Genomic DNA, 113,511 nt, shown 5'->3' on the forward strand with positions numbered 1-113,511 from the left:
CGGCACACCAGCCCGTAGAGCACCCCGCGGAAGGCGATCTCCTCCACCAGGACGGTGCCGACGGGGACGACCACGAGAACGCGCGCCGCCAGCTCACTCCCCGTCATCCCTTCGTACCGCCGGTCCTCGAACAGCGACCGCGTGTCCGGCAGCAGCGCTCCGACGGCGTAGACGAGTCCGACGAGTCCGACGAGGGCCAGCCCCCACTTCGCGCCGCGGGCCAGGGTCCCGGGCGCCAGCCCCGCGTCCGCCAGGGTGCCTCCCGCCCAGCGGAGCACCCCGAGCAGCGACGCGCTGACCGCGACGGCCGTCGCCAGGCGCAGCGGTCCGGTCAGGCCGTGCAGCAGGAGATTGGCGGCGACGAGAACGACGACCACGAGGCCGACGGCCGGCCAGGTGCCGAGCGACCCGGACCACCGGCTTCGTGCCCGGTCCTCCGCGGTGCGGTGCTCGGGGTCGTCCGGATCGCGGGAGGGCTCCGGAGTCATACCGTCCTCGGCTGTGGCCTTGGGGTCGTCTCGTCCCTCCATCGGGTCAGTGGTCTCGTTTGAGCGAGTCCCTGATGCCTTCGGCCCGGCGGCGAACGCTCGCCGCCTTCTCCCGGATCTTGACCTTCATCTGGTCCGTCCTGCCCTCGGCCTCGAGGCGCTCGTGGCCGGTGATCTTTCCGGCGATCTCCTTGAGCCTTCCCTTGGCCTTGTCCACGGTGTCGCCCATTCCCGGTGTCCCTCCGTCGCGTCGGTCACCACCCTCCACGTTAGGTTCGGGCGCCCCGCCGTGCTCGTCGAGGCGCCCGGCACGGGCTTCCCAGGGCGCCGGGTGGACGTCCGGGCGGCATGGCTCGCCGTGGTGCCGTTGCCCGGAGCCCCTTCGTCCGAAGGGTGAGACTGCCGGGCGGGCCCGCTCGTCCGTTCCTCCAAGCACCCTCGCATTCGCCATGGAGACTCCGACGACTTTGTTGCAGATGAGCAAGATCGGGCCCTACGGTGTCGCATATGCAGTCCTACACCATCGGGCAGGCCGCACGGCTTCTGGGCGTGAGCCCGGACACCGCGCGGCGCTGGGCGGACGCGGGCCGGGTGGCGACCCACCGCGACGAGAGCGGTCGTCGAGTGATCGACGGCAAGTCGCTGGCCGCGTTCTCCGCGGAGATCGCGCAGGGCGACGACGAGGACGCGTCGTACACGTCGGCGCGCAACGCGTTCCCGGGCATCGTCACGGCGATCAAGCTCGGTGACATCGCGGCCCAGGTCACCATCCAGGCCGGACCGCACCGCCTCGTCTCCCTCCTCACCCGTGAGGCCGTGGAGGAACTGGGACTGGAAGTCGGCATGCAGGCCACCGCCCGCGTGAAGTCGACCAGCGTGCACATCGACCGCACCTGACCCCTCACGCAGTACCAGGAGATCTCGACCGTCGGCGCGGTCGGCCTCGCTCCACGTCTTTCGTGCTTCCGCACCTTCCGTTCTTCCGTTCCCAAGGAGCTCCGAGCCTCATGACCTTCACCGTCACCAGACGCCGTGCCGCCGCTGCCGCGCTCACCGCCGCCCTGCTCGTCCCGCTCGCGGCCTGCTCGTCGAACGACGACACCGACAAGGGCACCAGTGGCTCCACCGCCTCCGGCTCGGCGAGCGCCGCGCCGGAGGCGGACCTCACCGTCCTCGCCGCCGCGTCCCTGACGGACGTCTTCAAGACGGCCGGCGCCGCGTACGAGAAGTCCCACCCCGGCACGAAGCTCACCTTCTCCTTCGCCGGCTCGCAGGAGCTCGTCGCCCAGGTCCAGCAGGGCTCCCCCGCCGACGTCCTGGTCACCGCCGACACCAAGAGCATGGACAAGGTGAAGGCCGAGACGAGCACCCCGGCGATCATCGCGAAGAACCGGCTCGTCATCGCCACCGGCAAGGGCAACCCCTTCAAGGTCGACGAGCTGAAGGACCTCGCGGACACCAAGCTCAAGGTCGTCCTCGCCGCCCCCGAGGTACCGGCCGGCAAGTACAGCAAGAAGATCCTCGACGCCCAGAAGATCACCGTGAAGCCGGTCTCCCAGGAGCCCAACGTCCGCGCGGTGCTCAGCAAGGTCGAGCTCGGCGAGGCCGACGCCGGACTCGTCTACAAGACCGACGCCGAGAGCGCCGAGGACGAGGTCGACGCCGTCGAGATCCCGGACGCGCAGAACGCCGTGGCCTCGTACCCGGCCGCCACGCTGAAGGACTCGAAGAACGCCGGGGCCGCCGCCGCGTTCGTCGCCTGGCTGTCCTCGCCCGAGGGCCAGAAGATCCTCCAGGACGCGGGCTTCCAGAAGCCGTAACCGACCGGGGTCGCCCAGACCGCGGAGGGCTGCCCGTCACGGGGGGACGGGCAGCCCTCCGCTTCTTCTCCTCATGTCTTCGGGATCATCGATGAAACGATCAGGCGCACCCACGTCCGGCACGCGTCCGCCCCTCACCCTGGTACTGCCCGCGCTGGCGGCCGTGGCCTTCCTGGCCCTGCCCCTGGTCGGCATCCTGGTACGGACCGAGTGGAGCGCACTCGCGGACCACCTGAGCTCGCCGGGCACCGTCCAGGCGCTGAAGCTCTCGCTCCTGGTCTCCTTCTGGGCGCTCGGGCTCTCGCTGCTGCTCGGCGTACCGCTGGCGTGGCTGCTGGCCCGGGTTCCGTTCCGCGGCAAGGCGTTCGTCCGCTCGCTCGTCCTGCTGCCCATGGTGCTGCCGCCCACCGTCGGCGGCGTCGCCCTGCTGCTGGCCTTCGGGCGGCGCGGGCTCCTCGGACCGTGGCTGGAGGGCACCTTCGGCATCACGCTGCCGTTCCACACCTCCGGCGCCGTGCTCGCCGCGACCTTCGTGGCCATGCCCTTCCTCGTCATCAGCCTGGAAGGAGCGCTCGGCGGACTGCGTCTCCGTTACGAGGAGACCGCGGCCTCCCTCGGCGCCTCACCGGTCCGGGTCTTCTTCACGGTCACCCTGCCCATGGTGGCGCCCGGAGTCGTCGCCGGCGCGGCCCTCACCTGGGCGCGCGCGCTCGGCGAGTTCGGTGCCACCATCACCTTCGCCGGCAACCTGCCCGGCACCACCCAGACCCTCCCGCTCCAGGTCTACCTGCTGCTCCAGGACGATCCCGAAGCCGCGACCTCCGTGTCCCTGCTGCTGCTCGCCATCGCCATGGCCGTGCTCATCGCCCTGCGGGGACGGTGGACGGGCACACCGGCCGACCGCGAGCGCCGCGCCGGACGCGAGACCGCTGCGGACCCGGTCTCCGCGGAGCCGACGGCCGACGTCACCCGGGCCCTTCCGCCCACGCCCTCCGGCGGACGCTGGGCGCTCCGGGCCGAGGTCACGGGCTTCACCCGGCTCACTCTCGACGCCGAGCCCGGCACCACCATCGCCGTCGTCGGCCCCAACGGCGCCGGCAAGACCACCCTGCTGCGGGCCCTCCTCGGCCTCACCCCCCGCGCCCACGCCGACCTCGCCCTCGGCGGCACCGACGTCACCACCCTGCCCCCGCACCGCCGGCGGGTCGCCTGGGTACCGCAGGACGGCGCCCTCTTCCCGCACCTGACGGCCCTCGCGAACACCGCGTACGGTCTGCGCGCCCAAGGCGTCGCCCGTACGGAGGCACGGCGGGAAGCCCAGGCCTGGCTCGACCGCCTCGGGGTCGGCCGCCTCGCCCACCGCCGCCCCGGCCAGCTCTCCGGCGGACAGGCCCAGCGGGTCGCCCTGGCCCGCGCGCTCGCCGCCCGCCCCCGGCTGCTCGTCCTCGACGAACCGCTCGCCGCGCTCGACCAGACCACCCGGGCCCACGTACGCCACACCCTGCGCACCCATCTCGCGAGCTTCGGCGGCGTCTGCCTCATCGTGACGCACGACCCCGTCGAGGCCGTCTCGCTCGCCGACCGCGTCCTCGTCCTCGACGAGGGCCGCGCGCTCCAGGACGACAGCCCCGCCGAGGTCACGCGTCATCCCCGCTCGCCGTGGGTGGCCCGGATGCTGGGCCGCAACGCCTGGCCGGGCACCGCCACCGCGGAGGGCCTCGCGCTCGACGCCGGCGGTGTCCTGGTCGCGACCGATCCGCCGGCGGTGGGCACCGCGGCGCTCGCGATCGTCGCGCCCGAGGCGGTGTCGATCCACCGCGAGAAGCCGGGCGGCAGCCCCCGTAACGTCTGGCCCGGCACCGTACGCGAGATCACCGCGAGCGGCAGCCGGCTGCGCGTCCTGATCACCTCCGAGAAGGCGCCCGACCTCGTCGCCGAGATCACCCCGCAGGCCGCCGCCGAACTCGGCCTCGCCGACGGGGTGTCCGTCTGGACCAGCGTCAAGGCGACCGAGGCCACGGTCGTGGCCGTCTGATCGGCCGGAGACGAAGTCGAGGGCCGTGCTCCGGACGGAGCACGGCCCTCGTGCATGACGGAGTTCCCGGTCAGGCGGCGGCTACGGAGATCTCGGTCGACTTGATCAGGGCGACGACGGCGGTGCCGGGGCTGAGGCCGAGGTCCTCGACGGCGTCCTTGGTGATGGCGGCGGTCAGTTCCCCGCCCTCGACGGAGACCTTCACGGACGCCATGGCACCGCCGGTCGAGACCTCGGTGACGGAGCCCGCGAGCTGGTTGCGGATCGAGATGCCCTCGACCGGGCCGGTCGCGAGGGCGACCTCGGTGGACTTCACGAGGGCCCTGACCGCGGAACCCTCGGCCAGCGCGAGGTCCTTGACGGCGTCGGCGGTGATCGCGGCGGTGACGTCCTGACCGCCTGCCAGGCGCACCTTCACGGACGCCATGGCCTCGCCCGTGGTGACGGCGGTGACGGTGCCGGGGAGCTGGTTACGGATGGACAGGGTCATGGAGAACGCCTCGCAAAGCCGGAAACGAGCGGTCGTCACTTCCATCCTCGCGCCTCGGGAAAGAGCCCGCCCGTCGCGGATCCGCACCGAGGCGCGAGAGACGCGTCGGTCGACGTGAACCGCACCAGCAAGAGACCAACGCCCACTCACCTTGCAGATGTGCGCCATTGATGCCCGATCACCTCTTGGGTGATCCACTGCACTCAGGGTGTCCTCGGCCGGATATTTCTGTGTCCGGATCCAATCGCCCCGGCGGTTCCTCCACTGCTTGACTGACTCCCACCGGCCCCGTCGCGGAGGAGTGGCTCTCGCCGCGACGGAACTGCCGGCCAGGAGGTCCCTGCGTGCCGTGCGCGGTGTTCGGCACGCAGGGGGTCCTTCTTCACGGGACTGCGCTCGAACCGCCCCTTCGAGCCCCGGTCACCGTCCGTGTCGACCATCAGAGAGATGGGATCCGATGACAGGAAACACGTCGCTGCGCCTTGCTCCGAGCAGGGTGCTGGTCCTCGGCGCGGTGCTGACCCTGGCCGTGCCGGGCACCGCCTACGCCAACACCGTGAGCGTGACGGTGAAGACCCCCGGGGCCACCGGCGGCCCCGCCTCCGCCGACTCCGAGATGTCGACCCACGCGGACTGCGCCGGCGGTCTCGTCTCCGGCGGTGGGATCAACCAGGCCGTCGGCACCGGCGCCGGCGCGAACGGCAACCACGTCAACGGCACTTCGCCCAGCTCCGACAGCACCACCGAGTACACCGGCTCCACCGGTGTCGTCGGCACCGACGTGACGCACTGGCTCGGCATCGGCGGGAGCGGGGGCCAGGTCAACGCCTCCTTCTCCACCACGCCTTACGCCGTGTGCTTCACCAGCAACCTGATCAACCACACCCAGGTCGTCATGAACAAGGCCAACACCCCCACCGCCGGGGCGACCGTGGGCCGCGTCACCGCGACCTGCCCGGCCAACACCCGCCTCCTCGGCGGCGGCGCCCGTACCACTCCGGGCAACACGGGCGGCTTCAAGACGATCGCGAGCTTCCCCACCTTCAACGACTCGGCGCACTCCTTCGGCGCGAAGGCCGCGGCGAACGGGAAGACCAACCCCGACTCCTGGTCGGCGGTCGGGTGGGACTCCGGCGCCAACGGTGCCGACTACACGTACGCGTACGCGATCTGCAGCGGTGGCGGCATCGACGTCGGCGGCACCACGGTGAAGGTCCGCTACGCCGAGGTCAGCGGCCCGACCACCGGGAGCACCGGCCAGACGGCGACCGTGGGCTGTGGGCAGGGCGACGGGAACCTGGTCAGCGGCGGTGCCGCGATCAGCGGGGGCAGCGTGACCACCACCGACTTCACCGGTCCGGGTTCGCACGGTGACCACCTCAACGGCAGCTTCCCCAGCGACGCCGCCGGCACCCCGGTCGGCGACGGGAGCGCCAATCCGTCGTACTGGACGGCGGCCACCCACAGCGGGGGTTCGCCCTCACAGGGCAGCTACTCGGACGTCTGGGCGCTCTGCCTGGACGTTCAGCACGGGCACAAGCGGTAGGAACGCCCCGGCCCTCGCATCGCCAATTGGCTTTTCAACAACTCCGTGGTGTAGAAAGCTCCGTCGATCAATCATGATCACGTCACTGAGCACTCTCATTCGGGGGAATGGAAGAATGACCTCAACTCGCCGTGTTCTCAGCGCGATTGCGCTCCTCGCCGCCCTGAGCGGCGTCGCCGCCTGCGGGCCGGAGGACCCCACCGCCGAGGGCGTGACCGGAGGTTCGGGCAGCAGCGCCTCGCCGTCGGCCTCGCCGTCCAAGACCTCGGACTCCGGCGAGGCCGGAGACAGCCCGGCAGATGACGTCGACGGCGACGGAAAGGGCGGCGACTGCGGCAAGCCGCCGACCCTGCCTGCGGGCATCCTGAAGGTGAAGGTCGAGCTGATGCGTGACGCCGGCGGCTTCGAGGCCGCGGAGGCCAAGCCGCACTGCACGCCGAACGACTGGATCTACGGCGCCGACAAGGGCGACCCGACCAAGCACTACGTCCTCCCCAAGGGTGTCAAGGCGTTCCTGGCCCTGGCCGCCGGCCCCGGTCAGTGGAAGCAGGTCGACCACGAGCAGCTGGCGCTGCACGTCGACCGCTGCCTCGCCGAGGAGATCGGGGCTCCCACCGACGACTACCCCAAGGTGGAGGCGCCCTACGGCTGCTTCGGCAACGTCTACGAGATCACGCTGAACGCCAAGGGCGAAGTGGACACGATGAAGGAGATCTGGAGCGTCTGACGACCTCCGTACACCCGGCCGGAGCCCAGGCTCCGGCCGGGTGTTCCGGCGTCCCCGGTGCCGGGTGGCACGGCCGGGCCGGAGCCTCAGCCGTCGGCCCGGATGTGCTCCAGGAGGGGAAGCAGGCGGTCCCAGTGACGCTTCAGCCCGGAGGCGCTGAAGGCGTCGGTGTCGGACATGGTGAAACCGTGGACGGTGCCGGGGTAGATCTCCGAGGTGTGGTCGACGCCTGCGGCGTCCAGGGCCCGGTTGAGCTCGCCGAGTGCCTCGGGTGTCAGGTCGCCCTCGGCATGTCCGAGATGGACCCGGGCCGTCACCTCGGAGAAGAGGTCGGGCCCGTCGGCGCCCACGGGGCCGTGGAACGCGGCGACGGCGGCCACCTGATCGGGGTGGGCCGCGGCGGTACGCATCGCCAGGAGGCCGCCGAAGCAGTAGCCGGTCACCGCGACCGGTCCGGCTCCGACCTCGGGCTGCGCGGTGAGGAACCGGAGGTAGGCATCGGCATCGCTCAGGGCGCGTGCGGCGGTGTGCGCCTCGATCAGGGGCATCAGCCGGGCGAAGACCGCGGGCCGCTCCTCCTCCCCGATGTGCTCGGGAAGCTCGACCACCGGTGCCGGGCCGTGCCGGTAGAAGAGGTTGGGGACGAGTACGTAGTACCCGTGGCTCGCCAACTCGTCGGCCATGTCCCGCAGTACGGGCCGGATGCCGAAGCCGTCCGCGTACATCAGCACCCCGGGGTGCCGTTCACCGTGGTCGGGAAAGGCGGCGAACGCGTCGGCCTTGCCGTCCGCGGTGGGAATCTGCAGCGTCTTGATGGGCATGAATCCTCCTGTCGTGGTCGATGCGTCGAATCTGCGATCAACACGACAGAGGCGGACCTCGCGCGGCAGCGCCGGGCCCCCGCTCGCACAGCGGGCCGGCTCCGGCCCGTACGGCGCTCAGAGCAGCGCCGGGTCGCCGATCCGTGTGTGGCGCGAGGCCGTCCCGGTCATCATGATCGAGCATCCTAGCCCGCCGACGCGTCGTACGCGGTGTGCTCCGGAACAGGGGCCGGCCCCGGGCGCGTTACGCCGGTCCGCTACAGGGCGGAGTCGTGGCCGAGGTCGCCGACCAGACGCCGCAGCAGGGCGAGGTCCACGTCCAGGAGGCTGCGCGCGACCGTCCGGCGCGGGGCGGGGGCGATGGGGGTGTGCGAAGGGATCGCCAGGACCGTGCAGCCGGCTGCCTCCGCCGACGCGATGCCGGTCGGGGTGTCCTCCACGGCGACGCAGGCCGCCGGGGAGACGCCGAGCGCGGTCAGGGCCGCCCGGTAGGGGTCGGGGAACGGCTTCGTGCGCGGGGTCTCGCCCTCGGCGACCGAGGTGGTGAACCACCGCCGTCCGAGGGCGTCGAGGACGGTGTCCACGACCGGTCGCGGCGAGGCGGAGACCAGGGCGGTCGGGACCCCCGCGGCGCCGAGGGCCGTCAGGAGCTCCACGGCCCCCGGCATGGGGACGACCTCCCGGCGTACGCGTTCCGTGAAGCGCCGTTCGAGGGACTCGCCGAGCCGGGCCTGATCGGCCCGCCCGGCGGACCGGGCGGCGAGGTGGGCGGCGCCGTCGTCGATCGCCCGACCGAGGACGAAGGCGAGGTCCTCGTCCGTGAGGGCGATTCCCAGCCCGAGGGCCTCCTCCTCGACCACCCGCAGCCAGAGCCGCTCGGTGTCGACGAGTGTGCCGTCCATGTCGAAGAGGACGGCTTGCAGTGCGGTGTCCAAGGAAGCTCCCGGTGGCTGGTGACGTCCTCAGCTGTCGGATCGGCGCGCGATCCGCAGCGTGCGGATCTCGAAGGGGCGGAGGGTGAGGTGCGGTCCCCTGTCCTTCGGGGTGTCCGGGCGGACGGGCACGGCGCCGTCCACGGGGCGTTCCAGGAGGTCCGTCTCGGTCACGGTCTCCCAGGGGAGGGCGAGGGACAGTGTGGTCCGGGCGCGTCCGCCGTGGGCTTCGTACAGGCGGACCACGACGTCGCCGGAACCGTCGTCGGCGAGCTTGACCGCCTCGACGACGACGGCGTCGTCGTCGGTGGCGACCAGCGGTGTCACCGCCGCCGCGCCGGGGACGGCCCGCTCGGGCAGGTTGACCTCGTAGCCCTCGCGCACGGCGGCCGCGACGTCGGCCCCGATCACGAAGCCGTACCGCAGCCGGTGCCGGCCCTGGTCGGCGTCCGGGTCGGGGAAACGGGGTGCGCGGAGCAGCGTGAGACGGACGGTGGTGGTGGTGCCGCCGTCGGGGCGGACGTCGCGGGTGACGTCATGGCCGTAGGTGGAGTCGTTGACGAGGGCGGCGCCCCAGTCGTTCTCGCCGACGTGCAGGAAGCGGTGGGCACAGATCTCGAACTTGGCGGCGTCCCAGCTGGTGTTGGTGTGGGTGGGGCGCTTCACATGACCGAAGGGGATCTCCGCCGTGGAGTGATCGGCGCGCACGTCCAGGGGGAAGGCGGCCTTGAGGAGCTTCTCCTTCTCGTGCCAGTCGATCTCGGTGTCGACGTCGAGCCGCCGGGAGCCCTCGCGCAGCGAGAGGAGCTGCTCGGTCCGGGAGTCGCCGAACGTCCGGACGACCCGGACACCGCCGGGCTCGGCGCACACCTCGTCGGCGCCGGTGAGGTCGCGGACGGTGTTGCGGTAGAACTCCTCGATGTCCCAGGCGTCGTACTGGTTGGGGAAGTCCTGGTGCAGCTGGAGCAGGTTGGCCGCCGCGCCGGGGGCGAGGGCCTCACGGCCGGTCTCCAGGTCGACCGCCGAGACGACCAGGCCGCGGGCGTCGATCCCGATCCGTACGAGCCCGTTGTCGAGGGTGAAGCCGTCGCCGGACGGCACCGGCACGACCGTCGGATCGGCGGATGCGGTACGGACGGCCGCGCCGAGCGCGGGAAGGCCGCCGCGGGCGTACGGGGAGGCGTTGAAGACGACGGTCCGGTCGCCCTCGCCGGCCAGCGCGCGCTGCGCCGAGGCGACGATCCCCTCCAGTTCGGCCAGGACCTCGGCGTACGTCCGCTCGGCCTCGCGGTGCACCCAGGCGATGGAGGAACCGGGCAGGATGTCGTGGAACTGGTGCAGGAGGACGGTCTTCCAGAGCCGGTCGAGCTCCTCGTACGGGTAGGGGAAGCCCGTGCGGACGGCCGCGGTGGCCGACCAGAGTTCGGCCTCGCGCAGCAGGTGCTCACTGCGCCGGTTGCCCTGCTTGGTGCGCAGCTGGCTGGTGAGCGTGCCGCGGTGGAACTCCAGGTAGAGCTCGCCGACCCACACGGGGGCGTCGGGGTACTCGGCCTCGGCGCGCGCGAAGAAGTCCGCGGGCCGCTCGACGACCACCCGGGGCGAGCCCTCCAGGTCGCCCAGGCGCGCCGCGCGTCCCAGCATCTCGCGGGTGGGGCCTCCTCCGCCGTCGCCGTAGCCGAAGGGCAGGAGTGAGCTGTTGGCCGCTCCCTTGTCCTGGAAGTTGCTCACGGCGTGGGCGAGTTCGGCGCCGGTGATCTCGGCGTTGTACGTGTCGACGGGCGGGAAGTGGCTGAAGATCCTGGTGCCGTCGAGCCCCTCCCAGCGGAAGGTGTGGTGGGGGAACTTGTTGGTGGTGTTCCAGGAGATCTTCTGGGTGAGGAACCAGCGCACGCCGGCCAGCTTCATCAGCTGCGGCATGGCCGCGTTGTAGCCGAAGGTGTCGGGCAGCCACATCTCCTTCGTCTCGACGCCGAACTCGTCGAGGTAGAAGCGCTTGCCGTGGATGAGCTGCCGGGCGAACGCCTCACCTCCGGTGATGTTGGTGTCGGGTTCCACCCAGAGGCTGCCGACCGGCAGGAACTGACCGGTCTTCGCCTTCTCCTGGACGCGGGCGTACACCTCGGGACGCCGCTCCTTGAGCCAGGCCAGTTGCTGGGCCTGGGACATGGCGAAACGGAAGTCCGGGTGCTCGTCCATGAGCTGGGTGACGTTGGAGAGCGTCCTGGCGACCTTGCGGACGGTCTCGCGCAGCGGCCACAGCCAGGCCGTGTCGATGTGGGCGTGGCCGACGGCGGAGACCCGGTGGGCGCTGGGTGCGGCCGGGGACTCCAGGGCGGGGCGCAGCACCTCGCGGGCGGCGGGCGCAGAGCCGGAGACGTCCTGGAGGTCGACGGCGTCCAGGGCCCGTTCGATCGTCTGGAGGAGTTGCCAGCGGCGGGGGTCGGCTTCGGGGAGGGCGTGCATCAGCCCGCCGAGGACGTCCAGGTCCTGGGCGAGTTCCCAGACCTGGGTGTCGAAGACGGCGAGGTCCGCGCGGAGCAGCCGGTACAGGGGGTCGCCGGCGTCGCCGCCTCCGGTGATCCAGGCGGGCACGCCGCCGAGGGGGGTCGGCTCGTGGCTGTCGCAGAGGGCCGGGTTGGCGGCGGCCTCGATGGTGTAGGTGACCTCCTCTCCCCCTCGGACCGGGTCGGCGACCGGGATCCAGCTGTTGCGGGGGTTGAGCGCCTTCAGGACGGTGCCGTCGGGCCGGTACACCAGGCCCTCGGTGGAGAAGCCGGCGCCGGTGACGTCGAAACCGAGGTCGAGGACGGCTTCGACGCGCTGTCCGGCCCACTCCTCGGGGATCCGGCCGGTGATCCTGAACCAGCTCGTCGACCAGGGCGGTCCCCAGCGGTGTCCGACCTGGACCGGGCGGTACGGCGCCGCCAGACCGGCGGCGACCGGCACCGGCTCGCCGGGGACGTCCCAGATCTCGACGTGGAGCGGGACGGTCCGGGCATGTACGGCGGGCCGGATCCGTTCCTTGAGCACCCGCTTCAGGCGCTGCTCGACGAGGCGTTGCTTGCTGTGCATGGGGCTCTCCGCGCGGGTGTCGATGACGGGCGGGTGTCGGTGACGGGCAGTGCCGGTGACGGTGACGGACGGCTTTCGGCGCCGGGCGGTGTTCGGCCGGACGGTACGGGACCGGTGTCAGTCCTCTGCGGGTCCCAGGTCGGGCCGGTCGCGCAGTTCGACCGTTCGGGTGGTGGTGGCATGGAGTTCGAGGACGGTGATGTCGTTGCGGCCGGGACGCAGGGCCGGCGCGGGGACGTACAGGGTGGTCTGGGGGCCCCGGGACCAGTACCGGCCGAGCGGGAACCCGTTGACCCAAGCATGTCCCTTGGTCCAGCCGTCCAGCGCGAGGTAGCCGTCGGCGGGCCGGGCGAGTTCGAAGGAGCCTCGGTGGAAGGCCGGTCCGACCAGAGGCCCGGCGGGGGCGACGGCGAGGTCGTCGATGCTGTCGAGCGGCAGCGGGCTGCTGCTCCAGTCGGCGAGGTCCTCGCCGTTGACGGTGACCCGGCCGAGCAGGCCCTTGCGGTCGTGGATGCCGGTCCCGTAGTTGACCCGGCCCTGGTTCTCCACCAACACCGTGAGGCGGGCGCCGCTCCTGGGCGTGCGGAAGGCGAGGGCGTGCTCGTGGTTCTCCCGTTCCAGTACGCCGACGGGCTGCCCGTCGACGAAGACCTGGGCCCGGTCGCGTACCTCCCCCACCCGCAGCTCGGTCGCCCCGGCGGTGGGCAGCTCCGTCTCGTACAGCACGAACCCGAACGACTGGCCGAGCTGTTCCATGGTCAGCGGCCGGCCGGCGCGGACGGGCCGCCCGAACAGGCTTGTCTGGTCGAACAGGGTGGCGGACGCGTCGAGCTCGACGACGGTCGGGGCGAGTTTCGGGCCGGGCGTCGGGACCGGCTCGTCCGGGACGGGGGAGTGCCGGGCGATGACACCGCGGAACGCCTCGTACTTGGGGGTCGGGTCTCCGGCCTCGTCGAGGAGGGCGTCGTAGTCGTAGGAGGTCACGGTGGGGCGGTAGGTGCCCTTGTCGTTGGCTCCACTGGTGAGGCCGAAGTTGGTGCCGCCGTGGAACATGTAGATGTTGACGGAGGCCCCGGCGGCGAGCAGCCGGTCCAGGTCGGCCGCCGCGTCGGCGGGGTCGCGGGTGGTGTGGGCGGCCCCCCAGCGGTCGAACCAGCCGATCCAGAACTCCGAGCACATCAGGGGTCCGGTCGGCTGGAGGCGGCGCAGTGCGTCGAGGCCGGCCTCGACGCGGCTGCCGAAGTTCACGGTGCGCAGGACCCCGTCCAGGCCGCCGCGGGTGAGGTCGGTGGGCTGGTCGCAGGTGAAGAGCGGTACGTCGACGCCGTGGCTGCGGAGCAGGCCGGCGAGGTCGGCGAGGTAGCCGGGGTCGTCTCCGTACGCGCCGTACTCGTTCTCCAGCTGCACGGCGATGACCGGCCCCCCGGCACTGGAGAGGTACGGCTTGAGCGGCGGGAGGAGGGCGGCGAGGTAGCCGTCGACGGCCGCCAGGAAGCGGGGGTCGCGGCTGCGCAGTGCGATGCCGTCCTCGGCGAGCAGCCAGGATGGCAGGCCGCCGCCCTCCCATTCGGCGCAGATGTACGGGCCGGGGCGGAGCAGCACGTGCAGGCCCTCCGCGGCCGCGAGATCGAGGAAGCGGGGCAGGTCGAGACCTCCGTCCAGCCGGAATGCACCGGGCTGGGGGGCGTGGAGGTTCCAGGGGACGTAGGTCTCGACCGTGTTCAGTCCCAGCAGGCGTGCCTTGTGGAGCCGGTCGGCCCACTGGTCCGGGTGGACGCGGAAATAGTGCAGTCCGCCCGAGATGATGCGGAACGGCCGGTCGTCGAGACGGAATCCGTCGTCGGCGATCTCCAGTCGGGGCATGCCGAGGTGCTCCTAGGTGTGGGTGCGGAAGCAGGTGATCAGGCGAGCGGGCGGCAGAGCAGCGCGTCGGGGACGCCGTAGTGGGACCACTTCCAGGTGTAGGCGACGCCGGCGAGGTATTCGCCGTCGGCGCACTGGCCCTTGTAGTAGCCGGGGGCCCAGTCGCTGGCGTTCGAGCCGCCGGTGGCGGGCCGGTTGTCGCCGTGGTCGAACCAGAGCACGCGGCCGTTGGTGGGCAGGGAGGCCGCCGCGGGGGCGCAGAGGAGGGCGGCCATGGAGTTGCCGTTCACGCTGTAGCCGACGGCGAAGGTGCGGTCGGGGCACTGGAGCTTGTTGTAGCCGCTCGCCCAGTCGCCGCCGGTGACGTACCGCTCGTCGGTGACTACGGTCCAGGCTCCGGTGCCCTTCGCCGGCTGGCCGGCGTCGGTGCACAGGCCGCGGCTGTCGCTGCGGCCGAGGCCGACGAGGCGCTGGGTGTCGGGGCAGTTGCCCTTGCGGTTGCCGGGTGACCAGTCCGGCTTGGCCAGCATGGTGGCGGAGACGTCGTAGTCGCCGTAGTCCAGGTTGAGCATGTTCCAGCGCGGGGTCGTGGCGATCTGCCCGGTCCTGGCGGGCGCGGCGACGAGCTTGTTCCAGTCCGTGGCGCGCCAGTCGCCTGCGTCCATGAGGCCGAGCCGGGTGCCGTCGGTGCTGTAGTTGACCATGGCCCAGTTGTCCTGCGGCTTGCCGGTCGCGTCGGTCCAGCCGACGAGCGGCCAGATGGCGAAGTCGGTGTCGTTGTTCACCAGGATGTCGGTGAAGCGGCGGAACCAGTCGCGTTCCTTGGCGTTCGGCTCGCCGCGGCCGGAGGCGCCGAACTCGCTGATCCACACGGGGGCGGTGAAGTGCTGTCCCGACCGGGTGACGAACAGGGCCTGGTCGTCGACGACCTTGACGAGTTCCTCGGGGGTGAGGTCCTGGTAGCGCGGGTCGTGGGTCTCGCCGGTGCCGGTGGCGCCGGTGTGGTTGGGGCCGGTGTACGCGTAGAAGTGCGCCGAGTAGACCAGCTTGTCGGAGCGGATCAGGGTGTTGGAGAGGGTGGCGACCGGGGTGAGCGTCGGGCGGCTGTGGGGGGTCAGGTCGGTGGGGATGCCCTGCCAGTTGATGCCCTCCATGATGATCAGGAGGTCGGGGGCGGCCTGGAGGATCTCGTTCCCGGCCTGTTCGAGCGCCTTGTTCAGGTCGTAGTCGTTGCCCCAGCCCCAGTTGGCGTCGTTCCAGGTGTCGCGGCGGACCTCGTTGCGCAGGTCGGCGCCCACGACGCGCTTGTTGTCACGGTAGCGCTTGGCGAGGAAGACCCAGTCGTCGATCCACTGCCGGGTGGACTGGCCGCTGTTCCAGCGCTCGTTGCCGTCGAGGCCGCAGCAGAAGCGGTAGCTGGTGGTGTGGTTGTTGAGGATGACCGCGAAGCCGTCGTCGGTGAGCGCCTGGATCACGGCGTCGAGGACCTGGAGCGGGGTCTTGCCCTTGAGCTGGGGGTTTGCGGCCACCGCCGCGTCGGGGACGGTGGCCGTGTCGTGCACGAGGGCGTTGGCGAACGGCAGCCGGATGCTGTTCAGGCCCAGGGCGTGGAAGTCGGCGAGGATCTGGTCGATCGGCTTGCGGTCCAGGCCGAGGGGGATGTTGTTCGACTTCTGGTCCGCCTGGTGGTTCGCGGGGTCGTTGACGTCGCCGCTGCCCTCCCAGGTGCCCTGGGCTCCGGCCCAGTTGCCGGACTTCAGCTTGAAGCGGTTGCCGCCGGCGTCGACGACGTAGCGGCCCCGGGTGGAGAGCGGTCCGGTCCACGAGGCGGCGAGCTGATCGGCGGTCGCCGCGACGGGGGCGGGGGCGGTGGCGGTCTCCGGGGCGGCCGCTGCGCCCGGCACGGCGGCGGCGAGGAGCGCCGCGGTGGCGAGCAGCGCGGGCAGGCCGCGTACGGCGGACCCGGCCGGTCGGGCGGTCGGGGCGGTTCTGGCGGTTCGCATGAGGTGTCCCTCCGTTGTAGTGGGGTGAGGGAGTGCGGGGTGGTGCGGCCCCGGACCGCGGTCCGGGGAGTCCGGTGGGCCGAACCGTGTCCGGTCAGCCCTTGAGGCCGCTGGTGGCGATGCCTTCGACGATGTAGCGCTGGGCGACGAGGAACATGACGACCAGGGGCGTGATGGTGACCACGGCGCCGGCGAACAGGCCGGGCAGGTTGATGGTCTGCGAGGTGAGGAAGGTGGACAGCGCGATCTGCGCGGTCCAGGCGGACGGGTCCTGGCCGATGACCAGCGGCCACAGGAAGGAGTTCCAGCTGTCGATGAAGGAGAGCGCGCCGAGCGAGGCCAGCATCGCTCCGGAGCTCGGCAGGGCGATCCGGCCGTACAGGCCCAGCCAGCCGAGGCCGTCGAGTCGTCCGGCGTCCTCGATCTCGCTCGGGAACTGCAGGTAGAAATTGCGGAACAGCAGCACCGCGAACGGATTGAAGAGGCCGGGCACGACGATGCCCCAGAGGGTGTTGACGCCGCCCATGGAGCCGACCACGACGAACGTCGGCACGAAGGTGACCGAGCCGGGGATCATCAGGGTGGCCACCACCAGGGCGAGCACCACCCCGCGTCCCGGGACCGGGATCCTGGCGAGGGCGTAGCCGGCGGCGGAGGCGAGGAGCGTGGACACGGGCGCGGTGACCGCGGCGATGAGCAGCGAGTTGCCGAGGGCGGGGCCCATGGAGACGGCGGGGTCGTCGAAGAGGGCGGTGAAGTTCTCGAAGTGCATCGTCGAGGGCCACCACGTCCACTCGGGCGACGTCAGGCTCCGGGAGTCCATGAGGGAGTTGCGGAGCATCAGGTAGAAGGGCGCGAGGAAGGCCGCGGTGAGCAGGCCGACGAGCAGGCCGCGGGCGCCGAGGCGCGCGGCGCGGGTCAGTCCGGGCAGGGTGGTCATGCGCTTCTCATTCTCCGCTCCTGCCGAAGCCGGTGAACCGGCCCTGGATCAGGGTCACTCCGACGATGAGGGCGGTGAGCACGAAGGCTCCGGCGGAGCCGAGGCCGTAGTTCTGGCTGCCCATGGCGGTGTTGTAGAGGTGGACCAGCGGGGTCTGGACGGGGGCGGTCCCCGTGCCGGAGAGGCCGCTGTTGAAGAGGTTGTAGAACTCGTCGAAGGCCTGGAAGGCGGCGATGAACAGCAGCATGAGGACGGCGACGGAGGTGTTGCGCAGCATGGGCAGGGTGACGCCGGTGAGGAGTCGCCGGCCCGCGGCGCCGTCGAGTGCGGCGGCCTCGTACAGCTCCTTGGGGATGGCCTGGAGCCCGGCGAGGAAGAGCACCATGTAGAAGCCGACCTGGAGCCACAGGCGCAACGTGACGAGGACGATCCAGTAGAGCGGTGGCGAGGTGGTCTGCAGCCAGGCCACCGGTTCCGCGCCGAACCATCCGCCGATCGTGTTGGCGATGCCTGCCGGGAGGCCGTTGAACAGGCTCATCTTCCACAGCAGTGAGGCGGCGACGTACGAGACGGCCGCCGGGATGAGGAAGGTGGTGCGGAACAGGGCCCGGCCGCGCCGGATCCGGTGCACCAGGAGCGCGAGCCCCAGGGAGACGGCGAAGGTGACCGGCACGATGAAGGCGGTGAAGAGCAGGATCTGGACGAGCGAGTCGCGGAAGGCCTGGTCGGTCAGGAGGGTCCGGTAGTTGTCGAGTCCGACCCAGTGGCCGAGGGCGATGGTGCCGCGCGCGTCGCTGAGGCTGAGCAGGAAACTCCAGCCGATCGCGACGTACTTGAAGACGACGAGTCCGATGAGCACGGGTGCGGTGAGGAGCACGAACGCGGTCCAGCCGGACCGGCCGGCGCGGGGCCGGCCGGTCCGGGCGGTCCGGGCGGCGCCGCGCGGGGTGACCGCGGGGCGCCCGGCGCTCTCGGGCTTCTTCGTGGTGGAGGTCGCCGAGGCGTTCATCGGTGTCACCGGCCGAGCTGCTTGTCGATCTCGCTCTGGGCCTTCTTCACCGCGTCGGCCAGGAGGGTGGCCGGGTCGCCGTCGCCGCCGGCGATCTTCGCCGCGGCCGCGTTGAAGGCGCTGCTCACCGCGGTGTCCCAGGTTCCCGGGTTGTGCTTCCCGTACTTCTCGGCCAGGCCCACGGTCTCCTTGGCGGTGCCGGTGGAGAGCTTCTCCGCGGACGCCGCGACGGACTTGCGCGGCGGGACGTGGAAGCCGTAGCTCTCGGCGAAGTCCTGCTGCAGGGACTTCTGCTCGACCCACAGCCACTGGGTGAACTTCTTCGCCGCCGCCAGGTTCTTGCCCTTGGCGTTCACGCAGTTGGTCCAGCCGCCGACCCGGACGACGGGATTGCCTCCGGCCTTGAAGGCGGGCCAGGGCACCACGCCGAAGTCGTCGCCGAGCGCGTCCTGGACGGCGGGCATCGCCCACAGGCCGCACCACTGCATCGGCACGACGCCCTGGGTGAAGGCGGCGGGGTCCCACCAGTCGGTGGTGAAGCCGAGGAGCAGCGACTTGTCGTCGTGGAGGCGCTTCAGGGCGGTGATCGCCTCAAGGGCCTGGGGCGATCCGAACGCCACCTTGCCCTCGGGGGTCACGAGGTCGCCGCCGTTGGACCAGACGGCGTTGCTGGGGCTGTCGCCGATGCCGTCGTTGCCGACGAAGAGGCCCTTGTTCTTGCTGGTGGTCAGGGCCTTCGCCGCCGCGGCGAGTCCGTCGAAGGTGGTGGGCGGGGTGATCCCGGCCTTCGCCAGGACGCTCTTGCGGTAGTAGAGCATGATGACGTCGTCGATCATCTTGACGCCGTAGAGCTTGCCGTCGACGGTGACGGAGCTGATGGCGTTGGTGTTGAAGTCGCTGCGGGCGCTGCCGTACACGTCGTCGAGCGGGGCGATCTGGCCCCGGCGGACCATGGCCTCGCTGAAGTCGCCGATCTCGAAGACGTCGGGGGCCGCGCCGGTCAGCAGGGTGGCGTTGAGCTTGCCCGAGTAGTCGCCGGGGACCCAGGTCACCTTGACGGCGATGTCGGGGTTGGCCTTGGTGAAGGCGGTGGCGTAGCGGAGCACGGCCTGCTGGGTGCCGGTCTCGCCGTAGGCGTGGTACCAGACGTTGAGGGTGGTCTTCGCCCCGGAGGACGAGCCGCCGGTGGGGTCGGTGCTGCAGGCGGTCGTCAGGACCGTTCCGGCGGCGACGAGCAGCGATCCCGTGAGGAATCCGCGTCGGCTAAGCTCGGCTCTGCGTGCGCTCATGTCGTATGTCCTTCTGTGAGGGCGTGCGGGGCGGATGTGCTCCCTGGTCGGCGCCTTCGTCAGTGCTTGCCGGCAGAGGAGGGCGGCGGCCAGGGAGTCGTACGCGACGGCTGGGGGCGGCGGTCTCGCCGCGCCGGTCAGCCGGCGCCGATCGTGGAGGTCGCCGCGGGCTGCGGGAAGAGGGCCTGTATGGCGACGGCCGCTCCGCCTCGGGCCCACTCCTCCCAGGGCAGCGGGCGCAGCGAGAGCGGACAGCGGGAAGCGGCGCCGAAGACGTGCGCGGCGTACGCGTCCTGGATGTGGCGGCCGAGGAGGTCGTAGGCGTCGACTCCCTCACCGCTGACGACGACCCGTTCCGGGCCGACGACGTTGACCAGGGTGGCGATGCCGACCCCGATGGCGCGTCCGGCGCGGGCGAAGGCCTCGCAGGCCTCGGGGCTGCCCTCGCGGGCCATCCCGACGACCTCGCCGAAGGTGAGGCGCGGGTTCGCGGTGGCCTCGCGGACCGCCGCGAGGATCACGTCGGTCGAGGCGAGGGCCTCGACGCAGCCGCGGGCGCCGCAGCGACAGCGCGGTCCTGCCGGGTCGACGCAGACGTGTCCGACCTCGCCCGCGACGCCGTAGGCGCCTCTGAGCAGGCGTCCGTTGACGACGAGGGCGGAGCCGATGCCCGAGCCGATGGTGACCAGCGCGAAGTACTCGGTGCCGATGCCTTCGCCGAACCAGTGCTCGGCGACGGTGAGGGCCCGGACGTCGTTCTCGACGGTGACCGTCAGGCCGGTGGTGGCGGCGAGCAGTTCCGCGACCGGGACGTCGCGCCAGCCGAGCAGGCCGGAGTGGCGGAGCCGTCCGCTGTCGCGGTCCACGTCTCCGTTCACGGCGACGCCGAGGTGACGCGTACGGTCCCTGAACGCCGGGTCGGTGTCGAGGAGTTCGTCGACCAGGCCGGCGACCTGGGCGGCGACGGCCCCGGGGGTGCACTCGCTCAGCGGCCGGCCGGCGGTGGCCCGGATGCCGGCCCTGAGGTCGCAGACGGCGCCGAAGAGCTCGTCGGCGCTGATCTTCAGTCCGATGAAGTACTCCCGGTCAGGAGCGACCGCGAGCGGGTTGACGGGCCGGCCGGCGCCGGGGGCGGTGCGCTCCGGTGGGAGTTCGTACAGGTAGCCGTCGTCGATGAGCGGCCTGGCCGCCTTGGTGACGGCCGTCGAGGAGAGTCCCGTTCGCCGGGCCAGTTCCACTCTGCTGAGCGGGCCCTCCGCGAGGAGCAGGGCGAGGACCGCGGTCTCGGCGGGTGCACTGACCAGAGGCTGGGAGTGATGTCGAAACACGGAGGCAACGTAGAGCAAATAAATAACTTCTTCCAGTATTGATTTGGGAGTTGGGGCTCCCCTACGCTCGGGCCCGCTTCTGTGCCCATCTCCGGCATCTGGAAAGCGACTTCGGCGACGCTCCACGCAAGTCGCCCTGGATACGGCCCTGTTCCCACCGCACCGTCAGGGGATCCATCCGTGCTTGCCGCACTCCCGCTCGTCACCTTCGACCCCGACCTCGGCCTCGCGGTCCTGCGGACGCCCCACAGCGTCTACGCGCTCCGCCTCGCCGCCGACGGCAGCCCCCGCAACGTCCACTGGGGCGGGCCGCTCGGCATCGACGCCCTGGCCGCGCTGCCCGACGCGGCCTCACCCGCCGCGAGCAGCTTCGAGGCGGACGCCGCGCCCGACGAACTCGCGCCTCAGACCGGGGCACGCTTCGGACCGGCCGGCCTTCAGGTCCGCTTCGCCGACGGCACCCGAGGCACCCAGTGGCGCTTCGCCGGCCACCACGTCGACGGCGGGGAGCTGCGGCTGCGCCTGGAGGACCGGCACCGCCCGCTGCGGGCCGAACTCTGCTATCGCGTACGGCCCGACACGGATGTCATCGAACGCTGGACGGAACTGACCCACACCGGGGAGGCGGACGGATCGTCCGATCCGATCTCCGTCGACCGGCTCGACTCGGCGTCCTGGACCGCTCCCCCGCTGGCCGACTACCGGCTCAGCCACCTGGCGGGCGGCTGGAACAGCGAGTTCCAGCTGCAGCGCGACCGGCTTCCGGTCGCCGAGACCGTGCTGACGAGCCGCCGGGGAATCACCGGCCACCATGCGAACCCCTGGCTGGCCGTCGACGACGGCACCGCGAGCGAGGTACGGGGCGAGGTGTGGAGCACCGCGCTCGCCTGGAGCGGAAGCTGGCGCGTCACGGTCCACCGCGATCCGGTCGGCCGCACCACCTGGACCGGCGGCTTCGGCCACGAGGGGGTCGGCTGGACCCTGCGGCCGGGCGAGAGCCTGCGCACCCCGGTGTTCGCGGGCCTCTACACGCCGGACGGTTTCGGCGGGGCCAGCCGTGCCTGGCACGCGTACGTGAGCGGGAACGTGCTGCCGGAGCCCGAGCGCGACCGGCCGGTCCTCTACAACTCGTGGGAGGCCACGGGGTTCGACGTCGACGAGGCCGGTCAGATCCACCTCGCGCGGCTGGCCGCCGGGCTCGGCGCGGAGCTCTTCGTCCTGGACGACGGCTGGTTCGGTACCCGCCGTGACGACCGGTCGGGCCTGGGCGACTGGACGCCTCGCCCCGAGGCCTTCCCCCGCGGGCTGCGTCCGCTCGCCGACGAGGTGCACCGCCTCGGCATGCGGTTCGGACTGTGGGTGGAACCGGAAATGGTCAACCGGGACAGCGAGTTGTACCGGGCGCATCCGGACTGGGTCGTCCACTCCGGCCGGCTCGACGCGACCGAGCTCCGCAACCAGCTGGTGCTGAACTTCGGCCGGCCCGAGGTGGAGGCCTGGGCCCGCCAGACCCTCGACCGCCTGGTCCGCGAGCACGACGTCGACTGGCTCAAGTGGGACGCCAACCGTCCGTTCACCGAGGCGGGTTGGGACGGCCATCCCGACCCCGACCGGCTCTGGATCGATCACACCCGGGCCGTCCACCGCATCATGGACCGGCTCCGTGCCGACCACCCCGGCCTGGGCATCGAGGCGTGCGCGGGCGGTGGCGGGCGCGTCGACCTCGGCATGCTCGCCCGCACCGACCAGGCCTGGACCTCGGACAACACCGATCCGGTCGACCGGATCGGGATCCAGCACGGCTTCTCCCAGCTGTTCCCCGCCCGGGCGATGGCCGCGTGGGTCACCGACAGCCCGAACCCCGCCACGGGCCGGCGCACTCCGCTGCGCTTCCGCTTCCATGTCGCCATGGCCGGGGCTCTGGGGCTCGGCGGGGACCTGACGTCCTGGTCTGAGGAGGAGCTGAAGGAGGCCGCCGAGCTCGTCGCCGCGTACAAGCGCATCCGCCCGCTCGTCCAGCGGGGACACCAGCACCGCGTCGCCTTCGAGGGTCCCGTGTCCGCCGTCCACTACGCGGCGCCGGACGACAGCGAGCACGCGATCCTCGTCTGGCGCCCCACCACCCGCTTCGGCCACGCGCCCGCCCCCGTGCGGCTGCCCGCACTCGACCCGGAGGCGCGCTACCTGGACCTGGACCTGGACCGGGTGCACAGCGGTGCCGTCCTGGTGAGCCGGGGCATCGACCCGCGGCTGCCCTCCGGCGACCACGCCAGCAGCCTGATCCGGCTCCGCCGCGTCGGCCCCTGATCCCCCTCCACCCACGACACCTCTGGACAGCCCCATGGACACCGCACCGGACACCGCCCGCGTCCTGGTGGTCGGCATCGACGGCGTACGCCTCGACCTGCTCCCCGAACTCGACACCCCCCACCTCGACGGGATAGCCCGCGAGGGCTTCCTCGCCCCGGTCGAGGTGGACGCCGCCACACCCACGATGTCCGGCCCGTGCTGGGCCACGATCGTCACCGGTGTCGGCGTCGCCAAGCACGGGGTGTGGGGCAACCGCCTGGACGGCAACCGTCTCGACGTCTTCCCCGACTTCACGACCCGGCTCGCCGCCGACTGCGGACGCCGCACGTTCGCCGTCGGAGGCTGGGCTCCGCTCTTCCTCGCCCAGCAGGGCGGCCCGCTCTTCGTCGCCCCCACCCGGCTCGGCTACGTCGCTCCCCGCGAGGACACGCCCGAGGCCTGGGAGGAGGTGGACACACGGGTGACCACCGACGCGGAGCACCTCCTCGGCCTGGACGAGGACCTCCACGCCGGCTTCGTCTACCTGGGCGCGGTCGACGAGACCGCCCACTTCCTGGGCTGCGGCGCGGAGTACCGCGAGTCGATCGAGGCCGCGGACCGCCGCCTCGGCCGCCTCCTCGCCGCCGTGCGCCGCCGCCCCTCGTACGAGCAGGAGCGGTGGACGGTCATCGTGGTCACGGACCACGGCCACCGCGACGAAGGCGGACACGGGGGCCGCAGCCCGCAGGAGCGCACCGCCTGGATCGCCGCGTGCGGCCCGGGCCTGCCCGCCGGTACGGCCCCGCAGATCCTCCACCACGCCGATGTGGCCGCCCAGGTGTACACCGCCCTCGGCATCACACCCGACCCCCACTGGACCCTGGACGGCGCGCCTTTCCGCGCATGACCCGTCAGTCCTCCCCCGGCGCCCGCATTCCCCGGGCACGCGCGGTCTTCGTCGCCGTCTCGGACCCGAGGAGGTCGAGGACCTCGCGGGCCCGGGCCGGCCGGGTGGAGGACGCGAGCACGCCCGCGCTGAAGAGCGAGCTGATCGCGGTGTCCCCCGGCAGCGGTCCGACGACGACCACGCCCGGCAGGTCCATCAGCTCGCTGTGCTGCTGGAAGGCCAGGTCGGCCTGCCCGGACGACAGCAGGCTGCCGGCGGGCACCCCCGGTGCCGCCTGGACCAGTCGGTCGGCGAGCGTCTCGGTGAGGCCGAGCCTGCCGATCAGGCCGACGAGTGCCGTCCCGCTCGGGCCCGTGGAGTAGGCGATCCTCCTCGCGGCCAGGAGGGCGGCTCGCAGCTCGGACTCCGAGCCGAGCGCCGGGACCGGCGTCCCGTCCGGCACGGCGGCGACGACCTGGGAGATCCACAGCGGCCGCACCGTCTCCGCCAGGAGGTGCCCTTCCGCCGCCAGCGCGGCCAGCGCTCCGTCGGCCAGCACGAGCAGGTCGGCCTGCGCGCCCTCGCGTACGCGCCGTGCGGTCTCGACCCCGCCGGCGGCCTCGAAGCGGACGGGGATCCCGTGGGCGAGCCGGATGTGCTCGGAGAGCTCGGCCAGGATCGGCCGGGTCGCCATCGAGGACAGTCCGGAGATCTCTCGGTTCAACTGGACTCCTTGGTGTGCGGCAGCTGGTGCGGCGGGCAGCCGGGCTGCTCGGCGCCGGTCTGCGAGACTGACCGCGTGAGCGCGACCCAGATCTCAGCAGCAGGAAAAGTCCTCAAGGTCCTCTCGGCCTTCGGCCGTGAGCACTCCTCACAGACCCTGTCGGAGATCGCACAGCGTACGGGTCTCGCTCTGAGCACCACGCACAGGGTGGTGACGGAGCTCGCCGGCTGGGGCGTCCTGGAGCGCGGTGAGGACGGGGCGTGGCATGTCGGGCTGAGGCTCTGGGAGATCGCCTCGGGATGCCCGCGCACCCAGATCCTGCGCGATGTGGCACTGCCTTTCATGCAGGACCTCTACGAGGTGACCCACGAGAACATCCAGCTCGCGGTGCGCGAGGGCACCGAGCTCGTGTTCGTCGAGCGGATCGCCGGGCACCGGTCGGTGGAGCTGCTGACCTCCGTCGGGACGCGTTTCCCGGTCGCCTCCACCGGAATGGGCCGGGTGCTCCTCGCGCACGCGCCGCGGGAGATCCAGGAGGAGGTCCTCGACTCGCCGCTGCGGTCCTGGACCCCGCACACCGTCGTCGACCCGAAGGCGCTGCGCACCCAGCTGGACCGGATCCGCCGCGAACAGGTCTTCGTCAGCGACCGGCAGCTCTCGGCGAGCACGATCGCCGTGGCCGCACCCGTGCGGATCGGGCGCAGGGGTCCGGTCAGCGCCGCGCTCGGAATCGTGTTCACGGCACAGGGCGCGAGCCGTGCGCGCACGTTGCGCGAGCCGCTCCTGAGGGCGGCGCACGGGATCTCCGACGAGCTCGCCCGGCGTACCCACACGACCGCCTGAGAAAAGAGCGGGCTTCCGCCTGACGGAAACGCCCGCGACCGGCCGCGGCACCGGCTGTCAACGTTCGACGTGTTCGGAACGTTCTCGGTTGCTCAGGAGATGCCATGGCTGATGCCGTCGTCGACACCGTTTCCTCGGTTCCAGTCGCTGTCGTCGGTGCCGGCCCAGCCGGCCTGATGCTGGCGCACCGGCTGGGGCGCGCGGGGATCGACGCGATCGTGGTCGACACCCGCACCCGCCACGAGATCGAGACGACGCAGCGGGCCGGCATCCTCGAGGCCGACGCGGCCCGCGACCTGGTCGAGACCGGCGTCTCCGACCGGATCCTGCGCGAGGGCCACGAGCACGAGGGCACGGTGCTCCGGTTCGGCGGCCGGCCGCACCGCATCCCCTTCAAGGAGCTGGTCGGCGAGTCGGTGTGGCTCTACCCGCAGACCGACGTGTTCATCGATCTGGCCGACGCACGGGAACGCGACGGCGGCACGGTCCACTTCGGTGTCAGGGACACCGAGGTCCTCGACATCACGACCGGTGCTCCCCGGGTCCGCTACACCGCTCCCGACGGATCGCGTCACGAGATCCGCGCGCGGTACGTGGTCGGTGCGGACGGGTCGCGCAGCATGTGCCGCAACCTGGTCCCGGAGGACCGGCGGGTGCGCTACGGCAAGGAGTACCCCTACGCGTGGTTCGGCATCCTCGCCGAGGCGCCGATCAGCGCGCCCGAGCTCGTGTACGCCCACTCCGAGCACGGCTTCGCGCTGATCAGCCAGCGCTCCGAGTCCGTGCAGCGCATGTACTTCCAGTGCTCCCCCGACGAGTCCGTCGACGCCTGGTCCGACGACCGCGTGTGGGAGACGCTTCAGGCGCGGGTGGCCGGTGAGGACGGCTTCCGGCTGAACGAGGGCCCGATCACCGACAAGACGGTGCTGCGGTTCCGCTCCTTCGTGCAGGAGCCGATGCGCTGGGGTTCGCTGATGCTCGCCGGGGACGCCGCGCACACGGTGCCCCCGACCGGCGCCCGCGGGCTCAACCTCGCCCTGCACGACGTGAAGGTCCTGGCCGAGCTCCTGGTGCGGGCACTCGGCGGCGCGGGCGACGCCGCCCTCGACGACTACCAGCCGCGCGCGCTGCAGCGGGTCTGGCGGGCGCAGAACTTCTCGCACTGGATGACCCAGCTGCTGCACACGGCGCCCGGCGGCTCGCCGTTCGACCTGCGCCGCCAGCTCGGCGAGCTCGACAACGCCGTGGGCACCCGATCCGGACGCACCTACCTCGCCGAGCAGTACACCGGCTGGCCCGCCGGCTCCCGCGGCTGACCCCGACGACCTCAGGAGACACCCCATGATCATCGACTGTCACGGCCACTTCACCACCGCGCCGCCACAGCTGACGCAGTGGCGGGACCGCCAGGTGGTGGCGGTCGGCAGCCCCGGGGACGCGCCCGACCCCGACTCCCTGGTCATCACCGACGACGAGCTCCGCCGGGCGATCGAGGGCAACCAGCTGCGACTCATGGACGAGCGCGGCAGCGACCTGACGATCTTCTCCCCGCGGGCCAGCTTCATGGCCCACCACATCGGCGACTTCCAGGTCTCCTCGACCTGGGCGCGGATCTGCAACGACCTGGTCCACCGGGTCGGCACGCTGTACCCCGAGCGCTTCGCGACGGGCGCGATGCTGCCGCAGTCCCCGGGGGTCGACCCCGCGACCTGCCTGCCCGAGCTGCGGCGCGCGGTCGAGGAACTGGGAGCGGTCACGGTCAACCTCAACCCCGATCCGTCCGGCGGGCGTTGGACCGCGCCGCCGCTGACGGACCGCAGCTGGTACCCGCTGTACGAGGCGATGGTCGAGTACGACATCCCCGCCATGATCCACGTCAGCACCTCGTGCAACCCCGCCTTCCACACGACCGGTGCCCACTACCTGAACGCCGACACCACGGCGTTCATGCAGCTGGTCCAGGGCGACCTGTTCGCCGACTTCCCGACGCTGCGGTTCGTGATCCCGCACGGCGGCGGGGCGGTGCCCTACCACTGGGGCCGTTTCCGCGGTCTGGCGATGGCCCTCGGGAAGCCGGACCCGGAGGCGCTGCTCGACAACGTCTTCTTCGACACCTGCGTCTACCACCAGCCCGGCATCGACCTGCTGACCCGGGTGATCCCCAGCCGGTCCGTCCTGTTCGCCAGCGAGATGATCGGCGCGGTCCGCGACATCGACCCGCGCACCGGCCACCACTTCGACGACACGAAGCGCTACGTCGACGCCACCGCGCACCTGTCGGACGAGGAGCGGGCCGCCGTCTACTCCGGCAACGCCCTGCGCGTCTACCCCCGACTCGCCGCCCGCCTCGCCGCGGCCGGCCGCTGACCCCAGGAGAAGTACGCATGGAACACACCGAGATCGGCGTCGTCCACACCAAGGTCGACCGCGCCGACCCCGCGGCCGTCGCGGAGCTGTCGAAGTTCGGCGTCGCGACGATCCACGAGGCCATGGGCAGGGTCGGCCTGATGCGCCCCTACCTGCGCCCGGTCTACCCGAAGGCCCGGATGTGCGGCACGGCCGTGACCGTGCTGCTCCAGCCCGGCGACAACTGGATGCTGCACGTCGCCGCCGAGCAGATCGAGGACGGGGACGTCGTCGTCGCGGCCTGCACGACCGAGAGCGAGGACGGATTCTTCGGCGAGCTGCTCGCCACCTCGTTCCGCGCCCGGGGCTGCCGGGGCCTGGTCATCGACGGCGGTGTCCGCGACGTCGCCGACCTGGAGGGGATGGACTTCCCCGTCTTCTCCCGCGCGGTCAACGCCAAGGGGACGGTCAAGGCCACCCTCGGCTCGGTCAACGTGCCCGTGGTCTGCGGCAACGCCCTCGTCCGGCCCGGTGACGTGATCGTCGCCGACGCCGACGGCGTCGTCGTGGTGCCGCGCGAGCGGGCCGCCGAGGTGGCCGCCGCGTCGGCCGCGCGCGAGGCCGACGAGGAGGGCAAGCGCGCGCGGTTCCGCGCGGGCACGTTGGGCCTGGACATGTACGGCATGCGCGGCCCGCTGGCCGAGCTCGGACTGCGGTACGAGGACTGAGGACAGCTCATGACCACGAGTTTCGAGAAGACCCCCGGCTGGCTGGACTGGTACGCCGGTCCGAGCCGCCCGGAGTTCCGGCTTCCCGACGGAGCCGTCGACGCGCACTGCCACGTCTTCGGCCCCGGCGCCGAGTTCCCGTACGCGCCCGAGCGCAAGTACACGCCGTGCGACGCCTCCAAGGACCAGCTCTTCGCACTCCGCGACCACCTCGGCTTCGCCCGTGCCGTCGTGGTGCAGGCGACCTGTCACGGCGCCGACAACACCGCCATGGTCGACGCCCTGCGGGCCTCCGGCGGCCTCGCCCGGGGCGTGGCGACGCTGCGGCCCGACGTCACCGACGCGCAGGTGCGGGAGCTGCACGAGGCGGGCGTCCGCGGGGTGCGGTTCAACTTCGTCAAGCGCTTGGTGGACGCGGCGCCGAAGCAGGACCTGCTGGACATCGTCGAGAAGATCGCGCCGTACGGCTGGCACGTCGTCGTCTACTTCGAGGCCGCCGACCTCGCCGACCTGCGGGACTTCTTCCTCTCGATACCGGTGCCGCTGGTCATCGACCACATGGGCCGGCCGGACACCGCGAAGGACCCTGACGGGCCCGACTTCGAGGCGTTCCTGAACTTCATGCGGGCCCGGCCCGACATCTGGTGCAAGGTGACGTGCCCGGAACGCCTCTCGGTGAGCGGCCCGCCGGCCGTCGACGGGGAGCGGCGGGCCTACCGCGACGTAGTCCCCTTCGCCCGGCGCGTCGTCGAGGAGTTCCCCGACCGGGTGCTGTGGGGCACCGACTGGCCGCACCCCAACCTCACCGACCACATGCCCGACGACGGGCTGCTCGTCGACTTCGTCCCGCACATCGCGCCGACGCCGGAGCTGCGGCAGAAGCTGCTCGTCGACAACCCGATGCGCCTGTACTGGCCCGACGCCGACTGACCCTCCCCCGATTGGAGCCCCAGCATGTCGCTGGACAAGACCTACAAGCTGGTACCGGGGACGACCGTCTTCGACTCCGAGCAGTCGGCCAAGGGCTACCACCTCAACCAGTTCTGCATGTCGCTGATGACGGCGGAGAACCGCGCGAGCTACCTCGCCGACGAGCGCGCCTACCTGGACGCCTGGCCGCTGCGGGAGGAGCAGAAGCAGGCGCTGCTCGACCGCGACCTCAACGCGGCGATGCGCGAGGGCGGGAACATCTACTTCCTCGCCAAGTGGGGTGCCACGCTGGGCTTCTCGTTCCAGCAGATGGCGGGCTCGATGACCGGCATGACCGAGCAGGAGTACCGCGACATGATGGTCGGCGGCGGACGCTCGGTCGAGGGGAACCGCATCGACCACGCCGTCCTCGAAGCGGCCCACGCCCCGGCGGTCCCCGCCGAGCGCGCCGCGATCACCGGTGCCGTCTTCACCTCGCACGTGCCGGCGATCGGCGCGGCGCTCGACCACGGCAAGACCGACGAGCCGTACTGGCAGCCGGTCTTCGCGGGGTACGAGTACTCCAAGGCGTGGGAGCGGGAGAACGTCCCCGACGTGGTCTTCCTGGTCTACAACGACCACGCCAGCGCCTTCGACCAGTCGATGATCCCGACCTTCGTGCTCGGCACCGGGGCCTCCTACCCCGTCGCCGACGAGGGGTACGGGCCCCGCCCCGTGCCCGGTATCGAGGGCGACCCCGACCTGGCCGCGCACATCGCGCACTCCCTGATCCGGGACGACTTCGACCTGACCCTCGTCAACGAGATGGCCGTCGACCACGGACTGACCGTCCCGCTGTCGCTGATGTTCGGCGACGTGGAGAAGTGGCCGTGCAAGGTCATCCCGTTCCACGTCAACGTGGTGCAGTACCCGGTGCCCTCCGGTGCCCGGTGCTTCAAGCTGGGCCAGGCCCTGCGCAAGGCGATCGAGTCGTACGACCGGCCGCTCGACGTGCAGGTGTGGGGCACCGGCGGCATGAGCCACCAGCTCCAGGGCCCGCGCGCCGGACTGATCAACCGGGAATGGGACGACGCCTTCCTGGACCGGCTGGTCGAGGACCCGGCCGGCCTGGCCGAGGTCCCCCACCTGGAGTACGTCGAGGAGGCCGGCTCCGAGGGCATCGAGCTGGTCATGTGGCTGATCGCCCGCGGCGCGATGAGCGATGTCGACGGCTCCGGCGAGGTCGAGGTCAAGCACCGCTTCTACCATGTGCCGGCGTCGAACACCGCCGTCGGCCACCTGATCCTGGAGAACCGCCCCCGGGCCGAAGAGCCCGCCGAGAAGGAGTGACATGACTGACGACCGGACCCTGCGGATCGCCCTGGCCGGGGGCGGCGCCTTCGGTGCCAAGCACGCGGCCGCGCTGAAGCGGATCGAGGGCGTCGAGGTGGCCGCCGTCGTGAGCAGCAGCCTCGAACGCGCCCAGAAGTTCGCCGCGGAGCAGGGCGTGGGCCGCGCCGTCGCCTCCCTGGACGAGGTCCTCGCGATGGACGACATCGACGCCGTCGTCCTCGCCACGCCCACCCAGCTGCACGCCTCGCAGACGCTGGCCTGCCTGGAGGCGGGCAAGCACGTGCAGGTGGAGATCCCGCTCGCCGACTCGCTGGGCGACGCCGAGGCGTGTCTGGCGGCGCAGGAGCGCACCGGGCTCGTCGCCATGGTGGGCCACACCCGGCGCTTCAACCCGAGCCACCAGTGGGTGCGGCGGCGGATCGAGGCCGGCGAGTTCGGCATCCAGCAGATGGACGTGCAGACGTACTTCTTCCGCCGGAAGAACCTCAACGCGCTCGGGCAGCCGCGCTCCTGGACCGACCACCTGCTGTGGCACCACGCCGCGCACACCGTCGACCTGTTCGCCTACCAGGCCGGTTCGCCGATCGTGCAGGCGAACGCGATCCAGGGGCCGATCCACCCCGAGCTCGGCATCGCGATGGACATGTCGATCCAGCTGCGCGCGGCGAACGGCGCCATCTGCACGCTGTCGCTGTCGTTCAACAACGACGGCCCGCTGGGCACCTTCTTCCGCTACATCGGCGACTCCGGCACGTACATCGCCCGGTACGACGACCTGTTCACCGGCAAGGAGGAGCCGATCGACGTGAGCGGCGTCGACGTGTCGATGGACGGCATCGAGCTCCAGGACCGCGAGTTCGTCGCCGCGATCCGCGAGGGCCGGGAGCCCAACTCCTCCATCGCCCAGGTGCTGTCCTGCTACCGGACGCTCGCGGCCCTGGAGGAGCAGCTGAACGCGGTCGCGGGCTCGTGAGCGTGCCGACGCCCCGCCGGATCGGGCCCTTCGAGGTCCCGGCCGTCGGCCTGGGCTGCATGAACCTGAGCCACGCGTACGGTGTGGCGCCGACGCCTCAGGAGGCCGAGCGGCTCCTGCTGACGGCCGTGGAGGAGGGCGTCACGCTCTTCGACACCGCCGCGCTGTACGGCTTCGGCGCCAACGAGGAGCTGGTCGGCCGGGTGCTGGCCGGCCACCGGGACCGGATCGTGCTGGCCAGCAAGTGCGGGATGACCGGCGTCGACGGCCGCCGGGTCATCGACGGACGACCGGAGACGATCCGGCGCACCGCCGACGAGGCGCTGGCCCGGCTCCGTACCGATGTCATCGACGTCTACTACCTCCACCGGCTCGACCGGAAGGTGCCGGTCGAGGAGAGCGTCGGGGCGATGGCCGAACTCGTCGCGGCCGGGAAGGTGCGCGCCCTGGGCCTGTCGGAGGTGTCGGCCGCGACCCTGCGCCGGGCGCACGCCGTGCACCCGATCGCCGCGCTGCAGAACGAGTACAGCCTCTGGTCGCGCAATCCCGAGGAGGGCACGCTGGCGGCGGCCCGCGAACTCGGGGTGGCGCTGGTGGCCTTCAGCCCGCTGGCCCGCGGCGTCCTCACCGACGCCCCGCCGGACCTGGACGCCCTCCCGGCCTCCGACATCCGGCGGGGCATGCCGCGCTTCGACGCCCGGCACTACCCGGCCAACCTGGCTCGGCGCTCCGAGCTGGCCCGGCTCGCCGAGCAGGCCGGCACCGGCCTTCCGCAGCTGGCCCTGGCCTGGGTCCTCTCCCGGGGCCCCCACGTCATCGCGATCCCGGGAACCCGGTCGGTGGCACACCTGCGGGAGAACCTCTCGACGCTCGGCGTCGAGGTCCCCGGCGAGGTGCTCGACGCGGCGGGACGCCTGCTGAACAGCGCGACCGTGCACGGCCCCCGCTACAACGAGGCCACCCTCGCCGAGATCGACACCGAGCGCTGCGGGCGCGCGGGCTGAGCGAGACCGGTCCAGGGGTGCCGGCGCCGACCAGCGGCCGGTACCGGCACCCCTGGCTCGCGGGCTGACGTCGGCCCGCCGGTCCGGGCTCAGCCGACGAGAAGGTCCTTCTTCAGCCGCTTCAGCTCGCGGTGGTCGATGCCCAGGGCGTCCTTGAGGTAGCGGTCGAAGGAGCCGTACGTCGCCTCGACCTCGTCGTAGCCGGAGTTGAGGTACTCGGCGCGGACGTCGAGGAGCGGCTTGTAGACGGCGGCCTGCTGCGGCGGCAGGTGGCCGAGGAGGGCGTCGTTGGCGGCCTTGCGGTACGTGTTGCTGGCGAGGTAGTCGGCCATGACGGTCTCCCTCGGCACGCCCAGGGCGGTCAGCAGGGCTGCGTTGGACCATCCGGTGCGGTCCTTGCCCGCCGTGCAGTGGAAGAGCACGGAACGCTCGTCGTCCTCGCCTATCGCGTCGAACACCTGGCTGTACGCCTTCTTGCCACCGTCGCCGCTGACCATCGCCTTCTCCGCGTCGATCATCATCCGCTCCGCCTCGGCGGGGGTCCTCGGCATGCTCTGGAAGGCACCCGAGCCGGCGAAGACGTCCGCGACGACGTAGTCGGCGCCGGCGGGGACCTTGTCGGGGTCCTTGGCGCGCTCGTCCTCCATGCGCAGGTCGAGGACGGTCTTGATGCGCAGGCGCTGGAGCTTGGCCTGGTCCTCGGCGGTCAGGTGGTTCAGGGCGTCCGAGCGGTAGACCTCGCCCATCCTGACCCACTGGCCGTTCTCGGTGCGGTAGCCGCCGGCGTCACGGAGGTTGACCGTGCCGGAGAGCTTGACGAGCCGGTCGGCGAGTCGCAGGCCCTGGCCGCGGTCGGCCTCGAACCAGAACCACTGGCGGTCGGCGGCGGGCAGGCCGGTGACCACCGCGCGGCCCGTGGCGGCGCCCCGTGCGACGACCCTGCCGTTCGCGCGGATCTCGACGCGCGTGACGCCCTCCGCCTTCCAGGCGAGGGTGAAGGAGCCGTCGGCCTCGGCCGTGACGGTGGCCTCGGTGAACGGAACGGCCCGGCCGGAGTGGTGCTGCTCGGGGTTCCGCGGCCGGTCCCACGCGGCGGCGGTGGCGGCCGGCGCGAGCGGCACGGAGAGGGCGAGAGCGGAGGCGACGACGGTCGCGGACAGGGTTGCCTTGTTCATGGCCGTGAGACTGGGCGGCCGGGGCGAACCTCGTATGAACGCGGAATGGCTGGATGGCACCCCACCGAAGACAAGCGGCACAACGTGCCATCCATGCAAGACGTGCAGGCGACAGACGGCGGGCTCGACTCTCTTGCTCCAACTGGTTTGTGATGCAAAGCTGACGTCATGACAGACGCATCGATGCCCTCACCCGGCACGCCCCGCGACGTCCTCGCCGGCCTCGGCGACCTGACCCGCCAGGTCCGTGCCGCGCAGCGCGGCACCTGGTTCCCTCTCCTGCTGATGGGGCTGCTCACCCTGGGCGGAATCCTCGTCGGCCGCTTCACCACCGAGGTGGAGACCGTCCCCTGCCCGACGGGGGGCAGCTGCACCCTGGTCACGCAGGGCTCGCCGGTCTACTGGCCCGTCGGACTCGCCCTGGCCTACGCCGCGACGGCGTTCTTCTACGTCCGCCGCTCCCGCTCCCGCGGTGTCGGCACGCCCGTCCGCCCGTACGTCCTCACCGGCATCGCCCTGGTCGCGATGTCGAGCGCCACCGCGTTCTGGAGCCTGCGCCACGGGATCCCGCAGCCCGGCGAGCAGGTCGACCTCTGGGGCCTGCACCTCGACCCCGGCTCCGGGGTGACGATGTTCCTCGAACGGCTCGCCGGGAACGCCATCGCCGTCGGGCTGCCCCTGCTGGTCCTGGCGTGGGTGGAGCGCAGCCGGGCCCTGCTGCTGCTCGCCGCCGGCTACCTGGCCGTCGAACTGGTGCCGCCGCCGACCGGTTGGGCGGGGATCTCCGCCACCTCGGTCTGGTCCTCCCTGCCCCACTTCGCCGTCCCCGGCGTGCTCCTCCTGCTCGGCGCCCTCGGCTTCGGACTGGCCGAGCTGCACGGCCGGCGCAGCGCGTCATGACCGACCAGCCCGAACCGCACCCCGTCACCGGCCTGGACGACGTCGTCCACCAGCGCGTCCGCCTCGGCATCCTCACGGTCGCCCACCAGGCGCGCCGCGTCGAGTTCGGCTTCCTGCGCACGGCGCTCGGCCTCACGGCCGGAAACCTCAGCCAGCACCTGTCCGTTCTGGAGAAGGCCGGACTGATCGACATCGAGAAGGGCTACGAGGGCAAGCGCGCCCGCACCTGGCTCTCCCTCACCCCCGCCGGCGATCGCGCCCTCAAGGACGAGGTCACCCAGCTCAAGCGGCTCATCCACCAGATCGAACAGGGCGGGTCCTAGGCCCCGCGAGCCCGGCCCGATCCGAAAGACAGGCCCTAGGCCATCCAGAAGAAGACGGCCGTCATCCGCTTGTCCTCCAGGGTGGTGCCCGTGTACGCGGTCGCGGTGTGGATGAGGTTGGCCGAGTACAGCAGCAGGCGGTTGTAGCGGGGCGGGACGCGCAGGTCCTCGGTGAAGGAGTCCGCCGGCACGAAACGGGTGCCGAGCGCGTCGACCAGGTTGTTGTGCGGGGCGAGCACCTGGTTGCCGCCGAGGACACCGCCCGGCAGGTTCTGGCGGTAGAAGCTGGTGCCGCAGTCCTTGGGCAGGTCCGGGCTCAGGTACAGCACCGCCGCGTACCGGCACAGGCTCCGGGAGTCGGTGTGCGGGCGCGGTTCGCACTCGCCCTCGCCGACGACCTGGACGCAGTTGTGGTTGAAGGTGCCGCCGCCGACGGGGTCCACGGTCCAGAGCTTCTGCACCCCGACGGTCTTCCGTACCAGCTTCTCCACATGGGCGAGTTCGGCCGGTTCGAGGCCGGGCATCGTGCGCAGGCCCGGCCACGGCTCGGGCTTGTGGGGGTAGCCCTCGACCCAGTCGTCCCGTTCGAGCATGCGGGCACGTACGGCGTCGGGGTCGGGCAGGACGTCGTCGAGGATCCAGTAGTCGCGACCGCGGGTGGGCTTGCGGTACGGAAGGACCTGGACCTGGCTGGTGCGTGGGGGGTGTGTCGCCATGCCGCGAACGCTAGTGCGGGGGCTGACGCCACCCGCCAAAGCGCCGCCAAGACTGCGGCAAGACATCGTCATGCAGGCAATCCGCAGGAAAAGTCGGCCGCGAGGGGGTCACTGAAAGCTGAGCCGGTGCGGGTGGTCCGGGTCGGCCGGGCAGGTGTGGACGCGCATGAGACCGCGGCCCAGGTAGACGCCGACCGGGTCGATGACCCGCGGGTCGTCCGTGGCGTCGCGGTCCTCGACCGGCAGCCAGCTCCGCGAGGCGCCGTCGCACTCCACGCCGGCGACGGTGAGCAGCGGCGGCATCGGTGTCCCGCAGGTGGCGCAGTCCACGGGCCTGGGGTCGGTCAGGTGCCAGGAGGCGAAGCCTCCGACCTTCCAGCCGGGGGCGATCGAGAGGTCGCTCATGTAGTCGATCTCCTCGGGCTCCTGCGCGCGGGCGGCGGCCATGGCCGCCTCGTACTCCTCGTACGTCGCGTAGCTCGCGGGCGAGGACGAGTCGTACGCGTCGTCGTCCTCGTCCTCGTCGAGAAGGCCCTCCTCCCACTCGGCGATCTCCTCCTGGAGCTCCTCCCCGAGCAGCCCGAGGTACTCGTGCTCGACGACCTGCTCCGGGTGGACGACGCAGGAGGTGGGGACGCACTCCTCGCGCCCCGCGACCGGCGGTTCGGGCTGCGGGGCGAGCACCGCGCCGACGTCGGCCGAGCGGCGCCAGCGCAGCCGGACGTCGATGGTCCGCTCGGGGCCGTGGACCTCGAAGGGGCACCAGAAGACCTGGAGCAGGTCGTGCCCCTCGGGCCCGACGAGGTCCGGGACGTCCCGGGTGTGGAGCTGGGTGACGGCGAGCATCGGCAGCGGGTCCTCGTCACGGAGCTCGGGGACGTGGGTCGCCCGCCTCATCCCGTCGAGGAGCCGCCGCTCCTCGACGGTGAACTCCCGCCCGCGGGCCTCGTCCAGGATGCGCCGGCTGAGCCGTACATCGGTCAGCAGGTGTCCCGTGCCCTTGGGGTGTACGGCGGTGCACACCGGCCACGGCTCGTCGGCGGGCCAGAGGAGCGGCCCCGCCACCGAGCTCTCCTCCGGCTTCGCCGTGCCCTGCCGGGGGTGCAGTCGCGTGGCGGTCCGCCGGTGCCGGGCGAGCGCGGGGAACACCGCTTCGACGTCGACGGGGCGCGGGGGCGTGGTGCGGGTCATGCGCGGATCCTCCAGGGGCGGTTCGGTTGCGATGCTATAGGCCCGGTACGGCGGTCCGGACGCCCGCGGCCGGGTTCTCCAGACTGTGGGTGAAGGAGAAGCCCTTGTTGCCGAAGGCCGTGAACTCCAGCCGGATCGGGATCGGGTTGGTGCCCTCGTAGATGGGCTTGATGTGGTACTGCACGACCTCCTTGTTCTTCGTGACCTGGTCGAAGATGACCTGCTCCACCTGGTCGCGCTGGTCGGGCGAGTTGGTCGGGGTCTGGGTCTGGGTGACGAGGTTGTGCCAGGCCAGGCGCCCCTTGCCCGCGCCGCCCAGCCGGTCGGCGAGGAGGTGGCCGCGGGCCTCGTTGAAGGCGGTGCCGTCGCCGCGCCAGCCCGGCGGCTTGAGCTTGCCGGCCTCCGTGCCCTTCTTCGCGTCGATGATCTCGGGCCGCAGGCAGGCGTAGACGCCGGTGGGCCTGCCGAGGTGGTCGAGCCGTCCGTACCGGATCGAGCCGTCCCAGTCGTAGGCGTCCATCTGGCACCGCTTGGGCGCCAGGCCGAGGGGGTCGGTCCACACCCACGGATTGACCACGTACGTCGAGGGGTTGGGCGCCGGGGCGAGGCCGAGCGGGTCCGGGCTCGTGAAGCGTGCGGTGTCGGGGTCGTAGTGCCGGAAGTAGCTGGAGTGGAGGCCGGTCTCGGGGTCGGCGTACTGCCCGGGGAAGCGCAGCGGGATGTAGGCGGTGGCGGCCGTGTTCCATCCCGTGGTGCCCCAGGTGGTGGACCGGCTGCGCCAGGCCGTGTCCCCTTCCGCGGAGACCAGTTCGGTGGGGGTGCCGACCAGGTCGGTGACGACGGCGAAGAAGCGCGCGTCGACCTCGTCGTCGTCCAGCGGCCTGCGTTCGTACTGGACGAGGGGCCGGTGGCCCTCGTACTCCCAGGTGAGGATGGTGCCGGCGGTCTCGTCGTACTGCTCCACGAGGAGGGGGCCGTCCCAGGTGAAGCGGATCGTCTCGACGACCGTGGTGCCGTCGGCCGCCATCCGGTGCTTGGCGCTGCGGCGGCCCAGCGGGTCGTAGGCGTAGGTCCACAGGGTGCCGTCGGGCGTGGTGCAGGAGACCAGGCGGTCCTCGGCGTCGTAGGCGTACCGCCATACGTCGGGCTTGCGGGAGAGACGGGTGCGGCGGCGCAGGACGACCCGGCCGGCGGCGTCGTGCTCGTAGTGGACGGCGCCCGCGGCCACGAGGTGGGCGCCTTCGTACCGGCGCGGGCCGCGGGCCTCGGTGTGGCCTGCGGCCTCGGGCCATTCGGCCGAGGTCTGGTTGCCGGCGGCGTCGTACGCGTACCGCTCGACCCAGTCGGGTGCCTCGACGGACAGCGGCCTGCCCACCGGGTCGAGGGTGATGCGCTTGTCCCGGCGCGTGCGGTTTCCCGTGGTCTCGCCCAGGGTGACGGGGTAGCCGTCGGCGCGATAGGTGTAGTCGCGGGCGCGCACCGGGTCCGGTGAACCGGGTGCTGTCAGCGTCTGGCCGACGGGACGGCCGATCCGGTCCCAGTCGGTGGTGAGCGTGGTGGCCGACCCGGGGGCGCCCCAGCTGCGGGTGAGTTCGCGGCCGAGGGGGTCGTGGGTGAAGGTGAGCGCGTGGCCGCCGGTGACGAGGGCGACCCGGTCCCCCGCCGCGTCGTACAGGAGCTGGCTGATCGCGCCGGTCGGCGTGATGCGCATGACGCGGCGTCCGGCCGTGTCGTAGGCGTGGCGGAGGGTGCGTCCGTCGACGGTCTCGGCGAGGGGCCGGCCGAGCGCGTCCCGTTCGACGGTGAGGGTGGAGGTGGCGGTGCGCGCCTCGACGAGGGCGCCGGAGCGGTCGTAGGCGTAGTGGGTCACGGCGCCGTCGGCGTTCCGCGCCACCAGGCGGTCCATGGCGTCCCAGGTGTAGGCGACGGTCCGGCCGAGGGCCGTGGTGCGGCTGGTCAGCCGGTTCGCGGCGTCGTAGCCGTACGAGAGGTCCCGGCCGTCGAAGTCGGTCTCCGCCTCCAGGCGTCCGGCCGCGTCGTAGCGGTAGTGCCAGTCCTGGCCGAGGGGGTTGGTCACCCGGAACAGCCGCAGTTCGGTGTCGTAGCGCAGTTCGTGGCGGGCGCCGTCGGGCGCGAGGCGGGCGACGGGCTTGTCGAAGGGGCCGTACTCGGTGGTCCAGACGCCGCCGGCGGCGTCGGTGTACGCCAGGCAGTTGCCCTCCGGGTCCCAGGTCCAGGACTCCCGCGTGCCGTCGGCGGCGGTGCGGTGCCGCAGCCGGTCGTCGTGGTCCCAGGAGAACTCCTCGCGTCCGCCGGCCGGGTCGGTGATCACGAGGGGCCGGCCGCGGTGGTCGCGCTCCACGGTGGCCACCCCGCCGTCGGTTCCGGTGATCTCCAGCGGGAGGCCGGCGCGGTCGGAGCGGATGCGGAGGGTGGCGCCGAGCGGGTCGCTGACGGAGGCGACGGCGCCCGTGGCGTCGTGGGTGAAGCGGGTGACCGCGCCGTCGGGGCCTTCGGTGGAGGTGCAGTTGCCGAGCTCGTCGAAGGTCTGCCGCCACGGTGTGCCGTCGGCCGCGACGACCTCCAGCGGCAGGTTCCGCTCGTCGTAGCGGGCGGTCGCGGTGCTCCCGTCGGGCAGCCGGACCTCGACGAGGTTGCCCGCCTCGTCCCAGGTGAGTTCGGTGGTGTTGCCGAGGGGGTCGGTGCGGGTGAGGGGGCGGTCGTACGGGTCCCAGGTGAGGTGGGTGGTGTGGCCGAGGGGGTCGGTCTCGGCGACGACCTGGAGCCGGTCGTCGAGGACGAGGGTGGTGGTGGCGCCCGTGGAGTCGGTGTACCGCGTGATGCGGTGGCCGGTGTCGGGGTGGACGTCGTAGGCGAACCGCGAGGAGAGGATGCCGTCGGGGCCGACGGTGCCGGAGACCCGGCCCTCGGCGTCGTAGACGTACCGGAACGTGGTGTCGTTGCGGTCGGTCCACGACGTGATCCTGCTGTCGCCGTCGTACGAGAAGGTCATGGCCGGCCCGACGGGGCCTTCGGGGCCGGTCAGTCGGGTGAGGTCGCCCGACGGGGAGTAGGCGTAGCCCACGACCGCGGCCGGCTCCCCGGGCCCGCGGACGGCGAGGCCGGTGACGCGCGAGGCGTCGGCGGTTATCTGGAGGACGTAGCCGCCCGAGTGGGAGACGGCGGTCGGCGCGCCGTCGGAGCGGCGCGAGAAGGCGATGCGGTTGCCGTTGCGGTCCTCGATCGCGGACAGCCAGTAGGCGGTGGAGCTGCGGTAGGGGCTGCCGGTGTAGACGCGGACCTGGCCGCTGTGCGGATCGTGGATCTCGTACGAGGTCTCGTCGCCGGACACGCCGCCGTGCGCGAGGGGCAGCCGGTCGCCCTCCAGGGGCATGACCCGGTCGTCGCCCGGGCGGGGCAGCCGGGGGTAGATCAGTACCGCTCCGTCCTCGCGGGCCCAGATCGCGCCGCCGCCCGAGGCGTCTACCTCGATCCGCTCGTCGAGGGTCGAGGCCCAACTGCGGCCGAACCACTGGCCGTAGCGGTAGGTGGAGACGTGGGTGCGGCGCAGGACGAGCGGCAGGACGCCGGGCAGGGTGAGGTCCGTCTGGGGCAGCAGCATCTTGCCGGTGGCGACGTCGACGGGATCGTTCTTGCAGACCGTCTTGTCGAGGGAGACGCCGTTGGCGCGCGGGTCGCCCTTGGCGCCGCTGACGGAGTCGGGCCTCGTCCGTACGTCGTCGTGGTCCTTGCGCGGCGATCCGTTGCCCTTGCCGCCGTCACCCTTGTTGTCGTGGTCGCCCTTGCGTTGGCGGGCGAAGCGGTCCCGGAGGTCGTCGTCGGTGTTCTTGTGGTCGACGGAGATCTGCTTGACGACCTTCGGAAGCGTCTGGCCGACGTGGTCGCCCATCGACTTCGCCGCCTTCGTCAACGCCTCCATCGCCTTGTCGGCGACCGGGTCGATCGCGTCGGCGATCGAGTCGCGCCCCCGGGTGCGGCCGTGCGCCGTCTTCGCCTTCGTGAGTTTGCCCGTCGTCTTCCCGTGGATCCTCACGCTCACGGTGTTGAGCTGGGTCGAGGCGTGCGTGTGCTCGGCGTGCTCGATGTGCAGGTTCTTCAGACCACTGCCCTTCGGCCCACCGCCGCCGCCTCCGGCCGAGGCCAGGTTCAGGCTCTCCTTGCCGGATTGCACCCCGTCCTTGAAGCCGTCCGTACCGGCCTTCTTCGTCTGGTCGAGGTCCACCCCGTCCTGCAGCCCGATCGCCATCGCGCCCAGCTGCACGACCAGGTCCGCCGCCATGCCCTCCAGCGCCGCCACCGCCGGCTCGGTCAGCGCCGACACGACGTACCCGACGGCCTCCTCCACACACTCCTTGATCAGCCGCCTGACCACCTCCTGCGTGGCCCGCATCGCCCCCGCGCCGATCAGCATCGACAGACCCCCGGTCACCGGGATCAGGGAGAGCGCGATGCCCGCCTCGGAGGCCAGATACCCCAGCTGCACCAGGGCCGCCAGCTTCATCCCCTCGACCGCACCGGCCGCCAGGTCCAGACCGCCCGCGATCGTCCGGGCAGCACCGGCGATGTCCTTGAAGTGCTTGCCCTTGACCTTCTGCCAGTGCTCGTCGAGGGCGTCGATCGCCTCGCCCTCGCCCGAGGACAGCAGCCGCTCGAAATGGTTGTTCGCGAGCTGACCGTCGTCCTCCAGGTCGTCCGCGAACTCCCGCAGCGCGTCCGCCATCTCGCGGTACGCGTCCTCGTCGACGTTCGGCCAGGCGACACCTATCAGATCGAGAAGGGTGTCCGCCCAGTCCGGAACCGTGACAGCCACGTTGCGTTCCCCCGTCCGTGGATTCCTCTCCCGCCGGTCGATTCGACCGACCTCAACAGTCGTACCACGAACTCCTGATGAGTGATCGTCACGGCGGGCGAACCTCCACGCACCCTCCCCGAACGCCCTGCCGGGGCCGGACGGTCAGCCTCCGGCCTCCGGTGTCCATCCGGTCGCGAGGAGGCGGGACGACTCGGCGCCGGTACGCCGCGTCAGAGGTACGGTGACGTCGAGGCCGAGCGTGCGGGCGAGGTCCGGCGCGTGCGGCCGGACGACGGCCCCCACGAGCGCGGCGCCATGCGGTGGTGCCGGTGGCGGCGGCCGGCAGCAGTCCCGGCCGCCACAGGACGCGCCGGGCAACAGGCGGCGGATCCGGGTTCTACGCGCGTCATGATCGGCGCCTTCATATCGGAAAACACCAAGGGGAATGCCTGGGATTGGAGCAATGGCATAACCGTCGAGTAGGGGGCGAAATATGGCCTCTGGCCAGGAGAGAATTCCGGACGCACTGTCCAAAAGAGCAAGAGGAATTACCCGTGCGACCGAGACTCTTCGGCATGACCGCCTCCGTGGCCGCTTTCGGCCTCCTGGGTTCCCTCGCCACCGCCTGCGGCTCGTCCGAGAGCGACGGGTCCACGCTGCGTCTGGTGGCCCCCGAGTACGGCGACAGCCCGGCGACCAGTTCCAAGGCGTACTGGGACAGGCTGACCGCCGCCTTCACGGCCGCCCACCCCGGCAAGAAGGTGGAGGTGACGCTGTACCCGTGGGCCGACGTCGACCGCGAGGTCACGCGCATGGTCCAGGAGAACAACGCCCCGGACGTCGCTCTGATGGGCGCGTACTCCGACTTCGCCGCGCAGGGCCGCCTCTACTCCGCCGACGAGCTGCTGTCGATCAGGGCGGAGGCGAATTTCCTGCGGCCGCTCGCGGCGGCGGGCTCGGTCGACAACACGCTCTTCGGCCTGCCCTTCGTGGCCAGCAGCCGGCTGCTGTTCTACAACGAGGAGCTGTTCGACAAGGCGGGAGCGAAGCCCCCGAAGACCTGGTCGGACCTGAAGGAGGCGGCGGAGGAGCTGAAGAAGGTGGGGGTGCGCTACCCGTACGCCCTGCCGCTCGGCCCCGAGGAGGCACACGCCGAGGCACTGATCTGGGAGCTGAGCAACGGCGGCGGGTACACCGACGTCAGCGGCGGCTACAGCATCGCCTCCGAGCAGAACACGCAGACCTTCCGCTGGATCAAGGAGAACCTGGTCGCGCCGGGCCTCACCGGCCCGGTTCCGCCGGCGCAGCTCAACCGGGAGGACGCCTTCGCCGCGTTCCTGCGCGGTGACGTCGGCATGGTCAACGGCTATCCGTCGCTTCTCCACGAGGCGAGGGCGCGGGGCATGAAGGTCGGCACGCTCAGCATGCCGGTGTCGGACACGCTGGGCGAGGGGAAGAAGCCGCCGGCGGCGGGCGTCGCCGACTGGATGATGGCCTTCCGGCACGACGGCAATCGTGAACTGGTCGGCTCGTTCCTGGATTTCGTCTATCAGGACAAGAACCTCAGCGAGTTCGCGGGGCGCTACCACCTGCTGCCGTCGACGGTGTCCGCCTCCGAGGCCTCCGAGGGCTCGGCCGCGGACGACCACAGCACCGAGCAGTTCTTCACCGCGCTGAACAGCGCCCAGCTCTACCCGGTCAACGAACCGTCCTGGCTGAAGGTCAGCAACACCATCAAGCGGAACATCGGCAAGGCCGTCGCACCGTCCGCCGACCCGAAGGCCGTCCTCGAGGACATCGCCGACCAGGCCCGGGAAGCGCAGCAGGAGCAGCAGTAGCGGTTCAGGTTCCCCCGTCCGAAGTCCCCCGCTCACAGCGGTACCGGGCGCCGATGGCATCGGCGCCCGGTACCGGACTCACTGATCAGCGCTCAGACGTGCCGTCCTAGCGCTTCCCCTCCCAGGGGTCGATGCCCTGCGACCAGAGGCGCCGCTGCTCGTCGTCGCCGAGGAAGAGCGCCGAGGGCCTGCCCCACAGGGCGAGGTCACCGAGCGGGCACTCGTCGAACTCCCCGCGCAGGACGCGTACGAGGAACTCGACCATGCCGCAGTCGTAGCGCCGCCACAGGTCGTCGTCCCGGTTGCGCACCAGGACCGGCCACGCGTCGGGGTCGTCGCCCGACGCGTCCCAGCACAGCAGGTCCGAGCTGCCGGTGACCCCCCAGGTGATCAGCACGGGGTCCGCGCCGTCGAGCTCGGGGGACTTCTTGTCCCGCGCCCAGGCGTCCTCCGCGTTGACCGTCTCCAGGAGCATGCCCCCGAACGGGGACGCCGGTTCGGCGCCCTTGTACTCGGGCTGCTGGATCACCAGGTAGGCCTGGATCGAGCCCGGGCCGTAGGCCTGGATGAACTGCCGGTAGTCCGCGGGGAACCCACGGCCCCACGACGTGCCCATCCGGTCCCAGTCGACCGGTGCGCCGCCTTCGTCCGGCGGCGGCACGAGGCGCCGGAGCGCCTCCCATTCGGCCACCTGACTCACTCGCTCTCCTCTCATTCCATCGATCCGGTCGGGACCTGCCGACCGGTGTTCGGATCGTTGAACATGCCGAGGTTCCGGCCTGCCAGGGTGTTCGACACGAAGGTGTCGATCCTGATGCCCGCGGACCCGTCCGGGTTCGTACCGTACGCGGTGATCTTGAACCCGAGCGGAACCGTCCTTCGGCCGCTGTAGGTCGGTGTCACCGAGTACAGGACGTCCTGTCCGGCCCCGACCGCCTCGGCGACCTGGTTCTCGTAGTTCTTCATGTTGTTGTCGCCCTGCTGGGAGCCGGTCTGCCAGTCGTTCGCGCCGCGCGCGCACGTCGCCAGGTTGTTCAGGTCGGTGCCCGAGCCGCTCAGCTGCTTGCCGAGGAGGTGGCAGGCGTTGATGTTCTGGTCCACCGGGTGTGCCCCGAGGAAGCCGGCCGTGCGCTGCGCCCACCGGTAGCCGGGAGGGGCGACCTTGGAGACGTCCGTCCTGGTGCCCTTGTGGGTGTCCAGGTAGGACTTGTTGAGGCAGGACGTGACGCCCGTGGCGCGGTTGCCGTTGGCCTTGTCGAGGTCCCCGTGCTTGACCCAGCCGCACTTGCCGTCGTCGTCATCGTCGTCGGTGCCGCGGGGCTTCGGCTTGGGCTCGGGGTCGGGCTTGGGCGAGGGCGCCGGCTCGTCGTCCTCCTCCGCCGCCTCGTCGATGGCCTCCTCGATGCGGTCGGCGGCCTCCTCCACCACGGCGACCACGGCCGCCACGATGACCACCGCGGCGACCACGGCCACGGCGACCGCGAGGATCGGGATGGCGGCGAGCGCGAAGGCGAAGTGGCCGTCGATCTCGACGTTGCTGATCGGGTTGCCGCCGGTGAACGCGTAGCGGTTGCCGGTGAAGGCGTCGGTGCCGAGGCCCATGTCGGCGAGGGCGCCGTTGTACATGTCCCGCGTGGTGAAGCGGTTCAGACCCGGCGCGTAGTCCCGGAAGCCCATGTCGTAGGTGCCGGACTGGGCGTCCCACCGCTTGGCGTTGAAGCGGTAGTGGTTGTACTCCTCCTTCGTCGGGTCCCCGGCGTCGGGCTTGTCGATGCCGGTGAACTCGCTCTTGTCCTCGCTGCCGTAGGCGGTGTAGCCGTAGGTGGCCTTGGTGTCGCCGTTCTTGTCGGTCAGCGTCTCGACGTCGGTGTGGCTGTTGTAGCCGTAGTACGCGTCCTCGGTGGTGCCGTCGCTGTTGTGCGTGACCTGGGAGAGCCGCTGGCCCCACGGGCTGTACTCGTAGGACTTGGTCAGCTTTCCGGCGACCTCCTCGTTCAGCACCTCGTTGGACAGACCGAGGTAGTTGAACGTGGTGGTCTTGCCCTCGGCCGTCTTGGAGACCGTGCGGTCCAGCGGGTCGAAGGTGTAGGTCGTCGACTTCATCGCGCCGGAGCCGTCGCGCTGCTGCGACTCGACCACGTGGTCGAAGCCGTCGTAGACGCTGCGGGACACGACCTGGCCGCCGCTGGTGACGGACTCCTGCCGGCCGAAGGGGTCGTAGGTGAAGGAGGACGTGACGCCGGAGGTCGAGGAGCTGAGCAGCCGGTTGCGGTCGTACGTGTACGTCGCGGAGGACGCCTTGTCCGACTGGCTGATGACGTTGGCGTTGTCGTCGTGGACGAACGTCTCGGTGTTCGCGCCGTTGCCGGTCTTGACCGACTTGGCGAGGCGCTCGACCGGGTCGTAGGTGAAGTCCGTGGTCGATTCGAGGTACGCCGCGTGGTTGTCGGCGTTCATCTTCTTCGCCACGTCCTGCGCCTTGTTGCCGTTGGCGTCGTAGGCGTAGGTGTGCGAGGAGACCAGGGTGCCGTTCGGCTTGTTCTCCGTCTGGGACTTGACCGCGCCGTCGAGGTAGTACGTGTTGTCGACGGTGTTGCCGTTGGGCTTGGTCTCCCGAAGGGCCAGGCCGCGGTCGGTGTACGTGAACGAGGTGACGTTCGGCGACGGGTCCGTGGCGGTGTCGCCCACGGAGATCGTCCTGACCTTCTCCCGGAGGTCGTAGGTGTACTTCGAGTACTGGTCGGGGTGGGTGGCCGTGTCCGGGCGCCCGTTGATGTCGTACGTGTAGGAGGTGGTCTTCTTCTCCTGGCCCGCCAGCGACTCGGTGACCTGCCGGACCTGGTTCAGATCCGTGTAGGCCATCTGATAGGCGTCGACCCGCGTGCCCGACGAGGTGTCGGCGATCGACTCCATGTTGCCGTTGACGTCGTACGCGTACGTGAAGGTGTGCTTCTCGGTGTCGGTGTCACCGGAGTTGTCGCGCACCAGCTTCACGCCGTCGGCCACGACCGCGCCGCCGCTGTTCTGGAACAGCTGGAGCTTGCTCGTGTTGCCCTGGGTGAAGGTGAACGACCCGAGGCTGATCCAGGCACCGGCGCCGGTGGCCTGACTGATCGTCCTGTCCGTGGTTCCGGCGGAGTGCGTGACCGTGTACTTGGCGGTCGTCGCCGCCCCGGAGACCTGCGGGAACCTGACGTACGCGGTGTACGTGCCGTTCTTGGGGATGTTCAGCGTCCAGGTGAACGCGTCGGTCCCTGCGCCGGCGGCGTGGACCTGGTGGTCGTAGCCCTGCTGCCCGGTCGCGCTCCCCTTGGCCCAGGTGCCCGTCGAGCTGGTGTTCTGGGTGTCGGAGTTGTCGACGAGCGGCACGGCGCTGCCGACCGGGACGCCGTCGTCGGTCTTGGTCCTGAGCGTGCCGTTCGGGTAGTAGGTCCAGCCCATCGTGCGGCTGGAGGAACCGCCCGCCGAGGTCAGCGTCCTCGACGTCTGCTGGCCGACGTCGTTGTAGCCGTAGGAGGTGGTGATGTCCCAGGCGTCGGTCGACGACTTCGCCCACCCGTTGTCGAAGTAGGCGTACGTGGTGTCGTTGCGGACCGTCTGGCCCTGCGACGGCGGCGCCGAGGTCCGGGAGACCCGGCCCACCTCGTCGTAGAACGTCTGGGTGTAGACGTCCGACTTGTTGTAGCGCGGGTCCGCCGGGTCGTACGGCTGGAACTGCTTGACCGGGCGGTTCAGCTTGTCGTACTCGGTGCGCGCGGCGAAGTCGTCGGGGTTCGCCGTGTCGTTGCCGCGCGGGGTGGTGACCTTGACGGCGTTGCCGACCTGGTCGTACTCGTACGTGGTCGTGCGGTACGTGATGTTCGGCGCGGTCCCCGTGTGCGGGACCTTGACCTGGACCTGCTTGCCCCGCTCGTCGTAGCCGACCAGGGTCTCGTTGCCCTCGGCGTCCTTCGACGCGACGACGAGCGAGTCCTTGTCGTAGGTGCGGGACGAGGTCTTGCCGAGCGCGTCGGTGGTGGAGACGGCCCGGTGGTCGAGGTCGTACGCCGTCTTGCTCGCGTAGTCGGTCGTGTCGGGGGTCGCGTTCCGCCGCGGGTCGACGACCGTGATCGGGTTGCCGACGTTGTCGTACTCGTAGGAGATCTTGTGGCCCGCGGCGTTGACCACGGAGCTCAGCTGGTAGATCTCGTCGTAGGTGTTGGTGGTGACGAAGTCGTTCGGGTCCGCGGTGGTCGCGGTGCCCTTCGGCTCGGTCGTGGTCCGCAGGTGGCCGGTCCTGTCGTAGGTGTAGGCCGTCCTGCGCTCGGGGGCCGTCGGCGAGTCCTTCGGGGCCGTCGCCGAGGTGATCTGGTCGTTCGCGTCGTACACCGCGGTGGATTCCGCGCCGTGCGGCGCCGTGACCAGGGTGACGTTGTCGTTGGCGTCGTAGACGGGAGCCGGCGTGGTGATCAGCTCGCCCGCCGCCTGGTTCTTCGGCACGGTGCTGACCAGCGGACGTCCGTACGTGTCGTACGTCTGCGTGGTCTTCTTGCCCAGCGCGTCCGTGATCTCGGTGACCAGACCGCGCACGTCGTAGACGACCGACGTGGTGTGCTGCAGCGCGTCGGTGGTCTTCGCCGGGTATCCGGTGGGACCGAACTCGGTGAAGGTGGTCGGGTTGCCGTTGGCGTCGACCGTCTTCGTCGGCTGACCGTAGCCGTCGTACTGGTGGACGGTGGTGTAGTCGTCCGCCGTGGCGGTCGCGACGCCCTTGGGGTCGGTGACCTTCGTCAGGTTGCCGAAGGAGTCGTAGCCGAACTCCCAGGTGCGGCCGCCCGGGGAGGTCTTGCGGAAGAGGTCGGTGGCGAAGCCGTCCAGACGCGTCTGGTACTGGAACTTCTGCGCGTCGGCCGGGAAGACACCGGGCGCGCAGTCGCTCTGCGCCGGGATGCCGTTCTTGTTGCTCTCGGCGTCCCGCTTCCACAGCGGGTAGCCGGTCCGCTGGTCGTAGCACGACACCGTCTTGGCGCCGTTGGCCTCTTCCAGGTAGACGACGTTGTTGTCGGCGTCCCAGGACAGCTTGCTGATCTGCGCCTTGGCGTTGGTGGTCTGCACCGGACGGCCGAAGTCGTCCGTCACGTAGTCCGTGGCCCGGTTCTCGGCGTCGGTGACCCTGGTGGCGGTGAACTTGGCGTTCACGGCGTCAGGGGCGTACGTGAAGGAGGTGGTCCCCTGCCGGCGGTCGGTGATCGCCTTGGTCCACCAGTGGTACTTCGGGTCGTCGCCGGTCTGCGGGAAGTTGTACGCGAGCTGGGTGGCGTTGCCGCGCGGGTCGGTGACCTTGACCAGCTTGACGTTCTTGTTGCCCTGGGTGGCGTCGTACTCGAAGGCGAAGACCTTGGGCTGGGACGAGCCCGTGCCGTCGGTCAGCTTGGTGAGCAGGCCCTTGTCCGAGTACTCGAACGTGAGCTTGCGACCCGAGATGTCGGTCATCGACTTGACGTGGTCGACGACCTTGGGGCCGGCGCTGTCGGCCTTGCCGTAGTAGGTGACGGTCAGCGTCTGCCGGCCGACCGGGTCGGTGATGTAGGCGAGGAACTTGGTGGGCTTGTTGTTGGACTTGCGTTCCTCGTACGTGTAGGTTTGCGTGTTGCCGTTCTTGTCGACGACCGACGTCATGTAGCCGTCGCAGCCGAACACGAACCGGGTGCCGTCCGGGCGCGTGAGCGTCCAGGCGTCCGTGATCGGGTCCTTCTCCGGGGTGCAGTCGAGACCCGGCTTCGGCGTGACCTTGAAGTGGACGCCGGCCGGGGCCTTCCACGAGCCGTCCGGCTGCTTCCGGAAGACGTGGGTCGTGCCGTCGCCGTCCGGGAGGCGGATCTCGGTCGGGTTCGGCTTGGGGTGGAACTCCAGCGGCGCGCCGAGGCGGATCGGTCCGGCGGCCTGGCCGGACCAGCCGGCACCGAGGACGGTGTCCGAGGTGTCCAGGGAGTTGTAGGAGAACCGGACGAAGGTGTTGAGACCGCGGCCCGGGTTGGAGAACGCGTTGTAGTTCCAGACGGTGTTGCCGGACGCCGCGTTGTTCATGACGGTCGAGCCGGCGCCGGTGTTCTTGCCGGCGAAGAAGTAGAACTTCTCCAGGCCGAGCGTGTTGGAGGTCGGGTCCTCGACGGCCACGTTCTGCTGGAGGCCGGGGATGCCCGCCGTGGCGGACGCCCAGGTCCCGGCCGTCTTGTTGTAGACGTCCCAGGTCAGCGCGTAGTCGGTGCGCTTGTTGCCCGAGTCCGAGTTGATCGGGGTGCTCACCTGCGCCTGGAGCGTCACCGAGTCGCCGGGCGCGACGTCCCGGGGCAGGGCGGTCCTGATCTGGTTGCCGCCGTTGGTGACGTCCGTGCCCTCGGGCAGCGTCCACCGGTAGGTGAGGACCTGGTCGGCGGCCGTCCAGGTGGCGGCGGTGGTGTTGGTGAGGGTGAAGTCCACCGTGTAGGTGGTGTTCGGGGTCATCCGTGCCGGGGTCTGCGGCGCGTAGTACGTCGACTCGGTGGTGGAGTCGATGTACGTGAGGACGATCCTCGGGCGGAGCCGCTGCTCGGCGCCCTCGGAGGAGAGGAACAGCGTCCGCTCCTGCGAGGCGGCCTCGTCGGCCGTCCTGACCATGACGCCCTGCTGGGAGGCGGGGGTGGTCACCCAGGACTGGGCGAGCGAGGTGACGTTCCACTCGTGGCGGGCCGGGTCGTTGCTGATGGACCCGTTGTCGGCCACCGAGGCGCCGGAGTCGCCGCCCTGGCTGGTCCAGTTCGTGGTGGCGTTCGCCTTGGTCCAGGTGGCGGTCTCGTCGAAGTCACGGGTGAGGGGCCGGAGTTCGTAGACCGCGCCCGCGGCGTCCGTGGTGGTCTGCGTGCTCCACAGGCGCACGTCCGCTTCGAGGACGCGTGCGGTCGTGGGGATGCCGAGCGCCGGGAACTTCAGCAGGGCACGGGTCTTGCCGTACGTCGCCGAGTTGTTGCCGACCGACAGCCAGGTCTGCGGACCGCCGTCGTCGAGGGTGTCGTGCGCGGCGGCGGGCTGCGTCGAGGACAGGGTGGTGTCCTGCGACGCCTCCAGGATCTTCGTCGTCCGGCCGGCCTTCGGCAGCCGTACGAGCTGCGTCGGGGCGGGGACGACCTGCCCGTCCTTCGTCTTCACCGCGACCATGTAGTAGTACGCGCGCCCGAACGGGTCCGCGTCGTCGGCCTTGGTGGGGACGGCCGTGGTGTCGGTGAACGCCGTCGTGCCCGCCGGGACCGGCGAGACGAGGGTCGAGGCGGAGGGCGTGAAGGTCTGGAAGACCGAGCGGTGGACCTGGTACTCGACGATGTCGTCGCCGGTGGCGACCGGGTCCTTGTCCTGGTACGCCGACCAGTTCAGCTCCGCGCCCGTGTCGTGGATGACGGACGGGGCGGCGAGGTCGACGCCCTGGCGGCCGAAGGTCACCACGAGACGGGGGTAGTTGGCGGTCTCGCCCGCGTAGGCGAACTCGCTGCCCTCGTAGCGCGGGCCGCCCTTGGGGCCGGTCGCGCTCTCGTCGCCGGCCTTGATGACGAAGCCGTTGTTGGCGTTCGTGCCGTCGATCCAGGACTGGACGGTCTTCGTCACCGGGAAGGAGTGCCAGGTGTTGAGCTCGCCGGCCTTCTTGGTGACCACACCGCCCTTGGTGAACCGGACGGCGTCCGCGATCACGGAGGTGGTCGCCGAGGCGGGCCCGTCACCGAGGACGATCTTGCCGAGGGTTCCCGCCTTGAACGGGTGGGAGCCGAGCGTCTTCCACACGCCGGCCGTGCCGGCCTGCTGGTTGACCGTGTACGTCTTGCTGCCACCGTCGTACGTGACGGTGTAGGGGGCGTTGGCGGCCCGGTCCGACGCGGGTATGTAGTGCGTCTCGACCTGGTAGGTGCCGTCCTCGGGGAGGCTGGGCTGCCAGGTGTACGTGTCGCCCGCGACCGAGTCCTTGTTGTACAGGTAGTCCTGGTTCACCGCGTACTGCGTGTACGCCGTGTTCCCGGAGGCGGGCCAGGCGCCGACGGCCGCGGTGCGGCCGGTGTCGCCGTCGTCGACGACGACGGCGGTGCCGGACAGCTCGCCGGTGATCGCGTTGGCGCTGTTCCAGGTCGCCGTGGACTCGGTCCAGGACTGGGTGGCGCGGTGGGCCTCCAGCTGCACCTCGGTGTCGCCCGTGGTGTGCGTCTGGTCGTAGTAGAGCCGCAGGTCGGCGGAGTCCACCGTGGTGCCCGCGGGGATGCCTCCCAGCGGGAACCTGACCAGGGCGCGCGAGGCTCCGGTGCTGGTGTTGCCGACGGACAGCCGCCAGTTGTCGTCGTAGTTCGTCGTCGGACCGTCCGACGAGATCATCACGTCCTGGGCGGTCGTCGGCGTCGGTGCGATCGAGATCGTCGGATCGACCGTGACCGGATACGTCCGCTCGGGGGCGGCCAGCCACTTCGCGTCCGGCGTGACCGTCAGCTTCCAGCCCTTGCCGGCCCGCGTGAGCTTCTGCTCGACGGCCGTGCTGTAGGCGGCGCCGTACGGCGAGGAGGCGTCCTTCTTCGCGTCCGTCATGAACGCGGCCGGGATCACCAGGACCGGCTGCGCGGCCTCGCCGTAGAAGGCGACCGAGCCGTCCTCGGCGGCCTTCGGCGTCAGGCCGCCGGCGTCGAGGGTGAAGGTGAACGAGACCGGCCCGGCGGGCCGTTCGTCCAGGACGATGTTCTCCTTGACCCGGCCGGGGCCGACCTCGTACGACAGGTCGGCGCCGGCCACCGCGTCCTTGTAGGTCACGGTGCTGCCCTGGGCCGTGGGCGCCAGCTTGCCCGCGCCCTCCAGGCCGAGCGTCACCGCGTGCCCGTTCCCGGCCTCGAACCTCAGCAGCCGGTGCGCGTCCGAACCGAACCAGCTGCGCGCCGCGTTCGTCGTGTTGCCGAAGGCGAAGCCGCCGTCGGCGGTCGCACGGACCGTCGGATCGATGTCCTGCCAGGACTTCCCGGCGCGGTACGCGGTCGGTACGGCCGACACCTCGGCCTGCACCCGGCCGTCGGACAGCTTCCAGTACCGCGCGTTCGCGGTACGGCGGTCCTTGAGCTCCGCGACGCGCTTCGCCTTCGGTGCCGCCTTGCCCTTCGGCAGCGTCTCCCTGGTCGGAAGCACGGGGGTACCGCCGGTCGAGACCTGCGGTGCCCGGGCGTCGCCCGCGTCGTCCTCGTCCGAGAACCAGCCCTTGAACGTGTCGAATACGCCCTCGTCACCGCCGTCCGACGCCGGCGCGGCAAATGCCACGCCCGGCATCATCGAGGCGGTGACCGCCGAAACCACGAGGCAGGCCAGAGCCCGCCCGAATCTCACTTTCACGCCATTCCTTTCGTTCGCGCCCACACGCGCACACGCGAAATGGGTGCACCGATACGCCGGCTCGGCTTGATCCGTCCGGTCGCACTGAGCTGTACCGGAGCGTTTTCGGGCACGCCGAATGAGACCTGCTCCGGTCCTGGCCGGAGGTTTTTAACCAAATACGGAGAGCAGTGTCAACCGACTTCAGAATTAGGACATTTGACGGCGTGAGACAGGCGAGTAGGGCACGTTCGCCCGAAATGGCCGCACCCTTGCATTCACCGGTCCGAACGGTGTAGATGCCTACCGAATTCTCGTCATCCGATTGCGGATTTGCGTATATCGCGGGTGTATCGAGAAGCGCATACGCCGCCGCGACGGCCTTCCGTCTTCCATGGCGGCATGAACCACGACACGCCCCTGTCCGCACCGCCCCGCCGGATCGCGCTCCTCCCTCTCGCGGTCCTCGGCCTGGGGAGCGCCCTGTTCGCCATGAGGCGGCCGCTCGTGATGTCCGCTCCGAGGTGCCTGGCCGGGCGGTGGCACGGCTGCCTCGACACGTTCAACGGCGTCGTGCTCCTCGCCCTGGCCGCGCTCCCGCTGTCCGCCCTGGCGGTGTGGGCCCTGGCCCGCCGGCGGCGGGCCGCCGGTGCCGGGGCGGCGTGGCGGAGGTCTCTGGCCGAGGTGGGCCTGGTGCACGGGACGGTGCCGTTCCTCTGGCTGACGCTGATGCCGGGCGCCGGGGCCGGTACCGTCCCCGGCCGGGTGAGTCTCGTACCGCTGCGGGACCTGGTCACGATGGGTCCGCTCGGGATCGCCGGGAACCTGCTGGTCTTCGCGGCGCTCGGGGCCTTCGCTCCGATGCGGTTCGCGGCCGTGGCGTCCGTACCGCGGATCCTGGCGCTCGGGGCGGGCTGCTCGGTCCTGGTCGAGACCGCGCAGTACGTCCTGCGGCTCGACCGGGTGTCGTCCGTGGACGACGTCCTGGTCAACGCCGCCGGCGCGCTGCTCGCCGCGCTGGCCACACGCCGCTGGTGGCGCACCGGGGCGGCGGAGGCGCCGTCGGACCGGACCCGCCCGGCGGAACCGGCACGGACGGCCTGAGCCGCGCGGCCGGCGCGCCCGCACCTCCTCATACGTCGGCGATACGTCGGGGTGCCTAGGCTTCGGCCATGCGCGTACTGATCGTGGAGGACGAGCCCTACCTGGCCGAAGCCGTACGGGACGGTCTCCGGCTCGAGGCGATCGCCGCCGACATCGCCGGCGACGGCGACTCCGCCCTGGAGCTGCTCGGCGTCCACTCCTACGACCTCGCGGTCCTCGACCGTGACATCCCCGGCCCCTCCGGCGACGAGGTCGCCCGGCGCATCGTCGCCTCCGGCAGCGGCATCCCGATCCTCATGCTCACCGCCGCCGACCGCATCGACGACAAGGCCTCCGGGTTCGCGCTCGGTGCCGACGACTACCTCACCAAGCCGTTCGAGCTGAGGGAGCTCGTGCTGCGGCTGCGGGCGCTCGACCGCCGGCGCGCGTACGCCCGGCCGCCGGTCCGCGAGATCGCGGGCCTGCGCCTCGACCCGTTCCGCCGGGAGGTCTTCCGCGACGGACGCTACGTCGCGCTCACCCGTAAGCAGTTCGCCGTGCTCGACGTCCTCGTCGCCGCCGAGGGCGGGGTCGTCAGCGCCGAGGAGCTGCTCGAACGGGCCTGGGACGAGAACGCCGACCCCTTCACCAACGCCGTCCGCATCACCGTCTCCGCCCTGCGCAAGCGGCTCGGCGAACCATGGGTCATCGCCACGGTGCCGGGCGTCGGCTACCGCATCGACGCCGGCGGGCACACGGATGTCTAGACGCCCGGGGCTCAGCGTCCGCCTGCGACTCACGCTCAGCTATGCCGGGTTCCTCGCCGTCGCGGGAGCGCTCCTGCTGGCCGTGGTGTGGGGCTTCCTGCTGCGCTACGTACCCGACAACACGCAGGGGCTGCTCGGGATCTCACCCAACCGCTACCTCCTGGTGCGCACCTTCGGCCCGGCCGCGGCCGTGGCGATGGCCTTCCTGCTCGTGTTCGGCCTGGTCGGGGGATGGTTCCTCGCGGGCCGGATGCTCGCGCCGCTCACCCGGATCACGGCCGCGGCGCGGACGGCCGGGAACGGATCGCTGTCCCACCGGATCCGCCTGGAGGGCCGCCAGGACGAGTTCCGCGAGCTCGCCGACGCGTTCGACTCCATGCTGGAACGGCTCGAGTCGCACGTCGCCGAGCAGCAGCGGTTCGCGGCGAACGCCTCCCATGAGCTGCGCACCCCCCTGGCCGTCTCGCGGACGCTGCTCGACGTCGCCCGCAGGGATCCGACGAGGGACCGGGAGGAACTCCTGGCGCGCCTCACGGCCGTCAACACGCGCGCGATCGACCTCACCGAGGCCCTTCTGCTGCTCAGCCGCAGCGACCGGGGCACCTTCCGCCGCGAGAGCGTGGACCTGTCCCTCGTCGCCGAGGAGGCCGCCGAGACCCTGCTGCCGCTCGCCGAGCAGCGCGGGATCACGCTCGACGTCACCGGGGAGGCGGCACGGACCAGCGGCTCCGCGGAGCTTCTGCTCCGGATGGTGACGAACCTCGTCCAGAACGCCGTCGTGCACAACCTCCCCGCCGGCGGCACGGTGACGGTCCACACCGGGACGCGGGGCGGCACGAGCCTCGTACGGGTCGAGAACACGGGCCGCCCGGTCCCGCCGGAGCTGGTGCCGACCCTCACCGAGCCCTTCCAGCGCGGTACGGAACGGGTGCGCACCGACGGGCACGCCGGCGTCGGCCTGGGCCTCGCCCTCGTGCACAGCATCGTCCGCGCCCACGGCGGAGCCCTCGACCTCGCCCCCCGCCCCGACGGCGGGCTCCGCGTCACGGTCCGACTCCCCGACGTGAACATGTGATGCAGGTCATATTCGACTCCTGTCAGGAATCGGGTCGCCGCCCCGGTCAATCCACCGAAGGCAAGCGAACCGACAGGAGCACACCATGAAGCACCGCATCGTCGTCCTCGGCGCCGGCTACGCCGGGAGCTACGTGGCAGGGAACCTCGCCCGACGGCTGTCCCCGGCGGACACCGAGATCACCGTGGTCAACGCCGTGCCGGAGTTCGTCGAGCGGCTGCGGCTGCACCAGGTCGCGGCCGGCCAGGAGATCGCGGCACCGCAGCTCACCGACGTCTTCGCGGGTACGACCGTGCGACTGCGCCTGGCCCGTGTCACCGCCGTCGACCCCGACCGCCGGGTCGTCACCGTGGCCGACGCCGACGGCGGCGGCGAGCTCCCGTACGACACCCTCTTCTACGCACTCGGCAGCCACGGCGACGACCAGCGCGTCCCCGGCGCCGCCGAGCACGCCTTCGACGTCAGCGGCCGGCCCGCGGCGCTGCGCCTGCGCGAGCGCCTGGACGGCCTGGGCGGGCGGAGCGGGGGCGGCAGCGTGCTGGTCGTCGGCGACGGGCTGACCGGCATCGAGACCGCCACCGAGATCGCCGAGTCCAGGCCCGGCCTCTCCGTGACGCTGGTCGCCCGCGGCGAGCTGGCCGCCCGGCTCTCCGCCGGGGCCCGCGACCACTTGCGCCGGGCCTGCGCCCGTCTGGGCATCACCGTCCTGGAACACACCACGATCGAGTCCGTCGAGGCGACGCGGGTGGTGTGCGCCGACGGCACCGCCCTGGCGTCCGACGCGACCGTGTGGACGGCCGGGTTCGCGGTCAGCCCCCTCGCGGCCGCGGGCGGGCTCGACGTCACCGAGGACGGTCGGGTCGTCGTCGACCGCACCATGCGGTCGGTCTCGCACCCGGACGTGTACGCCGTCGGCGACAGCGCGTACGCCCTCGGCGACAACGGCCTGCCCCTGCCGATGTCCTGCGCCTCGGCCGGCTACACCGGCATGCAGGCCACGAACGCGGCGGTGGGCCGCCTGACCGGCCGCACGTTCGGGAACACCAAGCTGGAGTACGTGGGCAACCACATCAGCCTCGGCCGGCGGGACGGGATCCTGCAGCTGGTCGACGGCGAGGGGCGAGCGAAGCCGAAGCACCTGGGCGGCAGGACGGCGGCCCGGGTCAAGGCGGGCATCCTCTGGATGTCGCTGTGGACCACCTCGCACCCGACCTTCGGCCTGCCCAAGCGCAGCCTCCGCGTCACCGCCGCGGCGGAGGGGTCCGCTCCGAAGACGGAGCCGTCCGCTCGGAAGGCCGTCGCGTAGCCCCCCGAGGACATCACCGTGGACAGCATCTCCATCGACGGCTTCGACACCGGCCGGTTCGAGGCCGGCCGGACCCGGCTGGCCTCCCTGGCGTACCGGATGCTCGGCTCCGCCGCCGACGCCGAGGACGCCGTGCAGGACGCGTTCCTGCACTGGCAGGCCGCCGACCGGCAGCGGATCCGGGTTCCGGAGGCCTGGCTCACGAAGGTCGTCACCCATCTGTGCATCGACCGGCTCCGCTCGGCGCAGGCCCGCCGCGAGCGCGCCGCCGGAGCCTGGCTGCCCGAACCGCTCCTGGACGGCGACCCGATGCTCGGCCCCGCCGACACCTTCGAACAGCGCGAATCGGTCTCCCTGGCCGTGCTGACGCTCATGGAGCGCCTGTCGCCCCTGGAGCGGGCGGTCTACCTGCTGCGCGAGGCGTTCTCGTACAGCCACGCCGAGATCGCCGAGATCCTCGACGTCTCCGAGTCCGCGAGCCAGCAGCACCTCCACCGGGCCCGGAGCCGCGTCACCGCCGCGCGACGGCGCGGCGGTGAGGTCGACCCGGCCTCCGCCCGCAGGCTCGTCGAGGAGTTCTTCGACGCCGCCTCGTCGGGCCGTACCGAACGGCTCGTGGCGCTGCTCACCGACGACGTGACCGCCGTCTCCGACGGCGCCGGGCTGAGCGAGAGGCTGCTGCGGTTCGACACCCCCCGGCGCGTCGCCGCCGTCGCCCGGGGCGGCTTCCGGCCCAGCCCCGCGAAACGGCGCCTCGCCGGTGGCACACCCGCAGTCCACACGGCACGCGTCAACGGCGCTCCGGCGATCCTGTTCACGCTCGGCGACCAGGTCATCGGCGCCGTGACGTTCGACATCGCCGGCGGCAGGATCGCCACCGTGCGCGGCATCGCGGCCCCGACCCGCCTCGTCCGCCTCAACGCGGCCTGGCGGCGCCAGGAGCCGGGCACACCGCTGGTCGCCCGATGGTGACTCGAACGCGATCTCGTCCCTCGGACAACAGAGCGATCGGTACCAGTCGTCCGAGGGAGCGCCCGGCGACGCGATCAAGCCGTTCCGGGAGCGCGGGGCATGGGCCGCCAACCCGTGGGGCACCGATCCCCGCGTGCCTCACACAGACGAGACAGAGCAGTTCACCGCCTTGTCGGCGCGGCTGACCGGCTTCGACGACGTGGACCTGATCGCCACCGGGCTCGTCGAGGTGTACCGCGCGGTGGCCGTGGAGCAGCTCGGCACGGAGCTGTACGGACGGCTGCTCGAACCGGCCGACGCGACGGACGACGCGTTGCGGGCGGCGGCCCGGGCGGTGACGTACCTCTGGTACACGGGCAGTTGGCCGGGCCCGCCGCCCGGGCTGGTGTCCTCGCGGGCGTACGCGGAGGCCCTGGTCTGGAAGGCGGCCGGCCTGACGGCTCCCGCCGCCGCCCCCGGAGGGTACGGGAGTTGGGCCGAGGTGAGCGACCGGTGACGCGGTACGACGTGATCGTCGTCGGCGCCGGTGTCGCGGGCTCGCTCGTCGCGCATCGGCTCGGGCGGGGCGGACGGCGACGGGTCCTCGTTCTCGAGGCGGGCGCCGGTGCCCCTGAAGCAGCCGCCACCGCCCCGCTCACCGAGTACCTCAGGGCGTCCGCCAGGCTGCCGGGCTCCCCCTATCTGCCCCATCCGGCGGCCCCCTGGCCGGAGATGACGGACCTCGCCGGTACCGACGACGGGACCCCCGGCTTCCGGGCGGCCGGGCATCTGCGGCAGGACGGCCCGCTCCCGTACGCCAGTGGATACGTCCGCGTCAACGGCGGCACCGGCAACGTCTGGACCGGTCTCGCACCCCGCATGCTGCCGGAGGACTTCGACACCGAGTCCTTCGGGTACGGCCGTCGGTGGCCCCTCGGCTACGACGACCTCGAACCCCACTACCGGGCGGCCGAGGAGCACCTGGGGGTGGCCGCCGACGCCGACGAGCAGCGCGCGCACCTCGGTCTGCGCTTCCCCGACGGCTACGTGTTCCCGATGCGGCCGCTACCCGCCGCCCGACTGGACCGCCTGCTCTCGGACCGTCTCGACGGGCGGCGCGTCGAGGACCCCGTCGCCCGGGGTGAGGTCGAGCTGAGGGTGGTCGGCACCCCGCACGCACGCAACGGCGTCCCGGACCCCCGGTACGACGGCGGCCGCGGCTTCGTCCCGCGCGGGCGGGACGGGCGGCCCGATCCGGACAGCCGGTGCGTGGGCAACGCGACCTGCATCCCGCACTGCCCCTCGTACGCGAAGTACACGCCGCTGAAGACGCAGGGGCGGTGGAGCCCGTCGGTCACGCTCCGGGACCGGTCGGTGGTGAGTCGCGTCCTCGTCGACGGGCGGGGGCGCGCCACGGGCGTGGAGTACCGCTCGTACGACGGCGAGGTGTCCGTCGCGCACGCCGACGTCGTCGTCCTCGCCGCGCACGCGGTGGAGAACGCCCGGCTGCTGCTCCTGTCGGGGCTCGCCGGCCGCAGCGGCCAGGTCGGCCGCAATCTGATGGACCATCCGGTGCTGCTGACCTGGGGCCTTCTGCCCGAGGGCGAGCGGGCCGGGTCGTATCGGGGACCCGGGTCCGTCTCCGGCTTCGAGGGCTTCCGGGCCGGTCCGGCGCGCCGGCTGCGGGCGCCGTTCCGGGTCGAGTTCGGGACCTGGGGCTGGATCTGGGCGAAGGGCCCCGTCGAGACGGACGTGGACCACTTCCTCCGCGAACGCGGCCTGCTCGGCAAGGAGTTGAGGGAGGCCGTCGCGGACCGGGTGCGCCGGCAGTTCACCCTGCAGTTCGAGATGGAGCAGGGCGCGGACCCCGCGAACCGGGTCACCCTCCATCCGTCCGAGCGTGACGCGCTCGGCCTGCCCCGGCCGCTGGTCACCTACGACCTCGACGAGCACGTCAAGGAGGGCATGGCCGCCGCCCGCGCCGTCTCGGACCAGGTCTTCGCGCTGCTCGGCGCCGAGGACCACACCGACTACGCGCCGTCGGCGGCCTGGCCGGGCCGGTTCGAGCACCGCGGCCGCACGTACGGCTATCGCGGGGCGGGGCATGCCGCCGGAACGCACATCATGGGCGACTCCCCGGACACGTCCGTGGTGGACGCCTGGCAGCACTGCTGGGACCACCCCGGTCTGTACGCGGTCGGCTGCGGCAGCATGCCCTCGGTGGCCACCTCCAACCCGACGCTGACGATGGCCGCGCTCGCGCTGCGCAGCGCGGAGCGCATCGAGGCCGATCTGACGGCCCGCGACCGCCCCCTCTCCCCCGTGGCCACCACGACGACCGCCCCGACCACCCCAGGAGCCCCCGCGTGACCTCGCTGCCCCTGCCGCCCGTGCCCGAGCCCTTCCGACTGCCGTTCCACTACGGGGCCCTGCACCAGATCGGCGTCGACTGGCTGGTGGACCCGCGTCCCGTCCGCCAGTTGCTCGCCAAGCACCACCCGGACCTGACGGCGGCCACGTTCGACGACGGGCGGGCGCTGGTCTCGCTCAACTACCAGCTGTACTTCGCGCAGTACGCGTTCGGCGGCGGCGTCACCCAGGAGATCGAGTTCAACGTCATCGCGTTCCCGACGGGCGAGGCGGACCGTCTGCCGCGGCTTTCCTACGCCCAGTACGCGCAGGGCTGGGACCAGACGAAGCTGCTCGGCATCGCCCGGCTCCACGTCGTGTGCGACAACCCGTTCGCGATCAGGGCGGGGCGCGAGCTCTACGCGGAGCCCAAGTACCCGGGCTGGTTCGAGGTCGGCCTGCCGTCGCTGAACGGACCCGAGGGCGCGACCTGGACCGTACGGTGCAAGGCGGCCGAGGTGGGGCCCGACGACGCCCTGGAGCGGGGGCAGGCCCCGCTGCTCGACCTCACGGCGAGGCTGGACGGCCTGACCTCCGTCGCCGCCAACTCCGCCCCGGTCACGGGTTACGGAACGGACCGCGAGGGCCGGCTGCTCGCCGGACCGATGAACGTCTACCAGCCGTACGGCTGGTACGACCTGGCCGCCCCCGAGCACTCCGGGCGCACCCGTCTCGCGGTCCACGCCCCGGACGGCGACCTGGGCCGCGACCTCCGGGCCCTCCTGCCCGACGGCACACCGGCCGCGGGCGCCTGGACCTTCCAGTCGCCGCCGGTCGCCGCCCACAACCGCCCGTACTACCTGCCGACGGGTCCGCGCGTCTGAGGGCGGCCGGGCGTCAGAGGGCGTCGGCGATGCCTCCGGCCAGGTACGGGATCCGGTGCGCGGGGACGCCCGCGATGTTGATGCGGCCCGCGGTCGTGCCGTAGATGCCGGACCGGTGGCGCATCCGGCGCATGCCCTCGGGGGTGAGGGGCAGCATCGAGAACATGCCCTTCTGCCGGGCGAGGGCGCTCGCCTGCTCCTCGTGGCCGAGGGCGCCCAGGTGGGCGACGAGGTCCGTCCGGTTGGCGGTGATGCGCCGGCGCATGACGTCGAGTTCGGCGAGCCAGAGGGCCCTGAGGCGCTCGTCCTCCAGGACGGTGGCGACGACGGCGGCGCCGTGGTCGGGCGGCATGGAGTACAGGGTGCGGGCGGCGTTCTGGAGCGCGGTCTCGACGTGCCGGAGCGCGCGGGCCGAGGAACCGAGGACGATGGCGCAGCCGGTGCGGTCGCTGTAGAGGCCGAAGTTCTTGGAGCAGCTGACGGCGATCAGCACCTCGGGGAGCCGCTCGGCCAGCATCCGCGTGGGGGCGAGGTCGGCTTCGAGGCCGTCGCCGAGGCCGTGGTAGGCGAGGTCGACGAAGGGGACCCAGCCGTTCGTCGCGGCGAGCGCGGCGAGCTCCTCCCAGGTCTCGGCGGTGGGGTCCGCTCCGGTGGGGTTGTGGCAGCAGCCCTGGAGCAGCACGACGTCGCCGGGGCCCGCCGCGCGGAGGTCGTCCAGCATCCCCTCGGGGTCGAGCCAGCGGAACGTGCGGACGGTGAGGCCCGCGCCTTCGAGGATGGGGCGGTGGTTGACGTACGCGGGGTCGCTGATCCACACCGTCGTGCCGGGGCGCGTCTGCCGTACGAGGTCGGCGAGGAGGCGCAGGGCGCCGGTGCCGGCCACGGTCTGGACGGCGGTCGCCCGTGCGGTGAGGGCTTCGGTGCCGAGGACGGTGGTGAGCATCGCGCGGTTGAAGGCGGTGTTGCCCGACAGGCCGAGGTACTCCTTGGAGCCGGAGCGTTCCGCCAGGCGTATCTCGGCCTCCTTGACGGCCGCCATGACGGGGGTGACGCCGGTGTGGTCGCGGTAGACGCCGAGGACGAGGTTGAGGCGCTCGGGGCGCGGGTCGGCGGCGTACTCGGCCGTCAGGTCCCACAGCGGGTCGGCGGGCGGGGCGGGGAGGAGCTCAAGCATCGGCGGAGACCTTGGTTCGGGCGGGTCGGTCGGCGGGGGTTCCGGAGAGGGAGCCGTCGGCGGACGCGACGGTTCGGGGGCGTCGGTTGGCGAGGGCGACGCCGAGGGTGATGAGGGGGACGCCGACGACGACCGGCAGGGTCGGCTTCTCGTCGAGGAGGGGCATGGCGAGGAGGACGACGGCGACCGGGCTGAGGCTGCCGACGACGGAGCTGCGCTCGGGGCCGAGGCGGCGGATGGCGAACGCGTACATGAGGCCCGCGCACAGGCCGACGCCCAGGCCCTGGACGACGAGGAAGAGCGCGATGTCGCCGCCGGCCGCGTGGGCGATGCCGGTGGGCAGGACGCCGGTCAGGACCAGCAGCGCGATGACGGCGAAGGAGGGCAGGCAGAGCAGTCCGATGGACCCGATCGGGTCGAGGTCCACCTCCCGCAGGCCGACGGTGTAGAGGGCCCACAGGCCGCTGGCGACGAGCAGCGTGCCCGTGCCGAGCAGGACGTCCGAGTCGAAGGCCGCGGTGTAGCGCCAGACCAGGGCCACGACGCCGGCCACGATGAGGGCGAGGCCGGCCGCCTGGGTGCCGCGCGGGGCGCTCTTCCCGCCGGCGACCATGAGGGCGGAGACGAACAGCGGGACCATGCCGGGCACGATGGCCCCGACGAACGCGGCCGAGGTCAGCGAGCCGCCGTACATGGCGGCGAGGAAGAACGGGACCCCGGCGCCACAGATGATCTTGGCCGCGGGGGCGAACCTGACGGCGGCCAGCCGGTGCCTGCGCCGCCACAGGGCGGGGGCCAGGATCACGAGCGGCACGCCGAAGCGCAGCAGCGCCGCGTCGGCGGGCAGCAGCGTGGAACTGCTCAGAGCACGGGCGCTGAGCGCGAAGGCGGCCCAGACGGCCACGGTGAGCAGCAGTGCGAGCATGCCCACGGCCTGCGGGGAGAGCCCGCCGAACCGGCCGGCACGGGGCTTCCCCTCGTACCCCTCGGGCGGAGTGCGCGTCTCGCGCCCCTCCCCCGTTCCCGCCCCCACCGATTGCGTCGCGGCCACCGGCCGTACCTCCCACTCGAAGCCGTTCGGGCGGAGCCGATGTCCGGCTTCGCCCCGGTAAGCAACCGTAGAGCTTGGGCCGGGGCAGATGATTGCCAGTTCTGCCCTCCAGACATAGCGTGGAGGCAGAATCTGCCAAGATCTGCCAAGGAGAACCGATGGACGCCGTGGACTTCCAGATCATCCACGAGCTGCAGAGCGACGGCCGCCTCTCGAACCAGGACCTCGCCGACCGGATCAGACTGTCCCCGTCCCCCTGTCTGCGCCGGGTGCGCCGCCTGGAGGAGTCGGGGCTGATCGGCGGTTACACGGCCACCGTCGACCAGGTCGCCTTCGGTCTGCCGATCACCGTCTTCGTACGGATCCGCCTGGAGCGCCACACGGCCGAGGCGGTGAACGTGTTCGAGCAGCACGTCGGCCTCATCGACCACATCCAGGACTGCTATCTGATGGCGGGCAGCAGCGACTACCTGCTGAGGGTCGTGATCGAGAGCCTGGAGGCGTACGAGGCCCTCGTCCGCACGCGGATCCACGCCATCCCGGGCATCGCGTCGATCGAGTCGAGCTTCGCCTTCGGCAGCGTCAAGCAGTCGAAGGTCTTCCCGCGGCCGGGGGTCCCGTCGAAGCGGCCGGCCGAGGCACGATGATCCATGTCACGGGCGCCGGATCTTCAGCAGGCGGCGACTCAGCCCGTAGCGTTGCCGCGACGAGCCGGGCACGGTGAAGGGATCAGAATGTTCCGCAAGGTGCTGGTGGCCAACCGCGGCGAGATCGCGATTCGCGCGTTCCGCGCCGGCTATGAGCTGGGGGCGCGGACGGTCGCCGTCTTCCCCCACGAGGACCGCAATTCACTGCACCGGCTGAAGGCCGACGAGGCCTACGAGATCGGTGAGCCCGGTCATCCGGTGCGGGCCTATCTGTCGGTGGAGGAGGTCATCCGGGCGGCCCGCCTTGCCGGTGCCGACGCCGTCTACCCGGGCTACGGATTCCTGTCCGAGAACCCGGAACTGGCGCGCGCCTGCGAGGAGGCGGGCATCACGTTCGTGGGCCCGTCCGCGCAGACCCTGGAGCTGACCGGCAACAAGGCGCGTGCGGTGGCCGCCGCCCGCGAGGCGGGCGTGCCCGTGCTCGGCTCCTCGGCGCCCTCGACCGATGTGGACGAACTCGTGGCGGCCGCCGAGGCCATCGGCTTCCCGGTGTTCGTGAAGGCCGTCGCCGGCGGCGGCGGCCGCGGCATGCGCCGGGTCGAGGACCCGGCGACGCTGCGGGAGTCCATCGAGGCGGCGGCCCGCGAGGCCGAGTCCGCGTTCGGCGACGCCACCGTGTTCCTGGAGAAGGCCGTCGTCGACCCGCGCCACATCGAGGTGCAGATCCTCGCCGACGGCCGGGGCGACGTCATCCACCTGTTCGAGCGGGACTGCTCGCTCCAGCGCCGCCACCAGAAGGTGATCGAACTCGCACCCGCCCCGAACCTCGACCCGGCGGTACGGCAGCGGATCTGCGACGACGCGGTGAAGTTCGCCCGCCGGATCGGCTACCGCAACGCGGGCACGGTGGAGTTCCTCCTCGACCCCGACGGCAACCACGTCTTCATCGAGATGAACCCGCGCATCCAGGTCGAGCACACGGTGACCGAGGAGGTCACCGACATCGACCTGGTGCAGTCGCAGCTGCGCATCGCCGCCGGGGAGACCCTCGCCGACCTCGGGCTCTCCCAGGAGTCCGTCGTCCTGCGCGGCGCCGCCCTGCAGTGCCGGATCACCACCGAGGACCCGGCCAACGGCTTCCGCCCGGACACCGGCATGATCAGCGCCTACCGCTCGCCGGGCGGCTCCGGCATCCGGCTCGACGGCGGAACCACCCATGCCGGTACGGAGGTCAGCGCCCACTTCGACTCGATGCTGGTCAAACTGACCTGCCGGGGACGGGACTTCAAGACCGCCGTCGACCGGGCCCGGCGCGCGGTGGCCGAGTTCCGCATCCGGGGCGTGTCCACGAACATCCCCTTCCTGCAGGCCGTGCTCGACGACCCGGACTTCCAGGCCGGGCGGGTCACGACGGCCTTCATCGAGCAGCGGCCGCACCTGCTCACCGCCCGCCACTCGGCCGACCGGGGCACGAAGCTGCTCACCTACCTGGCCGACGTCACCGTGAACAAGCCGCACGGCCCCCGCCCCGAGCTGATCGCCCCGGCGACCAAGCTCCCCCGGCTGCCGGCCGGAGAGCCGCCGGCCGGCTCCAGGCAGCGCCTCACCGCGCTCGGCCCGGAGGGCTTCGCGCGGAGCCTGCGCGAGTCGCCGACCCTCGGCGTCACCGACACCACCTTCCGCGACGCCCACCAGTCCCTCCTCGCCACCCGGGTCCGCACGAAGGACCTGCTCGCCGTCGCCCCGGCGGTGGCGCACACCCTGCCGCAGCTGCTCTCCCTGGAGTGCTGGGGCGGCGCCACCTACGACGTCGCGCTGCGCTTCCTCGCCGAGGACCCCTGGGAACGCCTCGCCGCGCTGCGCGAGGCCGTGCCGAACATCTGCCTCCAGATGCTCCTGCGCGGCCGCAACACCGTGGGGTACACCCCGTACCCGACGGAGGTGACCGACGCCTTCGTGCAGGAGGCCGCCGCCACCGGCATCGACATCTTCCGGATCTTCGACGCGCTCAACGACGTCGACCAGATGCGGCCCGCCATCGAGGCCGTACGGGAGACGGGCACGGCGGTCGCCGAGGTCGCGCTCTGCTACACGTCCGACCTCTCCGACCCGGCGGAGAAGCTCTACACCCTGGACTACTACCTGCGGCTCGCCGAGAAGATCGTCGACGCCGGCGCGCACGTCCTCGCGGTCAAGGACATGGCCGGTCTGCTGCGCGCCCCCGCCGCGGCCCGGCTCGTCTCCGCGCTGCGCCGCGAGTTCGAACTGCCGGTGCACCTCCACACCCACGACACCGCGGGCGGCCAGCTCGCCACGTACCTCGCGGCGATCCAGGCCGGCGCGGACGCCGTGGACGGCGCGGTGGCCTCCATGGCCGGCACCACCTCGCAGCCCTCGCTGTCGGCGATCGTCGCCGCCACCGACCACTCCGAACGTCCGACCGGCCTCGACCTCCAGGCGGTCGGCGACCTGGAGCCGTACTGGGAGAGCGTCCGCAAGATCTACGCCCCCTTCGAGGCGGGCCTGGACTCGCCGACCGGCCGCGTCTACCACCACGAGATCCCCGGGGGGCAGCTCTCCAACCTGCGCACCCAGGCCGTCGCGCTCGGCCTGGGCGACCGCTTCGAGGACGTCGAGTCGACCTACGCCGCCGCGGACCGGATGCTGGGCCGTCTGGTGAAGGTCACGCCCTCGTCGAAGGTGGTGGGCGACCTCGCGCTGCACCTCGTCGGCGCCGGGGTGGCGCCCGAGGACTTCGAGGCGGCGCCGAACCGCTACGACATCCCCGACTCCGTCGTCGGCTTCCTCCACGGAGAGCTGGGCACCCCGCCCGGCGGCTGGCCCGAGCCGTTCCGCAGCAAGGCCCTCGAAGGCCGCGCCGGCCCCAAGCCGACGCCGGAGCTGACCGCGGAGGACCGCACCGGCCTGGCCGAGGACCGGCGCGCCACGCTCAACCGCCTGCTCTTCCCCGGCCCGACGAAGGCGTACGAGGCACACCGGCAGGCGTACGGCGACACCAGCGTGCTCGACAGCAAGGACTTCTTCTACGGGCTGCGCCCCGGAAAGGAGTACAGCGTCGACTTCGGGCCCGGCGTGCGGCTGCTCATCGAGCTGGAGGCCGTCGGCGAGGCCGATGAACGCGGCATGCGCACGGTCCTGTCCACCCTGAACGGCCAACTGCGGCCGATCCAGGTCCGCGACAACGCGGCGGCCGCAGACCTCCCGGTGACCGAGAAGGCCGACAGGTCCGACCCGGGCCATGTCGCCGCGCCGTTCGCCGGCGTGGTCACGCTGGCCGTCGCCGAGGGCGACGAGGTCGAGGCCGGCGCGACGGTGGCCACGATCGAGGCGATGAAGATGGAGGCCTCGATCACCGCCCCGAAGGGCGGCCGGGTGTCCCGCCTGGCCATCACCAGGATCCAGCAGGTGGAGGGCGGCGACCTCCTCGTCGAGATCCGGTAGTCCGGGAAACGGCCGGGACACCGAGCGAGGTGTCCCGGCCGGGGCCTACTGCTTCAGGTAGCCGAGGACGGTCATCATCCCGGACTCGGCGTGGTAGACGTTGTGGCAGTGGATCATCCACAGGCCCGGGTTGTCGGCGTCGAAGTCGACCTCGATCCGCTTCCCCGGCAGCACGATCGAGGTGTCCTTGCGCGCCCCGCCGTCCGCGTGCGCGTAGGTGTGCCCGTGCAGATGCATGGGGTGCCACATCGTCGTGTCGTTCACGAACGCCAGGCGGACGCGCTCGCCCGAGCGCACGGGGTAGCGCTGCGCGGGGTCGTACTTCTTGCCGTTGATGGCCCAGTCGTACTTCATCATCGAGCCGGTCAGGTTGAACTCGATGGTGCGGTCGGGCCTGCCCGGCTCCAGGCGCACCGATTCCGCCGCCTTGAGCCGGCCACCGTGCACGACCCTGCCGTCCAGCTCCTTCGGACGCGCGGAGGAGCCGGGCGCGGCTCCGCCGCCGGTGCGAAGGACGGCGAGGGCGGTGCGGCCCTTGCCCTCGGCGAGGGCGGTGAGCGGGAAGGCGCCGCTTCCGACGGTGACCAGGGCGTCGACGCGCTCGCCCATCCCGAGCAGCACCGCGTCCGCCTGCGCGTGCTCGACCGGGAAGCCGTCGGTGTGGGTGACGGTGAGCCGGTGCCCGCCGAGAGCGATCCGGAAGGCGGTGTCGCCGCCGGCGTTGATGATCCGGAGCCGGATCCGGTCGCCGGGCCTGGCGGTGAAGGTCTGCGGGTTCTGCGGCGTACGGCCGTTGACCAGGTAGTACGGGTAAGCGACGTCGCCCGCGTCACCGCCGAGGAGATCGCTGCTTGCGCCCATGAGCATGCGGGAAGGGCTGGAAGCCGACGGCTTCGGGGTGCTCATCGACATGTTGGACATGTCGTGCCCCTCCATGCCGCCGTGGTCCATGCCTCCCATGCCCTCGCCGAGCTCGGCGAGGACCGCGTCCGGGGTGGAGCCGTCGACGCCGTCGACCCAGTCGTCGAGGACGATCACCCACTCCTTGTCGTACTTCAGCGGCTCCCTGGGGTCCTCGACGATCAGCGGCGCGTACAGGCCGCGGTCCTGCTGGACTCCGGAGTGCGGGTGGAACCAGTACGTGCCGGGGTGGGAGACGGCGAAGCGGTACTCGAAGGAGCCGCCGGCCTTGACGTCACGCTGGGTCAGGCCGGGCACCCCGTCCATGTCGTTGCGCAGCGCGAGTCCGTGCCAGTGGACGCTCGTGGCCTCGGGGAGGTGGTTGGCCAGGGTGAGCGCGAGGGTGTCACCGGCGGTGACCCGCACCTCCTTGCCGGGGAGCTCGTCCCCGTACGCCCAGGTGCGGACGGTGCGCCCGCCGCCGAGGTCGAGCGGGGTCTCGACGGCGGTGAGCTTCACCTTCCGCTCGGGGCCGGGCTTGCGCAGCGCCTCGGTCGCCCCGATCTCCTTGCTGTCGGGGGTGATGTAGCCGGCGGCCGGCGTGGTGCCGGTGCCGCTCGTGGAATGGTCCATGCCGCTCATCGAGCCGGAGCAGGCGGTCAGCAGGCCGGTGCCGGCGACGGCGAGGCCGGCGCCGAGGACGGTACGACGGGTGGGTCGGTTCATGGCTGAGGAACCTCGAGACGTGGTCGTTGCAGGGGGGGCGGTTCTCCGCTCGCGGTGAGGAGCGGCCGAGCCCGCCTATATGCGCAACAGGGACAGGCGTGTCAGGAGGGAGCCGGGTGGGGCGGGCGGCGGGATCGCGCGGAGCGCGTACGCGAGCCGCGCCGTCGGCGGCGGCAGGTCGCGACCGGGCGTGCGCCGTCCGAGGGCGCGGGCCAGCAGAGCCACCCCGATGCCGGCGCCGAGCACGGCCAGGCAGACGGCGGCGGCTCCGGCGCCGTGGGCGGGTGCGGGGTGCGTCGAGTGAGGTGTCGGAGCGGCGGCCCGGTGCTCCGCCGATGCGGCCGCCATGACGTGGTCGGCGTGGGAGACGCGGCTGTCGGTGGTGGCGTGCTCGCCGGGGTGGCCGAGGGCGTGCATGAGCACGATGCCGAAGAGCAGCGCGACGGAGAGCAGGCACCGGCTCATCCAGGCTGTCTTCGGGCGTGCTGCCACGTCGGTCTCCTTCCTCGGTGCGACGCCGACGGGTCGGACGCAGCCGATGATACGGGGTGGGGGTATGAAGCCCGATCCGGCCCGATCAAGAAGGTGCCTGACAACAGGAGGCACGGATGGGGTTTACGGTGCACACTGGGCACGAAATGGCGTCGAGTCCTGCTTGGGGGCCGAAAGAGTGAACGGCGGCAGCGGCGGACGGCGCCTGCCCGGCCGCGGCTCGGCCGGGCAGGACCCGGCGGGAAGCCGCTCGACCAGGGAGAACGCCCGCTTCCGAAGAGGCAGAGGCGTTCTGCCACCGGACAGGTTCACCATGCGCAGCCGACTCGCATGGCTGAATTCCGCCACCACCAGGATCGGCACGACCCTGGACCTGGAGCGCACCGCGCAGGAGCTCGCCGAGTTCACCGTGCCCCGCTTCGCCGACGGGGCGGCCGTGGACATCCTGGAGAGCGTCCTGCGGGGCGACGAGGGCTCCCGGTGGACGGAATCGGGCATCCCCGCCATGCGGGCCACGGCGCTCTGCGCCATCGAGGAACTCACCTCCCTGGAGCCCACACCGGTGGGCGAGACCTTCGTCCATGCCGAGAAGCCGCACGAGACCCTGCTCCACCGGTACTGCCTCCGGCAGCGCAAACCGGTCCTGCTGAGCCGCATGCGCGACGAGGACTTCATCCGCGTCGCGCCGACCGCCAGCGCGGCGGAGAAGATGCGCGCCGCCGGTGTGCACAGCTATCTGGCCGTCCCCCTCATCGCCCGTGGGCTGCTCCTCGGCAGCGCCGACTTCGTGCGCGCCCCGGGCACACCGCCGTTCTCCTCCACCGACCTGGCCCTGGCGGAGCAGCTCGCCTCCAAGGCGGCCGTCTTCATCGACAACGCCCGGCTGTACGGGCGCGAGCGCGAGCACGTCGTCCAGTTGCAGCGCAGCCTGCTGCCGCGGGTGACTCCGGCGACGCCGGGCCTGCTGGTCCACGCCGAGTACGCGCCCGCGGCCGCGCATCACGGCGTGGGCGGCGACTGGTACGACGTGATGGCGCTGCCGGGCGGGCGGACGGCGCTCATGGTGGGCGACGTGATGGGGCACGGGCTGCCGGCCGCCGCCACCATGGGGCGGCTGCGGACCGTCGCCCGCACCCTGATGACCCTGGACACGGCCCCCGAGCGGATCCTGGCGCGGCTCGACCTGGCCACCCGCGACCTGGAGGACGAACAGGTCGCCACCTGCCTCTGCGCCGTGTACGACCCCGCCGACTCCAGCTACACGCTGGCGAGCGCCGGGCATCTGCCGCCCCTGCTCCTCGACGGGCAGGGCGGCGCCTCGTACGTCCCGGTGCCGACCGGCGCGCCGCTGGGGGCGGGAGTGATCCCGTACGACCCGCTGCGGCTGCGCGTCCCGGACGGCGCCCATCTCGTCATGTACACGGACGGCTTGGTGAAGTCGCGCGAGGAGGACGTCGACGCCCAGCTGGACCGGCTGCGGTCTGCGGCGCTGGGCCTCGCTCCCGAGGCGCTGGAGCAGGGCGGTCTCGTGGAGTGCGCTTCGGCCGCCGCCGCCCGCTTCGACGAGGCGGTGCTCCTGGTGACGGCGGACGCCCCGCTGCCGGCCGGCGATCTGCGGGTGTGGCGGCTGCCGCAGGACGGGCGGGCCGCCTCGGTGGCCCGGGGCCTCGTCACCGACCAGCTCGCCGTGTGGGATCTCGAGGAGCTGGCCGACGTCTCCGAGCTCGTCGTCTCCGAGCTGGTCGGCAACGCGCTGCGCTACGGGAACGGCCCGGGCGAGCTGCGGTTGCTGCGCGGGGAGCGGCTCGTCGTGGAGGTCTCGGACACGGGCCCCGACCTGCCGCAGATCCAGCACGCGGACCTCAGCGACGAGGGCGGCCGGGGGCTTCAGCTCATCAACATGCTGTGCCGCAGATGGGGTTCCTGTCGCACCGTCACCGGCAAGGTGGTCTGGGCCGAACAGAACATGCCGTCCTGAGGCGGGAGCGGGCCCCGGGCGGATGCCCGGGGCCCGCTCCCGGTCGTTCACCCCCGAGGGCGGACCGTTCGGCACCTACGCCCTGGTGACGCTCGGACAGGGGTCAGCGCACGGCGAGGGCGACGATCTGGGTGACCGCGTCCTCGGCGAAGTTGTCGTCGCTGACGAGGATCAGCGACCGCTCGCCCGACGGCAGCCTCGGGCCCCACGTCATGCCTTCGGTGTTGTCGACGGTGGAGAGGCCCAGGGTGTCGAAGTCCGCGACGAGCGTCTTGCGCATCGCCACGACCGGCTGCCCCGCGAGGGATTCCCTCGCCTGCACGTCGGTCGCACCGCGCGTGGTGGCGTCGAAGAGGCGGATCTTGTAGCCGGCGCCGGCGACCCAGGTGCGCTCGAGGACGAGGTAGCGGTTCGGGTCGTCGGGGAAGGCGAGGATCGACGGGACGCCGGTGTCCGGGCCCCAGGGGCTGTTCGGGTCGTTCACGGCGAAGATCTTCTCGAGGGGGTACGCGAACTGCCCGAGGACCTTGCCGTCGCGCGTCTGCTTCGTCACGCGGACGAGCGCGCCGTGGTCCACGTCGGGCTCCGGGCCGTCCTGGAGCAGCGGCCCCTCGACGGCGCTGGTCAGCACGCGGCCCCGGTCGCCGAAGGTGATCGCCTCGATCGCCTGGTTCCGGCGCGGCCCGCGCTCCTCCATCGTGATCTCGTAGTTCGACGGCAGCGGCAGCTGCCCGAGGTGGGCGCCGGTGGGGCCGGCGAACTGGATGGACGGCTGGATCACCGGCGGGCCGACCGTCTTGGGCCGGTCGCCCTCCTGCGCCCACCAGTAGTCGCAGGAGCGCGGGTCGACGCGGATCTCCTCCGGGTCGACGGCCTTGCCGTCGCCGACCGTCGGCGCGGGGTAGACCGAGCCGTCAGGCTGGAGGAAGGGGTGGGTACCGGTGAAGTCGACGGCGTGCACGCCGTTCGCGTCGACATCCAGCTTGGCGGTGTAGAAGCGGGCGGGCTGGATGTACGAGCGGTCGTCGCTGATGAACACGTACTCGCCGGTGCAGCGGTCGCGGTCGACGCCGGAGAGGCCGCCGACGGTGGTGCCCTGGAAGTCGAGCTTGTGGGGGACGATCTTCTCGCCGAGCAGACGGGCCTGCGCGGCCCGCACCGGCCGGTGGTCGTGTCCGCCCGGCTGGGCGGCGACGGCCACGGCGGGGGCCAGCGTCGAGGTCAGGAGCAGGGCCGCGGCGAGCGCCCGGCGCGTCAGGGATGAACTCATGCAGTTGATCTTGCCGTCGTCCGCCCCCGCGCCGCAGTCACCCATCCGGGTATTCCTGGCGACACGAGACCGACGGGCCCCGCCGTGACGGCGGGGCCCGAACTGGTCATCGGATCACATCATGTGATGATACGTCAGAGGACGTTGACCCCGGTCCAGGCCGCGGCCACCGTGGCGTACTCGGGGCTGGTCGCGCCGTACAGGTCCTTCGCCGCGTTCAGGGTCGCGGTGCGGGCGCCCTTGTAGTCCGTGGTGGAGGTCATGTAGACGGTCAGCGCCCGGTACCAGATGGCGGAGGCCTTCTGGTTGCCGATGCCGGTGACGGTGGAGCCGTTGTACGTCGGGCTGTTGTACGTGACGCCGTTGATCGTCTTGGTGCCGCTGCCCTCGCTGGCGAGGTAGAACCAGTGGTTGCCGACGCCCGAGGAGTTGTGCACGTCGAGCCTGCCGACGGACTTCGACCAGTAGTCGGCGGAGCGGCCGTCCAGGGAGGGCTTGTCGAAGCGGCGCAGCCACGGCGGGGTGGACTGGTCGCTGAAGAGGTAGTCGGGGGTGTCGATCGGGTTGTTGGCGTACCACTCGACCATCGTGCCGAGGATGTCGCTGGTGGCCTCGTTCAGGCCGCCGGACTCGCCGCTGTAGCGCAGGTTGGCGGTGGCCGAGGTGACGCCGTGGGTCATCTCGTGGCCCATGGTGTCGAGGTCGACCTGCTCGGGGTCGGTGGTGCCGTCGCCGTCGCCGGTCATCATGCAGAAGCAGGCGTCCGACCACTGGGCGTTGTCCCAGTTGGTGCCGACGTGGACGAAGACGGTGGCGCCGCGGCCGTCGTTCTTGATGCCGTTGCGGCCGAAGGTGCTCTTGTAGTAGTCGAAGGTCTTCGCCGTGTTGGCGTGCGCGTCGACGGCGGCGGTGGCGCGGTCGGTGGAGAACTTCTTCCCGTCGCCCCAGACGTTGTCGGCGTCCGTGTACAGCGTGCCGGAGGAGCTGTTCAGGGACGAGGACGAGACGTTGTGCGCGTCCTTGGTGATGTGGCCGCGGACCGGGTCGATCAGGGCGAAGGTGCCGTTGGCCTGCTGGGTGGTGTCGAGGGTGATGTCACCGGTGTACTCGGAGTGGCCGGTGCCGGTCGACTCGCGCTCGGTGTCGTAGTTCTCGATCGCGGCGCCGGTGGTGGCGTCGGTGACGAAGACCTCGCCGTGCGGCTGGCCCTTGTCGCCGAGGCCCTGGACGGTGGTGCGCCAGGCGAGGCGGGGGGTGCCGTCGGCGGCCCACACGACCAGCTCGGGGGTGGACCTGGCGCTGCGCACGAGGCCGTTCGAGCGGTTCAGCGCACCGGCCGAGGCGCCCTTGGCGTCGACCGCCGGGGTGACGGAGCCGAGCGCGACCTTGTGGGCCTTGGCGTGGGTGGAGCCCTTGAGCGAACCGTCGGCCTTCTGGTGGACGACGAAGTCGCCGCCGACGACGGGGAGGCCGCGGTAGGTCCGGTCGAAGCGGACGTGCTGGGTGCCGTCGGCGTCGATGACGACGTCCTTGACCTGGAGCGCCTGGCCGGCCCCGAAGCCGAAGGTGTCGGCGTGGCGGGTCACGTTGGCCTCGGCCCGGGCTATCGCCGTGTCGCGGACGGAGGTGACGCGCTGGGCGGCGTCGGGCTGCGAGTACGCCGGTGCGGCGAGCGTGCCCGTGGTGATGACGGCGGCGGCGACCATCGTGGAGAGGGCCAGCAGAGGACGGGACATGACGGGGTGTTCCTTCGCTCGTCGTGGGGGGTGACGACGTCCTTGGACGTTGACGCGAAGTGTTCACCAGGTGACATGTTCCTGACGTGATCCCATATGGGATATAGCTGCGGAGCTATAGGGGGTGCCGTGCTGCGGCCTGCCCGGCCGCCGGGCCGCAGCCCCCGGGCCCGCCCCGCGGGACCCGTCAGCCGTCCGCGCCGAGCGCGAACTCGGCGCCGCCGTCCTCCCACCAGGCGAGGTACTGCGGCCGCTGCCGTACGAGCGACAGGTACTCCGCGAGGAGACGCCCGCCCACCGCGTCGGCGAGCTCGGGCGGGACGGACTCCGTGTTCCAGGCCAGCTGCAGCCGCCGGTGGAACGGGACGTCCACGAGCGGCCGCTGCACGGTGCCCTGGGCGGGCACGTCGGCGCTCGGCCACACCCCGCAGACGGCGCGCCGCCCGGCGACCAGGAGCTGCGCCACGGACAGGTCCGGCGTCACGTGCGCGATGCGCGGGGTGAACCCCGCCGACTGGCAGGTGAGGTGGAGATAGGCGTGCACCCCGCTCTCGTCGGCCTCCGGCATGACCCACTCCTCGCCGTGGAGGTCTCGCAGGAAGACCCGTTCCTGGCGCGCCAGCGGATGGTCCTCGGCGAGCAGGACGAAGACCGGTTCGCGCAGCAGCGTGCGCGTCGCGACCGACTCGCCGACGGAGAGCGGGAAGCCCGGGAACTCACCGAAGACCGCGATGTCGCATTTCGACTGGCTCAGAGCCTTCACCAGGGTGTGCACGGAACGGCGCGCGTCGATGGTGACCCGGTTCTCCGGGACGAGTTCGAAAAGGGCGGATACGAGCAGCGACACCAGGGGGCCGGCGGTGCCGCCCGCCCGCAGCGGCGCGGTGGTCCCCCGGTCCGTCTCGGCGGCCGATCGCGCGTGCTCGCGCAGCCGGTCGAAGCCGACCACGAGGTCACGTGCGCAGCGCAGGACGTACTGGCCGTTCTCGTTCGGTTTCACCCCGTCGGCGCTGCGGGTGAAGAGGGGGCCGCCCAGTTCCTGCTCTATCCGCTTCAGTTGAGCGCTCGTGGCGGGCTGGGAGAGCTGGAGGCGCGCGGCGGCTTTGCGGATGCTGCCGGCCTCGGCGACGGTGAGCAGGACACGGAGGTGCCGGAACTCGAGGTGCATGTACATTCCCCGCTCAGGGCGGAGGGCCCTTGCGCACCCCCCGTGACCAGCAGTACCAGCTGCCCCGGGGGCATGGTCACCAAGCCTCTGACGGGCCTGTCGGGGCGGCAACCACGGGAGGGCAAAATCTACGTGCCCATGCCAGGCTTTGCAGCGGCACCGCGCGCCCGGGGCCGGGCTGGGTCCGGTCGGGAGCGGCTCGTTAGAGTAGGTGCCATGCCTCGCACCTCTCCCTCGGTCGCGCTCGACGCGATGCTCGCCGGCAACCGGCGTTTCGTCGCCGGTCAGCCGAACCACCCCAACCAGGACGCCGCCCGCCGCGCGCAGCTCGCACCCGGGCAGGAGCCGTTCGCGGTCATCCTCGGGTGCTCCGACTCGCGGCTCGCGGCGGAGATCATCTTCGACCAGGGGCTCGGCGACCTCTTCGTGGTGAGGACCGCCGGGCACGTCCTGGGGGCCGAGGTCCTGGGCAGTGTCGAGTACGCCACGAGCATGCTCGGCTGCCGCCTCGTCGTCGTCCTGGGACACGACTCGTGCGGTGCCGTCGCGGCGGCCCGCACCGCGGTGGAGGACGGACTGCCGGCGGCCGGATTCGTACGGGACGTGGTGGAGCGGGTGACGCCGAGCGTCCTGGCCGCCCGCGCCGCCGGTCTGACCGAGGACGCCGACATCATCGACGAGCACATAAGGCACACCGTGCAGCTGCTCATGGACCGTTCCCGGGTCCTGTCGGAGCAGGTGCGGACGGGCGAGGTGGCGGTCGTGGGACTCGCCTACCAGCTCGCCGAGGGCAATGCCCGCCTCGTGACGTCCCACGGCGTCGAGAGCGCGGAGTGAGCGACCCCATGGCACGGCGTTTCGACTGCTCGGACCCCTCGGCCCGCCGGGCCGGCCTCGACGCGGCGGTGGCCGCCCTCGGACAGGGGCGTCTCGTCGTCCTCCCGACGGACACCGTCTACGGGATCGGCGCCGACGCCTTCGATCCCCGGGCCGTCGCCGGTCTGCTCGCCGCGAAGGGACGGGGCCGTCACAAGCCCTCCCCCGTGCTCGTCGGCTCGAAGGACGCGCTCGACGAGCTGGTCGGGGACCTTCCGCGGACCGCCGAGGACCTGATCGGGGCGTTCTGGCCGGGCGGTCTGACCCTGGTGCTCCGCCACCGGCCCTCGCTCTCCTGGGACCTCGGCGAGACAGGCGGGACGGTGGCCGTGCGGATGCCCGATCACCCCCTGGCGCTCGACCTGCTGGCCGAGGCCGGCCCGATGGCCGTCTCCAGCGCGAACCTCACCGACCGGCCGTCGCCGGAGGACTGCGACGCGGCCTTCGGGATGCTGGGCGACTCCGTGGCCGTGTACCTCGACGGGGGCAGGACCGCGGGTCCGGTGTCCTCCTCGATCGTCGACCTGTCCGGCGACACCCCGGTCCTCGTACGGGAGGGTGTGCTGTCCGCAGCGGAGCTTGCGAAGGTCGTCCCCGGGCTGATCGTGCCCTGACCGTCTTCCCCGTCACCGGCGCCGCCGTCCCCTCCTCCCGGGGGCGGCGGCGCCGTCGTTTCGTCGGGAAGAAGTCCCGTCACCTTCCCGGTGAGCGGGAACCGCCCCCTGCGCCGGGGCGCCTCCCCCTGCCAGGCTCCGACCCGCTGTGGTTCCACCGCCCGCGCCCCGCCCGGGGGAGGGCGGTGCAGCAGGGAGGACGTGACAGATCATGAGGGGCGCGCAGACCATCGCCCGACTCGCGGACTGGGCCGCGGAGCGCTACGGGGATGAGGAGGCCCTCGTCTTCGGCGAGGAGCGCTGGACGTTCGCGGAGCTCCGCGACCGGGTGGACCGGGCGGCACGCGCGGTGATCGCCCAAGGGGTGCGCCCGGGCGACCCGGTCGCCGTGTGGGCGCCCAACAGCGCGCGCTGGGTGGTGGCCGCGCTCGGCGCGGTGGCGGCCGGCGGGGTCCTCGTCCCGGTGAACACCCGCTACAAGGCCGCCGAGGCCGCCGACATCCTGCGCCGCTCGCGCACCCGGCTGCTCTTCACCGAGCACGACTTCCTCGGTACGGACTACCGGGCGCTGCTCGCGGACTCGGGGGAGGAACTCCCGCTCCTGGAGCGGACGGTGGCCCTGCACTCGGCGGACTGGTCACAGTTCCTGTCGGGTGCGGAAGGGGTGACCGGGGAGCAGCGGCTCGCCCGTACCGCCGCCGTGAGCCCGGCCGACACCGCAGACATCCTCTTCACCTCCGGCACCACCGGCCGCCCGAAGGGCGTGCCCACCGCCCACGGCCAGAACCTGCGCGTGTACGACGCCTGGGCCCGCACGGTCACCCTCCGGCGCGGCGACCGGTACCTGCTCGTCAACCCGTTCTTCCACACCTTCGGCTACAAGGCCGGCGTCCTCGCCTGTCTGCTGCACGGGGCGACGATCGTCCCCGAGCAGGTCTTCGACGCCGACGCCGTGCTCGGCCGGATACGCGACGAGCGCATCTCCGTCCTGACCGGCGCTCCGACCGTCTTCACCTCGCTCATCCACCACCCCGAGCGGGAGGCGTACGACCTGAGCTCGATGCGCATGGCGGTCACGGGCGCGGCGAACATCCCCACCACGCTGATCGAGCAGATCAGGACGTGCCTCGGCGCGCGGAGCGTCAACACCGCGTACGGCCTGACCGAGTCGACGGGCGTGGTCGCGATCTGCCCGCCGCACGAGTCCCCGGAGACCCTGGCCCGCACCTCGGGGACGGCCCTGGAGGGGACGGAGCTGCGCATCGACGCCCCGCCCGGGGAGCCGGGCGAGATCCTCACCCGCGGCTACCACGTGATGCACGGCTACCTCGACGACCCCGAGGCCACCGCCCGGGCCGTCGACGCCGACGGCTGGCTGCACACGGGGGACGTCGGGGTGCTCGACGAACGCGGGTTCCTGCGGATCACCGACCGGCTGAAGGACATGTTCGTCGTGGGCGGGTTCAACGTGTACCCGGCGGAGGTGGAGCAGGTGCTGCGCGGCCACCCGGCCGTCCGGGACGCGGCGGTCGTCGGCGCGCCGGACGCGCGGCTCGGGGAGGTCGGCGTCGCGTACTGCGTGCCGGAGGACGGGGCCGTCATCGACGCGGCCGAGCTGACCTCGTACACGCGTGAGCGACTGGCGAACTTCAAGGTGCCGCGCGCCTTCCGCCCGGTGCCGGCGCTGCCGCACAACGCGGCGGGCAAGGTCGACAAGAAGGCGCTGCGGCGGTCGGCGGGGAACACCATCACCATTCGATGAGGAGAGTACGAACGTGAACGACAGCAACACCGAGTCCCCCGACGTCGTCGACGTGGTCGTCGTCGGGGCGGGCGTCACCGGCCTCTACGCGGTGCACAGGCTGCGCGGTCTCGGCCACAGCGTGCGCGGCTTCGAGCGCGGGGACGACGTGGGCGGCGTCTGGTACTGGAACCGCTACCCGGGCGCCCGCTGCGACGTGGAGTCCGTGGACTACTCGTACTCCTTCGACGAGGAGCTCCAGCAGGAGTGGGACTGGAGCGAGAAGTACGCGACGCAGCCGGAGATCGTCCGCTATCTGCGGCATGTGGCCGACCGCTTCGACCTGCGCCGCAGCTACAGCTTCGGCACCTCGGTGCTCTCCGCCGAGCTGGACGAGGAGACGCTGCGCTGGACGGTCCGCACGGACGGCGGCGAGGTGGTGTCGGCCCGGTACTGCGTGTTCGCCGTCGGCTGCCTCTCCAGTACGCACGTACCGGACATCCCGGGCGTCGGGGAGTTCGCCGGCGCCACGTACCACACGGGTGCCTGGCCGCACGAGGGCGTGGACTTCGACGGGCTGCGGGTCGGGGTGATCGGCACCGGGTCCTCCGGCATCCAGGCCGTCCCCCTGATCGCCGAGCAGGCGGCGCACCTCACGGTCTTCCAGCGCAGCGCCAACTTCAGCATCCCCGCGGGCAACGCGCCGCTCGACGAGGAGACCCGCCGTCGGCAGAAGGCCGGCTACGCCGAGCGGCGGCGTCTCTCGCGGCTCAGCGGCGGCGGCTCGCCGCACGCGGCGCACCCGTCGGCGACGTTCGACGTGTCCCCCGAGGAGCGGCGGGCCGCGTTCGAGGAGCGGTGGGAGCTGGGCGGCGTGCTGTACTCCAAGACCTTTCCCGACCAGCTCACCGATCCGGCGGCGAACGAGGCGTCCCGCGCGTTCTGGGAGGAGAAGGTCCGCGCGCTCATCGACGACCCGGCCGTCGCCGACCTGCTCGTGCCCACGGACCATCCGATCGGCACGAAGCGGATCGTCACCGACTCGCACTACTACGAGACGTTCAACCGCGACGACGTGACGCTCGTGAGCCTGCGGGAGAACGCGATCGAGCGGATCGACGCCACCGGGATCGTGCTGGCCGACGGCAGCCGGGTGGAGCTCGACGCGATCGTGTTCGCGACCGGTTTCGACGCGATGACCGGGGCGGTCGACCGGGTGGACGTCCGGGGGCGGGGCGGCCGGAGGCTGAAGGACGTCTGGAGCGGGGGTCCCCGCACCTATCTGGGCCTGGGCGTCGACGGCTTCCCGAACCTGTTCAACCTCACCGGCGCCGGCAGCCCGTCGGTCATGGCGAACGTCGTGCTCTGCGCCGAGCAGCACGGCGACTGGCTCGCCGACTGCCTGCGCCATCTGGACGAGCACGGCTACCGGGCGATCGAGGCCAGCGAGGAGGCCGTCGAGGGATGGGTCGCGCAGTGCCGCGACCGGGCGGCCGCCACGCTGTTCCCGGCGGCGAACTCCTGGTACCTGGGGGCCAACATCCCCGGGAAGCCGCGGGTGTTCATGCCGTTCATCGGCGGCTTCGGGGTGTACGGGGAGATCATCGCGGACGTCGCTGCCTCGGGCTACAAGGGGTTCGCGCTGATAGGCCCCTGACACGCCTGCGCCCCGGGAAGGCGCACCGCCCCCCACCCGACCGGGTGGGGGGCGGTCGTCCGCGTACGCGCCGGTCAGTCCCGGGCGAGGGCCTCGCGCAGGGCGGCGAAGGCGGTCTCGCGGGCCTCGTTCGCCGCGGGCAGGGCGCCCGCCATGGAGAGGAAGCCGTGGAACATCCCGGCGTGGTGGTGGGCGGTCACGGGGACGCCCGCGGCGGTGAGGGCCTCCGCGTACGCCAGGCCGTCGTCCCGCAGCGGGTCGAAGCCGGCGGTGACGACCTGGGCCGGCGGAAGCCCGGACAGGTCGGCGCCCGCCAGCGGGGCCGCGTAGGGGCTGGTGCGGTGCGCCGGGGCCTGCAGATAGCCGTCCCAGTACCAGCGCAGGTGGTCGGCGGTGAGGAAGTAGCCCTGGGCGTTCTCCCGGTGGGAGGGGCGGGAGCGGGTGGGGTCGAGCATCGGGTAGTAGAGCGCCTGGCAGGTGATCCCGGGGCCGCCGCGGTCGCGGGAGAGCAGGGTGAGGACGGTGGCGAGGTTGGCGCCCGCACTGTCCCCGGCGACGGCGATCCGCCGGCCCGGGTACGTCGCCGCCGCCCACAACAGGGCCGTGTAGGCGTCCTCGGGGGCGGCGGGGAAGGGGTGTTCGGGGGCGCGGCGGTAGTCGACGGAGACGACGACCGCCTCCGTGGCCAGGGCGAGGAAGCGGCAGAAGCCGTCGTGGCTGTCGAGGTCGCAGAGGACGAAGCCGCCCCCGTGACAGAACACGATCACGGGGGCGGTCTCGTGGACACCCGGGTCGTAGACGCGGACGGGCACGCCGTCGGCGTCCTCGTCCGTGACGCGGGCGACGGGCGGTGGTGGGACGGCCGGCCCGGGGCGGGCGGCGAAGAAGGCGCGCACCTCGGTGATGTCGGTCATCTCCGTCGCCAGCGGGGGAAAGCCGGCGGTGGCCAGGTCGATGACCGCCTGGACGTCGGGGTCGGGTCGGTTCACGTGTCGGCTCCGTTCGGGGTGAGGAGCGGCATGCGGCCCGCCGACGCGCCGCCGTCCACGGCGAGTTCGGCGCCGGACAGGTAGGAGGAGTCGTCGGAGGCGAGGAAGGCGACGAGGTGCGCGACCTCCTCGGGCTCCCCGACCCGTCCGAGCGGGGCGCCCGGATGCTCCTTGGTGCCGAGGTGGGCGGTCATGGCGGTGGCGATGGCTCCCGGGTGGACGGAGTTGACCCGGATGCCGTCCGGTCCGAGTTCGAGGGCGGCGGTCCGGGTGAGGCCGCGGAGCCCCCATTTCGCCGCTCCGTACGCGCCGTGCCCCCAGATGCCCTGGAGGCCGGCCTGCGAGGAGATGTTCACGATGGAACCGCCGCCGCCCGCCCGCATCGCGCCGGCGACGGCGCGGACGCCGAGGAACGGGCCGATCAGGTTGACGCGGAGGATGGCCTCCAGGCGGGCCGGGTCCTCCTCGGTGATGGGCGAGGTGGAGTAGACGGCGGCGTTGTTGACGAGGACGTCGAGCCGGCCGAAGGCGTCCACGGCGGCGGCCACGGCGGTCGCCCAGGACTCGTCGTCGGTCACGTCGTGGCGTACGAAGCGGGCGGCGGCGCCGAGGGAGGCGGCCGCCGCCTCTCCTTCCGGTTCCAGGACGTCGGTGAGGACGACCTGCGCGCCGAGGGCGGCGAAGAGGCGGGCCTCGGCCTCGCCCATGCCGCGGGCCGCGCCGGTGATCAGTGCGACCTTTCCGGTGAGATCGACGGGCATCAGGGGTTCTCCTCGATCGGTCGGAGGGCCGGGCCGGTCGTCCAGCCGCCGTCGACGGCCAGTTCGGCGCCGGTGACGTACGAGGCGGCGTCCGAGAGCAGGAAGGCGACCGCCCGCGCGATCTCCTGGGGCTCGCCGACCCGGCCCATCGGTGTGTTCGGGTACTTTCCCTCGCCGCGCTCGATGCCCACGTGGGCGGTCATCGGGGTGTGGATCATGCCGGGGTGCACGGAGTTGACGCGGATCCGGTCGGCGCCGAGCTCCACCGCGCCGAGCTTGGTGAGCCCGCGCACGCCCCACTTGGCCGCGCCGTAGCCGGCGGTCCTGGCCAGGCCCATGAGGCCGGCGGCGGAGGAGATGTTGACGATCGAGCCGCCGCCGCTCTTCCGCATCGCGGGGATCACGGCGCGCATGCCGAGGAAGACACCGGTGAGGTCGACGTCGACGACGCGTCGGAACGCCTCGGCCGTCTGCTCCTCCAGGAGGTGCGAACCGCCGGAGATGCCGGCGTTGTTGACCAGGCCGTCCAGCCGGCCGAAGGTGGCGACGGCGAGGTCGACGACCTCGCGCCAGTCGTCCTCCGAGGTGACGTCGTGGCGGACGAACCGGGCGTGCGTGCCGAGCCGCTCCGCCGCGGCCCGTCCCTCCTCCTCCCGGAGGTCGGTGAGGAGGACGCGGGCGCCGGACTCGACGGCGGCCCGGCCGGCCTCCGCGCCGATCCCCCGCGCCCCGCCGGTGATGATCACCGTCCTGCCGCGCAGGTCCGTCATCGGGCCGGTCACCGCGCCTCGGCGGAGCGCGTACGGGCGATGTGGCCGGCCGCGAGCCAGCTGAAGGTCATCGCGGGGCCGATGGTCGCGCCGGGTCCCGGGTAGGTCTCGCCCATGACGGCGGACGACACGTTGCCGGAGGCGTACAGGCCGTCGATGGGTGTGCCGTCCTCCCGCAGGACGCGGGCGGTGGCGTCCGTGACCAGGCCGCCCTTGGTGCCGATGTCACCGGGGTGGACGGGGATCGCGAAGTACGGGCCCTTCTCCAGCGGCGCCAGGTTGGGGTTGGGGAGCGTCGGGTCGCCGTAGTAGCGGTCGTAGACGCTGTCGCCGCGGTGGAAGTCCTCGTCCCGGCCGGCGCGGGCGAAGCCGTTGAAGCGGTCGACGGTGGCGCGCAGCCGCTCCGGTGCGACGTCGATCAGGGCGGCGAGGTCCTCGACGGTCGGGGCCTTCTTGACGAAGCCGCTCTCCAGCCACGGCTTCGGGAAGGACTGGCCCGGGAAGAGGCCCATGAAGATGTAGCGGGACTTGGCGGTGGCGTCGAGGATCAGCCAGGAGGGGACGGTGGTCGCCCCGGGCTTGTCGTTCGCGTACATGGCGTCGACGAACTCGTGGTAAGGGGCTGCCTCGTTGGCGTAGCGTTCCCCTGCCGCGTCGACGATCACCATGCAGGGGATGCCGCGGTCGGCGACGAGGAAGAACGGCTTGCCCTCGGGAGGCACCACCGACGGCGCGCCCCAGACCCGGTCCATCAGGTCGGTCGCGGCGCCGAGGGCCATGGCCGGCTCCAGGGCGTCGCCGGTCTGGCCGTCGGACGCGGAGCTCCACTCGGTGGAGGTGGGCCCCGGCAGGTACTTCTCGCGGAGCTTCTGGTCATGGGAGAAGCCTCCGGAGGCGAGGACGACGCCGCCGGTCGCGCGGACGGTGAGCTCGCGGCCGTTCCGGGTGATCCGGACGCCGGTGACCCTGCCGTCCTCCTCGACGAGTCCGGTCAGCGGGGCGGAGAGCCACAGGTCGGCGCCGAGGGCGTCGAGGGAGTGCCGCATGCGGGCGATCAGCGCCTCGCCGAGGGAGAGCAGCTCCTGGCCGGAGAGCCGGGCCTTGACCGCCTGGGCGCCGACCTTGACGGCGGTGCGGCGGCCGGACCAGGTGCGTCCCACCATGTTCAGCTGCCGGAAGTCCTTGGAGGTGATGGTGAGGCCGTACGTGGGCAGGCCGGCGCGGCGCATGGTGGCGCGCTGCTCGGGGCAAAGCTTTTTGAAGTCGAAAATTCGCGGTTCAATCGAGCGGCCCTGCGGGTAGCCGCCGAGCCGCTCGGGGTAGTAGTCGGAGTAGCCGGGGGTGTAGACGAACCTCACGGCCGTGCGGTCGTGGAACTCCCGTACCATCCGCGGCCCGTGGGCGACGTAGGCGTCCTTGCGCTCGGCGGGGACCCGGTCGCCGACCGTGGCGTCCAGGTAGGCGCGGGCCTTCTCGGGGGTGTCGCCGAGCCCGGCTTCGTCCAGGTGGAAGTTGTCCGGGACCCAGATCGCGCCGCCGGACAGGGCGGTCGAGCCGCCGTAGACGTCGGTCTTCTCCAGCACCAGGGCGGTGAGTCCGCGCAGCCGGGCGGTGATGGCCGCGGCCATGCCGGCGGCGCCGGAGCCGACGACCACCACGTCGTACGTGTGGTCCCACTGGTCGTTCATCGCGTTCTCCCTGGTTGTCTCGGGTGGGTCGGCGGCCGGGGCGGGCCGTCCTCCGCCCCGGCCGCCGGGTCGTCGCGCGCGGTGAGCCGCGCGTCGGTTCAGCGGGCGGTGATCCGCGCGTCGGTGAGGACCGGTGCGTCCCCGCGGTTCGCGGCGGTGGCCGTGAGCCGGTAGCCGTCGGGGGTGTCCCAGACGCGCAGCCTCAGGGTCTCGCCGGGGAAGAAGACTCCGGCGAAGCGCGTACGGCAGCCGGCGACCGCGCTCGCGTCGCCGTCGAGCAGCCGGTCGGTGACGGCCTTGACCGCCATCCCGAAGGTGCAGAGCCCGTGCAGGATGGGGCGGTCGTGGCCGGCGCGCCGGGCGGTGGCGGGGTCCGCGTGCAGCGGGTTCCAGTCGCCGGTGAGCCGGTAGAGCAGCGCCTGCTGACGGAGCGTCGGGATCTCGGCCACCAGGTCGGGTTCCCGGTCGGGCGCGGGGAGGCGTTCGGAGGGGCCTCGGTCGCCGCCGAAGCCGCCCTCGCCGTGGACGAAGATCTGGTTGCGCTGGGTGATCAGCGGCTCGCCGTCCTCGCCGGTGAGGGTGGACTCCTGGACGATGACGGCGGCCTTGCCCTTGTCGTGGACGGCCGCGACCCGGGTGGCCGCGGTCGCCCGGGCGGCGGTGGGCAGCGGGCGGTGGACCGTGATCTCCTGGCCGCCGTGGAGCACGTTCGCCAGGTCGATGTCGACGCCCGGCAGGTCGAAGACCTGGAAGCCGACACCGCCGGTGCCGCCGGCGACGACTCCGAAGGTGGGCAGGACCTGGAGGCCCCGCTCGTGTCCTTCGTACGTGTAACGCAGTTCGCGCGGGTCGGTCTCGGGGACGCCGGCGCCGAGGGCCAGGTGGTAGAGCCGTACGTCGCGCTCGTCCCATCCGGCCTCGGTGCGCACCGGCGGCGCCGAGGTCGCCTTCTCCACGTCGATCGGCATCAGAACGCGCCCACGGCGTAACGGCTGCGGAAGAAGAGCAGCGGCCGGCCGTCCTCGCCGGCGTCGAGCGCCACCACCTGCGCGGTGACCAGGTGGTGGTCGCCGGCCTCGTAGACGGCGTCCAGCTCGCACTCCACGTGGGCCAGGGCTCCGTCGATGCGTACGGTGCCGTGCTCGCCGGTGCTCCAGGGCACCCCGGCGAACTTGTCGGGGCCGCTGCGGCCGAGCGCGGCACAGGTGTCCCGCTGGTCCTCGGCGAGGATGTTGACGCAGAAGCGGCCCGCGCGCTCGATCCTCGGCCAGCTGGTGGAGTTCTTGCCGACGGCCAGCATGACCAGCGGGGGGTCGAGGGAGAGCGAGGCGAAGGACTGGCAGGCGAAGCCGACGGGCTCCACGGCGTCGGCGTCGAGCGTGGCGACGACCGTGATGCCGCTGGCGAACCGGCCGAGCACGTCGCGGAACTCGGAGGGCGGGATCAGCCGTTCCACTGGTGGCCCCAGAAGCTGTCGGCGGTGATCTCCTTCGCGACCCAGGTGGCGGGGTCGACGACGAGGCCGTCCCAGCCGTACTCGACCTGGAAGCCGCCGGGGGCCTGGGCGTAGAAGGACACCATGCGGTCGTTGGTGTGGCGGCCGAGGCTGGACGCGATGGGGATGCCGGCGGCGTGCATGCGGTCGAGGCCGCGGCCCACGTCGTCGAGGGTCTCCAGCTCCACCATGAAGTGCACGATGCCGGGGGGCAGCGCGCCGGGGTAGAGCCCGAGGCTGTGGTGGCGGCGGTTGGGGCTGAGGAAGTGCATCCAGTGGAAGTCCCGCTGCTCGGTGGCGGTCGGGACGGCCTGCGGCGGCAGCTTCATGGAGTCGCGCAGCTGGAAGCCGAGCAGGTTCTCGTAGAAGTCGAGGGCGGCCTCGATGTCCGGCACGGGGAGCACGACGTGGCCGAGGCCGAGGTCTCCGGTGACGAAGCGGTTGCCGTACGGGGTGCCGAGCGCGGTGTGGTCCTGCGCCTGGCCCCAGTAGATCTCCAGCGGGTTGCCGCCCGGGTCGGTCACGTGGATGAGGCCCTGGACGCGGCGCTCGGTGAGTTCGGCGGGGTCGGCGGCCTTGACGGCGACGCCGGCCTCCTCCAGTTCCTCGGCGACGCGGGCGAGGGCGGCGGCGTTCGCCACCTCCCAGCCGGCGGCGAGGAGCCGGTCGCTCTCGCCTGCCTGGATGACGATGCGGTAGGCGCGGTCGTCCAGGCGGAGGCAGAGGGTGTCCTCGGTGGTGCCGGATGCCTCCACCATGCCGAGGACGTCGAGCGCGTAGCGGCGCCATTCGTCCAGGGTGGTGGTCTCCAGGCGGAGGTAGCCGAGAGCGCGGATGTCCATGGTGTGCACCCCTTCTGTGGAGGGTCTCAGTGGGAGAAGAAGTCGACGGCGAGGCGGTTGAACTCGTCGGCCCGCTCGGTCTGGGCCCAGTGGCCGCAGTGCGGGAAGACGTGCAGACGCGCGTCGGGGATGGTCCTGAGGGCGACGAGCGCGCCGTCGAGGGGGTTGACGCGGTCCTCGCGGCCCCAGGTGAGGAGCACCGGGTGGGTGATCCGGTGGGCCTCGCGCCAGAGCATCGTGTCCTCGGCCCAGGCGGGGTCGGCGAACGAGGCCCCCATCCGGGCGCCGCCGAGCCGGGTGTCGGGGTCGGTGGCCGAGGCCCAGCGCTCCTCGACGAGTTCGTCGGTGACGATCGACTGGTCGTACGCCATGACGCCGAGGAACGCCCGCATCTGCTCCCGGGTGGGCTCGGGCGAGGCGTTGAACTCGAAGAGCCGCTTGATGCCCTCGGTCGGGTCGGGCGCGAAGAGGTTGACGGAGACTCCGCCGGGGCCCATCAGGAGGAGCTTGCCCACCTTGTCCGGGTGGTTGAGCGCCATGCGGACGGAGGTGCCGCCGCCGAGGGAGTTGCCGATGAAGTGCGCCTGCCGGATGCCCAGTTCGTCCATGAGGGCGGCGACGGCGTCGGCGCTGAAGCTGAAGTAGTCCTTGTCGAGCTCCGGCTTGTCCGAGCGGCCGAAGCAGGGCTGGTCGACGAGCAGCGTGCGGAAGTGCTCGGCGAAGACCGGGAGGTTGCGGCCGAAGTTGCTCCAGGCGGAGGCGCCGGGGCCGCCGCCGTGGAGCATGATGACGACGGGGGCCTCGGTGGCCCGGTCGGCGGGGGCGGCCTCGTGGTAGTGGAGGGTGAGCCCGGCCGCCTTGGCGGTGCGGGAGGTCGACTCGTACGTGAGCTCTGCCATCGTCGGCGCCTCTCAGGCCATGGTGTCTTGGATGTCGATGCCGAGCGCGCTCTGCCCGTACATGACGAGGGCCCGCTCGGGGTCGTTGGCGGCGTGGCCGCGACCGGTGTGGGCGTCGCGCCAGGCGCGCTGGACGAGGCCGGGGCCGGTGCGCATGGCGCTGCCGCCGGAGTTCTCCATGAGCAGGTCGACCGCCGCGACGGAGCGCTCGGTGGCGAGCACCTGGTCGCGCCGGGTGCGCGTGCGCAGCTCCATCGGGATCTCCTCGCCGCGCTCGGCGAGGGCGTACATCTCGCCGATGTTGCGGGTCAGCTGCAGCCAGCTCGCGTCGATGTCGCCGGCGGCGCGGGCGATGCGGACCTGCGCGAAGGGGTCCTCGGCGACCTTCTGCCCGTACGAGACGCGGAACCGCTGCCGGGTGGCCTCGGCGTACGACTCGAAGGCGCCCTCCGCGATGCCGACGATCGGAGTGGAGATGGTGGTGGTGAATACCCCGGCGTAGGGCAGCCGGTACAGCGGCTCGGGGTTGACCTCGTGGCCGGGCACCTTCAGGGCGGTGACCGGGCCGAAGCTCAGGGCGCGGTGCTCGGGGACGAAGACGTCCTCGACGACCACGTCGTTGCTGCCGGTGCCGCGCAGGCCGACCGTGTCCCACACGTCGTCGACGCGGTAGTCGGAGCGGGGGATCAGGAAGGTGCGCATGTCGACCGGGTTGCCCTCGCCGTCGGTGACGAGGCAGCCGAGGAGCGCCCAGCGGGCGTGGTCGCAGCCGGAGGAGAAGTGCCAGCGGCCGGAGAGCCGGAAGCCGCCGTCGGCGGCGGTGGCCTTGCCGGTGGGCGCGTACGAGGAGGCGATGCGGGTCTTGGGGTCCTGCCCCCACACCTCCTGCTGGGCGCGGGGGTCGAACAGGGCGACGTGCCAGGGGTGGACGCCGACCACGGAGGCGACCCAGCCGGTCGAGCCGCACGCCTTGGCGATCTCCTTGACCGCCGAGTAGAAGACCACCGGGTCGGCCGCGCGGCCGCCGAAGGCCTTGGGCTGGAGCAGCTGGAAGAAGCCGGTGTCCTCCAGTTCCTTGACGGAGGCGTCGGGCACCCGGCGCAGCGCCTCCGCCTCGGCCGCGCGGTCGCGCAGGGCGGGGGCCAGGTCACGGATCGCTGCCAGGACGTCATCGGCCATGGGGGCATCCCCTTTCGGGTCGTGGTGGGGGAATGCCAGGACCGTACGGCGTGCCGTACGGCAGCGAAATGCGCTGCTCCCACTGAGCGGGAACCCTCGTGCGGGAGGGCCCCGGCGGGGCGGAGCGGGGGCGGGACGCCCGTCAGACCATCGGGTCGTGGACGTCCATGCCGAGGGCGTCCTGGGCGTACAGGACCAGGGCCCGCTCGATGTCGTTGGCGGCCTGGCCGCGGCCGGTGTGGAGGTCGCGCCAGGCCCGCTGCAGGACGTCGTCGCCCACGTGCAGCGGTCCCCGGCCGGCGTTCTCCATGAGGAGGTCCACGGCCGTGAGGGCGCGTTCGGTGGCGAGCGCCTGGTCGCGGCGGGCGCGGGCGCGCAGCTCCCTCGGGATCTCCGCGCCGGCGCGCGCGACCGCGTACAGCTCCGCCATGTTGCGGGCGAGTTGCAGCCGGGCGGCGTCGATCTCGCCGGCGGCGCGGGCGATGCGGACCTGCGCGAAGGGGTCCTCGGCGGCCCTCCTGCCCCGGTCGTTCCGCAGGCGTGCGCGGGCCGCGCCGAGCTGGTCCTCGTGGGCGCCCTCGGCGATGCCGACCATCGCGGTGGAGATGGCGGTGGTGAAGACGGCCGCGTACGGCAGCCGGTACAGCGGTTCGGGGTGGATCTCCTGTCCGGGGCAGCGCAGCGTGGTCACCGGGCCGTAGCCGAGCGTCCGGTGGGCGGGCACGAAGGCGCCCTCGACGACGAGGTCGTTGCTGCCGCTGCCGCGCAGGCCGACCGTGTCCCACACGTCGTCGACGCGGTAGTCGGACCGGGGGACCAGGAACGTGCGCATGTCCACCGGCCGGCCCTCGCCGTCGGTGACGAGCCCGCCGAGCAGGACCCAGCGGGCGTGGTCGCAGCCGGCGGAGAAGCGCCACCGTCCGGAGAGCCTGAAGCCGCCCTCGACGGGAGTGACCTCGCCCGTGGGGGCGTGGGAGGAGCAGATCCGGGTGGAGCCGTCCGCGCCCCAGACCTCCTCCTGCGCCCGTGGGTCGAACTGGGCCACGTACCAGGGGTGGACGCCGAGGACGGATGCCGCCCAGCCGGTCGATCCGCACGCCTTGGCGATCTCGTGCACGGCGGCGTAGAAGACGGCGGGGTCGGCGGCGAGTCCGCCGTACGCCCCGGGACGGAGCAGCCGGAAGAAGCCTGCGGCCTCCAGCTCCTGGACGGAGGCGTCGGGCACCCGGCGCAGCGCCTCCGCCTCGGCGGCGCGCTCGCGCAGGGCGGGGGCGAGGGCGCGGACCGCCGCGAGAACGTCCTCGTCGCGCATGGGTGCCCCTCTCGGAATCCGGTCTCGTCGTGCCGTGACGACAGGGAACCTACGCGTTACTGTTCCGAGACGGAACTCCCTCTTCCCAGCGCCTGTCATCCTCTGGCAATCTCCACGCAATACCGGAGATTACGGACTCGGCCAGGGGCCATTCGGCTGTGCCGTCCGTGTGGGAGGTGTCGATGACGACCCATGCCGTCGAGGCTGTCGAGGCCGGGATGCCGCCGCTGTCCCTGCTGGAGAAGGCGGCGAAGGTGCTGAGCGCCTTCGAGAGCGCGGGCCCCCGGCTCACCCTCACCGAGGTCGTGCAGCGCTCGGGCATCCGGCGCTCCTCCGCGCACCGCATCCTCGACCAGCTGGTGCAGCTGCGCTGGCTGGAGCGCGAGGGCCGCGACTACCGGCTGGGCATGGGCATGCTGGAGCTCGGGGCCATGGCCTCGCACCACAACCGGCTCCGCAGGGCGGCCCTGCCGCATCTGCACGCGCTGCACGAGTCCACCGGGCACCTGGTCCACCTGACCGTGCTCGACGGCTCCGAGGTGGTCTATCTGGAGCGGATCGGCGGCTCGGACGACTCCGTGGTGCCCTCGCGCACGGGCGGCCGGCAGCCGGCGTACTGCACGGCCTCGGGCAAGGCGATCCTGGCCTTCGGCGACAGCGGGCCGATCGAGCAGGTGATACGGGACGGGCTGCGGCCGCGTACCCCGCGCACCCTCACCCGCCCCGAGTCCTTCCGCCGTGAGCTGGCGATGACGCGGGAGCGCGGCGTCGCCTTCGACCACGAGGAGGGATACCGGGGGGTGTTCTGCGTGGCCGCCCCGCTGCGCGGCGCCGGCCGGGCCATCGCCGCGGTCTCGGTCAGCGGCCACGGCGTCCACCGCGAGATGGAGCGGCTAGCCCCGGCCGTGCGCGGCTGCGCGCGGTCGGTGTGGCAGGCGATGTTCGGACCGGGGCGGCAGTCGGAGAAGCGCGCGAGGCCCGAGGGGTCCGGGGCGGGGATCCCTCAGCCCTCGATGGACAACATGATGGCGTGGCTGCGGTTCAGCGACTGGATGTAGCCACTGGAGGGACGTGACGACGCCGTCCCCGGAGTCCGTACGGGCTCCGGGGACGGCGTGCTTTCGGCTACCAGGTGCGGTCGCCGCGGAGGACCGCGTCGGCTCCCCCGTCGGCGAAGACGACCTGCCCGGTCACCAGGCTGTTCTCGGGCGAGACGAGCCATGCGAGGAGCGGGGCGATCTGCTCGGGGCGGGCGTGGCCGTGCAGCGGCATCGGCACGCTCTGCTCGACGAGCCCCCGCATCTCCGGGTCGTCGAGCAGCGGCCGGGTCAGCGGTGTGACGACGACGCCGGGCGCCACGGCGTTCAGCGGGACGCCCGCGCCGGCCCACGCGTCGCCGGGGGCGGCGCGGCGGACCCAGCGGGAGATCGCCGCCTTGGACGAGGAGTACACGAGGTGCCCCTCGCCCCGGTCGACGGCCGCCCGCGCGGCGGCCACCGCGCCCTCCTCGTCCCCGGCGAGCGCGGTGTCCACGATCGCGGAATCGACCGGGTGGACCGCGTCGACGGAGCCGACGACCACGGCCCGCGGCTCTGTGCCCGCCGCGAGCAGCGGACGCAGTCCGTCGAGCGTGGCCACGGCGCCGAAGTGGTTGACCTTGATCGTGAGGGGGTCGAAGTGCGCGACGCCCGCACAGGAGACGACGGCGTCGAGACGGCCGCCGGTCAGCTCGCGGGCCCGGGCGACGAGTTCGGCCCGGCCCTCGGCCGTGGACAGATCGGCGCGGATGTCGCCCCCGGCGAGGTCGGCGCCGATGACGGTGTGGCCCCGCCGCCGCAGGAGGGCGGCGGTGGCCTCGCCGATGCCGGAGGCGGCTCCGGTCACCAGGCAGGTACGGGACATGGCGGTGCCCTCCTCAGGAGTAGGTGATCTCGACCCGGTCGGTGAGCGGGAGGGCCTGGCAGGCCAGGACGTACCCCCCGGCGATGTCCTGGTCGTCCAGGACGTCGTTGCGGAGCATCTTGACCTCGCCCGCCACGACCCGGCAGGTGCAGGCGCTGCAGGCGCCCTCCCGGCAGGAGTACGGGGCGTCCACGCCGGCGGCCAGGAGCACGTCGAGCAGGGGCGCCGCCGGCGGCCAGGCCACGGTGTGGGTCTCGCCGTCGAGCTCGACCTCGGCCGTACCGCCGCCCGCCGCCTCCGTGTCCACCGGAACGGCCGGGGCGTCGAAGACGTCCGCGCCGAGGGAGAAGAACCGCTCCCGGTGGATGCGGTCGCCCGGCGCGCCGAGCGACCGCAGGGCCTGCTCGACGGCGTCCATGAGCGGCTGCGGGCCGCAGACGAAGGCCTCACGGCCCGCGTACGGCCCGAGGACGGCGGCCAGCCGGTCCACGGACGGCAGGCCCTGGAGCGACTCCAGCCAGTGGTGCACGAGCAGTCGGTGCGGATGGTCCTGGGCCAGGGCCCGCAGTTCGTCGCGGAAGACGACCGAGGACTCGTCGCGGTTGGCGTACAGCAGCACCACCTTGCCCCGGCCGGCGGCCAGGGCCGATTTGGCGATCGACAGGACGGGGGTGATGCCGCTCCCCCCGGCGACCAGCAGCAGGTCGCCGTCGAGGGAGTCGGGGGTGAAGGTGCCGGCCGGGGGCAGCACCTCCAGCTCGTCGCCGGCCGCGAGGCGGTCGCAGACCCAGTTGGATCCGTACCCGCCGGCGACGCGTTTGACGGTGATCTTCAAGGGCTCGCCGGTGTGGGGCGAGCTGGCGAGCGAGTAGCAGCGGGCGGCGGGCCGCCCGTCCGCACCGGGCAGCTTCAGGGTGAGGAACTGCCCGGGGCGGTACGCGAAGCGGTCGGCGCTCTCCGCCGGCGCCTGGAGCACCAGGGAGTGCGCGTCGGCCGTCTCGACGACGACCTCGACGACCCGCAGCCGGTGGGTACGGGCCCCGGTCGTGGGCTCAGACATCGACGGCCTCCGGGGTGCCGGGCGCCGGGGCGCCGAACGGCGGAGTGCCGGCCTCCGGGTCTCCGGGACCGGGGACGACCGGATCCGGGGTGTGAGACCCCGGGGTTCCGGACTCCCGGGCTCCGGCCGTCGGGGTTTCCGGCTCCAGGGTGCTCACCGTCAGGCTCCCGTCCTCCACCGCGCGGGCGATGCTCACCCGCAGGGACCGGCAGGTCCGCATCCGGGCGGTGGTCACGCCCGGGCTCACCCGGTCGCGGAACTCCGCGCAGGCGACGGCCGCGTCGGCCGTCCACTGCACGGAGGTGTGGGCGACGCTGAACTTCTCGCACAGGACCTGGTTGCCGCAGGCCGCGCACTCCACCGCTCGCATCTCAGGCTCCGGTTTCCGTCTCCGCCGCGCGGCGCGCGAGGTTCTCCTCGACCTCGGCGCGCCAGGCCGTGTTGGCGCGCTGGGTGTCGATCTCGAACTCGAAGCGGCGGGTCATCTCGTCCTTGACGTCGGCGACGTCCACGTAGAACTGCTCGTACCAGCGGCGCAGCTGGTAGACCGGGCCGTCCTCCTCGGTGAGCAGGGGGTTGTCGATCCGGGTCTTGTTCCGCCAGATCTCCACGTCCTGCTCGAAGCCGACGGTGGCGCCCTCGGCGGTGAGCCGCGCCGCCTCCGTGGCCTGCTCATCGGTCATCCCGGGCAGCCGCTTCACGATCGCCCCGTACTGGAGCAGGAAGCTGTTCCCGTCGATCGGGTAGTGGCAGTTGATGAGGACGATCTCCATCTCCACGCCGCCGCCGACGTCGCTGTAGAGGTTGTCGATCATGTAGGAGGGGCCGAAGTAGGAGGCGTCGGAGCGCAGGCGGCCGGAGCTGAGGGTGCCCAGTTCCATGTCGCCGCGGGGGCTGCTCTCCATGTACTGCGTGGCGACGTGGCCGTCGAAGACGTTCTTGAAGTACTCGGGGAACGCGTAGTGGACGTAGTAGAAGTGCGCCATGTCCACGACGTTGTCGACGATCTCGCGGCAGTTGGCGCCCTCGACCCGGAGGGTCTTCCAGGTCCAGTCGCTCCACTGGTCGGCTTCCGGGCCGTGGATGCCCGCGATCTCGGGGACGGTCACCTCGGCGGGCGGCGGGTTGCCCTCCGGGTCGTTCCACACGAAGAGCTGCCTGTTGCGCTCCAGGGAGATCCAGGCGCGGGTCCTGGCGCGGGGCGGGACGCGTCGGGCGTACGGGATGCCGGCGCAGCGGCCGTCGCCCGACCAGCGCCAGTCGTGGAAGGGGCAGGCGACGGCGTCGCCCTTGACGGTGCCCTGGGCGAGGTTGCCGCCCATGTGGGGGCAGTAGGCGTTCAGGACGTGCAGCTGTCCGTCGTCCTCGCCCTGGAAGACCACCAGCTTGGTGCCGAAGGCCTCGATCTCGTGCGGCTTGCCGTCCTTGAAGCCGTCGGCGAGGCCGAGGCAGTGCCAGCCCCGGGCGAAGCGCGCCGGCGGCCTGCCCGTCTCGATGACCCGGACCTCGTCGTTGAGAGCAGTCATCTCGTCCCTCCTGGTTTCTGTCGGTTCAGTTCTGTGCGGCGAGTTCGACGGCGATGTCGATGAGCTGGTCCTCCTGGCCGCCGACCAGGCGGCGCTCGCCCGCGCGCAGGAGGATCTCGGCGCCGGAGACGCCGTAGCGCTCCGCCTGCCGGTAGGCGTGCTTGAGGAAGCTGGAGTAGACGCCGGCGTGGCCCATGAGCAGGGCGAGCCGATCGAGCCGGCACTCGTCGTCCATGACCGGGCGGACCACGTCCTCGGCCGCGTCGATGATCTTCAGGACGTCGATGCCGGTGCGGATGCCCATCTTGGCGCAGACGGCGACGAGGGCCTCGACGGCCGTGTTGCCCGCGCCGGCGCCGAGCCGGCGGGTGGAACCGTCGATCTGCAGGGCTCCGGCCCTGATCGCGGCGATGGAGTTGCCGGTGCCGAGGGCCAGGTTCTCGTGTCCGTGGAAGCCGACCTGGGCGTCGTCGCCGAGCTCGGACACCAGGGCCTCGACCCGGGCCGTGACGTCGTCCATGACCATGGCGCCGGCCGAGTCGACCACGTACACGCACTGGCAGCCCGCGTCGGCCATGATGCGGCCCTGCCGGGCCAGCTTCTCGGGGGTGGTGGAGTGGGCCATCATCAGGAAGCCGACGGTCTCCAGGCCCGTCTCCCGGGCGAGTCCGAAGTGCTGGTCCGCGATGTCGGCCTCGGTGCAGTGGGTGGCGATGCGGCAGATGCTCGCGCCGTTGCCGTGGGCGGCCCGGATGTCGTCCTTGACGCCGAGCCCGGGGAGCATGAGGAAGGCGATCCTCGCCCGCCGCGCGGTGTCCACCGCGACCTTGATCAGCTCCTGCTCGGGGGTCTTGGAGAAGCCGTAGTTGAACGAGGACCCGCCGAGCCCGTCGCCGTGCGTCACCTCGATGACCGGGACGCCGGCGTCGTCGAGGGCGGCGACGACGGACCGTACGTCGTCGGCGGTGAACTGGTGCCGCTTGGCGTGCGAGCCGTCGCGCAGCGAGGAGTCGGTGACGCGGATGTCGAGGGTGTCCGAGTAGGCCATGCGAGGTGCTCCTTACGCGCCCGGGGCGAGGATCGCCTTGGCGAACTCCTCGCCGACCTTGGTGGCGGCGGCGGTCATGATGTCGAGGTTTCCGGCGTAGGGCGGCAGGTAGTCGCCCGCGCCCTCCACCTCCAGGAAGATCGCGACGCGGGCCATCCCGTCGTTCTCGGGATTGGGGTATCCCCTGCTCGAGCGAAGCCGAGAGCTTGGGGAAGGGTCGTCGAACTGCGGTTCGGCGCGCAGCCGGTAGCCGGGGACGTACGAGGCGACCTGCTCGGCGATCTCCTTGACGGAGAGCGAGATGGCGTCCCGGTCTGCGTCCTCGGGGATGGCGCAGAAGACGGTGTCGCGCATGATGACGGGCGGCTCGGCCGGGTTGAGGATGATGATGGCCTTGCCGCGCGCGGCGCCGCCGATGGTCTCGATGCCGCGTGAGGTGGTACGGGTGAACTCGTCGATGTTCGCGCGGGTTCCGGGGCCTGCGGAGACGGAGGCGACCGAGGCGACGATCTCCGCGTACGGCACCGGGGCGACGCGGGAGACCGCGTACACCATGGGGATGGTGGCCTGTCCGCCGCAGGTGATCATGTTGACGTTGGTCTCGTCGAGGTGCTCGCGGAGGTTGGCGGGCGGTACGACGGCGGGGCCGACGGCCGCCGGCGTCAGGTCGACGGCCTTGATGCCTAGCTCCGCGTAGCGCGGGGCGTTGGCCCGGTGGACGTAGGCGCTGGTGGCCTCGAAGACGATGTCGGGCTTCTCGTCCTGGGCGAGGAGCCAGTCGACGCCTTCGTGGCTGGCTTCCAGGCCGGCGCGGGCGGCGCGGGCGAGGCCCTCGCTCTCGGGATCGACGCCGATCATCCAGCGGGGCTCGACGTGCTCGGAGCGCAGCAGCTTGTACAGCAGGTCGGTGCCGATGTTGCCGGAACCGACGATGGCGGCGGTCGCCTTTGTCTTGATGGTCATGATCACCTCAGATGAACGAGAGGGAGACGGAGCCAAGGCCGGTGAACTCGGCGGTGAAGGTCGCCCCGGCCGCCACGTCGACGGCCCGGGTGCACGAACCGGGCAGCACGACGTGCCCCTTCTTCAGGGACACGCCGAAGCGGGCGACGGTACGGGCGAGCCAGGCGACGGAGCGGGTCGGGTCACCGAGCACGGCGTCGCCGCGACCCTCGGCGAGAAGCTCGCCGCCGGCGGTCAGCCGCGCCTCGATGGCCGTGAGGTCCAGCTCACGGGGGTCCCGCCCCTCGCCGATCACATAACCGGCGGAGGAGGCGTTGTCCGCGATGGTGTCGGCGATGGTGATCCGCCAGTCCCGGATCCTGCTGTCGATCAGCTCCAGGGCGGGCACGACGCGTTCGGTGGCGGCCAGGACGTCAGCCGGGGTGCAGGTCTCGCCCGGCAGGTCGTCGCCGAGGACGAAACCGACCTCGACCTCGACGCGGGGGGCGCAGTAGCGGGCGGCGGTGACGGGGACCTCCTGCCGGAGCTCCATGTCTCCGAGCAGATGTCCGTAGTCCGGTTCGTCGACGCCCATCATCCGCTGCATGACCGGGGACGACAGGCCGACCTTGTGACCGCGCACCTCCGCGCCGGCCGCGAGGCGGTGGCGGATGTTGACGAGCTGGATCTCGTACGCGTCCTCGGTACCGATGCCGGGGAACGCGTCGACGAGCGGGGCGATCGGGGTGACGTGGTCTTCGGCGGAGCGGAGCAGCTCGGCCGCCTCGAGTCTCTGGCGGTCCGTGAGCATGGCGGGTCCCTCCTGCGGGGCGGTTGGGGCTGTGCGGGGAGGCTAGGCCGGGGCGGTCGGCGGCGGGGAGCGCCCGTTCCCGGTGAGCGGGAAACCCCCACGGGCCCCACCGCCTGTTGCGGGCCGCGCCCCGCCCCGTTGTGGGCAGTCGTCCAGCCCGGCGCGGGCCCGTACGGGGCGGGGCGAAGCCCCGGGCAGGCACCGCCCCGGCGGGCGCGGGCCCACACAGGGAGAGGCGAAGCCCCGGGCCTGGGCGTCGCCCCGCCGGATGCGGGCCCGCGTGGGGGCGTCAGCGGGTGCCGTACGCCGGGTGTGGCGGCTCCGCGGACGCCAGGAGCTTCAGGGTCGTCTCGCCCGCCTCCGTCGGCGTCCAGCGCGCCCCCTTGTCGGCCGTCGGGCCCGGCCGCCAGCCCTCCATGACCGTGATCCGCCCGGCCTCCGCCTCGAAGACGCGGCCGGTGACCCCGGCCGAGGCCGCGGAGCCGAGCCAGACGACGAGGGGGGAGACGTTCTCGGGGGCCATCGCGTCGAAGGCGGCGCCGCCGGGCGCGGCCATCGTGTCCGCGAACGTCTGCTCCGTCATCCGGGTCCGGGCCGCGGGCGCGATCGCGTTGACCTGGACCCCGTACCGGCCCATCTCGGCGGCGGCGACGAGCGTCAGACCGACGATCCCGGCCTTGGCCGCCGAGTAGTTGCCCTGGCCCACGCTGCCGAGCAGCCCCGCGCCGGAGCTGGTGTTGACCACCCGCGCGACGGGCTGCCGCCCGGCCCTGGCCTCGGCCCGCCAGTGCGCGGCGGCGTGCTTGAGCGGCAGGAAGTGGCCCTTGAGGTGGACGCGCATGACGGCGTCCCAGTCGTCCTCGTCGAGGTTGACGAGCATGCGGTCGCGCAGGAAGCCCGCGTTGTTGACGAGGGTGTCGAGGCTGCCGAACGTGTCCACGGCCGTGGCGATCAGCGAGGCGGCGCCGTCGGCGGTGGCGATGTCACCGCCGTGGGCGACCGCCTCCCCTCCCGCCGCCCTGATCTCGTCGACGACCTGCTGCGCGGGCCCCGTGCCGCCCCCCGTGCCGTCGAGCCCGACGCCGAGGTCGTTGACGACGACCTTGGCGCCCTCGGCGGCGAAGGCGAGCGCGTGCGCGCGGCCGAGACCGCGGCCGGCCCCGGTGACGATGACGACCCGTCCGTTGCACAGTCCTGTCATGGTGAATCCCTTTCGGTGAGTGGGTCGAGCCGGTTCAGTGGTTGACGCTCGCCGCGTCCAGGAACGCCGGCCGTTCCCCGCCGCCGTGCACGAGGAGGCTGGCGCCGGTGATGTACGCGGCCCGGTCGGAGGCGAGGAAGACGCAGGCGTCGCCGATGTCGGAGGGCTCGGCGAGCCGGCCCAGGGGCACGGTGCGGCCGACGGAGGCGACGCCGTCCTCGTCCCCGTAGTGCAGCCGGGACAGTTCGGTGCGCACCATGCCGGGGACGAGCGTGTTGACCCGTACCAGCGGCGCCCATTCGACCGCCATGGACCGGGCGAGGTTGTCCAGGCCCGCCTTGGCGGCGCCGTAGGCGGCGCTGCCCGGTGAGGGGCGGGTGCCGCTGACGCTGCCGATCATGACGATGGAGCCTCCCCCGGGCTGATGCCGCATCACCTCGTACGCGGCGAGGGAGGCGGTCAGCGGCGCGACGAGGTTCAGCTCGACGACCCGGGCCTGCCGTGCGGCTCCTCCCTCGTCGAGCATCCGGAAGGGCGTTCCTCCGGCGTTGTTGACCAGGACGTCGAGGCGCCCGTGGTCGGCCCGTACCCGGTCGAAGAACTCCGTGACGGCGGCCGGGTCGCGAAGGTCCACGGGGAGGAAGCGGGCCGTGCGCCCCGCCGCCTCGACGGGCTTGTCCGGGGGCCTTCGCGCGCAGGTCACGACCTCCGCTCCCGCTTCGAGCAGAGCGCGGGCCATCCCGGCGCCGACGCCCCGTGTGCCGCCGGTGACGACGGCGACGGAACCCGACAGATCGATGGTGACTGGCAAGGGACACCTCCCGCAGCGCGCGAACCGCTGCTATCTTCCACCTAACAAACGTTTGGTGGAAAGGTAGCTGATCTGCTCATGGGTGTCTCCACCTCCGCCCCGGACAAGGGCATCGCCGTCGTCACCGTCGACTTCCCCCCGGTCAACGCCCTCCCCGTACAGGGCTGGTACGACCTCGCCGCCGCGGTGCGCGCCGCCGGAGCCGATCCCGAGGTGCGCTGCGTCGTGCTCACCGCGGAGGGCCGCGGCTTCAACGCCGGCGTCGACATCAAGGAGATCCAGCGCACGGCCGGGCACGACGCCCTCCTGGGCGCCAACCACGGCTGCTACGAGGCCTTCGCCGCCGTCTACGACTGCGAGGTGCCGGTGGTCGCCGCCGTGCAGGGTTTCTGCCTCGGCGGCGGCATCGGCCTGGTCGGCAACGCCGACGCGATCGTCGCCTCCGAGGACGCGACCTTCGGCCTGCCCGAGCTGGACCGGGGCGCGCTCGGCGCGGCCACGCACCTGTCCCGGCTCGTCCCGCAGCAGTTGATGCGGGCCCTGTACTACACCTCGCGCACGGTCACCGCCGAGGAGCTGCACCGGCACGGCTCGGTCTGGCGGGTCGTCCCGCGCGAGGAGCTGCTCGACGCGGCGCTCGAACTCGCGCGGGAGATCGCAGCCAAGGACGGCCGGCTGATCCGGCTGGCCAAGGCCGCGATCAACGGCATCGATCCGGTGGACGTCCACCGCAGCTACCGCTTCGAGCAGGGCTTCACCTTCGAGGCCAATCTCAGCGGCGTCGCCGACCGGGTGCGCGACGCCTTCGGCAAGGAGAACGCCATCAAGGCAGACAAGGAGCAGCAGTCGTGAGCAGGGACAAGACGATGACCGCCGAGGAGGTCGTGGGCCGGCTCCGGAGCGGGATGACGATCGGCATCGGCGGCTGGGGCTCGCGGCGCAAGCCGATGGCCCTGATACGGGCGCTGCTGCGCTCCGACATCACCGATCTGACCGTCGTCTCGTACGGCGGCCCCGACGTGGGCCTCCTGGCCGCGGCCGGGAAGATCCGCAAGCTGGTCGCGGCCTTCGCCACGCTCGACTCCGTCCCCCTGGAGCCGCACTTCGGCGCGGCCCGGCAGCGCGGCGACTTCGAGCTGGTGGAGCTGGACGAGGCCATGGTGATGTGGGGCCTGACCGCCGCCGTGCACCGGCTGCCCTTCATGCCCATCCGGGCCGGGCTCGCCTCGGACGTGATGACCGTCAACCCCTCGCTGCGGACCGTCACCTCCCCGTACGACGACCGCGAGGAGCTCGTCGCCGTCCCCGCGCTGCACCTGGACGCCGCGCTGGTCCACCTCAACCGGGCCGACGCGCACGGCAACGGCCAGTACCTCGGCCCCGACCCGTACTTCGACGACCTGTTCTGCGAGGCCGCGGACGCCGCGTACGTCTCCTGCGAGCGGATCGTCGAGACCCCGGAGCTGCTCAAGGACGCGGGGCCGCAGTCGCTGCTGCTCAAGCGCGCGTTCGTCGACGGTGTCGTCGAGACCCCGAACGGCGCGCACTTCACCTCCTGCGCGCCCGACTACGACCGCGACGAGGCCTTCCAGCGCGCCTACGTCAAGGCGGCCCGGGACCCGGAGGCCTGGCGGGAGTTCACCGCGCGGTTCCTGTCCGGCGACGAGGACGCCTACCAGGCCGCGGTCGCGGCGTTCCACGAGGAGGAAGCATGAGCGACACCCTGACGAACGCGACGAGGGCCGAGTACTGCGTCGTCGCCTGTGCCGAGGCCTGGCGGGACGCGGGCGAAGTCCTGGCCAGCCCGATGGGCACCGTCCCGATGATCGGCGCCCGCCTCGCGAAGCTCACCTTCTCCCCCGACCTGCTGCTGACCGACGGGGAGGCGCTGCTCATCGCCGACGTGCCGGCGGTCGGCGCCGCGCCCCGGGTGGTGGAGGGCTGGCTGCCGTACCGCCAGCACCTGGCCATGGTCGCCACCGGGCGCCGTCACGTGATGATGGGCGCGAGCCAGCTCGACCGGTACGGCAACCAGAACATCAGCTGCATCGGCGACTGGGCGCGGCCGAAGCGCCAGCTCCTCGGCGTGCGCGGCGCTCCCGTAAACACCCTGAACAACCCGACCAGTTACTGGGTCCCCAAGCACTCGACGCGGGTCTTCGTCGAGCGGGTCGACGTGGTCTGCGGCGTCGGCTACGACCGGGCGGCCGAGGCCGGCCCCTCCGCGAGCCGCTACCACCGCCTCCCGGACGTCATCAGCGACCTGGGCGTCTTCGACTTCGAGACCCCGGACCGCACGATGCGGCTGCGCTCGCTGCACCCCGGCGTCACGGTCGAGGAGGTCGTTGCGGCGACCGGCTTCGCGCTGACCGTCCCCGACGAGGTGCCGTACACCCGCGAGCCGACCGCCGGGGAGCTGCGGCTGATCCGCGACGAGATCGACCCGAAGGGGCTGCGCGACCGGGAGGTCCCCTCATGAGCGACGCCACGATCGCCACGCCGCTCACCGAACTCGTCGGGGTGCGGCACCCCGTCGTGCAGACCGGCATGGGGTGGGTGGCCGGTCCCCGCCTGGTCTCGGCCACCGCGAACGCCGGCGCGCTCGGGATCCTGGCCTCGGCGACGATGAGCGTCGACCAGCTGCGCTCCGCCGTCCGCGAGGTGAAGTCCCGCACGGACGCACCCTTCGGCGTGAACCTGCGGGCGGACGCCGGGGACGCGGGCGAGCGCGTGGGGATCATCATCGACGAGGGCGTGAAGGTCGCCTCGTTCGCGCTCGCGCCGTCCCGTGAGCTGATCGCCCGGCTCAAGGACGCCGGGGTCGTCGTCATCCCCTCCATCGGGGCCAGGCGGCACGCCGAGAAGGTCGCGGCCTGGGGCGCCGACGCGGTGATCGTGCAGGGCGGGGAGGGCGGTGGCCACACCGGCAGCGTCGCCACCACCGTCCTGCTCCCGCAGGTCGTGGACGCCGTGGACATCCCGGTCGTCGCGGCCGGCGGCTTCCACGACGGGCGTGGCCTGGTCGCGGCGCTCTCCTACGGCGCGGCCGGCATCGCCATGGGCACGCGCTTCCTGCTCACCTCCGACAGCACGGTCCCCGACGCGGTGAAGGCCCGCTACCTGGCCGCGGCGGTCACGGACGTCACCGTCACCACGAAGGTGGACGGGCTGCCGCACCGGATGCTGCGCACGGAGCTGGTCGACGCGCTCGAACGCTCGGGCCGGGCCGCCTCGCTGCTTCGGGCGGTCCGGCACGCCGCTGCCTTCCGGTGCGAGTCCGGCATGAGCTGGCCGCAGATGGTCCGGGACGGCCTGGCGATGAAGCACGGCAAGGACCTCACGTGGAGCCAGATCCTGCTGGCCGCCAACACCCCGATGCTGCTCAAGGCTTCCATGGTCGAGGGCCGTACGGATCTCGGCGTGATGGCCTCCGGGCAGGTCGCGGGGCTGATCGACGACCTGCCGTCCTGCGCCGAGCTGGTCGACCGCCTCATGGCAGAAGCGCGGGCGACGCTGCGCGCCCTGCCGTCCACGGACTGACCGGGCCCACGAACGCACAGGTCCGCCGGGGTACCTTCGCCCCGGCGGACCTGTGTCTCGACCGCACCTCCTCCGCACCCACTCCGAACGGAACCACCATGCCGATCCAACGGCTGAACCACGCCGTCCTCTTCGTCTCCGACCTGGAGCGCAGCCTCGCCTTCTACCGCGACGTGCTCGAGTTCCGCCCGCTGCCGCAGGCCTTCCCCGGGGCGGTGTTCCTCCAGGCGGCGGGCTCCGCCAACGACCACGACCTCGGCCTGTTCCAGTCGCCCGGGCCGGGCTCGGCGCAGCGCACCGGGAAGGTCGGCCTGTACCACCTGGCGTGGGAGGTGGACACCCTGGCCGAGCTGGGCCGGATGCGGACCCGCCTCGCCGAGGCCGGGGCCCTGACGGGGGCGAGCAACCACGCCTCGACCAAGGCCCTCTACGGCCGGGACCCGGACGGCATCGAGTTCGAGGTGTGCTGGCTGGTCCCGGACGCGGCCGTCGCCGGGGAGCTCTCGGCGATGACCTCGCCGACGCGTCCGCTGGACATCGACGCCGAGATCGCGGTCTACGGTGCGGAGACCCCGGGAGGCCCCCGCACCGATCACGCCGTGTGGCGCGAGATCTTCGCGCGCGGCGTCACAGACGCTCGATGATCGTCACGTTCGCCTGACCGCCGCCCTCGCACATGCCCCCCCGAACGGCCCCCTCGCACCGCTCGGCCCAGGGGCCTCTCGGGCTTCGGAAGCCTGCGCCGGCCTCCGGCCGGACGGTCGGGGGCCGGTGTCCGTCACAGACGCTCGATGATCGTCACGTTCGCCTGACCGCCGCCCTCGCACATGGTCTGGAGGCCGTAGCGGCCTCCGGTGCGCTCCAGTTCGTGGAGGAGGGTGGTCATCAGCTTGGTGCCGGTCGCGCCGAGCGGGTGGCCTAGGGCGATGGCACCGCCGTTGACGTTGACCTTCTCCGGGTCGGCGCCGGTCTCCTTCAGCCAGGCGAGGACGACCGAGGCGAAGGCCTCGTTGATCTCGACGAGGTCGATGTCGTCGAGTGTCATCCCGGCCTTCTTCAGCGCGTACGCCGTCGCCGGGATCGGCGCCGACAGCATGCGGATCGGGTCCTCCCCGCGCACGGACAGGTGGTGGACCCGGGCGCGGGGCGTCAGACCGTGTTCCCGTACGGCGCGTTCCGAGGCGATCAGCATCGCCGAGGCCCCGTCGGAGACCTGCGAGGAGACCGCGGCGGTCAGCCGGCCGCCCTCGACGAGCGGGTTCAGGCCGGCCATCTTCTCCAGGGTGGTGTCGCGGCGCGGCCCCTCGTCGGTGGTGACGTCCCCGTACGCGACGATCTCGCGGTCGAAGCGGCCCTCGTCGATGGCGCGGGCGGCCCGCTGGTGCGAGCGGAGGGCGAACTCCTCCATGTCCCGGCGGGAGATGTCCCACTTGGCGGCGATGAGCTCGGCGCCGTGGAACTGGTTGACCGGCTGGTCGCCGTAGCGGGCGCGCCAGCCCTCGGAGCCGATGTACGGGCCCTCGGTGAGCCCGAGCGGGTCGGCGGCCTGGCGGCTGGCGAAGGCGATGGGGATCATCGACATGTTCTGCACGCCGCCCGCGACGACCAGGTCCTGGGTGCCGGACAGGACGCCCTGCGCGGCGAAGTGCAGGGCCTGCTGGGAGGAGCCGCACTGCCGGTCCACGGTCGTGCCGGGCACCTCCTCGGGCAGGCCGGCGGCCAGCCAGCAGGTGCGGGCTATGTCTCCGGCCTGCGGGCCGACGGTGTCCAGGCAGCCGAAGACGACGTCCTCGACGGCGGCCGGGTCGGCGCCCGAGCGCTCCATCAGGGCCTTGAGCACATGGGCTCCGAGGTCGGCCGGGTGGACGGCGGACAGTCCGCCGTTCCGCCGGCCGACCGGGGTGCGTACCGCTTCGACGATGTAGGCCTCGGCCATGACCGCTCCTTCTTTCTCTGTCCACGATGTCATGTCATATACGGGTGGCCGGGGCGATGCCTTCGAGCACCATCGACAGGTACTGGCGGGCGATCTCCTCCGGGCTGTGCTGTCCGCCCGGCCGGTACCAGGACGCGGCGACCCAGACGGTGTCGCGCACGAAGCGGTAGGTGAGCCGGACGTCGAGGTCGGTGCGGAAGGCCCCGGCGGCGACGCCGCGCTCCAGGGTCCTGAGCCAGGCCTCCTCGAACCTCCGCTGGGAGCCCGCGAGGTAGCCGAAGCGCGGCTGCTCACGCAGGTGCCTGGACTCCTTCTGGTAGATGGCGACGGCGGCGCGGTGCCGGTCGATCTCCCGGAACGATTCGGTGACGAGGGCCTCCAGGGTCTCCCGGGGGCCGAGCCGCGCGGCGAGCACGGCGCCGTACCGGGCCCACAGCTCGTCGAGGAAGGCGCGGAGGATCTCGTCGAGCATCGACTCCTTGGAGTCGAAGTGGTAGTAGAGGCTGCCCGCGAGCAGGCCGGCCGCGTCGGCGATGCGGCGGACGGTGGTGGCGTCGTACCCCTGGGCGGCGAAGACCTCGGCCGCCGTGTCCAGGATCTCGCGGCGCCGCCGGGGCGCCGGTCTCACGGGTGCTGGCTGCTGACGGAGAGGACCTCGCCCGTCAGGTACGAGGAGTAGCCGCTGGCCAGGAAGACGATCACGTTGGCCACCTCCCACGGCTCGGCGTAGCGTCCGAAGGCCTCGCGGGAGGTCAGTTCCTCCAGGAGTTCGGGGGTGGTGACCTTCACGAGGTGCGGGTGCATGGCCAGGCTCGGGGAGACGGCGTTGACCCGCACCCCGTAGTCGGCGGCCTCCAGGGCGGCGCAGCGGGTGAGCGCCATGACGCCGGCCTTGGCGGCCGCGTAGTGGGCCTGTCCCTTCTGGGCGCGCCAGCCGATCACGGAGGCGTTGTTGACGACGACGCCCCCGGCGCCGGCGGCCTTCATGCGGCGCAGTGCGGCGCGGGTGCAGCGGAAGGTGCCGCTCAGGGTGACGTCGAGGACCTTGTCCCACTGTTCGTCGGTCATGTCGACGAGGTCGGCGGTGCCGCCGAGGCCCGCGTTGTTGACGACGATGTCGAGGCCTCCGTGGTGTTCCACGGCGAGGTCGAACAGGGCCGCGACCTGGGTCTCGTCGGTGACGTCGCAGGGCAGGGCGGCGACGCGGTCGGCGCCGAACTCCGCGGCCAGCTCGGCCTCGGTCTCCTTCAGCCTGCGGGCGTGGGCGTCGGAGACGACGACCCGCGCGCCTTCCTCCAGGAGCCGCCGGGCGGTCGCGCCGCCGATGCCGGCGCCCGCTGCGGCGGTGACGACGGCGCCGCGGCCGGCGAGCAGACCGTGGCCCGGCACGTAGGGGGGTGGGGTGCCGGTCATGGGCGGACCTCCTTGGGCAGGCCGAGGACGCGCTCGGCGATGATGTTCCGCTGGATCTCGTTGGAGCCGGCGTAGATGGTGTCGGAGCGGGAGAAGAGGTAGAGCCGCTGCCAGTCGGTGAGGTCGTACGGTTCGCCGTCGGCCAGCATCCCCGCGGCTCCGCAGACGTCCATGGCGAGTTCGCCGAGCTCGCGGTGCCAGGTGGCCCAGAAGATCTTCCCGATGGAGGCCTCGGGTCCGGGGGCTCCGGCGGCGACGCCGTCGAGCATGCGCAGGGCGTTGAACCGTATGGTCTCCAGGCCGATCCAGGCTCGGGCGATGCGGTCGCGGATCAGCGGGTCGGCGGCGGCGCCGTTGCGCTTGGCCAGGTCGATGACGGCTTCCAGCTCGCGGCGGAAGCCGACCTGCTGGCCGAGGGTGGACACGCCGCGCTCGAAGCCGAGCGTTGCCATGGCGACCCGCCAGCCGTCGCCGGGGGCGCCGACCACGTGGGAGGCGTGGGTGCGGGCCCCGTCGAAGAAGACCTCGTTGAACTCGGACGTCCCGGTGAGCTGGACGATGGGCCTGATCTCGACCCCGGGCTGGTCCAGGGGGACGAGCAGGTACGACAGGCCGTGGTGGCGGGTGGATCCGGGTTCGGTGCGGGCGACGACGAAGCACCAGTCGGCCTCGTGCGCGAGTGAGGTCCACACCTTCTGTCCGGTGACCACCCACTCCTCGCCGTCCCGTTCGGCGCGGGTGCGGACGTTGGCCAGGTCCGAGCCGGCGTCCGGCTCCGAGTAGCCCTGGCACCACTGCTCCTCGACGCTGACGATCCCGGGGAGGAAGCGCTCGCGCTGTTCGGGGGTGCCGAAGGCGATGAGGGTGGGTCCCAGGAGCTGTTCGCCGATGTGGCTGACGCGGGCGGGTGCGTCGGCGAGCGCGTACTCCTCGTGGAAGGCGACCTGCTGTTCGAGGCTCGCGCCCCGGCCGCCGTACTCCTTGGGCCAGCCGACGCAGGTCCAGCCCGCGGCGGCCATGTGCCGCTCCCAGGCGAGGCGTTCGGCGTGTGCCTCGTGTTCCCGTCCGGGGCCGCCGCGCCCGCGCAGGGCGGCGAACTCGCCCGTGAGGTTGGCGCTCAGCCAGCCGCGGACCTCTCTGCGGAACTCCTCGACGTTGCTCATGGCCGTACGTTAACCTACCAAACACTTGTTAGGGAAGGAGGGCGGATGTCCGCTGCCCGCACCGCGTCCACCACGGCCCCGGTCCGCTACGAACGCCTCGGCCCGGTGGCCGTGGTCACGATGGACCGGCCCGATTACCGCAACGCCCAGAACTCCGCGATGACCTACGCCCTCGACCGCGCCTTCTACCGCGCGGCCGACGACGACGAGGTGAAGGTCGTCGTGCTCGCCGGAGCGGGGAAGCACTTCTCCGCCGGCCATGACATCGGCACCCCCGAGCGGGACGCCCACCTGCCGTTCGACCGGCGCGCCGGACTCTGGTGGGACCACTCGGACAAGCAGGGCGCGGAGAGCCGCTTCGCCCGCGAGTCCGAGGTCTACCTCGGCATGTGCCGCCGTTGGCGCGAACTGCCCAAGCCGATGATCGCGTCGGTGCAGGGCGCCTGCGTCGCGGGCGGTCTGATGCTCGCCTGGGTGTGCGACCTCGTCGTCGCCGCCGAGGACGCCTTCTTCGCCGACCCCGTGGTCCGCATGGGCATCCCCGGCGTCGAGTACTTCGCCCATCCCTGGGTGATGCCGCCGCGCATCGCCAAGGAGTTCCTCTACACCGGCGACCGGATGGACGCCCGGCGCGCCTACGAGGTCGGCATGGTCAACCGGGTCGTGCCACCCGGGGAGTTGACGGAACGGACCATGGAACTGGCTTCCAGGATCGCCGAGATGCCCCGCATGGGCCTGGCCCTGACCAAGCGCGCCGTCAACCAGGCCGAGGACCTCCAGGGCCTGCACACCGGCATGGACTCGGTCTTCGGCCTCCACCACCTCGCGCACGCGCACAACGCGGAGACCGCCCCCGACGCGCTGGGCGGCATGGACATAGCCTCGATGAAGGCGGCAGGTGCCTGATGGACCTCGACTTCTCCGCGGCGGAGGACGCCTTCCGGGCCGAGGCCCGCGCCTGGCTCACCGCCCATGTGCCCGACGTCCCGCTGCCCTCCCTGGAGACGGAGGAGGGCTTCGCCGCCCACCGGGAGTGGGAGCGGACCCTGTCCGCCGACCGCTGGTCGGTGGTCTCCTGGCCCGAGGAGTACGGCGGCCGGGGCGCCTCGATCCTCCGGTGGCTGATCTTCGAGGAGGAGTACTACGCGGCCGGCGCCCCCGGCCGGGTCAGCCAGAACGGCATCAACCTGCTGGCCCCCACCCTCTTCGAACACGGCACCGACGAGCAGCGCGCCCGGATCCTGCCCTCCATGGCGAGCGGCGAGGTCATCTGGGCGCAGGCCTGGTCCGAGCCGGAGTCCGGCTCCGACCTCGCCTCGCTGCGCTCCACCGCCGAACGCACCGACGGCGGCTGGCTGCTGCGCGGCCAGAAGACCTGGTCGTCCCGGGCGGCCTTCGCCGACCGCGCCTTCGGCCTCTTCCGCAGCGATCCGGACTGCGCGAAGCCGCACCAGGGCCTGACGTACCTGATGTTCCCGCTGGACGCCGCCGGGGTGACCGTACGGCCCATCGGGCGGCTCGACGGCAAGCCCGCCTTCGCCGAGCTCTTCCTCGACGACGTGTTCGTGCCCGACGAGGACGTGATCGGCGCCCCCGGACAGGGCTGGCGGGTCGCGATGAGCACCGCGGGCAACGAGCGGGGACTCACCCTGCGCAGCCCGGGGCGGTTCACGGCCGCCGCCGAGCGGCTCACGGGGCTGTGGCGGGAGACCGCCGACCCCTCGGACACCGCCCTGCGCGACCGGGTCGCCGACGCGGTCATCGCCGCCCGCGCCTACCGGCTGTCCGCCTACGCGGGCGCCTCGCGGCTCGCCGCCGGGGGCTCGATCGGCGCCGAGTCCAGCCTCAACAAGGTCTTCTGGTCCGAACTCGACATCGCGCTCCACGAGACCGCCCTCGATCTGCTCGGCCCGTACGGCGAACTGGCCGACGGGGCGGCGGACGCGCCCGCGCACGGCGGCTGGGCCGAGGGCCACACCTTCTCCCTCGCCGGCCCCATCTACGCCGGCACCAACGAGATCCAGCGCGACATCATCGCCGAGCGGCTGCTCGGCCTCCCGAAGGGACGCCGGTGATGCGGTTCCTCCTCGACGACGAGCAGCGGGAGTTCGCCCGCTCCCTCGACTCCATGCTCACGGCGTCCGACACCCCCGCGGCCGTACGGGCCTGGGCGGCCGGGGAGTCCGCACCCGGCCGCGCGCTCTGGTCCCGGCTCGCGGAGGCCGGCGTGTTCGCCCTCGCCGTCCCCGAGCGGCACGACGGACTCGGCCCGCTGCCCGTCGAACTGGCCGTCGCCTTCGCCGAACTGGGCCGGCACGCCGTGCCGGGACCGCTCGTGGAGACGGTCGCCGCAGCCGCGCTCCTCGACCGGCTCGACGATGCCGCGGCCACCGCGTGGCTGCCGCAGATCGCCTCCGGGAAGGCGGTCGTCTCCCTGTGCGTACCGGCCGCCTGCAGCCCCTACGCCCTGGACCCGGACGCCGCCGACGCCGTGCTCGTCGTCGAGGGCGACACCGTACGCCTGGCGGAGACGGCCGGCCCCGTCCAGCCCTCGGCCGACCCCGCGCGCCGGCTCGCCCGCCCGCTCGGCGGCACCGTCCTGGCACGGGGCCCGGCGGTGACCGCCGCCACCGCGCACGCCACCGAGGTCGCCGCCCTGGCCACCGCCGCGCAGTCCCTGGGCCTCGGCCGGGCGCTCCTCGACCGGACCGTGCAGTACGTGAAGCAGCGCACCCAGTTCGGGGTCGCCATCGGCTCCTTCCAGGCGGTCAAGCACCGCCTCGCCGACACGCTCCTCGCCCTGGAGTTCGCCGAGCCCCTGCTCCACTCGGCCGCCCTGGCCCTGGCGGATGGGGCGGATCACGCCTCCGCCGAGGTCGCCGCGGCGAAGGTCACGGCCGGCGAGGCCGCCCACGCCGCCGCCCGCACCGCCCTCCAGCTCCACGGGGCCGTCGGCTACACGGAGGAGCTGGACCTCGCCCTCTGGATCCGCAAGGCCCGTCCCCTCCGCGACGCCTGGGGCACCCCCGCGGCCTGCCGCGCCCGCGTCCTCGCGTCCTGAACCGCCGCCCGCTGCCCCGGGCCGGGCAGCGGGCCCCTGCCGGCCCTCGTACCGCTCGTCAGTCCCCAGCACACCTACCGCACCCGGGAGTCAGCGTGTCCCCCGCACCGTCCCCGCACACCCCCGAGAGATCCTCCGACCCCGCCCTGCTGCGCAGGGTGGCGCTGTCGAGTCTGCTCGGCACCGTCATCGAGTACTACGACTTCCTGCTGTACGGCACGATGGCCGCGCTCGTCCTCGGCGAGCTGTTCTTCCCCGAGTCCGATCCCACCGTCGGCACGATCGCCGCCTTCGGGACCCTCGCCGCCGGCTATGTGGCGCGCCCGCTCGGCGGCGCCGTCTTCGGCCACTTCGGCGACCGGCTCGGCCGCAAGTCCATGCTCGTCCTCACCATGGCCCTCATGGGCGTGGCGAGCTTCCTGATCGGTGTCCTGCCGACGTACGGGACGATCGGCGTCGCCGCTCCCGTGCTCCTGGTGCTGTTCCGCGTCGTCCAGGGCGTCGCCATCGGCGGCGAGTGGGCCGGCGCGACGCTCATGGTGGTCGAGCACGCCGACCCCCGGCGCCGCGGCCTGTGGAGCGGCGTGATGCAGATGGGCTCCCCGATCGGCTTCCTGCTCTCCACCGTCGCCGTCACCCTCGCCTCGCTGCTCCCCCGCGCGTCCTTCCTCGCCTGGGGCTGGCGCGTCCCCTTCCTGTTCAGCGCGGTGCTCCTCGGCATCGGGCTCTACGTGCGCGTCAGCATCAGCGAGAGCCCTCTCTTCCGGCGGGCGGCGGAGTCCCGGGACGCCGGGTCGGCTCCCGGCGTCCCACTGGCGCAGGTGCTGCGCAGGCCCCGCAACCTCGTCCTCGCGTGCGCCGTCGGCATCGGTCCGTTCGCCCTGACGGCGCTGATCAGCACGTTCATGCTCACCTACGCCACGGCCATCGGGTACGCCACCTCCGAGGTGATGACCGGGCTCCTGTTCACCTCGGTCACGGGCCTCGTGTCCATCCCGCTGTTCTCCGCGCTCTCCGACCGCGTCGGCCGCCGGGCCGTCGTCCTCGGCGGCGCAACCGGCGTCGCCCTGCTCGCCTTCCCGGTGTACGCCCTGGTCGACACCCGCTCCCCCGCTCTGCTGATCCTCGGCATGGTGATCGGCCAGGTGGTGCAGTCCGCGATGTACGCGCCGCTGGGACCGCTGCTCTCGGAGATGTTCGGCACCCGCGTCCGCTACACCGGCGCCTCGCTCGGCTACCAGCTCGCCGCGCTGATCGGCGGCGGCTTCACCCCGATGTTCGCCGGCAGTCTGCTCTCCCGCTCCGACGACATCCGCAGCACCCCGCTCGTGGTGCTCGCCGTCGTCTGCGGGCTCGTGACCGCGCTCGCCGTCTGGCGCACGGCCGAGACCCGCGGCCGTGACCTGTCGGACGAGGACCCGTCGGCACCGGCCGAGCAGCCCCGTACCCGTCCGGCATCGAGAGGAGCACAGGCATGAGGCTGACGGAGGAACAGGAAGAACTGCGGTCCGCCGTGCGGGCCGTGCTCGGACGCCATGCGGACGGCGCGGCCTGGCGGCCGCTCACCGAGCAGATCGGCGTCGCCGGCCTCGCGATCCCCGAGGAGTACGGGGGCGCCGGGTACGGGGCCCAGGAGGTCCACGTGGTGATGGAGGAGCTGGGACGGGAGCTCAGCCCCGTCCCGTACCTCGGCTCCGCGGTGCTCGTGGCGGGCGCGCTGCTCGCCTCGGACGACGCGGCGGCGTGCGCGCGGCTGCTGCCGGATCTTGCCTCGGGTGCCGTGGTGGGCGCCCTGGCGTGGGCCGAGCTGGGTTCGTGGGACCCGTCGGCCGTACGGGCCGAGGCCGCCCCCGGGCCCGGGGGGAGCTGGCGGATCACCGGCGCCAAGGAGCACGTGCTCGACGGCGCGGAAGCGGCTGTCCTCCTCGTGGCGGCCCGTTCCGGAGCGGGGGTCTCGCTCTTCGAGGTGCCCGTGGACGGCGCGGGCGTGCGCCGTGAGGCGGCCGTGACGATGGACTCCACGCGGGCGCAGGCGCGCGTGGAGCTCGCGGAGGCGGAGGGCCGGCTCGTCGGAACCGAGGGGGCGGGCGACCTGATCCTCTCGCACGTCCTCGACCTGGCCTGCACGGCACTCGCCGCCGAGCAGGTCGGCGCCGCCTCCCGCTGCCTCGACGTCACGCTCGCCTACGCCGGGGAGCGGGTCCAGTTCGGCCGGACGATCGGTTCCTTCCAGGCGGTCAAGCACCGTCTCGCGGACGCGTACGTGCTGGTCGAGTCGGCGCGGTCGGCCGCGCTCGGCGCGTCCCTCGCCGCCGCCACGGGCGACCCGGAGCTGAGCCGGCGCGCGGCCGCCGCCAAGTCCGCCTGCTCGGAGGCGTTCTCGGCGGTGGCGGGCGAGATGATCCAGCTGCACGGCGGCATCGGCATCACCTGGGAGCACGACGCCCACCGCTACTTCAAGCGGGCGCACGGCTCGGCGCAGCTCTTCGGCCCCCCGGCGTGGCACCGCGCCCGTCTGGCGGCCGACTTGGGCCTGATCGCG

The 113,511-nt window shown here is 72.2% G+C and carries 94 protein-coding genes (2 of these 94 cut by a window edge); 44 read left to right on the forward strand and 50 right to left on the reverse strand.

Going from position 1 to position 113,511, the window contains the following annotated elements:
* Positions 1–488, reverse strand: the 5' portion of a protein-coding gene (locus ACFYX3_RS08710) for a CPBP family intramembrane glutamic endopeptidase (RefSeq protein WP_389009841.1). It extends 286 nt beyond the left edge of the window; only the first 488 of its 774 coding nucleotides appear in the window; its start codon is at positions 486–488; its stop codon lies off the left edge, out of view.
* 46 nt (positions 489–534) lie between these two features.
* Positions 535–717 carry a CsbD family protein gene (locus ACFYX3_RS08715; RefSeq protein WP_389009844.1) on the reverse strand — a complete coding sequence of 61 codons (183 nt, stop codon included), beginning with the start codon at positions 715–717 and terminating at the stop codon, positions 535–537.
* 278 nt (positions 718–995) lie between these two features.
* Between ACFYX3_RS08715 and ACFYX3_RS08720 the strand changes: the two genes are divergently transcribed.
* The 3 genes from ACFYX3_RS08720 (at position 996) to ACFYX3_RS08730 (ending at position 4,343) form a co-directional block, all read left to right on the forward strand.
* On the forward strand, positions 996–1,385 hold the full coding sequence (locus ACFYX3_RS08720) for a molybdopterin-binding protein (protein WP_389009847.1): 390 nt from the start codon (positions 996–998) through the stop codon (positions 1,383–1,385).
* A gap of 110 nt (positions 1,386–1,495) precedes the next feature.
* On the forward strand, positions 1,496–2,308 hold the full coding sequence (gene modA / locus ACFYX3_RS08725) for a molybdate ABC transporter substrate-binding protein (protein ID WP_389009850.1): 813 nt from the start codon (positions 1,496–1,498) through the stop codon (positions 2,306–2,308).
* Positions 2,309–2,399: 91 nt separating this feature from the next.
* Positions 2,400–4,343 carry an ABC transporter permease gene (locus ACFYX3_RS08730; RefSeq protein ID WP_389009852.1) on the forward strand — a complete coding sequence of 648 codons (1,944 nt, stop codon included), beginning with the start codon at positions 2,400–2,402 and terminating at the stop codon, positions 4,341–4,343.
* Between the two features lie 70 nt (positions 4,344–4,413).
* Here ACFYX3_RS08730 and ACFYX3_RS08735 read toward each other — a convergent pair whose 3' ends face one another.
* The gene (locus tag ACFYX3_RS08735; RefSeq protein ID WP_382653317.1) at positions 4,414–4,833 is read right to left on the reverse strand and encodes a molybdopterin-binding protein; all 420 of its coding nucleotides are present in this window, start codon (positions 4,831–4,833) and stop codon (positions 4,414–4,416) included.
* Positions 4,834–5,290: 457 nt separating this feature from the next.
* On the opposite strand from ACFYX3_RS08735, the gene ACFYX3_RS08740 reads away from it, so the two are divergent.
* Positions 5,291–6,379 (forward strand): hypothetical protein, encoded by a 1,089-nt coding sequence (locus ACFYX3_RS08740; protein WP_389009856.1) that lies wholly within the window; start codon positions 5,291–5,293, stop codon positions 6,377–6,379.
* A 115-nt stretch (positions 6,380–6,494) separates the two neighbouring features.
* A complete protein-coding gene (locus ACFYX3_RS08745; RefSeq protein ID WP_389009859.1) occupies positions 6,495–7,106 on the forward strand; it encodes a hypothetical protein in 612 nt (203 codons plus the stop codon).
* 86 nt (positions 7,107–7,192) lie between these two features.
* Here the strand turns inward: ACFYX3_RS08745 and ACFYX3_RS08750 are convergent, their stop codons facing one another.
* The 9 genes from ACFYX3_RS08750 to ACFYX3_RS08790 all read right to left on the reverse strand — a co-directional run bounded on the left by ACFYX3_RS08750 (position 7,193) and on the right by ACFYX3_RS08790 (position 20,363).
* Entirely contained in the window at positions 7,193–7,927 is a 735-nt protein-coding gene (locus ACFYX3_RS08750; RefSeq protein ID WP_389009862.1) for a dienelactone hydrolase family protein, read from the reverse strand.
* 257 nt (positions 7,928–8,184) lie between these two features.
* On the reverse strand, positions 8,185–8,862 hold the full coding sequence (locus tag ACFYX3_RS08755; protein ID WP_389009865.1) for an HAD family hydrolase: 678 nt from the start codon (positions 8,860–8,862) through the stop codon (positions 8,185–8,187).
* A 27-nt stretch (positions 8,863–8,889) separates the two neighbouring features.
* Positions 8,890–11,931: an alpha-mannosidase gene (locus ACFYX3_RS08760; protein WP_389009868.1), complete on the reverse strand. Its 3,042-nt coding sequence runs from the start codon at positions 11,929–11,931 to the stop codon at positions 8,890–8,892.
* A gap of 117 nt (positions 11,932–12,048) precedes the next feature.
* Complete coding sequence (locus ACFYX3_RS08765; RefSeq protein ID WP_389009871.1) at positions 12,049–13,794, reverse strand: beta-galactosidase; 1,746 nt, start codon at positions 13,792–13,794, stop codon at positions 12,049–12,051.
* Between the two features lie 38 nt (positions 13,795–13,832).
* The gene (locus ACFYX3_RS08770; protein WP_389009874.1) at positions 13,833–15,797 is read right to left on the reverse strand and encodes a glycoside hydrolase family 5 protein; all 1,965 of its coding nucleotides are present in this window, start codon (positions 15,795–15,797) and stop codon (positions 13,833–13,835) included.
* A gap of 94 nt (positions 15,798–15,891) precedes the next feature.
* Entirely contained in the window at positions 15,892–16,737 is an 846-nt protein-coding gene (locus ACFYX3_RS08775) for a carbohydrate ABC transporter permease (RefSeq protein WP_376586564.1), read from the reverse strand.
* Between the two features lie 7 nt (positions 16,738–16,744).
* On the reverse strand, positions 16,745–17,746 hold the full coding sequence (locus tag ACFYX3_RS08780) for a carbohydrate ABC transporter permease (protein ID WP_389010539.1): 1,002 nt from the start codon (positions 17,744–17,746) through the stop codon (positions 16,745–16,747).
* Positions 17,747–17,751: 5 nt separating this feature from the next.
* Positions 17,752–19,035: an ABC transporter substrate-binding protein gene (locus ACFYX3_RS08785; protein ID WP_389009879.1), complete on the reverse strand. Its 1,284-nt coding sequence runs from the start codon at positions 19,033–19,035 to the stop codon at positions 17,752–17,754.
* Positions 19,036–19,172: 137 nt separating this feature from the next.
* Positions 19,173–20,363 (reverse strand): ROK family protein, encoded by a 1,191-nt coding sequence (locus ACFYX3_RS08790; protein WP_389009882.1) that lies wholly within the window; start codon positions 20,361–20,363, stop codon positions 19,173–19,175.
* 180 nt (positions 20,364–20,543) lie between these two features.
* On the opposite strand from ACFYX3_RS08790, the gene ACFYX3_RS08795 reads away from it, so the two are divergent.
* Both ACFYX3_RS08795 and ACFYX3_RS08800 read left to right on the forward strand, forming a co-directional pair.
* Positions 20,544–22,670, forward strand: a complete 2,127-nt coding sequence (locus ACFYX3_RS08795) for an alpha-galactosidase (RefSeq protein ID WP_389009885.1) — start codon at positions 20,544–20,546, stop codon at positions 22,668–22,670.
* Positions 22,671–22,704: 34 nt separating this feature from the next.
* Complete coding sequence (locus tag ACFYX3_RS08800) at positions 22,705–23,559, forward strand: alkaline phosphatase family protein (RefSeq protein WP_389009888.1); 855 nt, start codon at positions 22,705–22,707, stop codon at positions 23,557–23,559.
* Between the two features lie 4 nt (positions 23,560–23,563).
* On the opposite strand, the gene ACFYX3_RS08805 is transcribed toward ACFYX3_RS08800, so the two are convergent.
* Positions 23,564–24,262 (reverse strand): substrate-binding domain-containing protein, encoded by a 699-nt coding sequence (locus ACFYX3_RS08805; protein WP_389009891.1) that lies wholly within the window; start codon positions 24,260–24,262, stop codon positions 23,564–23,566.
* A gap of 75 nt (positions 24,263–24,337) precedes the next feature.
* Between ACFYX3_RS08805 and ACFYX3_RS08810 the strand changes: the two genes are divergently transcribed.
* The 8 genes from ACFYX3_RS08810 to ACFYX3_RS08845 all read left to right on the forward strand — a co-directional run bounded on the left by ACFYX3_RS08810 (position 24,338) and on the right by ACFYX3_RS08845 (position 32,418).
* Entirely contained in the window at positions 24,338–25,105 is a 768-nt protein-coding gene (locus ACFYX3_RS08810; RefSeq protein WP_389009894.1) for an IclR family transcriptional regulator, read from the forward strand.
* Between the two features lie 104 nt (positions 25,106–25,209).
* Entirely contained in the window at positions 25,210–26,421 is a 1,212-nt protein-coding gene (locus tag ACFYX3_RS08815; protein WP_389009897.1) for a 4-hydroxybenzoate 3-monooxygenase, read from the forward strand.
* A 25-nt stretch (positions 26,422–26,446) separates the two neighbouring features.
* Complete coding sequence (locus ACFYX3_RS08820) at positions 26,447–27,472, forward strand: amidohydrolase family protein (protein ID WP_389009900.1); 1,026 nt, start codon at positions 26,447–26,449, stop codon at positions 27,470–27,472.
* Between the two features lie 17 nt (positions 27,473–27,489).
* Positions 27,490–28,179: a 4-carboxy-4-hydroxy-2-oxoadipate aldolase/oxaloacetate decarboxylase gene (ligK, locus tag ACFYX3_RS08825; protein ID WP_389009907.1), complete on the forward strand. Its 690-nt coding sequence runs from the start codon at positions 27,490–27,492 to the stop codon at positions 28,177–28,179.
* Positions 28,180–28,188: 9 nt separating this feature from the next.
* On the forward strand, positions 28,189–29,109 hold the full coding sequence (locus ACFYX3_RS08830; protein WP_389009910.1) for an amidohydrolase family protein: 921 nt from the start codon (positions 28,189–28,191) through the stop codon (positions 29,107–29,109).
* 24 nt (positions 29,110–29,133) lie between these two features.
* Entirely contained in the window at positions 29,134–30,438 is a 1,305-nt protein-coding gene (gene ligA / locus ACFYX3_RS08835) for a protocatechuate 4,5-dioxygenase subunit alpha (protein ID WP_389009913.1), read from the forward strand.
* Between the two features lies 1 nt (position 30,439).
* Positions 30,440–31,414, forward strand: a complete 975-nt coding sequence (locus ACFYX3_RS08840; protein WP_389009916.1) for a Gfo/Idh/MocA family oxidoreductase — start codon at positions 30,440–30,442, stop codon at positions 31,412–31,414.
* On the forward strand, positions 31,411–32,418 hold the full coding sequence (locus tag ACFYX3_RS08845) for an aldo/keto reductase (protein WP_389009919.1): 1,008 nt from the start codon (positions 31,411–31,413) through the stop codon (positions 32,416–32,418). Before ACFYX3_RS08840 ends, ACFYX3_RS08845 begins: the two co-directional genes overlap by 4 nt.
* A gap of 89 nt (positions 32,419–32,507) precedes the next feature.
* Here ACFYX3_RS08845 and ACFYX3_RS08850 read toward each other — a convergent pair whose 3' ends face one another.
* Positions 32,508–33,593, reverse strand: a complete 1,086-nt coding sequence (locus tag ACFYX3_RS08850; RefSeq protein WP_389009922.1) for a tyrosine-protein phosphatase — start codon at positions 33,591–33,593, stop codon at positions 32,508–32,510.
* Positions 33,594–33,761: 168 nt separating this feature from the next.
* Between ACFYX3_RS08850 and ACFYX3_RS08855 the strand changes: the two genes are divergently transcribed.
* Both ACFYX3_RS08855 and ACFYX3_RS08860 read left to right on the forward strand, forming a co-directional pair.
* Positions 33,762–34,493 carry a hypothetical protein gene (locus ACFYX3_RS08855; RefSeq protein WP_389009925.1) on the forward strand — a complete coding sequence of 244 codons (732 nt, stop codon included), beginning with the start codon at positions 33,762–33,764 and terminating at the stop codon, positions 34,491–34,493.
* Positions 34,490–34,816 (forward strand): winged helix-turn-helix domain-containing protein, encoded by a 327-nt coding sequence (locus tag ACFYX3_RS08860; RefSeq protein WP_382653252.1) that lies wholly within the window; start codon positions 34,490–34,492, stop codon positions 34,814–34,816. The genes ACFYX3_RS08855 and ACFYX3_RS08860 overlap by 4 nt, the downstream gene beginning before the upstream one ends.
* 35 nt (positions 34,817–34,851) lie before the next feature.
* On the opposite strand, the gene ACFYX3_RS08865 is transcribed toward ACFYX3_RS08860, so the two are convergent.
* From ACFYX3_RS08865 to ACFYX3_RS08880, 4 genes are all read right to left on the reverse strand, one after another.
* Entirely contained in the window at positions 34,852–35,532 is a 681-nt protein-coding gene (locus tag ACFYX3_RS08865; RefSeq protein WP_389009929.1) for a DUF6445 family protein, read from the reverse strand.
* 108 nt (positions 35,533–35,640) lie between these two features.
* Entirely contained in the window at positions 35,641–36,723 is a 1,083-nt protein-coding gene (locus ACFYX3_RS08870; protein WP_389009932.1) for a hypothetical protein, read from the reverse strand.
* Between the two features lie 34 nt (positions 36,724–36,757).
* The gene (locus ACFYX3_RS08875; RefSeq protein ID WP_389009935.1) at positions 36,758–41,554 is read right to left on the reverse strand and encodes a DUF6531 domain-containing protein; all 4,797 of its coding nucleotides are present in this window, start codon (positions 41,552–41,554) and stop codon (positions 36,758–36,760) included.
* A 144-nt stretch (positions 41,555–41,698) separates the two neighbouring features.
* The gene (locus ACFYX3_RS08880; protein WP_389009938.1) at positions 41,699–41,839 is read right to left on the reverse strand and encodes a hypothetical protein; all 141 of its coding nucleotides are present in this window, start codon (positions 41,837–41,839) and stop codon (positions 41,699–41,701) included.
* A gap of 251 nt (positions 41,840–42,090) precedes the next feature.
* Between ACFYX3_RS08880 and ACFYX3_RS08885 the strand changes: the two genes are divergently transcribed.
* Positions 42,091–43,374, forward strand: coding sequence for an extracellular solute-binding protein (locus ACFYX3_RS08885; protein ID WP_389009941.1), 1,284 nt, complete (start codon positions 42,091–42,093; stop codon positions 43,372–43,374).
* Positions 43,375–43,480: 106 nt separating this feature from the next.
* On the opposite strand, the gene ACFYX3_RS08890 is transcribed toward ACFYX3_RS08885, so the two are convergent.
* Positions 43,481–44,074 carry a hypothetical protein gene (locus ACFYX3_RS08890; RefSeq protein ID WP_376586512.1) on the reverse strand — a complete coding sequence of 198 codons (594 nt, stop codon included), beginning with the start codon at positions 44,072–44,074 and terminating at the stop codon, positions 43,481–43,483.
* Positions 44,075–44,085: 11 nt separating this feature from the next.
* Positions 44,086–52,671, reverse strand: a complete 8,586-nt coding sequence (locus ACFYX3_RS08895) for a DNRLRE domain-containing protein (protein ID WP_389009944.1) — start codon at positions 52,669–52,671, stop codon at positions 44,086–44,088.
* 444 nt (positions 52,672–53,115) lie between these two features.
* Here ACFYX3_RS08895 and ACFYX3_RS08900 point away from each other — a divergent pair, with 444 nt between their 5' ends.
* From ACFYX3_RS08900 to ACFYX3_RS08935, 8 genes are all read left to right on the forward strand, one after another.
* Entirely contained in the window at positions 53,116–53,817 is a 702-nt protein-coding gene (locus ACFYX3_RS08900) for a VanZ family protein (RefSeq protein WP_389009947.1), read from the forward strand.
* Between the two features lie 68 nt (positions 53,818–53,885).
* Positions 53,886–54,563 carry a response regulator transcription factor gene (locus ACFYX3_RS08905; RefSeq protein WP_376586506.1) on the forward strand — a complete coding sequence of 226 codons (678 nt, stop codon included), beginning with the start codon at positions 53,886–53,888 and terminating at the stop codon, positions 54,561–54,563.
* Positions 54,556–55,638, forward strand: a complete 1,083-nt coding sequence (locus ACFYX3_RS08910) for a sensor histidine kinase (RefSeq protein WP_389009951.1) — start codon at positions 54,556–54,558, stop codon at positions 55,636–55,638. The genes ACFYX3_RS08905 and ACFYX3_RS08910 overlap by 8 nt, the downstream gene beginning before the upstream one ends.
* An 85-nt stretch (positions 55,639–55,723) precedes the next feature.
* Positions 55,724–56,944 carry an NAD(P)/FAD-dependent oxidoreductase gene (locus ACFYX3_RS08915; RefSeq protein ID WP_389009954.1) on the forward strand — a complete coding sequence of 407 codons (1,221 nt, stop codon included), beginning with the start codon at positions 55,724–55,726 and terminating at the stop codon, positions 56,942–56,944.
* A gap of 18 nt (positions 56,945–56,962) precedes the next feature.
* Positions 56,963–57,916: a sigma-70 family RNA polymerase sigma factor gene (locus tag ACFYX3_RS08920; protein WP_389009957.1), complete on the forward strand. Its 954-nt coding sequence runs from the start codon at positions 56,963–56,965 to the stop codon at positions 57,914–57,916.
* Positions 57,917–58,049: 133 nt separating this feature from the next.
* Positions 58,050–58,412 carry a hypothetical protein gene (locus ACFYX3_RS08925; RefSeq protein ID WP_389009961.1) on the forward strand — a complete coding sequence of 121 codons (363 nt, stop codon included), beginning with the start codon at positions 58,050–58,052 and terminating at the stop codon, positions 58,410–58,412.
* Positions 58,409–60,265: a GMC family oxidoreductase gene (locus ACFYX3_RS08930; protein ID WP_389009964.1), complete on the forward strand. Its 1,857-nt coding sequence runs from the start codon at positions 58,409–58,411 to the stop codon at positions 60,263–60,265. Before ACFYX3_RS08925 ends, ACFYX3_RS08930 begins: the two co-directional genes overlap by 4 nt.
* The gene (locus tag ACFYX3_RS08935; RefSeq protein ID WP_389009967.1) at positions 60,262–61,128 is read left to right on the forward strand and encodes a hypothetical protein; all 867 of its coding nucleotides are present in this window, start codon (positions 60,262–60,264) and stop codon (positions 61,126–61,128) included. Before ACFYX3_RS08930 ends, ACFYX3_RS08935 begins: the two co-directional genes overlap by 4 nt.
* A 13-nt stretch (positions 61,129–61,141) precedes the next feature.
* Here ACFYX3_RS08935 and ACFYX3_RS08940 read toward each other — a convergent pair whose 3' ends face one another.
* Together ACFYX3_RS08940 and ACFYX3_RS08945 are read right to left on the reverse strand one after the other, a co-directional pair.
* On the reverse strand, positions 61,142–62,302 hold the full coding sequence (locus ACFYX3_RS08940; RefSeq protein WP_389009970.1) for an aromatic amino acid transaminase: 1,161 nt from the start codon (positions 62,300–62,302) through the stop codon (positions 61,142–61,144).
* Positions 62,295–63,353 (reverse strand): DMT family transporter, encoded by a 1,059-nt coding sequence (locus ACFYX3_RS08945; RefSeq protein WP_389009974.1) that lies wholly within the window; start codon positions 63,351–63,353, stop codon positions 62,295–62,297. Before ACFYX3_RS08945 ends, ACFYX3_RS08940 begins: the two co-directional genes overlap by 8 nt.
* 158 nt (positions 63,354–63,511) lie before the next feature.
* Here ACFYX3_RS08945 and ACFYX3_RS08950 point away from each other — a divergent pair, with 158 nt between their 5' ends.
* On the forward strand, positions 63,512–64,000 hold the full coding sequence (locus ACFYX3_RS08950; RefSeq protein ID WP_359517975.1) for an Lrp/AsnC family transcriptional regulator: 489 nt from the start codon (positions 63,512–63,514) through the stop codon (positions 63,998–64,000).
* A gap of 87 nt (positions 64,001–64,087) precedes the next feature.
* Positions 64,088–67,462, forward strand: coding sequence for a pyruvate carboxylase (locus tag ACFYX3_RS08955; RefSeq protein WP_389009978.1), 3,375 nt, complete (start codon positions 64,088–64,090; stop codon positions 67,460–67,462).
* Positions 67,463–67,507: 45 nt separating this feature from the next.
* Here the strand turns inward: ACFYX3_RS08955 and ACFYX3_RS08960 are convergent, their stop codons facing one another.
* The gene (locus tag ACFYX3_RS08960) at positions 67,508–69,088 is read right to left on the reverse strand and encodes a multicopper oxidase family protein (protein WP_389009981.1); all 1,581 of its coding nucleotides are present in this window, start codon (positions 69,086–69,088) and stop codon (positions 67,508–67,510) included.
* 75 nt (positions 69,089–69,163) lie between these two features.
* Positions 69,164–69,580, reverse strand: coding sequence for a DUF6153 family protein (locus ACFYX3_RS08965; protein WP_389009984.1), 417 nt, complete (start codon positions 69,578–69,580; stop codon positions 69,164–69,166).
* A gap of 313 nt (positions 69,581–69,893) precedes the next feature.
* Here ACFYX3_RS08965 and ACFYX3_RS08970 point away from each other — a divergent pair, with 313 nt between their 5' ends.
* Positions 69,894–71,558, forward strand: a complete 1,665-nt coding sequence (locus ACFYX3_RS08970) for a SpoIIE family protein phosphatase (protein WP_389009987.1) — start codon at positions 69,894–69,896, stop codon at positions 71,556–71,558.
* A gap of 103 nt (positions 71,559–71,661) precedes the next feature.
* Here the strand turns inward: ACFYX3_RS08970 and ACFYX3_RS08975 are convergent, their stop codons facing one another.
* The 3 genes from ACFYX3_RS08975 to ACFYX3_RS08985 all read right to left on the reverse strand — a co-directional run bounded on the left by ACFYX3_RS08975 (position 71,662) and on the right by ACFYX3_RS08985 (position 75,732).
* Entirely contained in the window at positions 71,662–72,828 is a 1,167-nt protein-coding gene (locus ACFYX3_RS08975) for an esterase-like activity of phytase family protein (RefSeq protein WP_389009990.1), read from the reverse strand.
* A gap of 134 nt (positions 72,829–72,962) precedes the next feature.
* Positions 72,963–74,564, reverse strand: coding sequence for a M4 family metallopeptidase (locus ACFYX3_RS08980; protein ID WP_389009992.1), 1,602 nt, complete (start codon positions 74,562–74,564; stop codon positions 72,963–72,965).
* Between the two features lie 187 nt (positions 74,565–74,751).
* Positions 74,752–75,732, reverse strand: coding sequence for a LysR family transcriptional regulator (locus tag ACFYX3_RS08985; protein ID WP_389009995.1), 981 nt, complete (start codon positions 75,730–75,732; stop codon positions 74,752–74,754).
* A gap of 216 nt (positions 75,733–75,948) precedes the next feature.
* Between ACFYX3_RS08985 and ACFYX3_RS08990 the strand changes: the two genes are divergently transcribed.
* The 4 genes from ACFYX3_RS08990 to ACFYX3_RS09005 all read left to right on the forward strand — a co-directional run bounded on the left by ACFYX3_RS08990 (position 75,949) and on the right by ACFYX3_RS09005 (position 80,620).
* Positions 75,949–76,569 carry a carbonic anhydrase gene (locus ACFYX3_RS08990; protein WP_376594867.1) on the forward strand — a complete coding sequence of 207 codons (621 nt, stop codon included), beginning with the start codon at positions 75,949–75,951 and terminating at the stop codon, positions 76,567–76,569.
* A gap of 8 nt (positions 76,570–76,577) precedes the next feature.
* Complete coding sequence (locus tag ACFYX3_RS08995) at positions 76,578–77,222, forward strand: L-threonylcarbamoyladenylate synthase (protein WP_389009998.1); 645 nt, start codon at positions 76,578–76,580, stop codon at positions 77,220–77,222.
* Positions 77,223–77,433: 211 nt separating this feature from the next.
* Positions 77,434–78,984 (forward strand): FadD3 family acyl-CoA ligase, encoded by a 1,551-nt coding sequence (locus tag ACFYX3_RS09000; RefSeq protein WP_389010001.1) that lies wholly within the window; start codon positions 77,434–77,436, stop codon positions 78,982–78,984.
* A gap of 13 nt (positions 78,985–78,997) precedes the next feature.
* Positions 78,998–80,620, forward strand: a complete 1,623-nt coding sequence (locus ACFYX3_RS09005; RefSeq protein WP_389010004.1) for a flavin-containing monooxygenase — start codon at positions 78,998–79,000, stop codon at positions 80,618–80,620.
* Positions 80,621–80,694: 74 nt separating this feature from the next.
* Here the strand turns inward: ACFYX3_RS09005 and ACFYX3_RS09010 are convergent, their stop codons facing one another.
* The 10 genes from ACFYX3_RS09010 to hsaA (ACFYX3_RS09055) form a co-directional block, all read right to left on the reverse strand.
* Entirely contained in the window at positions 80,695–81,609 is a 915-nt protein-coding gene (locus ACFYX3_RS09010) for an alpha/beta hydrolase (RefSeq protein WP_389010007.1), read from the reverse strand.
* Complete coding sequence (locus ACFYX3_RS09015) at positions 81,606–82,370, reverse strand: glucose 1-dehydrogenase (RefSeq protein ID WP_389010010.1); 765 nt, start codon at positions 82,368–82,370, stop codon at positions 81,606–81,608. Before ACFYX3_RS09015 ends, ACFYX3_RS09010 begins: the two co-directional genes overlap by 4 nt.
* Positions 82,370–83,140, reverse strand: coding sequence for a glucose 1-dehydrogenase (locus tag ACFYX3_RS09020; protein ID WP_389010013.1), 771 nt, complete (start codon positions 83,138–83,140; stop codon positions 82,370–82,372). The genes ACFYX3_RS09015 and ACFYX3_RS09020 overlap by 1 nt, the downstream gene beginning before the upstream one ends.
* A gap of 8 nt (positions 83,141–83,148) precedes the next feature.
* Positions 83,149–84,828, reverse strand: coding sequence for an FAD-dependent oxidoreductase (locus ACFYX3_RS09025; RefSeq protein ID WP_389010016.1), 1,680 nt, complete (start codon positions 84,826–84,828; stop codon positions 83,149–83,151).
* A gap of 98 nt (positions 84,829–84,926) precedes the next feature.
* Entirely contained in the window at positions 84,927–85,796 is an 870-nt protein-coding gene (locus ACFYX3_RS09030) for a MaoC/PaaZ C-terminal domain-containing protein (protein ID WP_389010019.1), read from the reverse strand.
* Positions 85,796–86,284 carry a flavin reductase family protein gene (locus ACFYX3_RS09035; protein WP_116157241.1) on the reverse strand — a complete coding sequence of 163 codons (489 nt, stop codon included), beginning with the start codon at positions 86,282–86,284 and terminating at the stop codon, positions 85,796–85,798. Before ACFYX3_RS09035 ends, ACFYX3_RS09030 begins: the two co-directional genes overlap by 1 nt.
* Positions 86,272–87,165, reverse strand: a complete 894-nt coding sequence (locus ACFYX3_RS09040; RefSeq protein WP_389010022.1) for a VOC family protein — start codon at positions 87,163–87,165, stop codon at positions 86,272–86,274. Before ACFYX3_RS09040 ends, ACFYX3_RS09035 begins: the two co-directional genes overlap by 13 nt.
* Before the next feature lie 26 nt (positions 87,166–87,191).
* Positions 87,192–88,064, reverse strand: coding sequence for a 4,5:9,10-diseco-3-hydroxy-5,9,17-trioxoandrosta-1(10),2-diene-4-oate hydrolase (gene hsaD, locus ACFYX3_RS09045; RefSeq protein ID WP_389010025.1), 873 nt, complete (start codon positions 88,062–88,064; stop codon positions 87,192–87,194).
* 12 nt (positions 88,065–88,076) lie between these two features.
* Complete coding sequence (gene hsaA / locus ACFYX3_RS09050) at positions 88,077–89,243, reverse strand: 3-hydroxy-9,10-secoandrosta-1,3,5(10)-triene-9,17-dione monooxygenase oxygenase subunit (protein ID WP_389010028.1); 1,167 nt, start codon at positions 89,241–89,243, stop codon at positions 88,077–88,079.
* Between the two features lie 142 nt (positions 89,244–89,385).
* Positions 89,386–90,555 (reverse strand): 3-hydroxy-9,10-secoandrosta-1,3,5(10)-triene-9,17-dione monooxygenase oxygenase subunit, encoded by a 1,170-nt coding sequence (hsaA, locus tag ACFYX3_RS09055; RefSeq protein WP_389010031.1) that lies wholly within the window; start codon positions 90,553–90,555, stop codon positions 89,386–89,388.
* 182 nt (positions 90,556–90,737) lie between these two features.
* Between hsaA (ACFYX3_RS09055) and ACFYX3_RS09060 the strand changes: the two genes are divergently transcribed.
* Positions 90,738–91,613 (forward strand): IclR family transcriptional regulator, encoded by an 876-nt coding sequence (locus ACFYX3_RS09060; RefSeq protein WP_389010034.1) that lies wholly within the window; start codon positions 90,738–90,740, stop codon positions 91,611–91,613.
* A gap of 67 nt (positions 91,614–91,680) precedes the next feature.
* On the opposite strand, the gene ACFYX3_RS09065 is transcribed toward ACFYX3_RS09060, so the two are convergent.
* From ACFYX3_RS09065 to ACFYX3_RS09105, 9 genes are all read right to left on the reverse strand, one after another.
* The gene (locus ACFYX3_RS09065; RefSeq protein ID WP_389010037.1) at positions 91,681–92,457 is read right to left on the reverse strand and encodes an SDR family oxidoreductase; all 777 of its coding nucleotides are present in this window, start codon (positions 92,455–92,457) and stop codon (positions 91,681–91,683) included.
* A gap of 13 nt (positions 92,458–92,470) precedes the next feature.
* Entirely contained in the window at positions 92,471–93,517 is a 1,047-nt protein-coding gene (locus tag ACFYX3_RS09070) for a 2Fe-2S iron-sulfur cluster-binding protein (protein ID WP_389010040.1), read from the reverse strand.
* A complete protein-coding gene (locus ACFYX3_RS09075; protein ID WP_389010043.1) occupies positions 93,510–93,887 on the reverse strand; it encodes a hypothetical protein in 378 nt (125 codons plus the stop codon). Before ACFYX3_RS09075 ends, ACFYX3_RS09070 begins: the two co-directional genes overlap by 8 nt.
* Before the next feature lies 1 nt (position 93,888).
* Entirely contained in the window at positions 93,889–95,043 is a 1,155-nt protein-coding gene (locus tag ACFYX3_RS09080) for a Rieske 2Fe-2S domain-containing protein (protein WP_389010046.1), read from the reverse strand.
* Positions 95,044–95,068: 25 nt separating this feature from the next.
* Entirely contained in the window at positions 95,069–96,091 is a 1,023-nt protein-coding gene (gene dmpG, locus ACFYX3_RS09085) for a 4-hydroxy-2-oxovalerate aldolase (protein ID WP_389010049.1), read from the reverse strand.
* A gap of 12 nt (positions 96,092–96,103) precedes the next feature.
* Positions 96,104–97,054: an acetaldehyde dehydrogenase (acetylating) gene (locus ACFYX3_RS09090; RefSeq protein ID WP_389010052.1), complete on the reverse strand. Its 951-nt coding sequence runs from the start codon at positions 97,052–97,054 to the stop codon at positions 96,104–96,106.
* A 7-nt stretch (positions 97,055–97,061) separates the two neighbouring features.
* On the reverse strand, positions 97,062–97,844 hold the full coding sequence (locus ACFYX3_RS09095; protein ID WP_389010055.1) for a 2-keto-4-pentenoate hydratase: 783 nt from the start codon (positions 97,842–97,844) through the stop codon (positions 97,062–97,064).
* Positions 97,845–98,133: 289 nt separating this feature from the next.
* Positions 98,134–99,045, reverse strand: a complete 912-nt coding sequence (locus tag ACFYX3_RS09100) for an SDR family oxidoreductase (RefSeq protein ID WP_389010058.1) — start codon at positions 99,043–99,045, stop codon at positions 98,134–98,136.
* A 34-nt stretch (positions 99,046–99,079) separates the two neighbouring features.
* Positions 99,080–99,856, reverse strand: a complete 777-nt coding sequence (locus tag ACFYX3_RS09105; protein WP_389010061.1) for an SDR family oxidoreductase — start codon at positions 99,854–99,856, stop codon at positions 99,080–99,082.
* A 78-nt stretch (positions 99,857–99,934) separates the two neighbouring features.
* Here ACFYX3_RS09105 and ACFYX3_RS09110 point away from each other — a divergent pair, with 78 nt between their 5' ends.
* The 5 genes from ACFYX3_RS09110 (at position 99,935) to ACFYX3_RS09130 (ending at position 104,040) form a co-directional block, all read left to right on the forward strand.
* A complete protein-coding gene (locus ACFYX3_RS09110) occupies positions 99,935–100,708 on the forward strand; it encodes an enoyl-CoA hydratase family protein (protein ID WP_389010064.1) in 774 nt (257 codons plus the stop codon).
* 14 nt (positions 100,709–100,722) lie between these two features.
* Positions 100,723–101,571: a CoA transferase subunit A gene (locus tag ACFYX3_RS09115; protein ID WP_382654263.1), complete on the forward strand. Its 849-nt coding sequence runs from the start codon at positions 100,723–100,725 to the stop codon at positions 101,569–101,571.
* Positions 101,568–102,335 carry a CoA-transferase subunit beta gene (locus ACFYX3_RS09120; protein WP_389010067.1) on the forward strand — a complete coding sequence of 256 codons (768 nt, stop codon included), beginning with the start codon at positions 101,568–101,570 and terminating at the stop codon, positions 102,333–102,335. Before ACFYX3_RS09115 ends, ACFYX3_RS09120 begins: the two co-directional genes overlap by 4 nt.
* A complete protein-coding gene (locus ACFYX3_RS09125) occupies positions 102,332–103,396 on the forward strand; it encodes an NAD(P)H-dependent flavin oxidoreductase (protein ID WP_389010070.1) in 1,065 nt (354 codons plus the stop codon). The genes ACFYX3_RS09120 and ACFYX3_RS09125 overlap by 4 nt, the downstream gene beginning before the upstream one ends.
* Positions 103,397–103,494: 98 nt before the next feature.
* Complete coding sequence (locus ACFYX3_RS09130; RefSeq protein ID WP_389010073.1) at positions 103,495–104,040, forward strand: VOC family protein; 546 nt, start codon at positions 103,495–103,497, stop codon at positions 104,038–104,040.
* A 134-nt stretch (positions 104,041–104,174) separates the two neighbouring features.
* On the opposite strand, the gene ACFYX3_RS09135 is transcribed toward ACFYX3_RS09130, so the two are convergent.
* From ACFYX3_RS09135 to ACFYX3_RS09150, 4 genes are read right to left on the reverse strand one after another with little or no spacing between them, the layout of a single operon-like run.
* A complete protein-coding gene (locus ACFYX3_RS09135; protein ID WP_382653112.1) occupies positions 104,175–105,332 on the reverse strand; it encodes an acetyl-CoA C-acetyltransferase in 1,158 nt (385 codons plus the stop codon).
* Between the two features lie 34 nt (positions 105,333–105,366).
* Positions 105,367–105,960: a TetR/AcrR family transcriptional regulator gene (locus tag ACFYX3_RS09140; RefSeq protein ID WP_389010077.1), complete on the reverse strand. Its 594-nt coding sequence runs from the start codon at positions 105,958–105,960 to the stop codon at positions 105,367–105,369.
* The gene (locus tag ACFYX3_RS09145) at positions 105,957–106,745 is read right to left on the reverse strand and encodes an SDR family oxidoreductase (protein WP_389010080.1); all 789 of its coding nucleotides are present in this window, start codon (positions 106,743–106,745) and stop codon (positions 105,957–105,959) included. The genes ACFYX3_RS09140 and ACFYX3_RS09145 overlap by 4 nt, the downstream gene beginning before the upstream one ends.
* Positions 106,742–107,908, reverse strand: a complete 1,167-nt coding sequence (locus ACFYX3_RS09150) for an acyl-CoA dehydrogenase family protein (protein ID WP_389010083.1) — start codon at positions 107,906–107,908, stop codon at positions 106,742–106,744. The genes ACFYX3_RS09145 and ACFYX3_RS09150 overlap by 4 nt, the downstream gene beginning before the upstream one ends.
* Before the next feature lie 45 nt (positions 107,909–107,953).
* Between ACFYX3_RS09150 and ACFYX3_RS09155 the strand changes: the two genes are divergently transcribed.
* From ACFYX3_RS09155 to ACFYX3_RS09175, 5 genes are all read left to right on the forward strand, one after another.
* The gene (locus tag ACFYX3_RS09155) at positions 107,954–108,814 is read left to right on the forward strand and encodes an enoyl-CoA hydratase (protein ID WP_389010086.1); all 861 of its coding nucleotides are present in this window, start codon (positions 107,954–107,956) and stop codon (positions 108,812–108,814) included.
* Positions 108,814–109,983 (forward strand): acyl-CoA dehydrogenase family protein, encoded by a 1,170-nt coding sequence (locus tag ACFYX3_RS09160; RefSeq protein ID WP_389010089.1) that lies wholly within the window; start codon positions 108,814–108,816, stop codon positions 109,981–109,983. Before ACFYX3_RS09155 ends, ACFYX3_RS09160 begins: the two co-directional genes overlap by 1 nt.
* Positions 109,983–110,969, forward strand: coding sequence for an acyl-CoA dehydrogenase family protein (locus ACFYX3_RS09165; RefSeq protein WP_389010092.1), 987 nt, complete (start codon positions 109,983–109,985; stop codon positions 110,967–110,969). The genes ACFYX3_RS09160 and ACFYX3_RS09165 overlap by 1 nt, the downstream gene beginning before the upstream one ends.
* A 95-nt stretch (positions 110,970–111,064) precedes the next feature.
* Positions 111,065–112,447 carry an MFS transporter gene (locus tag ACFYX3_RS09170; protein WP_389010095.1) on the forward strand — a complete coding sequence of 461 codons (1,383 nt, stop codon included), beginning with the start codon at positions 111,065–111,067 and terminating at the stop codon, positions 112,445–112,447.
* On the forward strand, positions 112,444–113,511 hold the 5' portion of the coding sequence (locus ACFYX3_RS09175; protein WP_389010098.1) for an acyl-CoA dehydrogenase family protein. Its footprint extends 6 nt past the window's final position; the window shows 1,068 of its 1,074 coding nt (coding positions 1–1,068); the start codon lies at positions 112,444–112,446; the stop codon falls past the right edge of the window. Before ACFYX3_RS09170 ends, ACFYX3_RS09175 begins: the two co-directional genes overlap by 4 nt.

Source organism: Streptomyces sp. NPDC002463, from assembly GCF_042889835.1.
GTDB lineage: Bacteria > Actinomycetota > Actinomycetes > Streptomycetales > Streptomycetaceae > Streptomyces > Streptomyces nymphaeiformis.

What these genes read in the sequence shown, in the direction of transcription:
- ACFYX3_RS08730 (WP_389009852.1), top strand. Translation starts at nt 2,400, where the DNA reads ATGAAACGATCAGGCGCACCCACGTCCGGCACGCGTCCGCCCCTCACC.
- ACFYX3_RS09100 (WP_389010058.1), bottom strand. Translation starts at nt 99,045, where the DNA reads ATGACAGGACTGTGCAACGGACGGGTCGTCATCGTCACCGGGGCCGGC.
- ACFYX3_RS08900 (WP_389009947.1), top strand. Translation starts at nt 53,116, where the DNA reads ATGAACCACGACACGCCCCTGTCCGCACCGCCCCGCCGGATCGCGCTC.
- ACFYX3_RS08870 (WP_389009932.1), bottom strand. Translation starts at nt 36,723, where the DNA reads ATGACCCGCACCACGCCCCCGCGCCCCGTCGACGTCGAAGCGGTGTTC.
- ACFYX3_RS09065 (WP_389010037.1), bottom strand. Translation starts at nt 92,457, where the DNA reads ATGTCCCGTACCTGCCTGGTGACCGGAGCCGCCTCCGGCATCGGCGAG.
- ACFYX3_RS08960 (WP_389009981.1), bottom strand. Translation starts at nt 69,088, where the DNA reads ATGAACCGACCCACCCGTCGTACCGTCCTCGGCGCCGGCCTCGCCGTC.
- ACFYX3_RS09125 (WP_389010070.1), top strand. Translation starts at nt 102,332, where the DNA reads ATGAGCGACGCCACGATCGCCACGCCGCTCACCGAACTCGTCGGGGTG.
- ACFYX3_RS08865 (WP_389009929.1), bottom strand. Translation starts at nt 35,532, where the DNA reads ATGGCGACACACCCCCCACGCACCAGCCAGGTCCAGGTCCTTCCGTAC.
- ACFYX3_RS09030 (WP_389010019.1), bottom strand. Translation starts at nt 85,796, where the DNA reads ATGCCGATCGACGTGGAGAAGGCGACCTCGGCGCCGCCGGTGCGCACC.
- ACFYX3_RS09080 (WP_389010046.1), bottom strand. Translation starts at nt 95,043, where the DNA reads ATGACTGCTCTCAACGACGAGGTCCGGGTCATCGAGACGGGCAGGCCG.
- ACFYX3_RS09025 (WP_389010016.1), bottom strand. Translation starts at nt 84,828, where the DNA reads ATGAACGACCAGTGGGACCACACGTACGACGTGGTGGTCGTCGGCTCC.
- ACFYX3_RS08850 (WP_389009922.1), bottom strand. Translation starts at nt 33,593, where the DNA reads ATGAACAAGGCAACCCTGTCCGCGACCGTCGTCGCCTCCGCTCTCGCC.
- ACFYX3_RS08990 (WP_376594867.1), top strand. Translation starts at nt 75,949, where the DNA reads ATGCCTCGCACCTCTCCCTCGGTCGCGCTCGACGCGATGCTCGCCGGC.
- ACFYX3_RS08940 (WP_389009970.1), bottom strand. Translation starts at nt 62,302, where the DNA reads ATGCTTGAGCTCCTCCCCGCCCCGCCCGCCGACCCGCTGTGGGACCTG.
- ACFYX3_RS08830 (WP_389009910.1), top strand. Translation starts at nt 28,189, where the DNA reads ATGACCACGAGTTTCGAGAAGACCCCCGGCTGGCTGGACTGGTACGCC.
- ACFYX3_RS08760 (WP_389009868.1), bottom strand. Translation starts at nt 11,931, where the DNA reads ATGCACAGCAAGCAACGCCTCGTCGAGCAGCGCCTGAAGCGGGTGCTC.
- ACFYX3_RS08860 (WP_382653252.1), top strand. Translation starts at nt 34,490, where the DNA reads ATGACCGACCAGCCCGAACCGCACCCCGTCACCGGCCTGGACGACGTC.
- ACFYX3_RS08855 (WP_389009925.1), top strand. Translation starts at nt 33,762, where the DNA reads ATGACAGACGCATCGATGCCCTCACCCGGCACGCCCCGCGACGTCCTC.
- ligK (WP_389009907.1), top strand. Translation starts at nt 27,490, where the DNA reads ATGGAACACACCGAGATCGGCGTCGTCCACACCAAGGTCGACCGCGCC.
- ACFYX3_RS08895 (WP_389009944.1), bottom strand. Translation starts at nt 52,671, where the DNA reads ATGCCGGGCGTGGCATTTGCCGCGCCGGCGTCGGACGGCGGTGACGAG.
- ACFYX3_RS08840 (WP_389009916.1), top strand. Translation starts at nt 30,440, where the DNA reads ATGACTGACGACCGGACCCTGCGGATCGCCCTGGCCGGGGGCGGCGCC.
- ACFYX3_RS09040 (WP_389010022.1), bottom strand. Translation starts at nt 87,165, where the DNA reads ATGGACATCCGCGCTCTCGGCTACCTCCGCCTGGAGACCACCACCCTG.
- ligA (WP_389009913.1), top strand. Translation starts at nt 29,134, where the DNA reads ATGTCGCTGGACAAGACCTACAAGCTGGTACCGGGGACGACCGTCTTC.
- ACFYX3_RS08975 (WP_389009990.1), bottom strand. Translation starts at nt 72,828, where the DNA reads ATGAGTTCATCCCTGACGCGCCGGGCGCTCGCCGCGGCCCTGCTCCTG.
- ACFYX3_RS09165 (WP_389010092.1), top strand. Translation starts at nt 109,983, where the DNA reads ATGCGGTTCCTCCTCGACGACGAGCAGCGGGAGTTCGCCCGCTCCCTC.
- ACFYX3_RS08785 (WP_389009879.1), bottom strand. Translation starts at nt 19,035, where the DNA reads ATGAGCGCACGCAGAGCCGAGCTTAGCCGACGCGGATTCCTCACGGGA.
- ACFYX3_RS08720 (WP_389009847.1), top strand. Translation starts at nt 996, where the DNA reads ATGCAGTCCTACACCATCGGGCAGGCCGCACGGCTTCTGGGCGTGAGC.
- ACFYX3_RS08995 (WP_389009998.1), top strand. Translation starts at nt 76,578, where the DNA reads ATGGCACGGCGTTTCGACTGCTCGGACCCCTCGGCCCGCCGGGCCGGC.
- ACFYX3_RS08715 (WP_389009844.1), bottom strand. Translation starts at nt 717, where the DNA reads ATGGGCGACACCGTGGACAAGGCCAAGGGAAGGCTCAAGGAGATCGCC.
- ACFYX3_RS08815 (WP_389009897.1), top strand. Translation starts at nt 25,210, where the DNA reads ATGGCTGATGCCGTCGTCGACACCGTTTCCTCGGTTCCAGTCGCTGTC.
- ACFYX3_RS08915 (WP_389009954.1), top strand. Translation starts at nt 55,724, where the DNA reads ATGAAGCACCGCATCGTCGTCCTCGGCGCCGGCTACGCCGGGAGCTAC.
- ACFYX3_RS09150 (WP_389010083.1), bottom strand. Translation starts at nt 107,908, where the DNA reads ATGAGCAACGTCGAGGAGTTCCGCAGAGAGGTCCGCGGCTGGCTGAGC.
- hsaA (WP_389010031.1), bottom strand. Translation starts at nt 90,555, where the DNA reads ATGCGCGACGAGGACGTTCTCGCGGCGGTCCGCGCCCTCGCCCCCGCC.
- ACFYX3_RS08780 (WP_389010539.1), bottom strand. Translation starts at nt 17,746, where the DNA reads ATGAACGCCTCGGCGACCTCCACCACGAAGAAGCCCGAGAGCGCCGGG.
- ACFYX3_RS09130 (WP_389010073.1), top strand. Translation starts at nt 103,495, where the DNA reads ATGCCGATCCAACGGCTGAACCACGCCGTCCTCTTCGTCTCCGACCTG.
- hsaA (WP_389010028.1), bottom strand. Translation starts at nt 89,243, where the DNA reads ATGGCCGATGACGTCCTGGCAGCGATCCGTGACCTGGCCCCCGCCCTG.
- ACFYX3_RS09155 (WP_389010086.1), top strand. Translation starts at nt 107,954, where the DNA reads ATGTCCGCTGCCCGCACCGCGTCCACCACGGCCCCGGTCCGCTACGAA.
- hsaD (WP_389010025.1), bottom strand. Translation starts at nt 88,064, where the DNA reads ATGGCAGAGCTCACGTACGAGTCGACCTCCCGCACCGCCAAGGCGGCC.
- ACFYX3_RS08740 (WP_389009856.1), top strand. Translation starts at nt 5,291, where the DNA reads ATGACAGGAAACACGTCGCTGCGCCTTGCTCCGAGCAGGGTGCTGGTC.
- ACFYX3_RS08985 (WP_389009995.1), bottom strand. Translation starts at nt 75,732, where the DNA reads ATGCACCTCGAGTTCCGGCACCTCCGTGTCCTGCTCACCGTCGCCGAG.
- ACFYX3_RS08955 (WP_389009978.1), top strand. Translation starts at nt 64,088, where the DNA reads ATGTTCCGCAAGGTGCTGGTGGCCAACCGCGGCGAGATCGCGATTCGC.
- ACFYX3_RS09095 (WP_389010055.1), bottom strand. Translation starts at nt 97,844, where the DNA reads ATGCTCACGGACCGCCAGAGACTCGAGGCGGCCGAGCTGCTCCGCTCC.
- ACFYX3_RS09145 (WP_389010080.1), bottom strand. Translation starts at nt 106,745, where the DNA reads ATGACCGGCACCCCACCCCCCTACGTGCCGGGCCACGGTCTGCTCGCC.
- ACFYX3_RS08910 (WP_389009951.1), top strand. Translation starts at nt 54,556, where the DNA reads ATGTCTAGACGCCCGGGGCTCAGCGTCCGCCTGCGACTCACGCTCAGC.
- ACFYX3_RS08970 (WP_389009987.1), top strand. Translation starts at nt 69,894, where the DNA reads ATGCGCAGCCGACTCGCATGGCTGAATTCCGCCACCACCAGGATCGGC.
- ACFYX3_RS08905 (WP_376586506.1), top strand. Translation starts at nt 53,886, where the DNA reads ATGCGCGTACTGATCGTGGAGGACGAGCCCTACCTGGCCGAAGCCGTA.
- modA (WP_389009850.1), top strand. Translation starts at nt 1,496, where the DNA reads ATGACCTTCACCGTCACCAGACGCCGTGCCGCCGCTGCCGCGCTCACC.
- ACFYX3_RS08800 (WP_389009888.1), top strand. Translation starts at nt 22,705, where the DNA reads ATGGACACCGCACCGGACACCGCCCGCGTCCTGGTGGTCGGCATCGAC.
- ACFYX3_RS08950 (WP_359517975.1), top strand. Translation starts at nt 63,512, where the DNA reads ATGGACGCCGTGGACTTCCAGATCATCCACGAGCTGCAGAGCGACGGC.
- ACFYX3_RS08735 (WP_382653317.1), bottom strand. Translation starts at nt 4,833, where the DNA reads ATGACCCTGTCCATCCGTAACCAGCTCCCCGGCACCGTCACCGCCGTC.
- ACFYX3_RS09020 (WP_389010013.1), bottom strand. Translation starts at nt 83,140, where the DNA reads ATGACGGACCTGCGCGGCAGGACGGTGATCATCACCGGCGGGGCGCGG.
- ACFYX3_RS08765 (WP_389009871.1), bottom strand. Translation starts at nt 13,794, where the DNA reads ATGCCCCGACTGGAGATCGCCGACGACGGATTCCGTCTCGACGACCGG.
- ACFYX3_RS08775 (WP_376586564.1), bottom strand. Translation starts at nt 16,737, where the DNA reads ATGACCACCCTGCCCGGACTGACCCGCGCCGCGCGCCTCGGCGCCCGC.
- dmpG (WP_389010049.1), bottom strand. Translation starts at nt 96,091, where the DNA reads ATGGCCTACTCGGACACCCTCGACATCCGCGTCACCGACTCCTCGCTG.
- ACFYX3_RS09000 (WP_389010001.1), top strand. Translation starts at nt 77,434, where the DNA reads ATGAGGGGCGCGCAGACCATCGCCCGACTCGCGGACTGGGCCGCGGAG.
- ACFYX3_RS09120 (WP_389010067.1), top strand. Translation starts at nt 101,568, where the DNA reads ATGAGCGACACCCTGACGAACGCGACGAGGGCCGAGTACTGCGTCGTC.
- ACFYX3_RS09115 (WP_382654263.1), top strand. Translation starts at nt 100,723, where the DNA reads ATGACCGCCGAGGAGGTCGTGGGCCGGCTCCGGAGCGGGATGACGATC.
- ACFYX3_RS09135 (WP_382653112.1), bottom strand. Translation starts at nt 105,332, where the DNA reads ATGGCCGAGGCCTACATCGTCGAAGCGGTACGCACCCCGGTCGGCCGG.
- ACFYX3_RS09110 (WP_389010064.1), top strand. Translation starts at nt 99,935, where the DNA reads ATGGGTGTCTCCACCTCCGCCCCGGACAAGGGCATCGCCGTCGTCACC.
- ACFYX3_RS09070 (WP_389010040.1), bottom strand. Translation starts at nt 93,517, where the DNA reads ATGTCTGAGCCCACGACCGGGGCCCGTACCCACCGGCTGCGGGTCGTC.
- ACFYX3_RS09160 (WP_389010089.1), top strand. Translation starts at nt 108,814, where the DNA reads ATGGACCTCGACTTCTCCGCGGCGGAGGACGCCTTCCGGGCCGAGGCC.
- ACFYX3_RS08820 (WP_389009900.1), top strand. Translation starts at nt 26,447, where the DNA reads ATGATCATCGACTGTCACGGCCACTTCACCACCGCGCCGCCACAGCTG.
- ACFYX3_RS08770 (WP_389009874.1), bottom strand. Translation starts at nt 15,797, where the DNA reads ATGCGAACCGCCAGAACCGCCCCGACCGCCCGACCGGCCGGGTCCGCC.
- ACFYX3_RS09090 (WP_389010052.1), bottom strand. Translation starts at nt 97,054, where the DNA reads ATGACCATCAAGACAAAGGCGACCGCCGCCATCGTCGGTTCCGGCAAC.
- ACFYX3_RS09015 (WP_389010010.1), bottom strand. Translation starts at nt 82,370, where the DNA reads ATGCCCGTCGATCTCACCGGAAAGGTCGCACTGATCACCGGCGCGGCC.
- ACFYX3_RS09075 (WP_389010043.1), bottom strand. Translation starts at nt 93,887, where the DNA reads ATGCGAGCGGTGGAGTGCGCGGCCTGCGGCAACCAGGTCCTGTGCGAG.
- ACFYX3_RS08745 (WP_389009859.1), top strand. Translation starts at nt 6,495, where the DNA reads ATGACCTCAACTCGCCGTGTTCTCAGCGCGATTGCGCTCCTCGCCGCC.
- ACFYX3_RS08980 (WP_389009992.1), bottom strand. Translation starts at nt 74,564, where the DNA reads ATGTCCCGTCCTCTGCTGGCCCTCTCCACGATGGTCGCCGCCGCCGTC.
- ACFYX3_RS08750 (WP_389009862.1), bottom strand. Translation starts at nt 7,927, where the DNA reads ATGCCCATCAAGACGCTGCAGATTCCCACCGCGGACGGCAAGGCCGAC.
- ACFYX3_RS09060 (WP_389010034.1), top strand. Translation starts at nt 90,738, where the DNA reads ATGACGACCCATGCCGTCGAGGCTGTCGAGGCCGGGATGCCGCCGCTG.